The organism is Priestia sp. YIM B13491 (assembly GCF_042787605.1).
Classification (GTDB): Bacteria; Bacillota; Bacilli; order Bacillales; family Bacillaceae_H; genus Priestia; species Priestia megaterium_E.
The window spans coordinates 573,554-688,896 of the sequence record NZ_JBHZOR010000004.1 but is presented as its reverse complement, the minus strand read 5'-3'; the positions used below and the strand labels follow the sequence as shown (position 1 = coordinate 688,896).

The 115,343-nt window shown below is 36.5% G+C and carries 113 protein-coding genes, 1 tRNA gene, 1 pseudogene, 1 riboswitch and 3 other annotated features (1 of these 119 cut by a window edge); of the genes and pseudogenes, 49 read left to right on the top strand and 66 right to left on the bottom strand.

Annotation, left to right across the window (positions count from 1 at the left end):
* Positions 1 to 348 precede the first annotated feature (348 nt).
* Positions 349 to 592: a binding site (T-box leader), on the top strand.
* Between the two features lie 58 nt (positions 593 to 650).
* Positions 651 to 2,219 (top strand): 2-isopropylmalate synthase, encoded by a 1,569-nt coding sequence (locus ACFX4E_RS18465; protein ID WP_377238752.1) that lies wholly within the window; start codon positions 651 to 653, stop codon positions 2,217 to 2,219.
* A gap of 387 nt (positions 2,220 to 2,606) precedes the next feature.
* Here ACFX4E_RS18465 and ACFX4E_RS18460 read toward each other — a convergent pair whose 3' ends face one another.
* On the bottom strand, positions 2,607 to 4,169 hold the full coding sequence (locus ACFX4E_RS18460) for an alpha-amylase family glycosyl hydrolase (RefSeq protein WP_377238754.1): 1,563 nt from the start codon (positions 4,167 to 4,169) through the stop codon (positions 2,607 to 2,609).
* 427 nt (positions 4,170 to 4,596) lie between these two features.
* Between ACFX4E_RS18460 and pxpA the strand changes: the two genes are divergently transcribed.
* From pxpA to mug, 11 genes and pseudogenes are all read left to right on the top strand, one after another.
* Positions 4,597 to 5,358, top strand: a complete 762-nt coding sequence (gene pxpA, locus ACFX4E_RS18455; RefSeq protein WP_377238756.1) for a 5-oxoprolinase subunit PxpA — start codon at positions 4,597 to 4,599, stop codon at positions 5,356 to 5,358.
* 24 nt (positions 5,359 to 5,382) lie between these two features.
* On the top strand, positions 5,383 to 6,621 hold the full coding sequence (locus tag ACFX4E_RS18450; protein ID WP_045295487.1) for an NRAMP family divalent metal transporter: 1,239 nt from the start codon (positions 5,383 to 5,385) through the stop codon (positions 6,619 to 6,621).
* Positions 6,622 to 6,673: 52 nt separating this feature from the next.
* A pseudogene (locus ACFX4E_RS18445) lies at positions 6,674 to 7,465 on the top strand (putative hydro-lyase).
* A gap of 17 nt (positions 7,466 to 7,482) precedes the next feature.
* Positions 7,483 to 8,238, top strand: a complete 756-nt coding sequence (pxpB, locus tag ACFX4E_RS18440; protein ID WP_377238758.1) for a 5-oxoprolinase subunit PxpB — start codon at positions 7,483 to 7,485, stop codon at positions 8,236 to 8,238.
* Entirely contained in the window at positions 8,235 to 9,230 is a 996-nt protein-coding gene (locus tag ACFX4E_RS18435) for a 5-oxoprolinase subunit C family protein (RefSeq protein ID WP_377238760.1), read from the top strand. Before pxpB ends, ACFX4E_RS18435 begins: the two co-directional genes overlap by 4 nt.
* Positions 9,231 to 9,252: 22 nt before the next feature.
* Positions 9,253 to 9,714 carry an acetyl-CoA carboxylase biotin carboxyl carrier protein gene (gene accB, locus ACFX4E_RS18430; RefSeq protein ID WP_377238762.1) on the top strand — a complete coding sequence of 154 codons (462 nt, stop codon included), beginning with the start codon at positions 9,253 to 9,255 and terminating at the stop codon, positions 9,712 to 9,714.
* A gap of 28 nt (positions 9,715 to 9,742) precedes the next feature.
* Positions 9,743 to 11,107 (top strand): acetyl-CoA carboxylase biotin carboxylase subunit, encoded by a 1,365-nt coding sequence (gene accC, locus ACFX4E_RS18425; protein WP_102812769.1) that lies wholly within the window; start codon positions 9,743 to 9,745, stop codon positions 11,105 to 11,107.
* A gap of 131 nt (positions 11,108 to 11,238) precedes the next feature.
* Positions 11,239 to 12,003: an IclR family transcriptional regulator gene (locus tag ACFX4E_RS18420; RefSeq protein WP_028408425.1), complete on the top strand. Its 765-nt coding sequence runs from the start codon at positions 11,239 to 11,241 to the stop codon at positions 12,001 to 12,003.
* Between the two features lie 27 nt (positions 12,004 to 12,030).
* Positions 12,031 to 12,840: a uroporphyrinogen-III synthase gene (locus tag ACFX4E_RS18415; protein ID WP_377238764.1), complete on the top strand. Its 810-nt coding sequence runs from the start codon at positions 12,031 to 12,033 to the stop codon at positions 12,838 to 12,840.
* Between the two features lie 587 nt (positions 12,841 to 13,427).
* Complete coding sequence (locus ACFX4E_RS18410) at positions 13,428 to 14,768, top strand: coiled-coil domain-containing protein (RefSeq protein ID WP_377258455.1); 1,341 nt, start codon at positions 13,428 to 13,430, stop codon at positions 14,766 to 14,768.
* Positions 14,769 to 14,836: 68 nt separating this feature from the next.
* Entirely contained in the window at positions 14,837 to 15,349 is a 513-nt protein-coding gene (mug, locus tag ACFX4E_RS18405; protein WP_251393571.1) for a G/U mismatch-specific DNA glycosylase, read from the top strand.
* A 20-nt stretch (positions 15,350 to 15,369) separates the two neighbouring features.
* On the opposite strand, the gene ACFX4E_RS18400 is transcribed toward mug, so the two are convergent.
* Both ACFX4E_RS18400 and ACFX4E_RS18395 read right to left on the bottom strand, forming a co-directional pair.
* Positions 15,370 to 16,479, bottom strand: coding sequence for a metallophosphoesterase (locus ACFX4E_RS18400; protein WP_221783369.1), 1,110 nt, complete (start codon positions 16,477 to 16,479; stop codon positions 15,370 to 15,372).
* A gap of 148 nt (positions 16,480 to 16,627) precedes the next feature.
* Positions 16,628 to 16,927 carry a hypothetical protein gene (locus ACFX4E_RS18395; RefSeq protein WP_060745557.1) on the bottom strand — a complete coding sequence of 100 codons (300 nt, stop codon included), beginning with the start codon at positions 16,925 to 16,927 and terminating at the stop codon, positions 16,628 to 16,630.
* Between the two features lie 156 nt (positions 16,928 to 17,083).
* Between ACFX4E_RS18395 and ACFX4E_RS18390 the strand changes: the two genes are divergently transcribed.
* The gene (locus tag ACFX4E_RS18390; protein ID WP_043982592.1) at positions 17,084 to 17,584 is read left to right on the top strand and encodes a metallophosphoesterase family protein; all 501 of its coding nucleotides are present in this window, start codon (positions 17,084 to 17,086) and stop codon (positions 17,582 to 17,584) included.
* Between the two features lie 29 nt (positions 17,585 to 17,613).
* Here the strand turns inward: ACFX4E_RS18390 and ACFX4E_RS18385 are convergent, their stop codons facing one another.
* Positions 17,614 to 17,838: a hypothetical protein gene (locus tag ACFX4E_RS18385; protein ID WP_014459961.1), complete on the bottom strand. Its 225-nt coding sequence runs from the start codon at positions 17,836 to 17,838 to the stop codon at positions 17,614 to 17,616.
* Between the two features lie 149 nt (positions 17,839 to 17,987).
* On the opposite strand from ACFX4E_RS18385, the gene ACFX4E_RS18380 reads away from it, so the two are divergent.
* From ACFX4E_RS18380 to ACFX4E_RS18325, 12 genes are all read left to right on the top strand, one after another.
* Positions 17,988 to 19,970: a methyl-accepting chemotaxis protein gene (locus tag ACFX4E_RS18380; protein ID WP_377238770.1), complete on the top strand. Its 1,983-nt coding sequence runs from the start codon at positions 17,988 to 17,990 to the stop codon at positions 19,968 to 19,970.
* Positions 19,971 to 20,044: 74 nt separating this feature from the next.
* Positions 20,045 to 20,185 carry a hypothetical protein gene (locus ACFX4E_RS18375; RefSeq protein WP_016764236.1) on the top strand — a complete coding sequence of 47 codons (141 nt, stop codon included), beginning with the start codon at positions 20,045 to 20,047 and terminating at the stop codon, positions 20,183 to 20,185.
* Between the two features lie 197 nt (positions 20,186 to 20,382).
* Positions 20,383 to 21,819: an FAD-binding protein gene (locus ACFX4E_RS18370; protein ID WP_377238812.1), complete on the top strand. Its 1,437-nt coding sequence runs from the start codon at positions 20,383 to 20,385 to the stop codon at positions 21,817 to 21,819.
* Complete coding sequence (locus ACFX4E_RS18365; protein ID WP_013083286.1) at positions 21,816 to 22,379, top strand: MFS transporter; 564 nt, start codon at positions 21,816 to 21,818, stop codon at positions 22,377 to 22,379. The genes ACFX4E_RS18370 and ACFX4E_RS18365 overlap by 4 nt, the downstream gene beginning before the upstream one ends.
* A 101-nt stretch (positions 22,380 to 22,480) precedes the next feature.
* Entirely contained in the window at positions 22,481 to 22,672 is a 192-nt protein-coding gene (locus ACFX4E_RS18360; protein ID WP_025751820.1) for a hypothetical protein, read from the top strand.
* Positions 22,673 to 22,789: 117 nt separating this feature from the next.
* Positions 22,790 to 22,990: a hypothetical protein gene (locus tag ACFX4E_RS18355; RefSeq protein WP_377238772.1), complete on the top strand. Its 201-nt coding sequence runs from the start codon at positions 22,790 to 22,792 to the stop codon at positions 22,988 to 22,990.
* Positions 22,991 to 23,389: 399 nt separating this feature from the next.
* On the top strand, positions 23,390 to 23,734 hold the full coding sequence (locus ACFX4E_RS18350; RefSeq protein WP_028408437.1) for a Na-translocating system protein MpsC family protein: 345 nt from the start codon (positions 23,390 to 23,392) through the stop codon (positions 23,732 to 23,734).
* A gap of 188 nt (positions 23,735 to 23,922) precedes the next feature.
* Positions 23,923 to 24,717: a formate/nitrite transporter family protein gene (locus ACFX4E_RS18345; RefSeq protein WP_377238774.1), complete on the top strand. Its 795-nt coding sequence runs from the start codon at positions 23,923 to 23,925 to the stop codon at positions 24,715 to 24,717.
* Positions 24,718 to 24,934: 217 nt separating this feature from the next.
* Complete coding sequence (locus tag ACFX4E_RS18340; protein WP_144644964.1) at positions 24,935 to 25,120, top strand: hypothetical protein; 186 nt, start codon at positions 24,935 to 24,937, stop codon at positions 25,118 to 25,120.
* Between the two features lie 35 nt (positions 25,121 to 25,155).
* Positions 25,156 to 25,338 carry a hypothetical protein gene (locus ACFX4E_RS18335; RefSeq protein WP_264409247.1) on the top strand — a complete coding sequence of 61 codons (183 nt, stop codon included), beginning with the start codon at positions 25,156 to 25,158 and terminating at the stop codon, positions 25,336 to 25,338.
* 116 nt (positions 25,339 to 25,454) lie between these two features.
* The gene (locus ACFX4E_RS18330) at positions 25,455 to 27,416 is read left to right on the top strand and encodes a GTP-binding protein (RefSeq protein WP_264409206.1); all 1,962 of its coding nucleotides are present in this window, start codon (positions 25,455 to 25,457) and stop codon (positions 27,414 to 27,416) included.
* A 132-nt stretch (positions 27,417 to 27,548) separates the two neighbouring features.
* A complete protein-coding gene (locus ACFX4E_RS18325) occupies positions 27,549 to 27,860 on the top strand; it encodes a hypothetical protein (protein WP_264409205.1) in 312 nt (103 codons plus the stop codon).
* Between the two features lie 58 nt (positions 27,861 to 27,918).
* Here the strand turns inward: ACFX4E_RS18325 and ACFX4E_RS18320 are convergent, their stop codons facing one another.
* Positions 27,919 to 28,440, bottom strand: coding sequence for an LURP-one-related family protein (locus ACFX4E_RS18320; RefSeq protein WP_221783350.1), 522 nt, complete (start codon positions 28,438 to 28,440; stop codon positions 27,919 to 27,921).
* Positions 28,441 to 28,679: 239 nt separating this feature from the next.
* Between ACFX4E_RS18320 and gad the strand changes: the two genes are divergently transcribed.
* The 8 genes from gad to mbcS all read left to right on the top strand — a co-directional run bounded on the left by gad (position 28,680) and on the right by mbcS (position 38,153).
* Positions 28,680 to 30,083, top strand: a complete 1,404-nt coding sequence (gene gad / locus ACFX4E_RS18315; protein WP_221783348.1) for a glutamate decarboxylase — start codon at positions 28,680 to 28,682, stop codon at positions 30,081 to 30,083.
* Positions 30,084 to 30,298: 215 nt separating this feature from the next.
* Positions 30,299 to 31,312, top strand: a complete 1,014-nt coding sequence (locus ACFX4E_RS18310) for a hypothetical protein (protein WP_377238778.1) — start codon at positions 30,299 to 30,301, stop codon at positions 31,310 to 31,312.
* 262 nt (positions 31,313 to 31,574) lie between these two features.
* Positions 31,575 to 32,033, top strand: a complete 459-nt coding sequence (locus ACFX4E_RS18305; protein WP_377238780.1) for a DUF7832 domain-containing protein — start codon at positions 31,575 to 31,577, stop codon at positions 32,031 to 32,033.
* Positions 32,020 to 32,517, top strand: a complete 498-nt coding sequence (locus ACFX4E_RS18300; protein WP_377238782.1) for a hypothetical protein — start codon at positions 32,020 to 32,022, stop codon at positions 32,515 to 32,517. Before ACFX4E_RS18305 ends, ACFX4E_RS18300 begins: the two co-directional genes overlap by 14 nt.
* Before the next feature lie 126 nt (positions 32,518 to 32,643).
* A complete protein-coding gene (locus ACFX4E_RS18295; RefSeq protein ID WP_377238784.1) occupies positions 32,644 to 33,462 on the top strand; it encodes a TetR family transcriptional regulator in 819 nt (272 codons plus the stop codon).
* Between the two features lie 112 nt (positions 33,463 to 33,574).
* Positions 33,575 to 34,258: an immunity protein Imm33 domain-containing protein gene (locus ACFX4E_RS18290; RefSeq protein ID WP_098792221.1), complete on the top strand. Its 684-nt coding sequence runs from the start codon at positions 33,575 to 33,577 to the stop codon at positions 34,256 to 34,258.
* Positions 34,259 to 35,718: 1,460 nt separating this feature from the next.
* Positions 35,719 to 36,417, top strand: coding sequence for a hypothetical protein (locus ACFX4E_RS18285; protein ID WP_377238788.1), 699 nt, complete (start codon positions 35,719 to 35,721; stop codon positions 36,415 to 36,417).
* A 155-nt stretch (positions 36,418 to 36,572) separates the two neighbouring features.
* The gene (gene mbcS, locus ACFX4E_RS18280; RefSeq protein ID WP_098331745.1) at positions 36,573 to 38,153 is read left to right on the top strand and encodes an acyl-CoA synthetase MbcS; all 1,581 of its coding nucleotides are present in this window, start codon (positions 36,573 to 36,575) and stop codon (positions 38,151 to 38,153) included.
* Between the two features lie 43 nt (positions 38,154 to 38,196).
* Here the strand turns inward: mbcS and ACFX4E_RS18275 are convergent, their stop codons facing one another.
* Positions 38,197 to 39,159, bottom strand: a complete 963-nt coding sequence (locus ACFX4E_RS18275; protein WP_060745572.1) for a VanW family protein — start codon at positions 39,157 to 39,159, stop codon at positions 38,197 to 38,199.
* Positions 39,160 to 39,559: 400 nt separating this feature from the next.
* On the opposite strand from ACFX4E_RS18275, the gene ACFX4E_RS18270 reads away from it, so the two are divergent.
* Positions 39,560 to 40,018 carry a MarR family winged helix-turn-helix transcriptional regulator gene (locus ACFX4E_RS18270; RefSeq protein WP_013057155.1) on the top strand — a complete coding sequence of 153 codons (459 nt, stop codon included), beginning with the start codon at positions 39,560 to 39,562 and terminating at the stop codon, positions 40,016 to 40,018.
* A 34-nt stretch (positions 40,019 to 40,052) separates the two neighbouring features.
* Here the strand turns inward: ACFX4E_RS18270 and ACFX4E_RS18265 are convergent, their stop codons facing one another.
* Complete coding sequence (locus ACFX4E_RS18265) at positions 40,053 to 41,564, bottom strand: class I adenylate-forming enzyme family protein (protein ID WP_377238790.1); 1,512 nt, start codon at positions 41,562 to 41,564, stop codon at positions 40,053 to 40,055.
* A 411-nt stretch (positions 41,565 to 41,975) separates the two neighbouring features.
* Here ACFX4E_RS18265 and ACFX4E_RS18260 point away from each other — a divergent pair, with 411 nt between their 5' ends.
* On the top strand, positions 41,976 to 42,620 hold the full coding sequence (locus ACFX4E_RS18260; RefSeq protein WP_013057153.1) for an SDR family oxidoreductase: 645 nt from the start codon (positions 41,976 to 41,978) through the stop codon (positions 42,618 to 42,620).
* 35 nt (positions 42,621 to 42,655) lie between these two features.
* On the opposite strand, the gene ACFX4E_RS18255 is transcribed toward ACFX4E_RS18260, so the two are convergent.
* The 11 genes from ACFX4E_RS18255 to ACFX4E_RS18205 form a co-directional block, all read right to left on the bottom strand.
* Positions 42,656 to 43,276, bottom strand: coding sequence for an NUDIX hydrolase (locus ACFX4E_RS18255; RefSeq protein WP_098333140.1), 621 nt, complete (start codon positions 43,274 to 43,276; stop codon positions 42,656 to 42,658).
* A 176-nt stretch (positions 43,277 to 43,452) separates the two neighbouring features.
* On the bottom strand, positions 43,453 to 43,728 hold the full coding sequence (locus ACFX4E_RS18250) for a hypothetical protein (RefSeq protein ID WP_016764214.1): 276 nt from the start codon (positions 43,726 to 43,728) through the stop codon (positions 43,453 to 43,455).
* A 136-nt stretch (positions 43,729 to 43,864) separates the two neighbouring features.
* Positions 43,865 to 44,290 carry a 3-hydroxyacyl-ACP dehydratase FabZ gene (fabZ, locus tag ACFX4E_RS18245; protein ID WP_028408452.1) on the bottom strand — a complete coding sequence of 142 codons (426 nt, stop codon included), beginning with the start codon at positions 44,288 to 44,290 and terminating at the stop codon, positions 43,865 to 43,867.
* 18 nt (positions 44,291 to 44,308) lie between these two features.
* Positions 44,309 to 45,115: a cobalamin-binding protein gene (locus tag ACFX4E_RS18240; protein ID WP_377238791.1), complete on the bottom strand. Its 807-nt coding sequence runs from the start codon at positions 45,113 to 45,115 to the stop codon at positions 44,309 to 44,311.
* A 390-nt stretch (positions 45,116 to 45,505) separates the two neighbouring features.
* A complete protein-coding gene (locus tag ACFX4E_RS18235) occupies positions 45,506 to 45,691 on the bottom strand; it encodes a hypothetical protein (RefSeq protein WP_013083262.1) in 186 nt (61 codons plus the stop codon).
* Positions 45,692 to 45,824: 133 nt separating this feature from the next.
* Entirely contained in the window at positions 45,825 to 46,040 is a 216-nt protein-coding gene (locus tag ACFX4E_RS18230) for a DUF378 domain-containing protein (RefSeq protein ID WP_013057146.1), read from the bottom strand.
* Positions 46,041 to 46,173: 133 nt separating this feature from the next.
* The gene (locus ACFX4E_RS18225) at positions 46,174 to 46,647 is read right to left on the bottom strand and encodes a DinB family protein (protein ID WP_098249668.1); all 474 of its coding nucleotides are present in this window, start codon (positions 46,645 to 46,647) and stop codon (positions 46,174 to 46,176) included.
* Between the two features lie 433 nt (positions 46,648 to 47,080).
* Positions 47,081 to 47,896 (bottom strand): protein-glutamine gamma-glutamyltransferase, encoded by an 816-nt coding sequence (locus tag ACFX4E_RS18220; protein WP_098331741.1) that lies wholly within the window; start codon positions 47,894 to 47,896, stop codon positions 47,081 to 47,083.
* Positions 47,897 to 48,025: 129 nt separating this feature from the next.
* Positions 48,026 to 48,355 carry a hypothetical protein gene (locus ACFX4E_RS18215; RefSeq protein WP_098331740.1) on the bottom strand — a complete coding sequence of 110 codons (330 nt, stop codon included), beginning with the start codon at positions 48,353 to 48,355 and terminating at the stop codon, positions 48,026 to 48,028.
* A 428-nt stretch (positions 48,356 to 48,783) separates the two neighbouring features.
* On the bottom strand, positions 48,784 to 48,975 hold the full coding sequence (locus ACFX4E_RS18210; RefSeq protein ID WP_098333143.1) for a hypothetical protein: 192 nt from the start codon (positions 48,973 to 48,975) through the stop codon (positions 48,784 to 48,786).
* Between the two features lie 346 nt (positions 48,976 to 49,321).
* Positions 49,322 to 49,735, bottom strand: a complete 414-nt coding sequence (locus ACFX4E_RS18205; RefSeq protein ID WP_377238794.1) for a hypothetical protein — start codon at positions 49,733 to 49,735, stop codon at positions 49,322 to 49,324.
* A gap of 851 nt (positions 49,736 to 50,586) precedes the next feature.
* Here ACFX4E_RS18205 and ACFX4E_RS18200 point away from each other — a divergent pair.
* On the top strand, positions 50,587 to 50,811 hold the full coding sequence (locus ACFX4E_RS18200) for a hypothetical protein (RefSeq protein WP_255257657.1): 225 nt from the start codon (positions 50,587 to 50,589) through the stop codon (positions 50,809 to 50,811).
* 163 nt (positions 50,812 to 50,974) lie between these two features.
* On the opposite strand, the gene ACFX4E_RS18195 is transcribed toward ACFX4E_RS18200, so the two are convergent.
* Positions 50,975 to 51,781, bottom strand: coding sequence for a hypothetical protein (locus ACFX4E_RS18195; RefSeq protein ID WP_377238795.1), 807 nt, complete (start codon positions 51,779 to 51,781; stop codon positions 50,975 to 50,977).
* A 123-nt stretch (positions 51,782 to 51,904) separates the two neighbouring features.
* On the opposite strand from ACFX4E_RS18195, the gene ACFX4E_RS18190 reads away from it, so the two are divergent.
* Together ACFX4E_RS18190 and ACFX4E_RS18185 are read left to right on the top strand one after the other, a co-directional pair.
* Positions 51,905 to 52,405 (top strand): hypothetical protein, encoded by a 501-nt coding sequence (locus ACFX4E_RS18190; protein WP_377238797.1) that lies wholly within the window; start codon positions 51,905 to 51,907, stop codon positions 52,403 to 52,405.
* Positions 52,406 to 52,444: 39 nt separating this feature from the next.
* Complete coding sequence (locus ACFX4E_RS18185; protein WP_377258458.1) at positions 52,445 to 52,879, top strand: hypothetical protein; 435 nt, start codon at positions 52,445 to 52,447, stop codon at positions 52,877 to 52,879.
* Positions 52,880 to 53,014: 135 nt separating this feature from the next.
* Here the strand turns inward: ACFX4E_RS18185 and ACFX4E_RS18180 are convergent, their stop codons facing one another.
* Together ACFX4E_RS18180 and ACFX4E_RS18175 are read right to left on the bottom strand one after the other, a co-directional pair.
* Positions 53,015 to 55,522: an ABC transporter permease gene (locus tag ACFX4E_RS18180; RefSeq protein ID WP_377238800.1), complete on the bottom strand. Its 2,508-nt coding sequence runs from the start codon at positions 55,520 to 55,522 to the stop codon at positions 53,015 to 53,017.
* Positions 55,519 to 56,286, bottom strand: a complete 768-nt coding sequence (locus tag ACFX4E_RS18175) for an ABC transporter ATP-binding protein (RefSeq protein ID WP_028408463.1) — start codon at positions 56,284 to 56,286, stop codon at positions 55,519 to 55,521. Before ACFX4E_RS18175 ends, ACFX4E_RS18180 begins: the two co-directional genes overlap by 4 nt.
* A gap of 365 nt (positions 56,287 to 56,651) precedes the next feature.
* On the opposite strand from ACFX4E_RS18175, the gene ACFX4E_RS18170 reads away from it, so the two are divergent.
* Positions 56,652 to 57,065, top strand: a complete 414-nt coding sequence (locus ACFX4E_RS18170; RefSeq protein ID WP_060745590.1) for a thiol-disulfide oxidoreductase DCC family protein — start codon at positions 56,652 to 56,654, stop codon at positions 57,063 to 57,065.
* A 21-nt stretch (positions 57,066 to 57,086) separates the two neighbouring features.
* Positions 57,087 to 57,572, top strand: a complete 486-nt coding sequence (locus ACFX4E_RS18165) for a hypothetical protein (RefSeq protein WP_277548943.1) — start codon at positions 57,087 to 57,089, stop codon at positions 57,570 to 57,572.
* Positions 57,573 to 57,872: 300 nt separating this feature from the next.
* Here the strand turns inward: ACFX4E_RS18165 and ACFX4E_RS18160 are convergent, their stop codons facing one another.
* Positions 57,873 to 58,433: a nitroreductase family protein gene (locus ACFX4E_RS18160; protein ID WP_377238801.1), complete on the bottom strand. Its 561-nt coding sequence runs from the start codon at positions 58,431 to 58,433 to the stop codon at positions 57,873 to 57,875.
* 235 nt (positions 58,434 to 58,668) lie between these two features.
* Complete coding sequence (locus tag ACFX4E_RS18155) at positions 58,669 to 59,961, bottom strand: Glu/Leu/Phe/Val family dehydrogenase (RefSeq protein ID WP_102812744.1); 1,293 nt, start codon at positions 59,959 to 59,961, stop codon at positions 58,669 to 58,671.
* Between the two features lie 198 nt (positions 59,962 to 60,159).
* Between ACFX4E_RS18155 and ACFX4E_RS18150 the strand changes: the two genes are divergently transcribed.
* On the top strand, positions 60,160 to 60,315 hold the full coding sequence (locus tag ACFX4E_RS18150; protein WP_169305162.1) for a hypothetical protein: 156 nt from the start codon (positions 60,160 to 60,162) through the stop codon (positions 60,313 to 60,315).
* 9 nt (positions 60,316 to 60,324) lie between these two features.
* Here the strand turns inward: ACFX4E_RS18150 and ACFX4E_RS18145 are convergent, their stop codons facing one another.
* The 4 genes from ACFX4E_RS18145 to pdxR form a co-directional block, all read right to left on the bottom strand.
* Positions 60,325 to 62,259, bottom strand: coding sequence for an alkyl/aryl-sulfatase (locus tag ACFX4E_RS18145; protein WP_377238802.1), 1,935 nt, complete (start codon positions 62,257 to 62,259; stop codon positions 60,325 to 60,327).
* Positions 62,260 to 62,908: 649 nt separating this feature from the next.
* Positions 62,909 to 63,754, bottom strand: coding sequence for a DUF2971 domain-containing protein (locus tag ACFX4E_RS18140; RefSeq protein ID WP_377238803.1), 846 nt, complete (start codon positions 63,752 to 63,754; stop codon positions 62,909 to 62,911).
* A gap of 138 nt (positions 63,755 to 63,892) precedes the next feature.
* Positions 63,893 to 64,525 (bottom strand): hypothetical protein, encoded by a 633-nt coding sequence (locus ACFX4E_RS18135; protein ID WP_098331728.1) that lies wholly within the window; start codon positions 64,523 to 64,525, stop codon positions 63,893 to 63,895.
* Between the two features lie 513 nt (positions 64,526 to 65,038).
* A complete protein-coding gene (gene pdxR / locus ACFX4E_RS18130) occupies positions 65,039 to 66,472 on the bottom strand; it encodes a MocR-like pyridoxine biosynthesis transcription factor PdxR (protein WP_377238804.1) in 1,434 nt (477 codons plus the stop codon).
* Positions 66,473 to 66,608: 136 nt separating this feature from the next.
* Here pdxR and ACFX4E_RS18125 point away from each other — a divergent pair, with 136 nt between their 5' ends.
* Positions 66,609 to 67,508, top strand: coding sequence for a DMT family transporter (locus ACFX4E_RS18125; protein WP_377238805.1), 900 nt, complete (start codon positions 66,609 to 66,611; stop codon positions 67,506 to 67,508).
* Between the two features lie 157 nt (positions 67,509 to 67,665).
* Here ACFX4E_RS18125 and ACFX4E_RS18120 read toward each other — a convergent pair whose 3' ends face one another.
* Positions 67,666 to 67,896: a hypothetical protein gene (locus ACFX4E_RS18120; protein WP_016764194.1), complete on the bottom strand. Its 231-nt coding sequence runs from the start codon at positions 67,894 to 67,896 to the stop codon at positions 67,666 to 67,668.
* Between the two features lie 181 nt (positions 67,897 to 68,077).
* Positions 68,078 to 69,379, bottom strand: a complete 1,302-nt coding sequence (locus tag ACFX4E_RS18115; RefSeq protein ID WP_377238806.1) for a GH25 family lysozyme — start codon at positions 69,377 to 69,379, stop codon at positions 68,078 to 68,080.
* A 225-nt stretch (positions 69,380 to 69,604) separates the two neighbouring features.
* Between ACFX4E_RS18115 and ACFX4E_RS18110 the strand changes: the two genes are divergently transcribed.
* Positions 69,605 to 70,153, top strand: coding sequence for an HD domain-containing protein (locus ACFX4E_RS18110; protein ID WP_377238807.1), 549 nt, complete (start codon positions 69,605 to 69,607; stop codon positions 70,151 to 70,153).
* A gap of 106 nt (positions 70,154 to 70,259) precedes the next feature.
* Positions 70,260 to 70,331, top strand: a tRNA-Ala gene (locus ACFX4E_RS18105).
* 117 nt (positions 70,332 to 70,448) lie between these two features.
* Here ACFX4E_RS18105 and ACFX4E_RS18100 read toward each other — a convergent pair.
* From ACFX4E_RS18100 to ACFX4E_RS18085, 4 genes are all read right to left on the bottom strand, one after another.
* A complete protein-coding gene (locus ACFX4E_RS18100; protein WP_013057122.1) occupies positions 70,449 to 70,598 on the bottom strand; it encodes a hypothetical protein in 150 nt (49 codons plus the stop codon).
* An 808-nt stretch (positions 70,599 to 71,406) separates the two neighbouring features.
* Positions 71,407 to 71,949: a DUF6143 family protein gene (locus tag ACFX4E_RS18095; protein WP_050688904.1), complete on the bottom strand. Its 543-nt coding sequence runs from the start codon at positions 71,947 to 71,949 to the stop codon at positions 71,407 to 71,409.
* Positions 71,950 to 72,227: 278 nt separating this feature from the next.
* Positions 72,228 to 72,689, bottom strand: coding sequence for a hypothetical protein (locus ACFX4E_RS18090; protein ID WP_253352830.1), 462 nt, complete (start codon positions 72,687 to 72,689; stop codon positions 72,228 to 72,230).
* A gap of 124 nt (positions 72,690 to 72,813) precedes the next feature.
* A complete protein-coding gene (locus tag ACFX4E_RS18085; RefSeq protein ID WP_057243561.1) occupies positions 72,814 to 74,013 on the bottom strand; it encodes a phosphoglycerate dehydrogenase in 1,200 nt (399 codons plus the stop codon).
* A 167-nt stretch (positions 74,014 to 74,180) separates the two neighbouring features.
* A riboswitch (ZMP/ZTP riboswitch) is annotated at positions 74,181 to 74,259 on the bottom strand.
* A gap of 211 nt (positions 74,260 to 74,470) precedes the next feature.
* Between ACFX4E_RS18085 and htpG the strand changes: the two genes are divergently transcribed.
* Positions 74,471 to 76,348, top strand: a complete 1,878-nt coding sequence (htpG, locus tag ACFX4E_RS18080) for a molecular chaperone HtpG (RefSeq protein ID WP_377238808.1) — start codon at positions 74,471 to 74,473, stop codon at positions 76,346 to 76,348.
* A gap of 30 nt (positions 76,349 to 76,378) precedes the next feature.
* Here the strand turns inward: htpG and ACFX4E_RS18075 are convergent, their stop codons facing one another.
* The 6 genes from ACFX4E_RS18075 to trhO all read right to left on the bottom strand — a co-directional run bounded on the left by ACFX4E_RS18075 (position 76,379) and on the right by trhO (position 82,147).
* Positions 76,379 to 76,939, bottom strand: a complete 561-nt coding sequence (locus ACFX4E_RS18075; RefSeq protein WP_377238810.1) for a tubby C-terminal domain-like protein — start codon at positions 76,937 to 76,939, stop codon at positions 76,379 to 76,381.
* 55 nt (positions 76,940 to 76,994) lie between these two features.
* Positions 76,995 to 77,801, bottom strand: coding sequence for a DUF817 domain-containing protein (locus tag ACFX4E_RS18070; protein WP_028408476.1), 807 nt, complete (start codon positions 77,799 to 77,801; stop codon positions 76,995 to 76,997).
* Positions 77,802 to 77,949: 148 nt separating this feature from the next.
* Positions 77,950 to 79,386 (bottom strand): 4-hydroxyphenylacetate 3-monooxygenase, oxygenase component, encoded by a 1,437-nt coding sequence (gene hpaB, locus ACFX4E_RS18065; RefSeq protein ID WP_098432844.1) that lies wholly within the window; start codon positions 79,384 to 79,386, stop codon positions 77,950 to 77,952.
* Between the two features lie 140 nt (positions 79,387 to 79,526).
* The gene (locus tag ACFX4E_RS18060; protein WP_081085230.1) at positions 79,527 to 79,889 is read right to left on the bottom strand and encodes a group I truncated hemoglobin; all 363 of its coding nucleotides are present in this window, start codon (positions 79,887 to 79,889) and stop codon (positions 79,527 to 79,529) included.
* A gap of 224 nt (positions 79,890 to 80,113) precedes the next feature.
* On the bottom strand, positions 80,114 to 80,971 hold the full coding sequence (locus ACFX4E_RS18055) for an SMP-30/gluconolactonase/LRE family protein (RefSeq protein ID WP_025751869.1): 858 nt from the start codon (positions 80,969 to 80,971) through the stop codon (positions 80,114 to 80,116).
* A gap of 207 nt (positions 80,972 to 81,178) precedes the next feature.
* Entirely contained in the window at positions 81,179 to 82,147 is a 969-nt protein-coding gene (gene trhO / locus ACFX4E_RS18050; protein WP_028408480.1) for an oxygen-dependent tRNA uridine(34) hydroxylase TrhO, read from the bottom strand.
* Positions 82,148 to 82,481: 334 nt separating this feature from the next.
* Between trhO and ACFX4E_RS18045 the strand changes: the two genes are divergently transcribed.
* Positions 82,482 to 83,285 carry an alpha/beta fold hydrolase gene (locus ACFX4E_RS18045; protein WP_176526441.1) on the top strand — a complete coding sequence of 268 codons (804 nt, stop codon included), beginning with the start codon at positions 82,482 to 82,484 and terminating at the stop codon, positions 83,283 to 83,285.
* 76 nt (positions 83,286 to 83,361) lie between these two features.
* Here ACFX4E_RS18045 and ACFX4E_RS18040 read toward each other — a convergent pair whose 3' ends face one another.
* From ACFX4E_RS18040 to ACFX4E_RS18025, 4 genes are all read right to left on the bottom strand, one after another.
* Complete coding sequence (locus tag ACFX4E_RS18040) at positions 83,362 to 84,141, bottom strand: MBL fold metallo-hydrolase (protein ID WP_028408482.1); 780 nt, start codon at positions 84,139 to 84,141, stop codon at positions 83,362 to 83,364.
* 184 nt (positions 84,142 to 84,325) lie between these two features.
* Positions 84,326 to 84,661: an ArsR/SmtB family transcription factor gene (locus tag ACFX4E_RS18035; RefSeq protein ID WP_060745603.1), complete on the bottom strand. Its 336-nt coding sequence runs from the start codon at positions 84,659 to 84,661 to the stop codon at positions 84,326 to 84,328.
* Positions 84,662 to 85,090, bottom strand: coding sequence for an SRPBCC family protein (locus ACFX4E_RS18030; protein ID WP_028408484.1), 429 nt, complete (start codon positions 85,088 to 85,090; stop codon positions 84,662 to 84,664). It abuts the gene before it with no gap.
* A 188-nt stretch (positions 85,091 to 85,278) separates the two neighbouring features.
* Positions 85,279 to 86,298 carry an STAS domain-containing protein gene (locus tag ACFX4E_RS18025; RefSeq protein WP_025751876.1) on the bottom strand — a complete coding sequence of 340 codons (1,020 nt, stop codon included), beginning with the start codon at positions 86,296 to 86,298 and terminating at the stop codon, positions 85,279 to 85,281.
* A gap of 294 nt (positions 86,299 to 86,592) precedes the next feature.
* Here ACFX4E_RS18025 and ACFX4E_RS18020 point away from each other — a divergent pair, with 294 nt between their 5' ends.
* Positions 86,593 to 87,324, top strand: coding sequence for a GntR family transcriptional regulator (locus tag ACFX4E_RS18020; protein ID WP_028408486.1), 732 nt, complete (start codon positions 86,593 to 86,595; stop codon positions 87,322 to 87,324).
* 41 nt (positions 87,325 to 87,365) lie between these two features.
* Here the strand turns inward: ACFX4E_RS18020 and ACFX4E_RS18015 are convergent, their stop codons facing one another.
* The 9 genes from ACFX4E_RS18015 to ACFX4E_RS17975 form a co-directional block, all read right to left on the bottom strand.
* Positions 87,366 to 88,208, bottom strand: a complete 843-nt coding sequence (locus tag ACFX4E_RS18015) for a fructoselysine 6-kinase (protein ID WP_098249696.1) — start codon at positions 88,206 to 88,208, stop codon at positions 87,366 to 87,368.
* 15 nt (positions 88,209 to 88,223) lie between these two features.
* Positions 88,224 to 89,108 carry a carbohydrate ABC transporter permease gene (locus ACFX4E_RS18010; protein ID WP_098249697.1) on the bottom strand — a complete coding sequence of 295 codons (885 nt, stop codon included), beginning with the start codon at positions 89,106 to 89,108 and terminating at the stop codon, positions 88,224 to 88,226.
* Positions 89,108 to 89,989, bottom strand: a complete 882-nt coding sequence (locus ACFX4E_RS18005; RefSeq protein WP_043982525.1) for a carbohydrate ABC transporter permease — start codon at positions 89,987 to 89,989, stop codon at positions 89,108 to 89,110. Before ACFX4E_RS18005 ends, ACFX4E_RS18010 begins: the two co-directional genes overlap by 1 nt.
* Before the next feature lie 15 nt (positions 89,990 to 90,004).
* Positions 90,005 to 91,291: an ABC transporter substrate-binding protein gene (locus tag ACFX4E_RS18000; protein WP_098333165.1), complete on the bottom strand. Its 1,287-nt coding sequence runs from the start codon at positions 91,289 to 91,291 to the stop codon at positions 90,005 to 90,007.
* Positions 91,292 to 91,407: 116 nt separating this feature from the next.
* Positions 91,408 to 92,394 (bottom strand): SIS domain-containing protein, encoded by a 987-nt coding sequence (locus ACFX4E_RS17995; protein ID WP_060745608.1) that lies wholly within the window; start codon positions 92,392 to 92,394, stop codon positions 91,408 to 91,410.
* Between the two features lie 79 nt (positions 92,395 to 92,473).
* Entirely contained in the window at positions 92,474 to 93,622 is a 1,149-nt protein-coding gene (locus tag ACFX4E_RS17990; protein ID WP_377237932.1) for an ABC transporter ATP-binding protein, read from the bottom strand.
* 296 nt (positions 93,623 to 93,918) lie between these two features.
* The gene (locus ACFX4E_RS17985; protein WP_016764155.1) at positions 93,919 to 94,083 is read right to left on the bottom strand and encodes a hypothetical protein; all 165 of its coding nucleotides are present in this window, start codon (positions 94,081 to 94,083) and stop codon (positions 93,919 to 93,921) included.
* A gap of 225 nt (positions 94,084 to 94,308) precedes the next feature.
* On the bottom strand, positions 94,309 to 96,978 hold the full coding sequence (locus ACFX4E_RS17980; RefSeq protein ID WP_377237933.1) for an MMPL family transporter: 2,670 nt from the start codon (positions 96,976 to 96,978) through the stop codon (positions 94,309 to 94,311).
* On the bottom strand, positions 96,975 to 97,436 hold the full coding sequence (locus ACFX4E_RS17975; RefSeq protein ID WP_028408494.1) for a MarR family winged helix-turn-helix transcriptional regulator: 462 nt from the start codon (positions 97,434 to 97,436) through the stop codon (positions 96,975 to 96,977). The genes ACFX4E_RS17980 and ACFX4E_RS17975 overlap by 4 nt, the downstream gene beginning before the upstream one ends.
* Positions 97,437 to 97,692: 256 nt before the next feature.
* Here ACFX4E_RS17975 and ACFX4E_RS17970 point away from each other — a divergent pair, with 256 nt between their 5' ends.
* Positions 97,693 to 98,901, top strand: coding sequence for an MFS transporter (locus ACFX4E_RS17970; RefSeq protein WP_013057095.1), 1,209 nt, complete (start codon positions 97,693 to 97,695; stop codon positions 98,899 to 98,901).
* Between the two features lie 63 nt (positions 98,902 to 98,964).
* Here ACFX4E_RS17970 and ACFX4E_RS17965 read toward each other — a convergent pair whose 3' ends face one another.
* Positions 98,965 to 100,365 carry an amino acid permease gene (locus ACFX4E_RS17965; RefSeq protein ID WP_377237934.1) on the bottom strand — a complete coding sequence of 467 codons (1,401 nt, stop codon included), beginning with the start codon at positions 100,363 to 100,365 and terminating at the stop codon, positions 98,965 to 98,967.
* Between the two features lie 385 nt (positions 100,366 to 100,750).
* Here ACFX4E_RS17965 and ACFX4E_RS17960 point away from each other — a divergent pair, with 385 nt between their 5' ends.
* Positions 100,751 to 100,954, top strand: coding sequence for a hypothetical protein (locus ACFX4E_RS17960; RefSeq protein WP_235593568.1), 204 nt, complete (start codon positions 100,751 to 100,753; stop codon positions 100,952 to 100,954).
* 171 nt (positions 100,955 to 101,125) lie between these two features.
* Here ACFX4E_RS17960 and thrS read toward each other — a convergent pair whose 3' ends face one another.
* The 13 genes from thrS to ACFX4E_RS17895 form a co-directional block, all read right to left on the bottom strand.
* A complete protein-coding gene (gene thrS / locus ACFX4E_RS17955; protein ID WP_060745612.1) occupies positions 101,126 to 102,343 on the bottom strand; it encodes a threonine--tRNA ligase in 1,218 nt (405 codons plus the stop codon).
* A 53-nt stretch (positions 102,344 to 102,396) separates the two neighbouring features.
* Positions 102,397 to 102,625 (bottom strand) — a binding site (T-box leader).
* Between the two features lie 37 nt (positions 102,626 to 102,662).
* Positions 102,663 to 102,888, bottom strand: a binding site (T-box leader).
* A gap of 402 nt (positions 102,889 to 103,290) precedes the next feature.
* The gene (locus ACFX4E_RS17950) at positions 103,291 to 105,033 is read right to left on the bottom strand and encodes a sulfatase family protein (protein ID WP_377237935.1); all 1,743 of its coding nucleotides are present in this window, start codon (positions 105,031 to 105,033) and stop codon (positions 103,291 to 103,293) included.
* A gap of 164 nt (positions 105,034 to 105,197) precedes the next feature.
* Positions 105,198 to 105,398: a hypothetical protein gene (locus tag ACFX4E_RS17945; protein ID WP_050688889.1), complete on the bottom strand. Its 201-nt coding sequence runs from the start codon at positions 105,396 to 105,398 to the stop codon at positions 105,198 to 105,200.
* 142 nt (positions 105,399 to 105,540) lie between these two features.
* The gene (locus tag ACFX4E_RS17940) at positions 105,541 to 105,999 is read right to left on the bottom strand and encodes a cell wall hydrolase (RefSeq protein WP_025751889.1); all 459 of its coding nucleotides are present in this window, start codon (positions 105,997 to 105,999) and stop codon (positions 105,541 to 105,543) included.
* Between the two features lie 204 nt (positions 106,000 to 106,203).
* Complete coding sequence (locus ACFX4E_RS17935) at positions 106,204 to 107,490, bottom strand: valine--pyruvate transaminase (protein WP_377237936.1); 1,287 nt, start codon at positions 107,488 to 107,490, stop codon at positions 106,204 to 106,206.
* A 15-nt stretch (positions 107,491 to 107,505) separates the two neighbouring features.
* Positions 107,506 to 108,741 carry a DUF6421 family protein gene (locus ACFX4E_RS17930; protein ID WP_377237937.1) on the bottom strand — a complete coding sequence of 412 codons (1,236 nt, stop codon included), beginning with the start codon at positions 108,739 to 108,741 and terminating at the stop codon, positions 107,506 to 107,508.
* Between the two features lie 27 nt (positions 108,742 to 108,768).
* Positions 108,769 to 109,713, bottom strand: a complete 945-nt coding sequence (locus tag ACFX4E_RS17925; RefSeq protein ID WP_216141728.1) for a DMT family transporter — start codon at positions 109,711 to 109,713, stop codon at positions 108,769 to 108,771.
* Between the two features lie 32 nt (positions 109,714 to 109,745).
* On the bottom strand, positions 109,746 to 110,306 hold the full coding sequence (locus ACFX4E_RS17920; protein ID WP_060745619.1) for a hypothetical protein: 561 nt from the start codon (positions 110,304 to 110,306) through the stop codon (positions 109,746 to 109,748).
* 15 nt (positions 110,307 to 110,321) lie between these two features.
* Complete coding sequence (locus tag ACFX4E_RS17915) at positions 110,322 to 111,584, bottom strand: ATP-grasp domain-containing protein (RefSeq protein ID WP_028408504.1); 1,263 nt, start codon at positions 111,582 to 111,584, stop codon at positions 110,322 to 110,324.
* A 311-nt stretch (positions 111,585 to 111,895) separates the two neighbouring features.
* Positions 111,896 to 112,480 carry an NAD(P)H-dependent oxidoreductase gene (locus tag ACFX4E_RS17910; RefSeq protein ID WP_028408505.1) on the bottom strand — a complete coding sequence of 195 codons (585 nt, stop codon included), beginning with the start codon at positions 112,478 to 112,480 and terminating at the stop codon, positions 111,896 to 111,898.
* A 129-nt stretch (positions 112,481 to 112,609) separates the two neighbouring features.
* Positions 112,610 to 113,458, bottom strand: coding sequence for a helix-turn-helix domain-containing protein (locus ACFX4E_RS17905; protein ID WP_377237938.1), 849 nt, complete (start codon positions 113,456 to 113,458; stop codon positions 112,610 to 112,612).
* 143 nt (positions 113,459 to 113,601) lie between these two features.
* Positions 113,602 to 114,807 carry an MFS transporter gene (locus ACFX4E_RS17900; RefSeq protein WP_098578773.1) on the bottom strand — a complete coding sequence of 402 codons (1,206 nt, stop codon included), beginning with the start codon at positions 114,805 to 114,807 and terminating at the stop codon, positions 113,602 to 113,604.
* Between the two features lie 159 nt (positions 114,808 to 114,966).
* Positions 114,967 to 115,343 carry the 3' portion of an alpha/beta hydrolase gene (locus ACFX4E_RS17895; protein WP_377237939.1) on the bottom strand. 961 nt of this gene lie beyond the right edge of the window, so 377 of the gene's 1,338 nt are visible here — the last part of the coding sequence; its start codon lies off the right edge, out of view; the stop codon is at positions 114,967 to 114,969.

The window sequence follows — 115,343 nt, the reverse complement described above, 5'->3', positions numbered from 1 at the left end:
ATCTTCAGTTCAACCTAATGTAGTGATTATAAATACAACTTATTTAAATTATTTATAACCTATACAAAACTATCTTTAGTATATAAGTAAATAGTAAAATACTTTATAAAAATCATAGTTTTACTATTTACTCTACCTGACGACAAATAGAATGTTTTTCTACAATGTGTGTAATATACAAAATTATTTTTAAGTAAATAATTTAAACACTACTCAAAGGTAGTAGATGTTTATGTGCAAACTAATGATTTAAGAAATAATTAGTTTTATATTAATAATATTTTTTATATTCAAAAAATAAGTTGACAAAATGAATAGATAGATATAATATTGCATGTAATCAAATAATGATAAGCAAAGATTGGAAATAGTAGAAGGATATATAAACTTTTCAGAGAGCCGATGATTGGTGAGAATCGGTAGTTATTGCCTTTGAACTCATCCAAGAGCTACTCCCTGAATATTATAAGTAGGGGATGTCGGTTTTCTACCGTTATGAAGATAGGTGGTGATAGCTGCCGAAAATGAGTGGGTTAATTATGTAATGATTGATCAATTAGAGTGGTACCGCGAGCAACGCCTCGTCTCTATGTTTTTATAGAGACGGGGCTTTTTTTTATACATTAATATGACAAAGGAGTGTTTCTGAAATGACGAGAAAAATTTGGATGTTTGATACGACTTTAAGAGATGGCGAGCAAGTTCCGGGGGCTAAGCTGAACCTGTATGAAAAACTAGAAGTAGCACAGCAACTAAAGAAGCTGAAAGTCGATATTATCGAAGCTGGTTTTCCTTCATCTTCAGCTGGTGATTTTAATGCTGTGAAAGAAATTGCTATGAAAATAGGAAATACAGACGAAACGATCATTACAGCGTTAGCAAGAGCAGTAAAGGCTGATATTGATGCTGTTTATAATAGTGTGAAATATGCTAAAAAACCGTTAATCCATATAGTTTTAGGCGCTTCAGACATTCACGTGGAAAAGAAGTTTGGAAAATCGAAAAGTCAAATTTTAGACCTCGGTGTTGATGCAGTAAAATATGCAAAAACACTTCTACCAGACGTACAATATTCAACGGAGGATGCATCTCGCTCCGATTTTGAATATTTATGGGCAACGATTGAAGCTGTTGTAAAGGCAGGGGCTACCATTATTAATGTGCCCGATACAGTTGGCTATGCCGAGCCGGAAGAGTTTGGTGAACTAATCTTTAAAATAAATAATCGCTTGAAAAATTTGAATAATAAAGTGCTTTTAAGTGTCCATTGTCATAATGATCTCGGAATGGCAACTGCGAATACGTTAGCTGCAATTAAAAATGGGGCAGATAAAGTTGAGTGTACGATAAATGGCATTGGTGAGCGTGCAGGCAATGCTGCACTAGAAGAGGTCGTGATGGCAATTAATACGCGTTCATCAGTTTATAATGCATACACAAATATTAATACAAAAGAAATCATGAATACATCTAGATTGGTAAGTAGTTTAATGGGATTAGATGTACAAGTAAACAAAGCTATTACAGGTGATAATGCTTTTGCTCATTCTTCAGGTATACATCAAGACGGCTTATTAAAAGCAAGGGATGCTTACGAAATCATTAGCCCGATTGAAGTTGGTCTAGATGATATGGAACTTGTTCTAACCGCCCGTTCTGGGCGCCATGCGGTAAAAAATGCCCTGGAATCATTAGGCTTTAATGAGATGAATAACATACAATTTGAAGGGATATTTGAAGCTTTTCTTGAATTGGCAGATGCAAAAAAAGAAGTATATAATCATGATTTATACGTCATCGTTGAGAACTATTATGCAAAAAATGAAATTCATAGCCAGGATATGACGCAGTATAGTAATCATTTTTATGAACTAATGGACTTGCAAGTAATTAGTAACACAAACTTTCCATCTGCAAGTGTGAAGATTAAAAAGGGTGATCAAATATTGAAAAGCAGTGCAGTCGGTTCTGGCCCAATTGATGCTTTGTATTCTGCTATTACAGAAATTAGTGATTTAGATATTAAATTGATCGAATATAATATTAGCAGTGTATCAAGGGGTAAGGAAGCATTAGGAAAAGTAAAGATTCAAGTAGAATACAAAGGCGAAAAGTATATTGCCAAGGCAACAGATACGGATGTTATGAAAGCAAGTGCATTTGCGTATATCAATGCTGTAAACAGTATTGTAGTTGATACTTTACTTCCGATTGAATAAATAAAAAGCAATATTAAACGAAATGTACTTAGTTTGTTAAGGTATGGACTTGTCAATATTTACTGGATACTAAGTTAGGCTACTATGACGAATGAAAAGAAACATGAATACAAAGAAAACCTTAGGAATCTATGGATTTCTAAGGTTTTTGTATTCCGGGAACCTGAATTACTTTAACTAAAATTGAATATGACACATCGTCTATAAAGGTAAATTACTTTTTGTTCGTCCAAAAAGGTCTAATTTATTAACTAAATAGACCTTATATCAATCATGTAACTATTTTTAAAAGAGGGCAGGGCGGATGCGCGAGTACGACAGTTGTAGCATAGGAGGAATAAAACACCTTTACGTGATTACCAAGTAATCACGTAAAGGTGTTTTTAATTATTTTATCAAAACCGTGGCATTCGCCGGAATCACAAGCTGATTTCTGACTTTTTTAGCACCTTTTTCACTAGCAAAAATCAATTTACCTTTCGCTGCTACAGATACTTTTACAGGTTGATTTGAAATATTATGATACACGCAAATCGAGTTGCCTTTATACGTACGGCTATAGGCAACAACTTCTTTACTGTCTACTGAAATAGATTGAAGCGTTCCTTTTACTAACTCTTCATGCTGCTGACGCACGCGAATCATTTCACGGTAATGATTTAACAAAGAATCCTTTTGTTTGGTTTGTGCTTCTACAGACACGCCGTTGCCGCCTTTATTGTATACAGGTGTTTCCCAGCTGGTTTGTCCAAGTCCGTTTCCTTCGTACCAGCGGAACGGTTCACGGATTAACTCATCAGGCTTTTCACCGGTCATGCCAATTTCTTCACCGTAATAAATATACGGGTTGCCAGGAAGCGTAAGTAAGATAGAAGCAGCTGATTTTGCTTTGTTAACATCGCCGCTCAGTTCACTCATGACGCGGTTTTGGTCATGGTTGGTTAAGAAAATGCCGTCCATTTTATTTGGATTGTATGATTTGAACAGCTCATCCGTTGCCGCTGCTGCAGTGGCGATTCCTTGATCATTTCCTGCTTTTACAGAGCTGACAATTTTCCCTGCTAAATCAAAGTTAAATAGGGAATCAAGCGATTGATAGTAAGGAGCTACCACTTCAGGCTGATCCCATACTTCACCCGTTAGATATACGTTAGGGTTTTCTTTTTTCATCGCATCTCTAAACTCATTCCACCACAGGATATTTTTCTTAGCGCCTTCAGGCGTTTGACCTTTAAAAATATGAAGCGCAGCATCTAAGCGGAAACCATCAACGCCTTGCTTTAGCCAAAACTTTCCGACGTTAATCATTTCTTTTCTTACTTCAGGGTTATCGTAATTTAAGTCAGGCATTCCTTCCCAAAACGTTCCGTAAAAATACTCTCCGTTTGGAGCTTTATGCCATACTTGCTGTCCCCAAGATCCTTTTTCATTCAAGTCGGTATTTTTATCAGCCCAAATATAGTAATCTCTGTACTTGCTGTTTTTATCTTTTAACGCAGCTTGAAACCAAGGGTGTTCGCTGCTCGTATGATTCACAACAAGGTCCATAATGACTTTTACGTCTCGTTTGTCTGCTTCTTTCATCAGCTTGCGAAAATCTTGCAGATTTCCGTACTGCGGATCAATGTTATAATAATCCGTTACATCATATTTATGATAGCTAGGAGAAGGGTTGACTGGCATCATCCAAATCCCGTTTACTTGAAGATCATTCTTTGTATGAGAATTTCCGTCATTTAAATAGTCCAGCTTTTGTGTAAGACCTTTTAAATCACCATGTCCATCTTTATTTGCATCGTAAAAAGAGTTTACATACACCTCATAAAAGACACCGTTTTTATCTGCTGTTGGAGCTTTACCTTTATGTACAGTTTCGGCGTGAACGCCTGTTGATAAGCTAGCAGCCAGCGGCAGTGTTAGAGCTAAAGCTGTCCATTTTTTCCCTTTCATCGTTTCATCCCCCTTTTTTTGCAATCGTTTGCATAAATTGACTACAATTGAAATATAGCACCTATTTGAAAACGATTACAACGAAAATTTCATTTTGATTATTTTGAACTAGTAATTATTCTGACAACCTAGTTATTTACTGTGTCTAATGACATTAAGCGGCTGCGTTATATTAAGGCTATAGATAGAAGATAGCAATAAAATAAGGGATTATTATCCAAGTGAAAATAATGACTATGTCAAATATTCTGACAATGTTGTTGTTCAATTCATCATCTCGTGCTAAAATCCAAATATAACTGAAAAACGGTACTGCGGTTCCGAAAAACGGAACTTAAAGTATCGATGCAGATAATAAAGCTTGAATTTCATTTACTATCTGCAAATGATTACGCTTACATTAAAGGGGTTAAGGGGGAAAAACGCATTGAGTAAAGTAGATTTAAACTGTGATTTAGGGGAAAGCTTTGGTGCTTATCGTATTGGCAATGATGAAGCCATTTTAGAGCACGTGACGTCTGTGAACGTTGCCTGTGGATTTCACGCAGGGGATCCGAGCGTTATGAGAAAAACGGTAAAATTGGCCGCTGAAAAAAAAGTGCAAATTGGGGCTCATCCTGGTCTGCAGGACCTTATTGGTTTTGGACGCAGAAACATGAATATTTCACCTCAGGAAGCCTACGATATCGTGATCTATCAAATTGGGGCATTAAACGGTTTTTTGCAAGCAGAAGGGTTATCAATGCAGCATGTAAAACCTCACGGTGCACTGTATAACATGGCTGCTAAAAACGAAGCGTTGTCTGAAGCAATAGCAAAAGCTGTTTACAACGTAAATCCTGAGCTGATTTTATTTGGGTTATCTGGAAGTGAACTGATTCAAGCAGGTAACAGAATTGGTTTAAAGACGGCTAACGAAGTATTTGCAGACCGTACCTATCAGTTAGACGGTTCTCTCACTTCTCGTACAGAACCAAATGCTTTAATTGAAAATGACGACGAAGCTGTTTCTCAAGTTATTACAATGGTGAAAGAAGGGAAGGTAAAATCTCAGCAAGGTAAGGATGTAGAATTGCAGGCAGATACGATTTGCATCCATGGAGACGGAGCTCACGCACTTGAATTTGCCCGTCATGTCAATCGTTCTTTACGAGCATCAGAAGTGGTAGTTAAGGCTATTTCACAATAAAAACTACATATAATCAGGAGGAAGATGATATTGGAGCCAATTAAAAAATCAACACCTCAGCAAAAGCTTTCGGCTGCGCCTAAAGTAAACTGGACGTTAATGCTTGGAGCCGCTTTTTTAATGGCCACATCGGCTATTGGACCAGGATTTTTAACTCAAACTACCGTATTTACACAAAATTTAGCTGCAAGCTTCGGATTCGTTATTTTAATTTCAATTATTCTTGATATCTTTGCTCAAACCAACGTATGGAGAATTATTGCCGTTTCTGAAAAACGAGGACAAGAAATCGCCAACATGGTATTTCCGGGATTAGGGTACGTGCTCGCTATTTTAATTGTTATTGGCGGACTTGCATTTAATATTGGAAATATTGCCGGTGCCGGGCTTGGATTAAATGCGATTACGGGTATTTCTCCAACAGCCGGAGCTGCAATTAGTGCAGTTATTGCTGTGCTAATCTTCGTTGTAAAAGAAGCGGGAAAAGCAATGGATCGCTTCACGCAAATTGCAGGTTTTGTCATGATTGGGCTGATGCTATATGTAGCTGCTACCACTTCACCTCCCGTTGGAGAAGCTGTAGTAAAAACTTTTGCTCCTGACAAAATTGACATTATTGCGATCGTTACGCTTGTTGGAGGAACAGTCGGTGGTTATATCACCTTTGCTGGTGGGCATCGTCTTTTAGATGCCGGCGTAAAAGGTATCGATTCTTTACCTCAAGTAACCAAAAGTTCTGTAACAGGAATTCTCATCACTTCTGTTATGCGAATCGCTTTGTTTTTAGCTGTACTTGGCGTTGTGTCTAAAGGTTTACAAATTGATCCAGCCAATCCTCCGGCATCCGTGTTTCAGCTCGCAGCAGGAAACGTCGGTTATAAAATCTTTGGTATTGTTATGTGGTCTGCCGCTATTACGTCTGTAGTGGGAGCTGCTTATACATCTGTTTCGTTTATTCAAACGTTTAGTGAAAAACTTAATAAAAACTCAAACTGGATTATTATTGGATTTATTATTATTTCAACTCTGTCGTTTGTCTTAATTGGAAAACCTGTAAAAGTTCTTCTGTTAGTTGGAGCAATTAATGGATTAATTCTGCCGATCGCCCTTGGAACATTGCTAGTTGCTGCATATAAAAAAAGCATCGTTGGTGAGTATAAGCATCCTTTATGGCTTACCATTTCTGGTGTACTTGTCGTTATTGTAATGGCTTTAATGGGCGGTTATACGTTAATGGATCAGCTTCCTCAATTATTTAAATAAAACAATGTGCCCGCACGCAAGTTGTGTGCGGGTAATGATGGGAGATAGAAACATGTCAAACCTTTCACAACTAACTCCAGCTGAACTTCGTCAGCAAATCCGTAACAATCAGCTTATTCACCCAACGGCAGGCATGGCAAACGGCTATGCTCAAGCTAATTTAGCTATTTGACCAAAGAAACAAGCCTTTGACTTTCTATTGTTCTGTCAGCGTAATCCTAAATCTTGTCCTCTTTTAGATGTAACGGACGTTGGATCTCCTGTTCCAAAGTTTGCGGCTCCGTCCGGAGATATTCGTACAGACATTCCGAAGTATCGAATCTATGAAAATGGGGAACTGGTAAAAGAAGTAACCGATATCAAAGACTATTGGACAGAAGATATGGTAGCTTTTCTCATCGGCTGCAGTTTTACATTTGAACACGCACTTTTAAACAACGGCATACCTGTTCGTCACATTGAAGAAAACTGTAATGTTCCTATGTATAAAACAAATATTTCATGCGCTGAAGCGGGAATATTCCACGGCTCAACGGTCGTTAGTATGCGCCCAATTCCTCAGCAAGACGTAGTGCGGGCAGCGCAAGTAACTTCACGTTTTCCAGCTGTGCACGGAGGACCTGTTCACATTGGAAACCCCGCTGCAATAGGTATTGAAGACCTTCACTCTCCGGATTTTGGCGATGCTGTTTCCGTCAAAGAAGGCGAAGTTCCCGTGTTCTGGGCTTGTGGCGTAACTCCTCAAGCTGTAGCAATGGAAACAAAACCTTCTATTATGATTACACATGCTCCTGGGCATATGTTTATCACAGATATTCGAGATGAAAAACTAGGTGTTTTATAAAAGAAAGAGGTGTAGATATGAATCAAACCGTAACAAAAGCGTCGGCTGTTATTTCTCCGCTTGGTGATTCAGCGCTTGTAATAACGTTTGGAGATAGCATTCAGTACGACATTCATAAACAAATTAAAACGTGTAAAGATTCGATAGAATTAAAACCTTTCCCTGGATTTGTTGAGTGCGTGCCGGCATTTACAAACCTTACAATTTTCTATAACCCTCTTGAAGTGGTAGCAGCTGTAAAAAAGAAGGAGAAAAAAGAATTTGTGTCTCCCTTTGAAGTAGTGTCTTCTATCATTCAATGTAAACTAGAAAACGAACAGACAGAAAAAGAGTTAAACCATCGTACGGTTTCTATTCCAGTTTGCTACGGAGGAGAGTATGGACCTGACCTTAAATATGTCGCTCGTCACCATAACTTAACAACTGAAGAGGTAATTAGTATTCATTCTGAAGGCGAATACTTAGCATATATGATTGGATTTGCTCCTGGATTTCCATTTCTCGGAGGGTTATCTGAAAGAATTGCTACGCCTCGCCGGCCATCTCCTCGCACCTCTATTCCTGCTGGCTCGGTTGGTATTGCGGGGATGCAAACAGGGGTGTATCCTATTTCCACTCCCGGAGGATGGCAATTAATTGGGCAAACGCCGATTAAACTGTTTTTGCCAGAGCAAAATCCGCCAAGTTTGCTTCAAGCAGGAGATATTGTGAAGTTTAAACCCATCTCTAAAGAAGAATATCAAGAAATGCAGGCAAAGGAGGGTGAAAAATGAGTATGCGAGTCAGTAAAGCCGGATTATTAACGAGCATTCAAGATTTAGGAAGAAGAGGATTTCAGCAGCACGGTGTGATTGTAAGCGGAGCAATGGATTCTTATTCCCTTCGAATTGCTAATTTACTAGTTGGTAACGATGAAAAAGAAGCAGGACTTGAAGTTACGCTAATGGGGCCTACCCTTGAAATAGAAAGCGATTGTTTAGTAGCAATTACCGGAGGAGATTTAACTCCTTCGATCAACGGAAAGCCAGTCCCGATGTGGAAACCTTTATTTATTTCAAAAGGAAGCACTTTATCATTTGGCCCTTGCAAAACCGGGTGTCGTTCCTATCTATCTGTAGCAGGAGGATTTGCTATTGATGAAGTGTTAAATAGTAAAAGTACGTATTTAAGAGGTGAAATCGGGGGCTACAAAGGAAGAGCATTACAAGCAGACGATGTTTTACCTCTATCCGTTCCTGCTGCTTCAAAGCCTGCTTTTCTTTCAACTGAAGTGATAAACGGGGTATATACTTCTTCATGGTCCGTAAATTATAAAGAACTTGTTCACTTTACAAAAAAACCAGGTGTCCGTGTTATGAACGGCAGTCAATACGATTTATTTACACCTGAAAGCAAAAGTCATTTTACGAAAGAGCCTTTTAAAGTATCGAATCAATCAGACCGAATGGGCTATCGAATGGACGGACCTTCTCTTCAGCTTCAAGAAAAAAAAGAGTTATTGTCTGAAGCTGTTTCACAAGGTTCTGTTCAAGTCCCGCCGGATGGAAATCCCATCATTCTGTTAGCAGACCGTCAAACCACGGGGGGATACCCTAAAATTGCTCAAGTCATCACAGCGGATTTACCGCTTTTAGCTCAAGTAAAGCCTGGAGAATCCATTTACTTTTCTCACATTTCGCTTCACGAAGCTGAAAGAATCTATTTAGAAAAAGAACAGATGCTTCAAGAATTGAAGATTGCTATTAACCTTGCGTCAACTAAATAACACAAAACGGGAGTGACAAGAAATGATAAACGTACGTGAATTGCAAGAAGTTGTTTCATTAATGAATGAATCTGGTATTCAAAAGCTTCATATTGAACATGAAGGAACAAAAGTTGTTATTGATAAAGCAGGAATTCCTTTAGAGGACACAGCTGTTAAAGAAGTGAAAACAGATGAAGTAAAAGCCGATGCCACTGAGCAAGCGCCTCAAGATTCTATGTCTGTAAACCCAGCAGACAATAATGAAAAGCAAATTTTATCACCAATGGTCGGAACCTTTTACGCCAAGCCAGAAGCAGACGCCGATCCCTTCGTTCAAGTAGGACAAACAGTTGAACATAAAGATGTTGTGTGTGTGATTGAAGCGATGAAGCTGTTTAACGAAGTCGATGCGGGAATAGAAGGAGAAGTGCTTGAAATTCTTGTGAAAGACGGGGAAGTTGTTGAGTTTGGACAGCCATTATTTACCGTAAAATCACGCTAAAGTATACATACTGTCAGGAGGAGTCATTATGTTTAAAAAGATCTTAATCGCAAACCGCGGCGAGATTGCAGTTCGTATCATTCGGGCTTGTAAAGAGATGGGTATTGCAACCGTGGCGGTTTATTCAGAAGCAGACAAAGATGCACTTCACGTGAAGCTAGCAGATGAGTCATTTTGTATTGGCAAAACGTCTTCTAAAGAAAGCTACTTAAACATTCGTAATCTGCTTACCGTAGCGCAAGTAACCAAGGCAGACGCTATTCATCCAGGATACGGATTTTTAGCTGAAAATGCTGATTTTGCTGAGATGTGTGAATCCTATGACGTTACCTTTATTGGTCCAAAAGCAGAAGCTATCCGTAAAATGGGAGCAAAAGCTGTAGCACGAGATACAATGAAACAAGCCGGCGTGCCTATTGTACCTGGAACGGAAGGACTGATTGAAGATAGCAGCACCGCTATGCCAGTAGCAAGAGAAATAGGTTATCCGATCATCGTAAAAGCCACAGCGGGCGGTGGCGGAAAAGGAATGCGGCTGGCTCATAGCGAAGAAGAGCTAGAAAAAGCAATTCGTCAAGCTCAGCATGAAGCAGAAACAGCCTTTGGAAATGGCGGCGTATATCTTGAAAAGTACCTAGAAGAGCCAAAACACATCGAAATTCAAATCATTGCTGATGAAGAAGGGAATGTAGTTCATTTAGGGGAACGAGATTGTTCGATTCAACGCCGTCATCAAAAATTAGTAGAAGAAGCTCCGTCTCCTGCGGTAGACGAAAACCTTCGTGCTAAAATGGGCAAAGCGGCTGTCTCGGCAGCTCAAGCAGTTGATTATACAGGTGTCGGAACAGTTGAGTTTCTGTTAGATAAGCACGGGCATTTTTACTTTATGGAAATGAATACACGAATTCAAGTTGAACACCCTGTTACAGAACTTGTAACAAACATTGACTTAATTAAAGAACAAATTTCAGTAGCAGCAGGCTACCCGCTATCATTTGCTCAGCAGGATATTCAGTTAAAGGGATGGGCAATTGAATGCCGGATCAATGCAGAAAATCCTGCTAAAAACTTTATGCCTTCTCCTGGAAAAGTCGAGATGTATTTACCTCCTGGCGGCTACGGGGTTCGTGTAGACAGCGCCGTTTACCCAGGATATGAAATTTCCCCCTTTTATGATTCAATGGTGGCGAAATTAATTGTAACGGGGAAAGATCGAAATGAAGCGATTCAACGAATGAAACGCGCACTCGAAGAATTTATCATTATCGGTATTCATACAACCATTCCTTTTCATTTAGAATTACTGAACCATCCTTCTTTTAAAGAAGGGGATTTCACAACCAAATTTCTAGAAAGTAACCCTATTTCAATTAAAGAACTAGAAACGGTGTAAGAAAGGAAAGTGCTCTTATAAGGGAGTGCTTTCCTTTTTTTCTTCATGTATAATAAAAAGAACATATGATTAGCTAGTAAGCTATACGTCTATCAAATACATGTATTCGCACAAATAAGGGAGAAGGTTTTATGCAAGCTAACAATAAAACAGTCGTTAAATCCATGCAGGTTCTCACTCTTTTTATCAAGCACCCTAAGCTTACCTTCACAGAAATGATGGAATATTCAGGCGTTCCAAAAACTTCTTTGCACCGGATGGTTGGTTCGCTTGAAGAAATGGGATTTTTAACAAAAGATGAGCAAGGATACTATTCGCTAGGACTTTTATTCTTGCAATTTGGTCAGCTGGTGGCTAATCGCTTAGATATTAGAAATATCGCAAAGCCTGTAATGGAAACGCTCCGAGACGAAGTAGAAGAAGCGGTTAATTTAATTGTACGAGATGGGAATGAAGCTATGTATATTGAAAAAGTAGATACGCTTCATCCAGTGCGTCTTTATACATCAATTGGAAGGCGTTCACCTCTTTATGCAGGAGCTTGTTCACGCATTATCTTGGCGCATTTACCCGAAAAAGAACAAGAGGAATATATTACTCAAACGGAGCTAGCTCCAATAGGAATTGGAACCATTACAGATCAAAAAAAGCTAAGAAATGTATTAAAAGAAGCAAAAGAAAAAGGGTATACCATTAGCACCTCTGAATTAGAAAACTTTACAACATCCGTGAGCGCGCCGATTGTAAATCATCAAAATGAAGTGGTTGCAGGCATTAGCGTAGCGGGAATTGAAGCGAGATTTCAAGGAGACAGACTGCCGTTCATTATTCAAAAAGTAACAGAAGCGGCGAGCCTAATTTCTGAAAAACTCGGTTATCAAGGATCATTAAAGTAGCATACATAGAAAAATGGAGGTAGACCATTGAAACGATTAGAAGGAAAAACAGTCGCACTCGTAGGTCAGCGTAAAGTAGAAGAAATCAGCAAAATTGTTGAAAACCTTGGCGGGACCCCGCTTGTACGACCTGCACAAGGAACAATCTTTTTAGATGACACACATTTAGAAGCAGATATTAAAGAACTGGTAAAAGGAAATTATGATTGGTTTATTTTTACGACAGGCGTCGGGACGGAAATTTTATATAAAACGGCAGATAAGCTGGGCCTGGCGGTTGAATTTCTTTCTTCTTTACAAGCAGCTCATATTGCTGCACGCGGGTATAAAACTGTAAATATGTTAAAAAAGCTAGGCATTACTCCAACTGTTCGAGATGATGATGGAAGTACAGCGGGACTAGTCAGGGCGCTTCATTCGTTTTCGTTTGAAGGAAAGCATGTAGCGCTTCAGCTTCACGGAGATCCTGCACCAAAATTGATTGACTTTCTTTCGAATCAAAAAGCCCAATTTAAAGAGATTTTACCGTATCAGCATATTCCGCCAAAAGCAGAAGTCATGGAACAGCTTATAAACGAATTAATAAGCGGAAAAATTGATGCTGTTAATTTCACAAGCGCTCCGCAGGCTCGCTTTTTATTTTCATTTGCAAGAGAACACGGACAAGCTGATCGCATTCGAGAACTCTTTAAAAGCTCTGTAGTAGCTGTATCTGTAGGAAAAGTAACCGCTGCTGCTTTAAAAGAAGAAGGAGTAGATCGTATTGTTATTCCTGATCAAGAAAGAATGGGAAGTGCAATTGTAGCTTTAGAACATTATTATCAGCAACGTGATTAACAAAAGACCTTCTCGCTTCACAGTGAGAAGGTCTTTTGTATGACTTCATCCGAGCGTTGTCGAATATTGTTTGATAATTACCTATCACCCTTTTTTAAACACGTGCAAACAACAGATAAACATAGATTTGTTACTATTTCAGAAAATCATTTTCAAATACTGTAAAAATAGCAGAAAAAGGTAAAAAATAGACGTGGATGTTAAAAAATCATTACGTTCTCTTTAGCAACAACTTATATCCAACCAGCTTAAAAAATCTTGATCGCCTATTTTATCATGTTAAAAACAGTGCTGTATAAAGCCTGGTAGATTATTTATTTTAACAGGGATATAAAGGTATATTTTTGCAGGTGAAAGATGAATGTATACACAAGCTTTAAATGTTACATTACTGAAATACAATTGTAATATTGTTATTCTTTTTTTCAACGTTTATCGTGGTATAATTTTCGTAGATTTTCATTAGCATATTTAGCTATTTATCGACAAATACAGTGAAATTTACATAAATTGTAAGACTTTTATACATATTGATACATAATTAGAAATTACTAGTTTAACAGAGCGAGAAAGCGGAGGAATTCATATTGAAAAAGAAAATGCTTTTACTTAACACAACGGTTTTATTAGGCCTGGGAGGAGTTTTATCAACTCCAGCGTATGCTTCTACCATTCAGGATATGGAATCACAAAAATCTCAAATTCAAAATCAGCGTCAAGATGTGCAATCTAACATCAAAGCAGCTTCTGATGAATTAACAAGCCTTCAAGCAGAACAAGATCAAATGAAAGCACAGCTTGAGCGATTAACAATAGCAGAAGAAGAAAACAATAAAAAAGCCCAAAAAACAGAAGCCGATATTAAAGAAACGTCTAAACAAGTAGAGCAGCTTGAAAAAGAAATTAAGCTGCTTCAAGAAAAACTTGAAAAGCGAAACGATATTTTAAAAGATCGTGCACGTTCTCTGCAAGAAAGCGGCGGTAACGTAGAGTATTTACAAGTTTTACTTGGTTCTTCAAGCTTCAGTGATTTTGTAGACCGCGCGCTAGCTGTTTCAACTATTGTAGATGCAGACCGTGGTATTTTAAAAGAAACTAAAAATATGCAAGACGAATTAAAAACAAAACAAGCTGATGTTAAATCTAAGCTAGCTAGCTTAGAAGACATGAAGGCAGAACTAGATGAAATGACTGTCCAGCTAGCAGCTCAAAAGAAACAAAAAGATGCACTGGCAAAAGAACTAAAAGACAAAGAAGCAAAAAATGAAGAACTAAAAGCTTCTCTACAAGCAAAAGACAGCTCTCTTGCAAATGAACAGTCTACGCTTGAACAAAATATTAAAGATCAAAAAGCTGCAGAAGAAGCAGCAAGAAAAGCAGCTGAACAAGCGGCTAAAGAGGCAGCTAAGAAAGCAGCCGAACAAGCTCAAAAAGCAGCGGCTGCGCCAGCTGAAAAAGCCGATTCATCTTCTGCTAAGGCAGAAGCACCAAAAGCAAGCAGCAATGATGTGGCACCTACAAGCGCTCCGGCTCCAAAAGCTAGCAATGTTGTAACAGTAGGAAACCGCTGGATTGGAAACTCTGCTTACGTATTTGGCGGAGGACGCAGCCAGTCTGATATTAGCCACGGTTTATTTGACTGCTCGTCATTTGTACACTGGGCATATTCTCAAGTAGGCGTTAACCTTGGACCTCTTGGATCTGTAAGTACAGAGACGTTAAAGCATGCTGGAACACAAGTGTCTTCTAGTCAAATGCAGCCTGGCGATCTTGTTTTCTTCGATACATATAAAAAAGACGGCCACGTTGGCATTTATGTAGGAGGCGGCAAGTTCATTGGTGCTCAAAGCTCAACAGGTGTTGCAATTGCAAACATGAGCAGCGGCTACTGGAAACAAAAATTCAACGGACGCGTAGTTCGTATTTAATAGGGTATAGTAAAAAGAAAACATCCAATTTGGATGTTTTCTTTTTACATTGTAAGGAGCGTATGACTATGAACTCTATTTTTGATCATATACAGCCCAACTTAGATATTTTATTTGTCGGTTTTAATCCAAGCATCCGTTCCGGTGAAACGGGTCATCATTTTGCTAATCCAACCAATCGTTTCTGGACGATTCTTCATAAAGCAGGTTTAACAGATCGTAAATACCATCCCGAGGAAGATCACTCGTTGTTACAGCTAGGATACGGTTTAACAAATATTGTAGAGCGTCCTACAAAGGCAGCTGATGAGATTACAAAAGAAGAATATGCGGAAGGCAGAGAAATCTTAAAGAAAAAAATCGCTACATACACGCCTAAAATCGTTTGTTTTGTTGGAAAAGGCGTTTATCAGCAGTACAGCAGACGCAAGCAAGTAAAGTGGGGCAAACAAGAGGAATCGATGGTATCAGGAATAATGGATTTTGTTGCCCCGTCTTCAAGCGGACTCGTTCGGATGAAAGTAGATGAAGTAGTGGCTATTTACGCAGAGCTTCCGAAGCTGCTGCGTACATTAAAATAGAGAAAGCCCTAGGGCTTTCTCTATTTTGCAAATGTAATATCAATTTGAATAATTTCTGATCGGCTTCCGATTCGAAGCGGAGGACCCCAAAAGCCAAATCCTGAAGAGACAATGGTATGCAGTTGATTAGTTTGCTTGTAGCCCCAATCAATTTCAAATAACCGCTTTGTGATCAAATGATTAGGTGCCATTTGTCCTCTGTGAGTATGACCGCATAGAAGTAAATCTACGCCCGCTTGTTCCGCTTCTTTTAAAGAAAGGGGCTGATGATCCATCGCGATGACCGGAAGAGAACGATCCGTTTCACTGGCTAAATCGAAAAAGCTGTCTCGGTTTTTATCCGTCTTATCTTTTCTTCCGATTAAGTACAAGCTATCGCCTATATTTAAGACTTCATCCATTAAAATAGGAATGTTCATTTCTTTCATTCTTTCCACAAACTGAGGGATCTTCCCGCCGTAATACTCATGGTTTCCCAAAATTCCATATGTGCCTAAAGGCGCTTTGAGCTGCTTCATCATATAATCCATTTCTTTTTTAAAGAATACGTGGGGATCATCGTCAATAATATCTCCAGGAAGTAAAATAAGATCTGGCTGTATCTTTTGTACATGAGTAATTAACCTCTGCAAATGTTTTTTGCCGGACAATGTGCCAAAGTGCATATCAGATGCTACAGCAATGCGAAGGTTTTTCCGATTCGTCTTTTTAGCAAGCGAAATCGTGTATTTTCTTACCACAGGACTGTAAGCATTATACGTACCGTAAGCAAAAATGAATAAAAAAGCGGCAATTATGAAAAATCCAATTGAATCGATAGCTGTAGAAAGCGAAGCGCCTAGAAGAGTAAGAATATATACGGCTAGATTACTTATAGGAAGCAAAAGCACCGAATATTGAATAAATCCTAACCAGTACGATCCCACAATTTTAAATATGCTCACTTGTTGAAACGCACGACTGATGATAAAGGAATAAGCAAAAAAGACAACGATTACCGTAAGAATCCATTTGTTTTCCACTTCAAACATTGTGTGAAGCCACATCCAAGCGTTCCATCCGATGTACAAAACGAATAAATTATATAAAATAACAACTAAAATAGACCTTACTAACACACTTACTTTCATACGCTAACCTCTTTTCTTTCATCCGTAATTCCACTATAGCTCATTTTTATTGCTTCAACAAAATTTTATCTCTTCTTCTTATCAATAAAATTTTTGCTTGTCACACAAACGAAAAAACACACCTATAAAACAAGGTGTGTTTTTTATATTAATGATGGTGATGCGCGTGGTGAAGGCTGCTAATCACAAATTCAGGCTCTGGAACGTGGAAATATTGAATCCATACGCCTTCTAAAAATTTCTCGCGTTTATCTAAAACGATATCGATATCTTTATCTGTTTTTACGATTTCATCATGTTCAGTCGGCTTATCGAATTTCCAATCATAATGCGCGTGATCACCGTGGTCGATAGTTACATATACACGAATCATTTTTCCTTGACCTTCTGGGCTAGCCAATGCATTTTTTAACACTTTTGCTGCGTTTCGATTAATTTTTACTTCCATTTTCAAAACTCCATTCTGTAACTTGGTATGTAACGTATTTTCGCAAACTTAAACGAAAAAGAGAAATTTTTTGCCTGACGCTCCGTATAGAGTTGCTTCATTCCAACGCAATACGCTACACTACACCATATTGAATGAAAAAGGAGCGTATCATAAATGAAGATTGTTATTTTAGGTGACACTCATATTCCAAAAAGAGCGAAACATTTTCCGAAAAGACTCTTAGCCGAACTGAAAACAGCTGATGCTATTATTCATACGGGGGATTTTCAAACGATAGATGTCTACAATGACCTGCGTGTGTTTGCTCCTGTACATGGGGTAATTGGAAATGTAGACAGTGAAGAGCTTCAGCAAGTACTTCCATCTTCATTACTTCTTCCGTTTGACGACGTTACGATTGGCGTAACCCACGGTCATGGCAAAGGAAAAACGACTGAAAAACGTGCACTTTTGGCATTTGAACATGAACAAGTCGACGCAGTAATTTTTGGTCATTCTCACATTCCTCTTCATAAACAAATTGGTGATATTACGTTATTTAATCCAGGTTCCGCTACTGACAAGCGGCGGGAAAAGCAATTTTCGTTTGGACTTCTGTACATACAAAAAAATACGCTGCGTTTTGAACATGTTTTTTATGATTCTAAAGACTAAAACAAGAGAGGACTCTTGTTTTAGCATTTTTACGTTGTATGGTCTAAATGAGCAATATATTCGTGAAGCTTATTTTCTTCGTAATCATTTAAGTCATGCATCGGAATAACCTGCTGAGTTTGAGGATCCGTTCCTCGTACTTCCGCAATTTTTACTCCTTCTTTATAGATATTAAAAATATCTTTTTCTTCCCCGCGCTGAACCTTTTCTGTTTCAAACATTGAAAAAGACTTGCTGTTTTTACTTTCTTCCATTAAAATCACCTACTTTTTTTATCGTACTCTTATCTTTTCACACCCATTGTTAATTATGTATACACTCGATGACTAAAGGAATATGAAGTCTTGCCGATAGAAAGAAAGTGCACGATCACTTTTAACTACGGAGAGAGAGGCTACATAGCATGGAGAGAGTAAGAAAAAAAAGGTCCCTTAATAACTTTAAGACAAAGCTGGGGCTAGCATTTGCAGCGATCTTATTAGTGCCATCTGTTACGATAGGGGTATCAGCTTACATAACAGCGAAACATGAAATTGAAAACCAAATTATTAACACAGCACAGCAAAATGTACAGTCCATTAATTCAGTGATTGACGATACCATTGGACCAAAAATTCATGATGTAGAGTTTTTTGCATCAGTGGTAAACAACGAGCGCTACAATGAAAAAGATATGGCTACTTTAAGCAAAGATTTTAACTTATATGCTTCGCTTCATCCAGAAGCCGTCAGCATTTTTACAGGAAATCAGCAGGGGAAGTTTATTCAATCGCCTAAAAAAGTGCTACAAGCAGGCTATGATCCCAGAAAACGAGATTGGTACAAGCTAGCCATGCAAAACAAAGGAAAAACAGTTGTCACTGAACCTTATCCATCAGCCTCTACAGGTCAGACCGTTATTACTGTAGCGAAAACAACGGCGGATGGCACAGGGGTTATTGCTTTAAATTTAGATATTAGCCGCATCAATAAAGCTGTCAGCAAAGTAAAAATCGGAGAAAAAGGATATCCATTTCTTTTAGATGGAGAAAGAAAATATATTGTTCACCCTACGGAAAAAGCAGGTACAAAAGCGACAGATTCTCTTTTTGACAAGCTTTATGCAAAGAGCTCTGGGTCTTTTGAATATACCTTTAACGGGGATGAAAAAAAGATGGTCTTTACGACAAATAAAACAACAAGCTGGAAAGTTGCAGGCACTATGTATTCATCAGAAGTTAGTGAAGCTGCACAGCCTATCTTTTACAAAACACTATTTATTATTGTAGCTTGTCTGATAATCGGGAGTCTTACCATTTTTGTTGTGTTGCAATCGATTATTAAACCGCTCAAACAGCTTAAGAATCAGGCTCTGAGCGTTAGTGAAGGAGATCTGACAACAGCGATTACCGTCAATTCAAAGGATGAAATCGGCGAGTTAGGGTATGCTTTTAGTCAGATGCAAAACAATCTTCGCACATTAATTCAAAATGTTGAAATGAGTGCAGAACAAGTGGCTTCTTCATCAGAAGAGCTAACGGCCAGCTCACAGCAAACGAGCGCTGCGACTGAACAAGTATCAGTTGCGATACAAGAAGTGGCTTCTAGCGCGGAAAAACAAACGGCTGTTATTGACCAAAATGCAGCTTCTTTAGATGAGATTGTACAAGGAGTTTCTACTATTGCTCAGCGTACAGAAGCTGTTTCTCAGCTATCAAATCACACAACGTCTGAAGCTGTAGAAGGCGAAAAAGCCGTGAGAGAAACGGTCGAACAAATGGAATCCATTTCTCAATCCGTTGAGCTATCTAATACAACGATTCGTACTTTGTTTCAACGTTCAAAAGAAGTTGGAACCATTTTAGAAGTAATCAGCGGTATTGCTGCTCAAACAAATTTACTAGCCTTAAATGCTGCAATCGAAGCGGCACGAGCTGGAGAACATGGAAAAGGATTTTCCGTTGTAGCAGCGGAAGTGAGAAAGCTGGCAGAACAATCACAAGTGTCCGCGTCTCAAATTTCTGAGCTTATTCAAGCTATTCAACAAGATACTCAGGAATCTGTAAATACAATGGAGCAAGTTACAAACAAAGTTGAAGAAGGACGAACAATTTCACAAACGGCTATTCAAAAATTTGAACAAATTCTAAGCAGCATGAATGAAACGACTCCGCAAGTAGAAGAAGTGGCTGCGACTGCTCAGCAAATTTCAGCAGCGGTTGAAGAAGTGGCTCGTACAGCAGGTGAAATGGCGATCCTTGCTAAAGGAAATGCAGCTACATCTGAAGAAGTGGCCGCATCAACTGAAGAACAGCTGGCTTCAATGGAGGAAATTGCTGTTTCCGCACAATCTCTGTCTCAAATGGCAGAACAATTAACAGCGCTCATTAGCAAATTTAATTTGTAAACTTTCGTCAAATCGTCATAGACCTCTTTTATATTGGAAAAAGTAGAACATACACACATGAAAGAGGTGACAGTATGATGGAGCAAACAAAAATGACCTTTGAGCCAGCTTCAATTAACGATGATATGCATGCGAAGCTGAAACAGCTAGAAGAGCAGTTTCAACAAACGTTAGGAAAAAGAGTAGCTTTAGTTGCATACGAAGCTGAAAAATAAAGAAACAAAAAAGAAAAGACGCTAGGTCTTTTCTTTTTTTGTTTCAATAAGGTTAACATACATTAAATTACAAGTTTTTTTCATATACTTTCTCAAAACGAATTATAATATAGTGTAAAATTACACTTTTATAGTGTTATTTCACTTTTAATATGGTATAATTTCACAAAAATAAAGAAAGGAGCTTACAGTTTGTGATGAAGAAAAACGTGTTGTTAGGAACTTTTTTATCTTTTTATCTAGTAGGTTCATATGCCTCCTATCATATTTATAAACAGCAGCAAAGCCGTCCTGTAACGAAAGATGTTGCTCGGCTTCTTCCTACAAAAGTCAAAGAAATAAAGCACGGAACAACTGAAAAACAGCTGAAAGATTGGGTAAAAACCGCTTCACAGCATCATGAAAAAATAGCGATTTCAGGCATGCAGCACAGTCAAGGAGGGCAGACGTATTATCCGAATGCTATTTTACTTGATATGAAGCAGTACAATAAAATTATAGATTACAAGCCCCGTCAAAAAGAAATTACGGTTCAAAGCGGGACAACGTGGAATGATATTCAGCAATATATACATAAAGACGGTCTTGCTCTTCAGGTTATGCAATCACAAAATATTTTTACCGTTGGAGGTTCTATTAGCGTGAACGTACACGGCAGAGATATTCGATATGGTTCTTTAATGGATACGGTCAAATCTATGCGTCTTTTGCAGGCGGACGGATCTATTATCGAAATTAGCCGGACGAAACACCCTGAGCTGTTTTCCTTAGTAAACGGAGGCTACGGGTTATTTGGAGTCATTTTAGATGTGACGCTTCGTTTAACGCACGATGAATGGTACGAAGATGAAATTATCCGCTTAGATTATAGACAGTATACAGCGTATTTTAAAAACTACGTACAGCATAACCCTGACGTTCGTATGCATATGGCGCGTATTTCTGTTTCTCCTAATCAATTGCTAACAGATATGTACGTCACAAACTATCGCTTATCTTCTCAGAATACTTCCACTGTAAAAGAACCGCTCAAAACAGAAAAAATAGTGGCGCTTCCTAAATTTATGCTAGGGCTATCTCGTTACAGTGACTGGGGAAAAGATATGCTGTGGGAAACACAAAAGGCTTATTTCTTAAGACAAAATGGCCGGCTTGAAACAAGAAATAATGTTATGCGTTCTGAAAGTGATTTTATGGAATACGAAAGTGTTAGCCGGACGGAAGTTTTACAGGAATACTTCGTTCCAGTTGATGAATTTGCTTCTTACATCGATGATTTACGCGAAGTGTTAGCAACAGAGAAATTAAATTTACTGAACATTACTGTTCGCTATGTAGAAAAAGACAATAAAGCCGTCATGTCTTATGCAAAAGACGACATGTTTGCTCTCGTTTTCCTTATTAACCAGAAAAAAGACCATCAAGGCATGGATGATACACAAAGAGTTGTCAGAAAAATGGTGGATGTAACGCTGCAGCATCAGGGAAGCTATTACTTGCCTTACTACGGCTACCCAAGCAAGAAGCAATTAGAAAAGGCTTACCCTCATACAAACGCCTTTTTTAATTTAAAAAGAAAATATGATCGGAACGAAACGTTCGTTAATTTATTTTATAAGGAGTATGGAAAATGACGTACAAACAACTCTTACACTCACAAAGCCTGATGATTACCGCAAGTAGTATTGTTTTTCCTTTTTACCTGTTACTGCTTCGAAATCTTGGTGATAGTTATTCACAATTTGGCTTAGCTTACGGAATTTTCGCTTTAACCGCAGCTTTGAGTCACCCTTTAATCGGTTCATGGAGTGACAGAGTAGGAGAAAAGCGCTTGCTCATTTTATATACGTTTGGGATGGCGGTTGTTATGCTTGTGATTCCCGTTCTATCAACTATTACGCAGGTGTATATCATTCAAGTTATAATGGGGCTACTTGGAGCTCTTCAAAAAACAGCAGAAAAAATAGCGTTATCTAGGCAGACAGATCGTGCTCATACGGGAAAACAAGTAGGACACTATCATTTATGGACCTCTATATGGGCAGCTTTAGCCGTGATTGCAACAGGGTATATCATTGATTTTCTTACAATCGGCAGCCTTTTTTACATCACTTCGTTTATGTATGTAGCGGCAGGGGTATTAATATGGCAAAAACCAAAAACAGTCGAGCTTGAACGCCACCATTCGCTGTAAAAGCATATATGGACAGGTCACTTGAATTTTTTAGTTCGTATTATAAGATACTATAAAAAATTTATGTTCTCCCGATATAAGTACTGAAAGGAGAAACGTTTATGCAAGGTATAAGTATATCAGGGCAAGATGCATGGTCTTCTATTATAGTATCGTTCGCTATTTTCATCATTATATGGGGTCTGATTCCAGGCTTAACTATAAAGTATGTATGTAAAAGTCAAACACTAGGTATAGCAAGTTTTTTTGTTGGTATTGCCTATGGGGTTAAAGCAGGTCATTTCCTTATTTAAATACGATTGGTGTAAGTAAGGAAGCTTAGACCGCTATTAGCTAAGTGGGAATCCCTTTTGTTTCCTGTTATTTTTTCAGAGCACTTCTCCATAATAACAGTTAAAGAGGTGAATCCAATGACAGATAACACAGATAACAATGTTGGGTTTAGAGTTAGCGGAGGCGAAGAGACGAGAAAAAAATCTACTGTTTCTAGTGAAGCTCCTATATCTAATGATGTACAACAAAATCAGAAACAAGATAACTACGAAAAGCTTAGCCACCAACTAAATTCATTATCTGATGATGAATTTAGAGCAGATCGTGATGAAGATTAAGGGTTTCCTATCAAAAAAGAATATTTAAATTAAATAAAGTATTATGAAAGTAAACTAATTGGATTCCATGACTTTAACGTGATAGCATTAACTACTGGTACAAACATACCACTTGACTATTTTGACATGCTATTTTGTCAAAAGTTCTTAGTTATTTCTTTGATAACTGAGAATCCATTTGTAACCTTTAAGTAGAGATATAAAGGTAATCCTTCACTTTAATAAGTGAAGGATTTTTTTTATCATTTCGTAATGGTTTTGCGATTGCTTGGATTAATGAGGATAAAGCAGATACATTGTATACAATGTAAACGTCGTCATGTATAATGTAACTTATTCTTAGTTGAAAACTTGAATAAGCAGGATAAACATACTCGAGATAAGCGGAGGCATACACCAGTGTCTAAGAAAATACATGATTTTAATGATATTATCCGAAAGCTGCGCAAAAAACTTTTTGGAAAAGGTCCAGAACGAATTCATACTGTATTTGTTCAAAATATGGCTATTTCAACTTTGTACGGCAACTTAACGCCAGCTGAACAATTTATCGCGAGAACAACCGAAGGTAAAGAGACGGTACATATGGCAAGAACGAAGCTTATTCAAAACCTTTATGCTTCATCTCCTCCAGAAGGACTTGAAGACTTGTTAGGAGCTAAGCTGGAGTACTTATTTTCTGATATCAAAGTAGAAGAAGATATCGCTGTTTCTGTGTTTGTGTTTAAAACCAATATTCAGTAGAACAACGTAAAATACATAATTTAATTAAATGAAAGAGAAGTAGGATCTGCTTGTTTTTTATTTGATTTTATTATAGATAATGATGACTGATATACTGTAAAGAAAGTGCAGGATTATTAGGCAGCATTCAAAAACCTTGTGTAAAAGGTGTTTTTGAGTGCTGCCTTTTTTAGTTAAGGGGGAGTTTTATGGCATTTCACAAGCCGGATAAAATGTTAAACATCGCTTTAGAAGCAGGGATTTCAAAAACGAAGCTATCTCTTTCTTCCATTCTCATGCTTGGGTTTTTAGGAGGCGCGTTTATTGCGCTTGGTTTTTTACTAGATGTGCGTGTGATTGGTAATTTACCAGCTGAATGGGGAAGTTTATCGAATCTTTTAGGAGGGGCCGTCTTTCCTGTAGGTCTTATGCTGGTCGTACTTGGGGGAGCGGAACTTATTACAGGGAATATGATGTCTGTTTCCATTGCCCTGTATGCAAGAAAAATTTCACTTCGTCACTTACTTCATAACTGGTTTTGGGTCACGCTTGCTAACTTTTTAGGTGCCGCATTTATTGCATATTTCTTTGGACATATTGTAGGTTTAACAGAAACAGGGCCTTTTTTAGATAAAACGGTAGCAATTGCTCAAGCTAAAATTGATGATTCGTTTTTTAAAACGCTTATTTCTGCTGTGGGCTGCAACTGGCTTGTATGTTTAGCTATTTGGCTTTCATACGGTTCTGACGACGTTACGGGGAAAATTCTTGGGATTTGGTTTCCGATCATGGCTTTTGTTGCGATTGGCTTTCAACACGTTGTAGCTAATATGTTTATTATTCCCGCTGCCATTTTTGCAGGTCACTTTACATGGATTGATTTTATGACAAATATTATCCCTACCTTTATTGGAAATATGATAGGAGGAGCTGTATTTGTAGGTCTTATTTATTTTTCTTCTTATCAACGGAAACAAAGAGAACAATTAAAAAAAGCTTCTTAAGAGGTTTTATCAGTTGTCATTAAAAAAAGCAGTCTCTTAGTAAAGAGGCTGCTTTTTTGATAGTGAAAGGTGAAAAAATGTACTTTTAACAATTTATGTATGATAACATATAAAACAATTAAGTTCGGCAAACGTTCAAGTTCGCTTTTTGTTTTCATAATATTATTATGGTTAACTAGATCGTAAGAAATACATTCGCAAGGGAGAGAAAGAAAGATTGAATATTGGTATAGGATTGATTCTGCTATCTGTCGCACTACTATTTCTTATATCAGGAATGTTTTTACGCAAAAAGAGAAAAAAGGTATGTAGCAACAGTTTGTTAATCGCAGGAGCATTGATTTTATCAGCAGGTCTATTATTAATCACTGGTTTATATGATCCGTATGCAAATCATATTTAATAACGTATTAAAGGAGAGTGAAGAAATTGAAGTTCGTGTTTGCTGTTTTATTGATTATATTTGGCAGCATTTTAGTTGGATTGACTAGTAACAGTCTAGGCGCGACAAGTAATAACATCATGCATTTAGCTGGAATTGGGTGCCTTATAGCCGCTATTTTTATAGTAAAAGGCAAAAAAGATACTAAACGCCGTACAAAAAGGGAATGCGATGTTTAATCACGCATTCTTTTTTGATGTAAGCAGTTCTAGGCCTTTGTCGTCCACTTTTTCTTACGATTATTATAAAATAGAAAGTAACAGCTATACATACAGCAGTAAGGTGGTATTTAACAATGAAACAATCTAACAAAACAATCGGTATTGCAGCGCATGTCGATGCAGGAAAGACAACGTTTTCCGAACAGCTTCTTTATCATACCAAAAGTATTAAACAACGAGGAAGAGTTGACCACAAAGATTCCTTTCTTGATACCCATACGATTGAAAAAGAACGAGGAATTACGGTATTTGCCGATCAAGGAACTTTTTCATATAACGGTTCTACTTACTATTTAATTGATACGCCGGGCCACGTCGATTTTTCACCTGAAATGGAACGTTCTATTCAAGTGATGGACTATGCCATTGTTATCTTAAGTGCAGTAGAAGGAGTCGAAGGCCATACAGAAACGGTTTGGCAGCTGCTTCAAAAACATCGTGTGCCCGTATTCTTTTTCATCAATAAAATCGATCGTGTAGGAGCAGATCCTGAACGTGTTATAAACGATATTAAACATAACTTAACCCCCGATGTTTTTGACATAACGTCAGAGCTTATAGATGGCTCGTTAAGTGAGGAACTTATTGAATTTATAGCTGAAAAAGATGAAGAGCTTTTAGATGCATTTATGGAAGGCAAGAATGATCAAGCCTATTGGAGAGCGGCTATGCAAAAGCTTATTCAAACCAATCAGCTTTTCCCGTGTGCTTGTGGCTCAGCTTTACAAGATATCGGCATTGAAAGTTTTTTAGAGAAGCTCGATTTGCTAACAGAAACTCGCTACTCGAAGGAAGAAGCATTTTCAGGTCGTGTATATAAAATTCGGCACGATGAAAACAGCATGCGCATCACGTTTATCAAAGCTCTAAGCGGGACAATGCAGGTGCGTGATGAAGTGGCTTATGAAAAAAACGGAGAGCTATATGAAGAAAAAATCACTCAAATTCGTGCTTATAACGGAAGTACATTTAAAAACGCAAATGAAGGTTCAGCCGGCGAACTTTTTGCGGTTACAGGGTTGTCTTCAGCATCGATTGGAGACGGTCTTGGAACATTAAAAGAAAGCCGCTCCTACGAACTTTTGCCTACGTTAAAATCAAAAGTTGTTTTTGAGCCTTCTGTTCATCCAAAAGAAGGAATTAAACTTTTTCAATTATTAGATGCTGAAGACCCTTCTTTACATGTGACGTGGGAAGAAAGGACTCAAGAGCTTCATATTCATGTGATGGGAGCAATTCAGCTAGAAGTCCTCGAAAAACTGATAAAAGAACGTTTTAATATAAACGTACAGTTTGAAGAACCAGAGATTTTGTACAAAGAATCCATTCAAAATATAGTGATGGGCTACGGGCATTTTGAACCGTTGAAACACTATGCAGAAGTTCATTTGAAAATAGAAGCAGCGGAACGAAACAGCGGAATTACTTTTGAAAATGCTTGTCACGCCGACGATTTATCCGTTGGGTATCAAAATCTAGTCCGTCAGCATATATTTGAAAAGCCGCATCATGGTTTGCTGACAGGTTTACCTATTACTGATATAAAAGTGACATTATGTACTGGACGAGCTCACAACAAGCATACAAGCGGAGGAGATTTTAGAGAAGCAACGTACCGTGCACTGCGACAAGGGTTAGAAAAAGCCAAAAATATTGTGCTAGAACCGTATTATGATTTCAAAATTAAAGTAGATATTGATCAAATGGGGCGGGTATTAGCTGATGTTCAAAGCGCACACGGCCGCTTTGATTCTCCTCAAACAACCGAAAACAAAGCGATTATTACAGGAAAAGTTCCTGTGGCTACTTTTATGAACTACGGTTCGACGCTAGCATCTTTTACGCACGGAAAAGGGGCGATGTCTCTATTATTCGGAGGGTATGAACACTGTCATAATGAAGAAGAAGTTATTGAACGAATCCGCTACAATAAAGAGGCAGATCCCGAATACAGCTCATCATCCGTCTTTTGTGCAAAAGGACAAGGCTATACGGTTTCTTGGAAAGAAGCAGAGCAAAAAATGCACTGTTTATAACAAGCACTGTAGCAATCGCTACAGTGCTTTCTTCATAGTAATCTTTCAACAGCTGTTTTCTCCATACATTTACAATAAAAACCACATTATAGTATAGTTTACTTATATTTCTATAAATGAGGTGATGGAAGCATGGATACTACTGTTAAAACAACTAAAAGCGGGATAATAGGTGGAATTCTCGGAGGAATTTCACTTTTATATGTCATTATTAATACTTTATTGATTCTTAACTTTTTTACAGGACTAATTTTTGCTGAAAAACTTCAAGGTCTGCCTATTGTAGCTCCTATCTTTTTAGTTCCGCTCATGATTGTTCCTGCAATTATTGGTTTTTTTATAAAAAAAGACAAGATCTGTCTATGGGCGATTATTTTAAATATCATCTTGTTTCTTGTACCAATTGGCTACCACGTCATCGGTACGTTAGTATTCGGCCCTTAATTAAAAAACGAACAAACTTCAATATAAAGTTTGTTCGTTTTTTTATATCACATAACCACTATTGAGCCGGAGCAGTAGCTGTACTGCTGTTTTCGTCTTTCACCATCATCCTTACGCCTTGTACAACCGCAATTCCTTCCCATTTATCAAGATCAGGTTCAAGAAATTCTAAAGCAAACGTGTGAGGACGTAATGACAGAAACGAAGAAAGTGTGCGGACTTGAATAATAGGGACACCGGAACGCAGAACGTCGAATTTGCGATCCGTTATATTACCCGTAATTTCATATGTATCGCCATCGTTTCTGATATAAAGGTACTTCTTTTTAAAAAAAGTAAATTTTCGTTGAATCATGCCAACTTCATTTCCATGGTGATCTGAAATGATCAGCTTTGGCATAAGGGCGAACATTTTAGATTTACCTGTAAATACGATCTCTTCATTTTTTAAAATCTCAAATTTATTAGCAATAGATAACTTATATGCGACATTTCCAATCACGTCTTGTGATTCATTATAAATAGGAGATTCGCCTAACTCGAAAAACTTGTCTTGTAAGATAATTCCTCGTTTCTCCATTTAAAAACCTCCTTTTACAATATATTACCATATTTTACACCTTTTTAGTTTGGTAAGACCATTTTCATGGGTATTATTAAATAAAGTTCGTCCTTACGTGCTACAAATAATGAAAAGAATGAAAATAGTCTTCAAAGCTCATAATGTGTAAAGGAGACCTTGCTTGTTATAACACCAGGTGAACGTAAAGCAGTTTGTTAGATATTCAAAGTGTACTATACATAAGGAGATGATACTTTATGCCTCAATGGCATCCGCATCGCGAACAAAAAAATTTACCTGATGAATTTCCTGTTAATCCGCTTTTTTCTCGACAAGGAGAAGTGACAATTCCAAGGCTGCGTATTGGTGATCAAGGTATGCTTCCCGAAACAGCTTATCAAATCATTCATGATGAAATTGCTTTAGACGGAAATGCCCGTTTAAATTTAGCTACGTTTGTTACTACTTGGATGGAGCCTGATGCAAAGCGTTTGTACGGAGAGTCTTTTGATAAAAATATGATTGATAAAGACGAGTATCCGCAGACAGCGGCTATTGAAGAGAGATGTGTACGTATTTTAGCGGACCTTTGGAATTCACCTAATCCTGATACAACGATGGGCGTTTCTACTACAGGTTCATCTGAAGCTTGTATGCTTGGTGGACTGGCGTTAAAAAGACGCTGGCAGAAACTGCGTAAAAGTAAAGGGCTATCAACAGACCGGCCGAACATTGTATTTAGTTCATCCGTTCAAGTGGTGTGGGAGAAGTTCGCAAACTATTGGGACGTAGAGCCTCGTTATGTGAACATTAATGCAGATCATCCTTATTTAGATCCAGAAGGCGTCATTAATGCGGTTGACGAAAATACAATTGGTGTCGTACCGATTCTTGGAGTGACGTATACAGGAGTTTACGAACCAATTGCTGCTATCGCAAAAGCATTGGATGAGTTACAGGAGAAAACAGGGTTAGATATTCCTATCCACGTAGACGCTGCTTCTGGAGGTTTTATCGCTCCGTTTCTTCAACCAGACCTTATCTGGGATTTCCGCTTGCCGCGAGTAAAGTCCATTAACGTATCGGGACACAAGTACGGTTTAGTCTATCCTGGCTTAGGATGGGTGATTTGGAGAGAAAAAGAAGACTTGCCTGAAGATCTTATTTTTCGCGTTTCTTATTTAGGAGGCAACATGCCAACTTTTGCGCTCAACTTCTCTAGACCAGGAGCACAAGTTCTTTTGCAGTATTACAATTTCTTGCGTTTAGGTAAAGATGGCTATTATGCCGTGCAAAAAACCTCACAAGAAAACGCGCTGTTTCTCAGCAAAGAAATTGGAGAAATGGAAGCATTCGAAATTATCGCCGATGGTTCAGATATCCCAGTGCTTGCTTGGAAGCTAGAAGAAGGATACACGCCAAACTGGACTCTTTATGACTTGTCTAGACAATTACGCACGTATGGATGGCAAGTGCCTGCTTATCCGCTCCCTGCAGACATGGAAGAAATCACAATCATGCGCATTGTTGTTAGAAATGGATTTTCAAGAGACCTTGCTCATTTATTTATGGTTAATTTCAAACAAGCCGTTGAATTTCTCAACTCGTTGGATAGACCTGTTCTTAAAGACACGAAATACGACAATGGATTTCATCATTAACATCGATTACGAAAACACAAAGCCGTGTTCTGAAAAAGGTATATGGCTTTGTGTTTTTTATGCATAAAAAGATAATCTTTTCAAAAAAATCCCATAAATTAAACAAGAAAATATTCTTATATTTTCTTAATTTTGGTATAATAACCCCTAAGGTTTTATAGTCCTTTAGAATTATATAAAACCTAAAAAAAGATAAAAAAAGGGGATAATAGTCTATGAAAATGTTGAAAGTTGCTTTTGGTATTCCATTATTAGCTATATTGCTAGCAGCCTGTAGTGAGGAGTCCAGTGAAACTGTATCGCAAAAAGAAGAGCCTACAGAGAAATCAACAGCGGTTCATACGAAAGAAAATGGTAATAAAACGGCTGTAAAAGAATCATCGCCGAATACATTACAAACAAAAGCATCCACAATTAAAAAAGCTGTTAATTCTAAAGAAGCTGATCGTGATTACTTATTAAACGTAATGAATGGTTATCAGTACATCCAAGTAGGTGACAATCAATATATTTACTATGGCATTAATCAAGAGCAAAATGTTTTTTGTATGATGGAAGTTAATTTTGACGCGAGTGGTGATTATGTAGAAAACATCAATTTTGTGGATAATGCTTCAGAAGAACAAATTGCTTTGCTTCAAAACCAAATACAAGAACAACAAAAGCAATTATCTGACCTTGAACAGCAGCAAATGGAAAAGGAATTAGATGATTACTATGCGCAGCTAGAAGAAGACCGACAAAAAGAAGAAGAGGCGCAGGCCAAAGCTGATGCAGAAGCTGAAGCTCAGGCAAAAGCAGATCGTAAAGCGGAGGAAGAACGTTTAGCGGAAGAAGAGAAGAAACAGCAGGAGGAAGAGGAAGCTCAGGCAAAAGCGGATGAGGAAGAAGCTCAGGCTGATTCGGAAGATGAGGTCCAAACGGAATCGGAATCAGAACCAGAGCAAGAAGAAGATACAGAAGCAATTGAGGAAGAGGAACCAGCCGAACAAACAGTTTCCCAAGAGCAAGCTATCCAGCTAGTTCGTGATCAGCAAGGCATATCTGAAGATTCACCTCTCCTTGTAACATATGATCACGTTGACGATTCAGGAAACTATATTATCCATGTTTATGAAAATGTTGTGGATAATGAAGAAACAGGAGAGGAACATACAGCTACACAAGGTTGGTATCAAGTAAGTCCTAGTGATGGGTCCATTACTGATGTTACGGTAGATGGTTACTAATAGAAAGAAAAAAGTTTATTAAAAGAAGCGTTCCTAAAAAGGAATGGCTTCTTTTTTTAAGGTATAATTTTTATTTTATAGGAATCCCCTGAAAATATTTTATTAGACTTGGAGGACCACTTTTGCACAAATTAAAATACATTTCGTTATTTATGTTTACTTTTTTATTTTTACAAGGATGCGAAGAAAAATCGAATTCTATGATTCGAAGTGAGTCAGCTAGACCTGAAGTAATAAAAGAAGAAAAAAAGAGAAGAAAAATATGACAGTGGTTTATGATAAAGCAAAATGGCATTATGAGGGAGACTTTCCAGAAGGGTTAGATGATAAACAAGGTTTTGTACATACGGGAATGTATCTAGGGTGGATTATTGAGAACCATTTATATAGCAAAGAATTTAAAGAAGCGGCTGCTAATGAAATCATCAAATTTAAACAAAAGAAAATGACAGGAACTGAAATATACATGAACTGGGATGGTGTATTTGTAAGTGATATGTTAAATGAGAAGGGTAATGCCTTTACAAAATCCTATTTTGACTTTAAAGACGGTGTTTATTTGGATGATTATGAAGAAGTATTTCCTCATGTGAAATCTCTTTACGAAGTGAAAGACACATGGGGAAATTATGAAACGTTAAAACCGAAACTTAATGAGCGTTTTAATAGCTGGAAACATAAAAAAAACAACGACCAAGGGGAATACGATGTTTACAATTGACGATTATATTAGTTCCTTAAAAGAAAATCTTCAAAAAAATGAACATGTATTGATTGCAAACATAAAAGAGATACAGACTTTTCATTATTATGAAGGAATTGATTTGCTGGACTTTGAGATTTTTATGCAACCGTTTGATTTGTCTATTATGATGTTTTCTATGGATGATGAAGCGAATGAAGTTTTTTATGAAGGAAATGACAGAAAGATTTTTTCAGGTAGTCATCCTTTATTTGACGAGAATCAATACTATGATCTTCCCGCTGAAAACTCGGACGCTTTCTGGGAGTTTTATGAGCAAAATGAAGAATCCATCTCTGCTGCTGAAGAAGAAACTATTGTAAGGTGGTTTGTTTCCTGCTGGAATAAAGTGGGTGGCAAAAGCTTTGAATTGCCTGTCTATTTAGACTTCCATGATGATATAAAATCTTTTGATTTACATAAGAACAAGTGGATAGATAGTGAAGAAAAGTGGGCTGAGTAAAAGTAGATTTACATACCCACTAAACCTAAGTGAAAATAAATAAGATCAAAGCAAGCGGGAATTTTTATTCATTTCTAATTTTAAAGTTTGTTTTCCGCTTTCTTATAATATAAGGGGTGACTAGCTTTGAGAATTGTAGAGACGACTATTTTTACCATCGAACCTGATGATAATTGTTTAAATATCATTGATGCAGATTACAAAGATGAATATGGACTGGTCTTAGTTCAAAAACGCCATAATAGATTCGAATTGTCTGTAAACGGTACTACTCTTTATCCACGTTTAAAAATAAACTATCCTTTTGTCAGATGGATTGATTATAAGCATTTTTTGATAATGAATCCTAGAACTAAGGGAGAAAAGCACAATTTGTTTATTATGAATATCGATGGAGAAGTCATACGGTCATTCTATTGTGGAGATGCTGTGCAAGACGTAGCGGTTAGTAAAGAAGGAATATGGTGCAGCTATTTCGACGAAGGCGTTTTTGGTGAAGGGATATCAACAGAAGGGTTAGTATTATTTGATAATACAGGTTCCCCAACTTTTCAATATCACACTCATTTACCAGATGCTCCATCCATTGCAGATTGTTATGCAATTTGCAGAGGTAAAAATACGACACTTTGGTTATATCCATATACAGATTTTGAGTTAATTGAAGTAAATCCCGAGAAGAATTCTTTTATTGCACATCAAACTCCTGAAACGTTACATGGATCACAAGCAATAAGTATTAGAGGAGAATATAGCTATTTTTACAGCCCATACAACAAGGAAGGAACTTTATACAGTTGGAAAGCAGAAGACAGTGGTGCTAAAAAAATAGGTAAGTTAAGCGAAACCCTTAGAGGACTAGATACAAGGCAAAAAGCTCATTTTATAGGGATTGAGGAAAAGAGCATAAAAGTTTACACCATCATCAACCCGAAAGAGTATTAAAACATAAAATTCGACTTACACAGATGCGTTTATTCAAGGGTTAGAATCTATTTTAACTCAGTATCCAATTAAAGAAATTTAAATTATATAAATCAAAGAGGTAATGTATTTTATGAAAAGTTGGTTCAAAAAACATTCTACTAATAAAAAACATGAGGATAGCAATACATATTGGCAATTAGATAATGTTTATGAAAGAAACAAAGAATCTCCTTATACATTTTACAAGCCAAGAAAAGCGGTGACGGATAAATTAAAAGCGGGAGACCTGGTGAAGTTAGTTTTCTTTAGTGATTCAGATACAGCTGGTTCCAAAGGAGAAAGAATGTGGGTGGAAATTACGGATAGAAACAAAGAGAACTTTGTTGGAAAGCTTGATAATGAACCTTATCATTTAAAGGGCTTAAAACTTGGTCAAATCCTGCATTTTGGCACTGAACATATTTGTGATACTGAATATGAAGACGATGACGCTGCAAAGATGGACTATTACTTTAATACCCTCGTAACAGTTAGCAATGATGTTTTAGAAAGAAACGAGTTTAATTTTCTGTTAAAAGATAAACCAAATGAACCAAATGATTCAGGATGGGTTATCTTTAGCGGATACGAAGAAGATGAATTTACTAGTAATCCAAATAATTTTCAAATTGTAGCTCTAGGAGTTGCTTTAAATGTTGATGACTCAATTTTAGCTTTTATAAATGAATCACCGCTATGTGCTTACGAAAGAAATGAGTTTGGGGAATTTGATAGAATTCATGACTACGATTGGGAAACATACCTTAGTGAGTGAAAGCTTGCAACTAGTAATTTTGAAAGTTTGTATGACAAGCGGATGGAGGGGAAGAAGTTGTTCTTTTTCCCTTTTTTTTGCGCTTCTACATCAAATATAGCTACTTGAAACTCGGGATACAAAATTGTAAAGTTCTAGGATAAACCATAAGGAGTTACTTGATTACATATAAAATGATACGTACTGGCGTATTCAGGCGATTGTGATTAAGTGAGCGGTCATTTTAACCATTTGTAAGATATAATCTATAGCGTGTACTATTTCACATTTGACTTTAAAAGCATCATTCAGTCGATTTTTAAGAGTTCTGTTTACAGCCCCAAATTAAAATCATGAGAGTAAAACCAGCTCACTTGAAAACAAATCTATACACTTTAAAGAAAAAGCAAAAGGTGATAGACATTCCAAGGTTCTAAGAGCAAGGGAGACCCTAAAGATTTTATTTATTTTCTAGTTTACATAATATATATTCTAGGAACCAATAGGTAAAACACGAATTCTGTCTCATAAATAAAGTATACTTATGATAGTGAGACATAATTTAAAAATTAGATAGGGTTTGTGTTTATATGATTTAACTCACTAAACTAATTATCAGCAATATTTGTTCAATTAGAACAAATGCGGATATGATTTTATAGAATGCATATTGATTTCACCAGATTGTTTTTAAGTTTGATCAGTTCGATTTATATTTATAGATTTTGAAAAATAAATGAATTTACTTGTAGGATTTAGATTTTATACTCATTTATTTTTCTCATCGTATTCTCAATGAACTCTTTGTAAATCAATAAAATCTGTTTACGTTTAATCTTTTAAGGATTTATTTGCTACAGAACGTATATTTTTCATTTAGTACATATGTTTGCATTAAATGGATTTTTATTCATTGAAGAAAGTTAAAACCTCGTATTTTCTGTAATAAAATACATAAATAAGTATTTTTATTCTGTGTGATTTCTTGTTAAAATCACTGAAAACCCCTTTCTTATCAGCTTTTTAGTGATTTTAGTTGTAGTTTCCTTTTTCATCGGGTATAATATTAAACAAATAGATGACGGTATAAATTGGATGTCATTATCCAGTTTTAAAGGAGCGATACTCATGAACATTACAATTTATTATGGAAATCATGAAGATAAAACAATTCATACAATGGATTGTCACGTAGATATCGATTTAGATGATGAAGATATGGTAGCTTTAACAGAAGCTCGTTAATGAATATATAAAAGGCTGTGGATGCTTTTCATCTGCAGCCTTTTATTTTTTGCTTCCCCTCTCCTCTTTAACTTCTACTAACCGCTACGTTTTACAAATCTTAGTTACTTTTATTATAAAATTTCAAATTCTCCGTTAACTTCTCTTTACTTTTCGACACATTTTTTGTATCATTAGATAAGAACGTATGTTCGTTTTATTTTTATCGTATTGATGATCACAAGGAGTGTTTTTGAATGACGGTACGAAAAAGAAAAAGAAAGAAGCTCCCTCCTACCCTATCCAATACAGGCTTTATTGGAGCAACGTTTGCTGATACAAATGAATTAGCACGCAATGAATATCACTTTCCTCGTAAGCAAATGAAAATTACCCATCATGTTTTAGATGCCTTGCTTCAAGGGGCAACGCACTTATTTCAACAGCATAAAGTTGAAGCCGCTATCTCATGCGTGTACCTTCCTAAGTACAAGAAGATTGGTTTAGTCCTTTCTAAACAGCCTTTTGGCCGCAATGAAGGCATTGGGTATTTTATTAATTACTTAAAGGAAATCGGACATATTGAGTGGGGTGAAAAAACGAAAGACTACGAAATACATAATACGAGTTTTATCGGCGTGGTATTTGCAGATCTAGAAAAAATTGCTAAGTTCACCTTCGACTTTGAGCTGGAATTGCTGTCGAAATTCGTTAAAGATTTAATTATTCCTGCCAAAGAGCTGTTCTTGCAGCATAATGTAAAAGCGTATCTCTCCGGCGTTGAAAATGAAGATCAGCATAAAGTAGGGTTTGTTTTATCGATCAAACCTTATGATGAACGTAAGGAAGCAGACTTATATTTTGTGGAGTATTTAAAAGAACGTGGTTTATACGAAGAGGACGAGTCTGAAGAAGAGTTAGTACCTATTCATACAAAATGGAGCTTATTTAAATAACATACGTTATACCCGCTGTCTTAATAAGATAAGCGGGTCTTTTTTTGCTTTTTTACTAAAACCCAAAACAAATTAGTAGCAAGTACTAATAGTTAGTAATATAATAATAGTAATGATAAAAATCATTGATATCTATAATATAAGGAGTCGTTTTTATGATTCAACTAAAAGATTTAGTTCCAAGTGAACATTACAACTTAACAGAGGAAATTGAAAAACATGCATCCGATCAGCTTGCGTTAAAGTGGCAGGACGCTGACGGTGCACGTGAAGAAATTACATATAATCAGCTGTTAGCAAAAGCCAATAAAGTGGCAAACGGGTTAACAGAGCTAGGTTTAACAAAAGGCGATCACGTTTTAGTTATTGCGCCTCGCCTTATTGAATCGTACGCTATTTACTTAGCATGCTTAAAAGCAGGTATTATTGTAATTCCTTCTTCAGAACTATTACGCGCAAAAGATATCCAATATCGTTTACATCACGCTGAAGCAAAAGCGATTATTTCTTACCATCCTTTCTGCAATGAGATCGATAAGATTGAAAACTTCCCTACTTCTCTACAACATAAAATTACGTTTGGTGCTGATGTTACGTCATGGACGCGCTTAGAGTCACTTACGGCTGATGCATCAGAACAGTTCCAAGCAGCTAAAACAACTAAGGATGATACAGCATTCCTTCCTTATACATCTGGTACAACAGGACAGCCAAAAGGCGTTGTTCATACTCATGGATGGGCTTATGCTCACCTTCGTATCGCAGCTGCTGAATGGTTAGATATTAAAAAAGGCGATACGGTCTGGGCAACAGCAGGTCCTGGTTGGCAGAAATGGATTTGGACTCCGTTTTTATCTGTACTTGGACAAGGTGCAACAGGCATTATCTATAACGGACGTTTTGAACCTAAAAAGTTTTTAGAAATTTTACAGGATGAAAAAGTAAACGTACTGTGCTGCACGCCAACAGAGTACCGCTTTATGGCTAAAATTGATGAGCTTGAACGTTTTGACCTGTCTCACCTTCATAGCGCTGTATCTGCAGGAGAACCGCTAAATGAAGAAGTGATTAATGTGTTTAAAAAATATTTTAATATCCAAGTACGTGATGGATACGGTCAAACGGAGAATACTCTTTTAATCGGTACATTAAAAGGTGTAAAAACAAAGATTGGTTCAATGGGTAAACCGATGCTTGAAGGGTTTGTAGAAATCATTAATGAAGACGGCCAACCTTGTGAGCCTGGAGAAGTTGGAGACATTGCCGTTCGTAGAGACCTCCCTTCTCTTTTCAAGCACTACTATAAAGACATGGAGCGCACTGAGAAAACGTATAAAGGAAACTACTATTTAACAGGTGACCGCGCTTCTAAAGATGAAGATAACTATTACTGGTTCCAAGGACGCGGAGATGATATCATTATCAGTTCCGGCTATACAATTGGGCCATTTGAAGTTGAAGATGCGTTAATTAAGCATCCAGCGGTGAAAGAATGTGCCGTTATAGCTAGCCCAGATGCTGATCGCGGCCATGTTGTAAAAGCATATGTTGTTCTTGTCGATCATGTAAAAACAACAGATGCAGGGTTTATTAAAGAGCTGCAAAATCACGTAAAGACTTTAACTGCACCTTACAAGTATCCTCGCGTAATTGAATTTATTGATGAATTGCCAAAAACTAATTCAGGTAAAATTCGACGTGTGGAACTTCGTGAACGCGAGCAACAAAAAGCATAATAAATGAAAAAAAGACGTATCTGTTAGGATACGTCTTTTTTTATTAGATAGCACGCTGTGAAGTACGAACATCTACCGTTAAAACACCCGTATTTACGTTTGCATATGCTTTAATGATGACAGGGTAATCTTTGTTATTTGTGAACTTAAAATCAGGTCCTCCCCACGATACGGTTGCATCTCTTCCTGCCGGTACATAACCTACATGTTTTGAATGGTGAGACCTAGCTGTCACTTGGAGACCAGCACCGTCAATAGCATTAAATAGCGTAGAAGATGTTTGGCAGATCCCTCCGCCAATTCCCATCACCAGCTGTTTGTTGATGATTTCAGGAGCAGGCTGATAGCCTCTTTCTGCTGTGCGCTCCCCAACTGTTTGATTATAAGAAAATGAATCTCCAGGACCTAATACAACGTTGTTAATGGCTTCTGCGGATAGCTGAACATTTCTGTTTCGACTTGTATCACTTGGACGAAACCGTGTAGAATACGAAGCTAGCGATACATCAGCGATCCCTTGAGCAGATGCTGCCGTTACATTTGGAGCGGTTTCGTAAATTGGAACCTTTACATCCAATTGTTTCGTATTTAAGTTCTGCAGATTTTTAACAAGCTCTGCTTCTTTTAAAATGATTTGTTTGGACCCGCCGGTTAATGATCCGTTTGCATCCATTTTTATGTTTTGCATAGGCGTGTCGATCCCTTTTGCCAGTTCAGACGCTAATTGCTTAATTTCTTGGTCGTATACGTCTTTATCCTTGTAATGAACAGGCTTGAATTCTTTCATTACTTGTCCTGTACGGGAATCTTTCAGCTGATACGTCAGGTCTTCGACTTTAAGGACTGGTTTTTTCTTTTTCTCAGTCTTTTTTTCTGCTTTTTTCGCTGCTTGTTTTTGTTCTATCGCGGCTGTTTGCTTTGCAGAATGATTGGTATACATGCTGTACGCAATAAACGCACTGACAATTGTCGCGCCAAGCAAAAGCGCCCCTAAGACTTTCTTCATGTAATTGAATCCCCCCATATCTCGGCTTTACCTCAATATGTTTTTTCTATAAAAATATGTATACATTCATTTTATCCAAACATCTTATAAAAGACGATCTGCCAAAGTGAATAATCACCATTTTTTATATTTTTTTCTTTGTTCAACACATGAGGTAAAGCGGAATGATGTTCATAGCCCCCATTTTTTCTTATGAACTCAATAGAAAACAAATGTTGTATGCGTTTCCTGTTATTACTATTCTTATATATAATAGCACGAAAACAAGGATTTTTTAACGAATTATGGTAATTATTTTAAAATTTTTCTGACAATTTTCGCGGTGTTGTTCATTTTTCTATAGGCATTATACATGGTATAATGGTAAAAATGGAATTTGTTTTATGAGGAGGATTTACGCTTGACTGAACGTTATAGCAAAGAAGAGATTAGTCATCAGCTAGAAAGTATAGATCATGTAAAAGAAGCTCTTTTAAAATATAAAAACACCGTAATCGGTGAGAAATATGATTTGCTTCCCTACCATTTAACTTCAACAAAAGAGGCAATCTTAAAGACCATTCACGATAAAAAAAGCTGTATTGTTAGCGATATCACAAAAGTACTTGGGCTCTCACCTGGTGCTATCACCATTGTATTAAATCAATTAGAAGATGATGAGCTTGTGAATCGTATTTATAAAAAGCAAAACCGCCGAAGCGTGTGGGTAGAGTTGACGGAAAAAGGCGAAAAAGTTGTCGAAATATTGCAAGCTACTCGTGTCGATTTTTGGTCAGATTTACTTTCACACTTATCAGAAGAAGAAAGAGATCAATACTTTCACATTATGAAAAAAATATCTCAAAAATTACAGCAATAAATATAAAAAAGCGGCTATAAAGGCCGCTTTTTTATTATGCGTATGCTAAGGCTTGTTTTTTCACTTCGTTTTTCAACACTTTTCCTACGCTGTTTTTAGGAAGTGATGAAACAAATACAACAGTTGGCACTTTATATGGTGCTAATCGTTCTTTACAGAAGTTCACTACATCTTCTTCAGTTAAAGCAGATGCTTCTTGTTTAACAACAAATGCATATGGAACTTCGCCGTACACATCATCAGGCATGCCGACAACTGTCGCTTCTAACACACCATCTGCTGCTAGGACAACTTCTTCTACTTGATCTGGGTAGATGTTGTCTCCTCCATATACAATTACATCTTTATAGCGTCCTTCAATGTAAAGAAATCCGTCTTCATCTAATCGACCTGCATCACCCATCGCTAACCAGCCATCTTGTAAGACAGCGTTTGTTGCTTCTTCGTTTTGCCAATAGCCTTTAAATAGATAAGGGCTTCGTACAAGTACTTCACCTTTTTCTCCAGTTGGAACTTCTTCACGTGTTTCGGGGTCTACAATTTTAACTTCCACATGTGGAGCAGGTTTTCCAGCAGAGCTTACTTTCTTCCATCCCATTTGAGGATGCCATGAACTGATAATCCAAGCTTCTGTACTTCCATACCCTTGAGCTAAAATCATTCCGTTACGATCATATTGTTCAATTAAAGACTCTGATACTTTTGTTCCGCCTGACACAGCAAGTTTTAGAGGGAAATCATAGTGATCTCCTTTTTCAAGCTCTTCTACAATGTATTTTAATGCCGGTGGTAGTGCAAACAGCATTTTAATGTTTTCTTTTTCAATTACCTCAATTACTTTAGCTGGATCTGTTTCTTCAGAACATACCATTGTGTTTCCTGTGTTGATGCACATAAATAAAATGCTCATCGAACTCATGTGGAAGAATGGATGAACAAACAAATAACGCATGCTTTTATCAATATTTGCACGTTCTTCCTGTCCGCCAGAATTTAAAAAGGCACTTACCGATCCGTGTGCAATCATACATCCTTTTGACTTACCTGTTGTACCAGATGTGAACATCATCAATGCTAGATCTTCAGGAAGTACTTCAGGAAGTGCTTCTGGTGTGTTTGTATCATACGCTGAGAATTGAGTTGTAAATTCTTTTGCATTCTCAATTTTTAACGTAAAGCTAAGTCCATCCGTTTGTTCCGCTTTTTCTAATACAGACGTGAATTCGTTGTGGTGGATAATCGCTTTTAACTGTCCGCTCGTAATAATGCTATCAAGCTCATAAGGTGTCATGCTCTTACTTAATGGAACAACGACTGCTCCCACTTGTAAAATCCCCATTGTAACGACTGGGTAAGCAATGCTTGTATGAGCTAAAATACCAATACGATCTCCTTTTTGAATTCCTTTCTCTAAGAAGTAATGAGACAATTGATTTACTTTTTCATGAAATTCATTAAATGTATAACGTTCATCATGTTCAACTAGTGCTTCATGTTGAGGAGAAATCTCTGCACGTTCTGCGACTAAGTATTGTAATGTGTTCATTTTATCCTCTCCTTTGTCCGCTCGGACTAAATATTTCGTTCATAAATATTTTAATGACTAAAACATAATAACAAAAAATTTTTCCGAAGTAAAAGTTTAAAATTATCAAAATGTGTTTATATAGGTTGTATCGGGAAATGTTAAAAGAGATACTGTTTTTAAGAAGTGCTGTATTACCAAGGGTTTGAGAAAATTTTACAAAATTTAAACAGTTCAGACACTGGGTTTAATGAACTATTTTTTTCCTTTTTTTGTTTGTAAATTAGTTTTTATTTCTTGTTTTTCATTTTTTTAATATATTTTCTTACTTTCCCCTTATTCACCGGATTTTGAGCTCATTTATTGAATGAAAACGGTGAATATGAAACAATAATATATAAGCATTTGGATTTGAAAGGAGCAAATTTAGACATGAAAGTTCTTGTAATTGGTGCGAATGGTCAGGTAGGCAAACATATTGTAAACATTTTGAATGAAAGTGATGTGCACACTGTACGTGCGATGGTTCGTAAAGAAGAACAAGCAAAAGAACTTGAGGCAAGAGGTATCGAAACGGCTTTTGCAAGCTTAGAAGGCACTGTACATGAAATTAAGGAAGTAATGAAAGGCTGTGACGCCGTTATCTTTAGTGCAGGATCAGGCGGAAATACAGGCCATGATAAGACACTTTTAATTGATTTAGACGGTGCGGTAAAAGCGATGGAAGCTGCAGAAGATTTAGGCATTAAACGATTTGTGATGGTAAGCGCACTTCAAGCACATCACCGTGAAAACTGGAATACTTCACTAATTCCATACTATGTAGCCAAACATTATGCAGATAAAATCTTAGAAGCAAGCGGATTAACATATACAATTGTTCGACCAGGCGGATTGTTAAACGAACCAGGAACAGGACGTGTAGATGCTGGGGAGAACAAAGAGCGCGGATCCATTCCTCGTGAAGATGTAGCGCGTGTGGTAGTGGAAACGCTAAGTGAAGATCATACATTCGGACGTTCTTTTGATTTAGTTTCAGGCGATACGCCTATCGCAGAGGCTATTCAATCTATTTAATATAAAAAAAGCAGCGAATGCGTATTCGCTGCTTTTTATTTATCATTTAGTACATGTACTAAATGATAAATCACTTTTGCTGTCAGTCCCCATATGACTCGATCTTCATAGTAATAAAAATGTTCTTCCATCTCTCTTGTTTGCCAATTATAATTTTCACCACCAATAATCGCGTCATAAGGAAAATTATGTTCAGGTTCTACTCTAAAATGGATATTGTGTATATCAGGTTCGGTACGCTGAAAAAAAGAAAGAGGCACGGTAAATACTTCTGCTACTTCCGAAGGATTCGGTCGAAGTTCAAGCGACTCATCAATAAAACCTACATAAGGATAAATGATTGTTCCGAATTGAGAAACGATATAATCTAAAGCTTGTACTTGCTGAATAGATTCAGGCGTAATCCCTAACTCCTCAGATGTTTCACGGATAGCTGTTTCTTTTTCGTCTGCATCCGTCTTCTCGACACGCCCTCCTGGAAAACAAATTTCTCCGGGCTGTCTTCGTAAATCGAGCGCTCTTACCTCAAATAAAACATGTAGTTCCCCTTTTTTTTCAATAAGCGGAACAAGAATACCGAAGCGAGAAAACTGCTCCATTCCAAGAATTGTCGGTATCCGATTTTCTAACTTAGCTATAATACGGGATGCATCCATACGTCCACTTCCTTTCACAAAATGAATTATCAAAAGAATAGCGAGTTATAAGCTACGATGTCAACTAACCTGCAAAAGAAAGCTGTTATCTTTAGTATATGAAGAGATCCATTCAATTGACACTGCAATTGATAAAAATATATAACATAGATATAAATAAAAACAGATAGCACCGGCTACCTGTCTTTTTGTTTTGTTTTTAACAAACCATAAATAAGTAAAAAGAATGCCACCACACTGATAAGCAATCCTCCTACTTGCTTATCAGTGAGTCCAAAACGAAGCTGAAGCCAAAAGATAACCAAGCAAATCAAAATGACGCTGGTAGCTAAATAAAAGTAAATGCTGTAGAAAAACGGATTCGTTCTTTTCCGTTTGTAAACAAGTAGTGAGATGCCTATATACGTACCTAAAAGTGTGAGTAATACAACAACTTCCGTTAATGTTCTCACTGCATTCTCCCCTCTCCCTTTTTTCTTCTATACCCCTTTTCTTCTTTCATCAAAAGGAAGTTTGGCTAAGGTATTTACAAAAAACCGCCTTATAGCATAAGGCGGTTTCCTTCAATACGCTTTATCCTGGTTTGTATTATATATCAAGAGCAAAGGTAATGACCGCTTCACAAGCTAACTCGCTGTCTACAAATGCTTTTCCTTTTCCTCTTACAATCTTTCCGCGCTGCTTGAGAACCTCAAATTCTAAACGCAGTGTATCTCCTGGCCTTACTTGACGCTTAAAACGACATTCGTCTATTCCCGCTAAAAAGGCAAGTCTTCCTTTTTGTTGGTCATCCGCAGCCATAGCAAACCCACCGAGCTGGGCAAGAGCTTCGACAATAAGTACCCCTGGCATTACCATATAGTCCGGGAAGTGGCCTTGGAAAAAAGGTTCATTTGCTGTTACTTGTTTAATCCCTATCGCAAGCTTTCCTTCTTCTTGCTCTAAGATGCGATCAACAAGTAAAAAAGGATAGCGGTGTTGAATGGTATGTTTTATTTGTTTTATATCTTTCATATGTATCGCTCCTTTTTCTTATAATAAGGGGTCCTTACCGTCAAATGCAGGAAACGTATCTGGATGAAGAAGCGCCGCGAGTTTTTTTAACCCTAACAGCAGCCTAGGTGAAGGACGACAATACAGCCATTCTTCTAGTACATGTACGCGATGTTCTTTAATGGCACACATATCGGACCAATCGGGTCTTTTATGTAAAATATTCGGATTTACTTTGTTTGTCTGCACGCCTACCCAAGCCAGACAAATATGTTGTGGATTTCGTTTGAACACTTCTTCCCAATTACTCTGTACATTTGCTTCTTTATGATCAGCAAATATATTTTCTCCTCCCGCTAACTCACTAATTTCAGTCAGCCAGTTTGCTTTGCCAGGAGTAAAGACAGGTTTTGGCCACCATTCCCAGTATACAGTGGCTTTTTCATCAATTTGATTTGCAATCCCTTTATATGTAGAAAGAAACTGATCATAACGCTTTAACAGTTCAGCTGCTTTTATTTCAATGTTTAATCGCTGACCTAAATCCTGTAGATTTTGACGGATATCTTTTAGCGAATTAGGATTATATACGACATAAGGAAGCTTTCGTTTTTTAAGTTCTTCAATATTTCGCTCCATTCCAGGAACGCTTAGTGATGCTAGGACTAAATCGGGTTTAGCTTCTTCCACCGCATCCATATTAATAGATAAATCGGGACCTAAACGCGGCAGACCTTGAATAGACTGCGGCCAATCGGAATAATCATCAATTGCTACGAGCAAATGCTCACATTTTAAATACGCTATTAGTTCTGTATTGCTTGGACAAAGCGAAACAATTCGCATAGTTCCCCTCCTGCATTCATTTCTTTTTTTCTATTATACAATAGATCCAAATATAAAAAGCAGAGACTTTCACTGAAGTCCCTGCTTTTGGTGCTCTTTATCCGCCCATCGCGTGATAAAAGAAGTAAAAGAAACCTAAACAGCCAAGTGAACTAATGCTTGTAGTTAAAATGCCGATTGAAAGCAACACCTGTCCGTCTTTTTTTGGTTTATATCGCAGCATATAATAAAAAGCTAAACAGGTGCCAAGAAGTAAATAAATAGCCCATATGTAAGGTAGATTCTTTAGCTGAAAGATGTATCCTTGATTAAATAATAAACAGTAAATAAAAAAAGATTTACGATAAAAAATATAGGAAGTACACTTTTCTTCATCTATTAAACCCTCTTCTATTCTTTATTTTCTGCTATAGTTGCTCTGTTTTGATTTCTCAGTTCATCCCGTATTTCACGTAAATATTGATTTCTCTCCTTCATTCGCTTTAACACTATAACGATAACAGCTATAATACCAGCAATGATTCCTATATAAAGAACTCCAAACACTAAGATAGGTACTACACCCCAAAGCTCCATCTCATTCCTCCTATTTTTTGGTTATTACCTTATTTTACCATATTTTGTAAGAATGTCACGTCTTTTATCCATGAAAAAGGGAGTTTGAATATACATTCAAACTCCCTAAAAAGATAATAAAAAATAATATTTATTATAGCGCTTTGCTTTTGACACTCGCTCCCGTTCCGAAGAACTTATCAAAAATTTGATAAAGAGCAGACAGGCCAACTAACCAATAAATCGTTGTTACTAACCAATCCCAAGAGCCAAATAGCTCTTCTACTACATTCACGCCTAATGCTACAGCTAACCAATTCAAACCGCCTAAAATCACAAGAAGAGTTGTTAAACCTGAAAGAAATTTCACGTTGTCACCTCCTTGCGAACTGCATTAGGAAAAGCAGCTCATGTTACATCTTATGCGCTGTATAGATCAGTATATGCATAGGCGCTATGTAAAATAGTTATAAAGAATATGTGATTTATTCTTTTTTATTTTCTTATTGTGCAGCTGCAGCTTTCCCGATTTGTTTAATCGTTTCTACATGCATCGCTTCGTGATAGAAGCTGAATAAAAACGTTTCACCAACTGTTGTAAAGTTGATGCCGGCTTTGTTTGTAAAAGGTGTGATTAACTGCTTATCAAACTGCTGGGGCATGAACTCTTTAATACGATGTGCTTGATCTTTCAACACATTCGCAATTTCTTCAAGAGAAGGAGCAGCCTCCGTCCAATCTGCAGGTTTTGTTCCTGCGCCGAAAAAGCTTTCATAACTCTCTGGCGTTTGCATCGGTTCACCAGCTAAGCCAAACACAAGTTTTTCTTGAATAAAGGCAATGTGTCCAAGATTCCAGCGGATATTGTTATTGAATCCTTTTGGTGTGATGTCCGCTGCCTCTTCTGTTGTTTTTTCAAGGATACTAATCGTAATTCCTCTTACAACGTCCATATGTTTTAAAATCATGTTTTCCATCGTCTAATCTCTCCTTACGTTGTCGTATTAGATAAACTATTCAATGTCTATTGTGCACAAATTATCCCTTAAATGCCACTCATAACATTTAAACCTTAAAATAAAAGAAAATTCAAAAGAAACATCCCCCTATATAAAAACTAGGGGGATGTTTTAAGCAGAAGACTTCAAATTTGAGACAGGTCCTTTATTTGGCTTCGGTTTTAGCTGACCTAGCTTATTTTTTAGATAATCTTTTAATGCGCCGCGTTTTCTCTTGCGTCTTTTATCACGATTTTTAATGGTAATCTCCTCCTTTCCTTTTAGTTTTAAGACCTGTGTATTAAATGGATTCTTCTTTTATACATAAAATCCTTTTGAATTCTTAAATTTACCTTCATGTAATTCTTTCCTTTTTACAAAAAAAAGACCAAAGTATCAAAACCTTGATCAATCAAGCTACATACGTAATCGACCCAATGGTGGAAATAATAGCGCTGTTTCTGTCGTACCAAACAACAGGTTCGTATCTAACTGCAAAATAACTGAGGTGAGCGGTGTGAAGCCTGACAATTTCATCTGACAGGTAAGCTGATTGCTTTGCGTTGTCTTTTCTCTTTAAATTTAACACTTCAATAATTCTTTCCCGCGTTGTAATTCCAATTCCATGACCAAAATATAAAGTTTCATCTAATACAATTGTGTTTTCACCTTTCCACTGAGGAGTCTCAGGATTATAATCAGGGTTTTTAAAATACGCACAGTCTCCAGGCAAGTAGTCAGATCCTTTATAACCATGGAGCTCAAGATCTTCATCGTATTGCCAATCGTGTAAGTAAAGATCAGCAAAAAGCCTGTTAAAGTTTGCTTTTCCAATATTATTTAATACAGCTTTGTAAAAGATGATGATAACAGCCGTCGCGCACTCAAACGCATATTCGTGTCCGTTGTAAAAAATATCATCGATGGCCTGATGAGGAGAAACGGTAGGCAGTAGCTGAAACCCTCCGCTATCGGTTCGTTTCCAATACTTTTCGTTACACCTAGAACGTGCAAATGTAGCAAACCTGGCGCCGCTTTTACGCAGCAATACAGACGATTCAATAATTTGTAATTTAACAGATACATCAAAATCAAGCTGGTCAAATGTAGCATACTCATACACTTCCCTATAGGCATCCATCTGTTTTAAAATGTCTGCTTTTTCTTTCGTTAACGAACTATTATTTAGATCACTTATTTTCACAATTTGTTGGTTGACTTTAATCATAGACGTTCTCTCCTTTACAGAAAATGATATCAATCACTTTCTCTAACAGGATATTGATAAAAAAAGATTTTGTGTATCTTCATTTATTTAAAATCGTGAAGATTAAAAAAAACGATGAAAGAAAGTAATTTAACCAATAATCTTTTCTTTTGTTCCTTTTTGTCCTTTTGTAACCTTTTTAAATATAAAGCGAGCAACTAACACGTACAGTGGTAACACAATAATGACGGCAATAACATTTAAAATCCAAGGTATTGTCCCCATAAAAACGTTTGAAGATGCTTTATCATACCAGTTCACAATAAGTATTAAAAAGAAAACACTGGATATAAAAGTACTTATGTATCCCTTCTTATAGTTTGTACTTCTCACAGCAACAACAAAGCCAATTACCAAGGAAATGCCTGCTGCAATTAAGACAAAAATCAAAAATAAGTTTGCTACCTTTTGAACGTCCATTACTTCCCTCTTTCCTATAAAATTTTCACTCCAGAATCTTCGTTACCTCACCTATAAAAAAAGTGAATTTAAGTACTTTAAACTCCCTAAAACAATTAACGCCTTTTTCTAGATACAATTCCTACAGTTAAAATTACAGTCATACCTACACCATATAGCGCTATGAAAGTATAAAGTGATTTTATGTAGCCAGCTGGATAAAGCGTAGCGCTCATTATTAATAAAAGTCCTAATATGTTTAATAACTTTGTTTTTTTAATTTTTATTTCACTCTCTTCCTTTCAATCTCGATAGCCCTTTTACTTATATAGAATTTAGAAGCTAAAATTTCTTGGCAATCTACTAGGTAAATGTTTATACTTCTTTTCGAAATGTCCCTCTTCATTAAATTTTGCTTAAAATGAACTTGTTCTCCACGAGCCTTTTAGTTAGTTCTGTTCTTTATTTTGATTAACCGCTCCATTTTGTTTTTGATCAAAAGTTACTATTAAATTGTATATAAAAATTAACAAACCACACCCAACCATAATCCAACGCATACTTCCTTGGAATGCAGAATTAAAAATGTTTGCTAAAGCTATTATAAGTCCTGTTGACATGTTAAGATAATTCCAAAACAAGCAAATCGCCCCTCCTTAACCATTGCTTCTTCTTTTCTTAGACCTTAATATAAATTCGTAGATGAACCAATAAATTAGAGGAAACAAAACAATAACGAGAAATCCGTTTTCAGCCGGTATATATTTGTAGATTAATAGCATAATAATTGCAAACACAAGGTAAGCTATCCAAAACCCTTTATCTCTTTTACGCATACTTACCACCTCTCTCTGAACTGAAATAGCATCCTAACGTCTAACGTATTTTCTATATACACAACCAAATCCTTTCTTAAAAGTACGTTATTAGCGAACGCCATACCAAGATAAGCCTAATTTTTAAGTCTAGGCTTATCCTTGGTACTACCTATTTAGCAAGAAATACTTCTTCATTCACATTTTCAAAAAACGACTCCAACCTAGAAAAGTCCTCCTTGTTTCCCCGTGTAGAGAAAACTTCTTGATCATCATGAACAACAACCATCGTAAGAGTTGATTTGAAAATTGTAAGGATTTGCTTTCCAGTTTTTATTTCTCTGATTTTATTGAATGGGATATGTAATATAATAGGCAACTTAGAGAAAACTTCTCCGTAAAAAAGTAGGCTTTTTTCTGTATAAGCTAAAACACCTCGAATAGGTACAGAATTTCCATTTGGTACACCTACAAGTCCCGAAAATCCACTTTCACATTCATAGTAAGTTAAAATAGATTCTCTAATTTCTTCGTCGCTATCTATCTTTTCTTTAAACTCTTTAGTTGCTCTTTCTTTTAAACTCATACTCTCTCCCCCTATAGAAATCACTTCTTTTTAAATTACAGCTAACTAAATTTTATAATAATTACACTTTTTTGTAAATTTTAGGTATCTGCCACCTGATTAATCTTTCTAGTTAAAATAATTCATACAAAAAAGTGCTTGGATATTTAAATACACAAGCACTTTTTGTTAATCTCCCCAAACTTCAAAAACTTTATAGGAAGGATACGTTTTTGGAGTTTGGGGAGGTTTACTAAACGCGTAATCTTCTTCAATTTTTATATTAACAAATTATCACATTTTTATTTTACTTTTTTTTCTAAATATGTTTTAATTATACACTAGTAACTTCTTAATTTGATGCGTAAGAACTCTACCAGTTACACTTGGTTATTTCTGTAACTACGCTCTTATAATTAAGAGAAAGGAAAATGCTAATGGCCTTCGTTAAAAAAATAAACATCTCGTCCGAAGCTAAATCAATGGGTATAGACTTCTATGTACCTTTTTTAATTATTTTAATTGCAATACTTTATACATGCTTTTCCCCTGATCTAGAAAGTCTTCAATATATATCAAGAATAATAGAATTTGTTGTATGTCCTATAGCCGGTTGGTGGTCCGTATACTTATTTTTAAATCACTCTGCTGATAAAGATAAAACAGCTGAGTTAACACCTAACTCCTCGAAACCTATTTTATCTTACGGCCTTATTAGAGTGACATCTTTCTTTCTTATTTTTCTAGCGGCATTTTTTGTATTACTGATTTCTATTACATTAAGGTACCCTTATCCTTACATATCATTATTTAATTTAACTATTATTTATGTTCCTCAAACTGTGTTGTACTGTTACTTAGGATTTTTCCTTATGGTATTATCACGAAACATTGCTATTCCGCTATTTATTTTATTAACATATATAGCGGTCAAATATTGGACGACTAGGGACATTCCGATATATAACGTAATGTCATTCTCTATAGATATGCAGTTGTATCCAAGGATTATCCTGTTAGCTGTAAAGAATATTGCATTAGCTATTGCTTTAGCGGTTGCAGGACATTTCATTTTGGTCAGACGAAAGAAGATATAAATATTAGTTTATACTAAAAAAGCTGAGCTCCTATTTACACTAGGTCTCAGCTTTTTTATTTCTTGAATGGGCTGAATTACAACATCGAAAGACTTAAAAAACATTAAAATGCAATTAACATTTTTTTATGCTTTTTCATAGTTGGCCTCCATTTCATACGTTTTTAATACTCAGGCTTAGCAACACCTAAATTCGATTCAAAATCAGTAAGGTACGTGCGGGCTCCGTTATATTTCTCTTCTTCTTCATAGTCATAATTATTACTTGTGTACGGATTGTTAACAATGTTTTTATATGATCTCAGGGTTTTTAATTGAGTATCCAAAGAATAATCAAAACCTTTCGTTGCTGTTTCCAACTGTTCAAGCTGTTCTTTACTAAAATCATCTCCATGCTTTTGTAATTCATCTTGCACTATACTCAGTTTGTATACCGGTCCATTCTTTATGTCATTAACCGTAGGTTTTATATCCCTGTTAGTTTCTTTTTGCGAAGAGTGAAGGTGATCATAGAAGAAGTCTATACTTTTATCGTTTCGATCGGTGGCATCTACAACAGAACGCATATTGTCCATCATTGTCACTTTATATATTGTTTTAGGGGAAGTGTATTTTGTATAAGCTTTTAAAGCCTCTTCTCCATTTAGTTTGTCCACATCTTTTTCAAGGTTATTGATACTTACCTCTAACTCGTCATTATTCATTTTATTAACCTTTGCAGTACTGTTAACGGACACAGATAACAAATTAAAATCATTTTTATAACTTTGAAACGTTTTTTCTACATCCTCATCTTTATTAATAAGACGATCACATTCATTTTGGAGAAACGTTAACTCTATTTTCATTTCTTTTTGGGCTTCTTCTTGTTTTGTACTTTTGCTAATTGATTCTTTTGAGGTACATCCCATTAAACTAAAAGCAACAATTAGAACAGCTACTCCTGCTGCTATCTTTCTTGAATTCTTCATTGTGAAACTCCATTTCTTTGTTGTTTAACTTTTACATACTGAACAACTATATCACATAAATGGATTATTTTAACTATTTATATTAAGATTAAAGTTAAAGAAATTAATAAAATGGAGGTTTGTATGAAAAAGGTATATTCTGCATTACTCGCATCTCTACTGTCAGCCAGTATACTAACGGCTTGTTCAGCAACGAACGTACACAGTAAAAAAGATGTGGAATTCTATTCTAGTGAAGATGAAGCCTTTGAAAATGCAAAAAAAGAGTCTACAGGAATACAAGATATTATCGGTGAAAGCAAATATGTAGATAACGAAAAGATTGTTATCTATACAATTAAAGAAAAATCGAATGTAGGTGTAGGAACAGCTACATTAACTCAAAAGGATCAAAAAACCCGTTGGTATTTTAATGGGAATCCAGCTATTATCAAACAATCAAAGGGAAATACAGATATCACTAGTGAAATAACGACTCCAAAAGGTGTAAAGTACGATTTTTATGCCGGTACCCCAACAAAATCAAATATGACAATTGAAACCCGTACCGATACTGAAGTAGTCCCTCATATTGATAAAGAATATGATATTTATTATTACCTCTCCCCTGTTCCAAGAAATTAAGCAGCAATTTTTTTTTACTAGTTAAGGGGGACATTATATATGAAAGGGTTTATAAAATTATCTCTGTTTACGTTTATTATCGTTGAATTATCAGGGTGTATAGGCGAAGAATATGACTTCTCTCCCCCTACGGTTACATTATCGGCCAATGATGTTTTGGATGTTGAACTGAAAGAAACTAATGTAGATTGGCGAGACGAAGAAGGAAAACAGTACAGAAAGGAAACAAATACAAGGAATGGTATAAATAGAGCTAAAAAGCAGCAACAGCTAGCTGTAGCCCCTGAAACACCAGGAAATTTAAGGTTTGACAGCGAAGATTTTCTTGTTAATGACATTAGTTCTTATACAATAAGTACTAGTAATGCGAAGCAAGATATTAGTATAAACGAACAAGATAGAACTTTTACGTTCCCAAAGAAAAAAGGGAATTATGTTTATGTGCTAGAACTTCAAACTATGTTTATGTGCTAGAACTTCAAACTGATAGAGGCTACGCACAATATGTAGGGAACGTTGTTGTTAAATAAATAACATAGAAACTAATAAGACCCAACCTCTACAAAGAGATTGGGTCTTATTAATATTATAATATATCTACATGAGAAGTCACCTATTATCATTAGTAAGCTCTATAGAAAGATCTTGTCCAGATATTTTTCGACTTACGTATGAGAATAAAAAAGTGCTAACTACAAGTATTGATACTACTACAGAAAGAATCGTTTTATAAGCTATAACAAACTTCCCTGGATCCATTAATAGCAGAATTAATGTCACTAAAAGTCCCATTACAATTCCACATATTACTCCAATCGTAATATATAAATTCACCTGTGAAAGAATGACTTTACGAATGGATTTTGGCGTCATGCCCATCGCGCGTAAAACAGCAAATTCTTTTCGTTTTGAGTAAATATTATTTGCCAATGAATTAAATACTCCTACCATGGTAGAAACAACCAACGTGGCAATAACAACTATAAAAATTCCCCAGCGCTGATAAAACATTTCGTTTGCTTCTTTAACAGATTGATTATAGCTGCTTACCTTTAATTCGGGATACTGGCTTTTTAAACCTTCAATTTCTTTTACAGCGGCCTTTACATCCGTAGCATCTATGTATAGGCGGTAAAAATCTACATCTTTAAACTTGTTGCTTTTCCAATCTAAAAATGCTTCATTATTGTCAAGAAGGTGATTAGGTATAGCTGTTACCACATAATCTCCCTTAGGTATTATATTTCCCTCTACCATTGATTCATCTTGATTTTCAACATACATACCTAAATGGAGTACCTGACCTACTTTTAAATCATGACTTTCAGCAAATTTTTCAGACACTATTATACTATTCTCTTTATTACTTCCTTTTACATACGAGAAGTCCTCTAGAAGTCCTTGCTTCTGCAATCTTTTCAAGTCAACCACATTGTAACGAATATCCGCAACCTTTTTTGAATTTAAAATCTCTCCTAAGCCCTGATTACTCATGTTGCTAACGCTTTTTACGTTAGGTAATTGTTCAGCCTTTCTAGTTAGTTCTTCTACATCTATTTTTGAATCATCAAGGCGAGTTTCCACAATAATAGGCATTACATATTCTTTTTTTAAGTAGGTTAGTCCATTAATTTGTATGGTTCTAAATGTAATTGACCCAAATACAGTAATGATCATTAATCCGCATATTATTAAGATAATCATTGTGTTTTTTTTAACTTGGGGAATTAGGTTTTTTACCGCAATATAAAATTCTTTTCCAAATATTTTTTGTCCATATGGCAAAAACCATTTTAATCCTTTAGTCACTATGATAGGAAAGATTAGTATAAAGGCAAGCAAAACTAAAATAACTGTAATTAGCAACATCCCAGGTCCGTATGTGCCTCTTGTAGGAAATACTTGGCTTCCTATAACTAAAAATAAGGACAGTGCTAATAGTACCTTGAAAACTACTACTCTTGTCTTGGAAAAACCATAGTTAATTTTCTCGTTCGTCTGCATTGTTTTTAGGGGCAATACTTTTGTACTTCGATAAGCTGGAACGAGTAAAAAGAATTGAATAATAACAAACATTACAACTGTAAGGGTAATGGCAGTACCTACGTTAAAGTCAGATGGAAAGGAAGGTATTTCTGACACTTTTCCTAACCAGCTATATAAGTACCTTTGACTGCAAAAGGTTAGCAAAAATCCTATACCTGTACCTACGGTGTTTATAACGGTGCTTTGAAGTATGATAATCTTGCTAATCTGTTTAGCACTGGCTCCTATTGAACGCATAATGGCGAACTGATTCCTCATCTTGTAAAGCAAAATCTCAAAGTTTGAAATGAGAATAAGAGACGTGATAATTAACACCAATGCCGATAAAACAATAATAAATGTATGTAAGGATTGTAAATTATTTTGCACGCCTGCATCTTGTTCAGCTATATCAATACGTAAGTTCTTGTTATAAGATTTTATACGATCGGCCAACTTTAAGGCGCTCTCATTCTTGTGTGCCTTTATTAATAAATAAGTTGCTTCTGCGCTGCTTTTTTCTTTTGCTTGAATATAGTCTTTTACGTTTTTTTGATTAAGTATTAGCATATCTGGAGCTACCCCAGTAGCGGATAAATCTTTTACCGTTTCTGCTAATGTATATGTTTTGTTTTCTATAAGAACTTTATCTCCTACTTTTGCGTGTAAATCTTTAGCTAGTCCTTTGTTCATTGCGACAGAATTCTTATTCAACGGTTTGGAAAAGTGATACCGACTTTTAGCTAAATAATCATTTTCGACACCTACTGTATAGATAGAGGTATTTAGTTTATTTAGATTCAAATGAGCAATAGATACTTTTGATACCTTATCTACCATTTTATCCTGGTGAATTTCTTCCACTAAAGTCGATGTCAAAATTTTGCCTTGATCCATCTCAAACCCTACAGACAAATCCATCTCACCGTAAGTTTGTTTTAATTGACTTTTTAATGTGTCCTGCGCATTAAAAGAGAATAAAACCATACTAAGTACAAGCATCGTAGAAATAGCTATACTTACAATAGATGAAAACACTATAAATTTATTGGACTTAAATAAACGAAAAGCTAAACCTTGTAGTGTTTTCATATCTTAGGACTCTCGACTTTTGTAATAAGCTTAAACTTCTCTAGTATATGATCCAAATCACTATTTCCGCTACAGATATATGTATCGACAATAGAGCCATCATGAAAGAATAGAACGCGATCTGCATAAGTAGCTACATTAGGGTCGTGAGTAACAAGAAGTATGCTTTGGCTAAGTTCATTTTTTGTAGTTACTAGTGTGTGTAGTATGACTTCGGAAGTATTAAAATCAAGGTTACCTGTAGGCTCGTCTGCCAGAATAATAGGTGGTTCAGTTATAATTGCTCTTCCTATAGCTACGCGCTGCTGTTGTCCACCTGACAGTTGTACAGGACGGTGTTTTTTCCAAGCTGTTAAGCCCAAGAGCTCGACAACGTTATTTACTTTTAAATCAATTACATCCGATGTAAGTCCCTTTAAAACGAGCGGCAGAGCTATGTTTTCTTCTACAGATAAATCCTTTAATAAGTGGAATGATTGAAAGATAAATCCAATATTATCTCTTCTGTACGCTGAAGCTTGAGGTTCTTGGAACATATCTTTTGAAAGCATTCCTTTTAATTTAATCGTTCCACTAGTTGGTTCATCCAGTGCTCCTAAAATGTTCAGCAGTGTGCTTTTTCCTGAACCACTTGTTCCCATAACAGCAACCATTTCACCTACCCTTAACTGAAAGGATATATCATTTAGTGCAGTAACTTCATAGCCCTCTCCTTTATAAACTTTAGTTAAATTTTTCACCTCTAAAATATGTTTATTTTTCACGTCTTCACCTCGAAGTAAGTTTCTTTTTTGTAGTAGCAAAGGTAGTTCACGCTTTTATTACATCTACCTCGTAAATCCCCACTATATCTAGTACGTTTCAAAACAGGAATAGTTTTACATTTTGTTAAAAAAGGAAAAATTTTTAGTTGTTTATAAGAAACACAAAAAAGTAGAAGTTTATTAGATAAGCTGCTACATTCAAATTCAAACAAAAACAGTGTTGTATTTGACTCTGTTTTCTTGCTTAAATTCACTTGAACTCACATAAAACATTTCTACTTTTACCCTTATGTCTTGTAGTCCCACACGTAAACAATTATACTTATTTTAGTAAATATTCATAAAAAAGGAAGGAGAGAAACGTCATGCCGCCAAATCCATCACACCATCCTATTATTCTATTTGATGGTGTTTGCAACCTTTGCAACGGATGGGTACAGTTTGTTATCAAACGAGATCCACGTGCTCTATTTCGTTTTGCGTCGCTTCAATCTGATACTGCGGGAACCTTGCTGCGTAAGCATAACCATGAGCATCCACCACTTCACTCGGTTATTCTTCTTATGAACGGGAATCTTTACACAGAGTCTACAGCTATCCTACATATTGTCCGCCAGCTTCGAGGACCCATTCAACTAATGGCGTGTTTCCAAGTGGTTCCCTCGTTCATTCGAAACCTGCTCTATCGTTTCATTGCACGTAATCGGTATAAGTGGTTTGGAAAACAAACGTCATGTATGTTGCCGACCCCTGAAGCCAAAATGCGATTTTTGGACTAAGCATACAAATGGAGGAAAACAATGCGTTTATCAACAAAAGAGAAATTTCGTTTAAGTATTCTTGCGACCCTAAGGTGGACCATGGCTATTACGTTTCTTATTTATGGAATGGCCAAAATCTACCCAGGACAATTTATAACAGGCGATTTCGTGTTTGATTCAACAAAAGATTCTGCGATGAAACTGGCGTGGTATTTCTTTGGGTATTCCGATTTCTACAACTATTTTATTGCCGCTGGCGAATTATTAGCTGCGTTGTTATTGGTGATTCCGCGTACCGCGACACTAGGGAACATTATTTTTCTCCCCATTATTGCCAACATCACCGTCCTTAACTATTGTTTCAACATTCCTGCCAAAGTGGTGTGTGTTCCGCTTCTTGCGATGAGTTTGCTATTAGTATTGATGGAATACTCAAAGTTAAAAGGCATCTTCTTTGTCAACACTGCTACCCCAACGCAGAAAGTAGACGTTCAATCATCCGAAAGGAAGGTGACCGTTAAATGATCGTCTTTCTTTTGCCGCCCATTATCTTCGGTTTGGCGTGTACTTATTATTTTGGTCTTCGCAAAGAAGACTGAACACAGACAATTCCTATTTTGCTTTGACTAGTAGTTACGGAAACCAGAGAAGTTCGCGATAAGATACTAAAAAGAACTGCTGCAGGTAAACCCATAAAAGTGCAAATTGATGCCGCTGCATGGTGGCATTAAATTTCTTTATGCCACTTTTCAAAAACAATAAAAAAGGCAGCAGCTCATAAATTGAGCTGCTGCCTTTTATTTATAGAAACATGGGAATAACCTTTTAACGATACCAAATCGTTTTATCTTGATATGGAATACGTTTTGATGAAGCTTCTTTATTAGGATGTCCGACGTAAATTAAGCCTAAGAGCTTATCGTCTCCTTCTAGAGATAAAAAGTCATTCAGTTCTGACTGATAGACAATTTCACCGGTTCTCCAAATTGTAGCCAGACCTTGTTCTTCCGCTACTAATAGCATATTTTGTATGCTTGCCGCTACGGCAGAGATTTCTTCAATTTCAGGCACTTTTCCAGAAGGGCTTACTGCTACAGCAATAATGACAGGAGCGCGAAGCGGTCCTTTTTTTGCTTTTGTTGTTTTTTTCAACGCTTCTTCTTCACTTAAGTGAGCAGTTTTTTGCTTCATAATACGTTCCATTTCGTCTCCTAAACGAACGCGTGAATCCCCTGTAAACACGCGGAACTTCCAAGGCTCTGTCTTTTTATGATTAGGAGCCCAAGTGCCGGCTTCTAACATAAGGTTAATAGCATCTTCTGATACGTCTTTGTCTTGCATGGCCCCAATCGTTCTTCTGGCTTTAATAATATCTAATACGCTCATGCTTTCTGTCTCCTTTTCTACATTCAATTTATTAGTATAGGTATGTATATATCTTATATATAGAATAATTGAAAATCATTCTCACTGTCAATTGTTTTGCCCTTATTCGGGTTGCGATAAATATGCCAATTTTTTAAGCGTGTTTGTTTTTTAAGCGTGTTTTCTTTTAATTATTTGGCAGTTTTGTCAAATCAAAAAACGATTTGGAACATAGAGCCCAAATCGTTTTTTTATCTTATACCCAGCCGCGGAAACGGGAAGCTTCAGCTGATTTTTTGATTCCTGCCATGTAAGCAGCAAGTCTCATGTCTACGTTATTTTCTTGAGAGATTTGATAGACCGTTTCAAATGAATCCACCATTACCTTGCGTAACTTGTAAGCCACTTCTTCTTCAGACCAGTAGTAGCCTTGATTATTTTGCACCCATTCGAAGTATGAAACCGTTACGCCTCCAGCACTCGCTAAAATATCTGGCACTAAAAGTACGCCTTTTTCATCTAAAATGCGCGTAGCTTCAAGCGTAGTCGGTCCGTTCGCTGCTTCTACTACAATAGAAGCTTTAATGCGATGAGCGTTGCGAACCGTAATTTGATTCGAAATGGCTGCGGGTACTAAAATATCACATTCTTTTTCTAATAGTTCTTCGTTTGTCATCACATTGGTAAATAAATTCGTTACCGTACCAAAACTATCGCGTCGATCAAGCAGGTAATCAATATCAAGACCAAGCGGATCATAAAGAGCTCCGTATGCGTCTGAAATGCCAATTACTTTTGCTCCTGCATCATGCATGAACTTAGCAAGAAAACTTCCGGCATTTCCGAAGCCTTGAATAATAATCCGTGCTTCTTGCAAGTTAAGGTTTTTCTTTTTAACAGCTTCTTCTATACAAATGGTTACTCCTTTAGCCGTTGCAGTTTCGCGTCCTTGAGATCCTCCGAGTACGATAGGTTTTCCGGTAATAAAACCAGGAGAATCGAACTCACGCAGTCGGCTGTATTCATCCATCATCCACGCCATGATTTGAGAATTTGTATAGACATCCGGTGCAGGAATATCTTTAGTAGGCCCAACTATTTGACTGATGGCTCTTACATAGCCGCGGCTGAGTCGTTCTAGTTCACCAAAAGACATGTTTCTTGGATCACATACAATTCCGCCTTTACCGCCGCCGTACGGAAGGTCGACAATCCCGCATTTTAAACTCATCCAAATGGATAATGCCTTCACTTCCTCTTCATTTACTTCAGGATGAAAGCGTACGCCTCCTTTAGTAGGCCCAACAGCATCATTATGCTGAGAGCGGTAGCCAGTGAAGACTTTTACCGATCCGTTATCCATTTTAACCGGAATGCGAACCGTCATCATGCGCAGCGGTTCTTTCAATAAATGGTACACTTCTTCACCATAGCCCAGCTTTTGAAGCGCTTCTTGAATAACTGTTTGAGTAGATAAAAATAAATTAAGTGATTCCTGTTCTTGCTGCTGTTCTTTTTTTAATTCACTAGCTGTTTTTGTAATAGACATTCTGTTCACCCCATATTAATCATTGAATTTCCTCAACGATTTAACATGCAATTCCTGTGCCAATTTCCGCTCCTTTACAACGCTTTTATATTATAAATAATCTGCATTAGCAAGCCTTATATTCCCTGCATAGGCTGATATTAGTATATACTTAAAGAAATAAGACAAACTATTTATACTACAAAGGAGGAAAGTGCTATGTTACATGAAAGAAAAGAACAAGAACCAAACAATCACTGTATAGAATGCTGTTCCATCTGCGGAGAAAGGCTAACATCTTTTCAAGAAAAAGAAATCTTCACATGCGACAGCTGCTTTGAACAGAAAATCAACGATGTGCTTTCTGAGCTGTAATCAGGTACTTTATTTTTTAGAAACAGGTGTCACAATATTAAAGTTTGGATCGATAGAATCCTGACAAGACAAAAAGAAATCCCATTTCGATTTATCTCCTTGAACAAATAGGACCGAGCTATAAGAGTGATCATTTGTAGTTGTGAGTCGATATAAGGTATCTTGCCACATCGTTACCGTCACCTCAGCTTTCCTTCGCGTATCTCCAAAATACCTAAAGATTCCATGCTTAAGTTCTGTAAGAGCTACTTCATTACGATCGGGTATCACAAACAATATACGATAGTTACATGCACCTGCTTTTAATCCATCTACGCGAATGCTAAATAGTTCTAAAATATTTTTTAAAGGAAGTGTATCCCATACTTCTTTTGTGATAATGTTGGCAGGAAGCGGTATATTACCTAAACGAAGTTCTTTGGCTCCTGTTAAATATTCATTTCGCCAAGGGCCAGATTCAGCTGTATACCCTAACTGTTCAAGCGCGTCTGCACATAAAAGTTTTGCCTTCACATGGTGAGGGTCAGCATAAATAACTTGTTTGGTCACTTCAGCTACCCATTGGTAGTCGCCTTGTTGAAAACAGCACTGCGCTTTTTTGACAATGTTGTCCGCTCCGCCCATATACTCTACATACTTCTTAGCTGACTCTTCAGGAAACAGTTTATTTAAATCTACAGGATTGCTGTTATACCAGCCCATATAGCGCTGATAAACCGCTTTTGCGTTGTGGTTAACCGTTCCATAAAAACCGTTGGTATACCACTCGTGAGATAGGATTTCTGGCAGCTTCATCATTCGGCCGACGTGATCAATGGTATATCCTTGATTCATGAGCCTTAATGTCTGATCATGAATATATTGATAAACATCTCGTTGGTTTTCGATATAGGTAATACACGACTCGTTTCCGAACCTTGGCCAATTATGTACCCCAAATACAGTTGTTAGCTCTTGGCCAAACAAATCGATTGCTTGCTGCAAGTATCTTGACCATGCTGCTGCGTCTCTTACTTTTGCTCCTCTGAGCGTATAGAGGTTGTGCTGAGTGGCCGTACAGTTTTCTGCAATACACAGAGACTTTTCACTAGGAATATAGATGTTCATTTCAGCAGGCGCTTCCGTTCCTGGCGTAAGCTGAAACCGAAATGAGACGCCGTCAATTTTCTTACTTACATAAGAATGAGGTTCGGAAGGACGAATTTCTTCTATTCCTTTAATAAGCGTGATTGTTCCAAATGAAATTTCTTTTCCGATACCGTTGTCAATTAGGCCTTTTTCATCGCGTCGCAGTTGAATACCGTACATATATTGACTTCTTCGTGTCATTGCTGTGGCTGCCGTGACGTTTTCATCGATAACCGCATCCATAAACCCAGCAGGAGCATAAACTTTACTAGTTTTATTTTGTGTTGAGTCAGGTAATACTCCTAAAACTCCACCGTAATGGTCTATATGTGAATGTGAGAAGATAACGGCTCTAACGGGACGCTTCCCGCAGTGCTGGTTTACTAGTTTAAGTGCTTCTTCTGCTGTTTCTTTTGACGTCAAGCAATCAATAACAATCCATCCCGTTTTTCCTTTAACAAATGTAATATTAGCCATATCAAAGCCTCTGACTTGAAAGATATTTTCAGTTACTTGATATAAGCCGGCTTGTACATTTAATTTTCCTTGTTCCCACAGTTTAGGGTGGACAGTAGCAGGTGTAGATTGTTCAAATAAAAAAGCGTACTTTCTTAAATCCCATACAGGATACAGCTGATTTTTTTTGAAAATCAGAGGAAAAGGTACGCGTACAAGAGCTTGGTAATCCGCAAGATTTTGTTCTAATTTCACTTGTTCCCAGTCTATGTTTTTATAAGTATCAGCATTAGTCGCTGCAGTCTTTTGAGTAGCATCTTTTCGGTGAATCGTTAACTCCTGTTCATAATCACACAGCATAACCCCCTCCTTTTTATTACTTTATGCGTAAAAATGAGACGAAGTACAAAAAAGGAGGGAAAATAGAGTTAACAAAAAAGAAGATGCGCTTAGTACGCATCTTCTTTTTTATACTGAATGTTATGTTTGAATAGTCGAGTATTCTGTCTGAATTAGACAGCCTAGCACTTAGTATAACGATTGTTTACCAATGTGCCTTTTGTAATCAAAACAAATCTTCCTTCTAAGGTGCTCAATACGTTTCTTGAAGTCGCTGTAAAACAATGCATGTGTACAGTCTCTCCTTTCTTGTATTGGCCTTACATAGAATGTATACCCGGAAAAAAATAAACAAAACACGATTTGGTTATTTTTTCAAAAATAATAATAAATCCACTCTGGGGTGTTTTTTAGAGAACGTTCCCATTTAGGTATTTCATCTATTACTCTTTTGGTTAATCTACGGCTATTTGTTTTATCTTCATTAATTTCTCGTTCTACGTGCGTAATCATCTCGCGATCATAAATGATACAGCTCGCTTCATCATTCTAATACGTATAGGCTTTGGAGGTTTGTTTTATTTTATATGAGGAAATGCATGAAAATATAGAATATGTAACACAAAAGCTTAATCATTTTTGATTAAGCTTTTGTGTACTTCGCTAGCATTTAGTAAATATAGTCCCTATATAAGTCGGACTGAGTGACCTTTTTATAAGCGAGTCCGTGTTTTTTAGCAAGGGCTTTTACTTCATCTACGCAGCTTTGAGCACTTCTTGGTGATACGTAAATTTCATTGATCAGCTGATGTAAATTACATGTAAGGAGGTTACCATGCTCGTGAGAAAAATCATACGATCTTTTTTCAAGGATATCCATTCGTTTTTGCCATTGATTTGCGGAAATACCTTGAATTTCGAATAGCTTTTGCAGCTTCCAAGCGTGTATGCGACTTGCTACAATAACAAGCCTCAATTCATTTTCATGCTGATAGGATTTGCGCTTGTAAAATAACGTGTCATATACAGAATGACTGACCATTTCTTTTTGGAAGTCTATGTACTGCACTTTTCCAGAGAAGATTTTATAGCGTAAATCTTTAATACTGCACAATAAATTTTCATAGGTGGTTTTAATAGCTACGCCATCATTCCCCTTTAAATATAGATCCCACATTCCAGCGGCTTCGTAATCATTGATATGCCAGGATGAAACAGCAGAAAATTCATGGATTTTTCTTATATAGGTTCTAGAGGTACGGTTATGACGTTCGCCTTTTTTTCTTAACTCTTCTATGTTCCACATTGAAGAGCATCCTTCAAGAGGGTCCGAAAATGCATCAGGTTTTGCGAAAAAAAGCGCATTGGTTTCCAGTAAATCTTGAAAATCAGACAGCGGCATAAATCGCCACACCGTCGGATTATTGTGCACCTTATAGCGTTCATCATAATCGTCATAGCTAGATTCGAATCTTTTGGCATATTCGTAAGCTTTATCTCTATAAGCTAAATCCATTGGTTTTCCTCCTCTGAATGCATATTCATACTTGAATTATAGCACTTAATTGTTGTAATTTTCAAAATTATCCACCTGTATTAAGAGAGTTCTGTTATCAGAAAAGAAGACACGCCTCAACACCTGCAGCGTGTCTTCTTATTTAATGAAATGAATGTTTTGCTTAACACTTTCACTTTCTGGCTGATTTAATTCCAATAAATAAATTTTATCCGCTCGAAAATCAGTATTCTTCATTTCTTTTTTTAAGGTACGAATAAAGGCAGCTGAACTTTTTCCGCAGGCTTCAAAATAATGAAATGTGTGTACAACAAATAGAATGGATGCTCCACTGTAATCTTTTTTGCTCTTTTTTTGGATGTTTTCTAGCACTTTTTCTATATACTCTTCTACAGAACCTTCCGTCTGGATACGGGGTAGAGCAAAATTTCCTGAATTGACCCTCTGTGCATCTTCAAATTCCAGTTTCCCATCTTTGTAAGAAGTAATTTCAATTCGTTTTTCAGTACCATCCGGCTGAAGAATTAATCCGTCGTATCCTTGACTTCCAATAATAAGCTTCAATTTTGAATTCCTCGGACAATAGGAAGATTGGCTGAAGCAATAAAGCGGATAAAACTCTTCAAAAAACTTTTTGAAACGCCCTTTTTTAAGTCGGGCTAATTTTATATATTCTCTGTTTTGATGAATCATTTGCTGCGTATGTTCAAAATACTGCTTCATTTCTTCTTGCGTTCTGTACACATCAAGATCTTTAAATAATTCATCCATCTTTTTCACCTTCAATCCCACCAACTAAAAAAGTCTTCTTACTTAGTAGATACATATTCATAAATGTGTGTGACAATTTTCTTTTTTTTAGATATAGCCTTTTTTAAAACAAAACGTGCACACTTTTCATTTTTTTGCATATCCTGTTATTCGTGCGTTCAATTATGAGCGTACGTTTCAGCCTTTAGTTGTAAAAGATGAACCGCAAAGTTACAGCTGATGGCGGATGATATGCGTCTGATTATTTCATAAACTATAACAAACAGGAAACTTAACAATAATTGAGGTGTTGGAAATGTTTGATAATGATTACGTAGTTAAAACCATTCACGATTTACATGTAAAACGTACAGAAAGCAAATTAAAAGTCTTCTTAACTTATTTTTATCATAAAAAATAACATGGATTTATAGACGGTAATATATAGTCAGTTGTTACTTGGAGTTTTTTATAGGAAGAAGAGTTTGATACAAGCAAAAAGGAATAGTGGGTAATCCACTACTCCTTTTTTTACTATACTTGCAATTCCCGAATAAGTTCAGCAAGAATTTTAATGCTTCTATCGATATCTGGTAAAGAGGCATAGGCGTAAGAAAGCCGGAGATAACTGCCGGTTTCTTGTGCATAGATACTTCCGGAATTAAGCAATATCCCTCTTTTTAAAGCACGAGAGTATAAAGATTTCATTGAAATAGAAGGTTGAATATGCACCCATATAAAAAAGCCTCCTTCAGGATTCGTCCATGTCGCTACATCTCCTGCATATGTTTCTAAAGCATTCAGCATAACTTTTCTTCTTGTTCGCAATTCGGTTCGTACCGTTTCCATATGCTGTTGATATAAGCCATTTTTAAACCATTCTGTTGCCACTCTTTGAGACAATGAGCTAGATCCATAATCCGTTTGCATTTTAATATCCGCCAAACGCTCAATGACTGGTTCTGGGCCGACTATCCATCCGATACGTAATCCCGGGCTTAATGTTTTAGAAAGACTGCTAACATATAACACGTGTCCATTTCTATCTAAAGCCTTTAATGGCAACGGAGGCTGTTTATTTAGCCATAATTCGCGGTATAAATCATCTTCAATAATAGGAAGCTGATGTTCCTCACATTCTTTCAGCAAATCGTAACGCCTTTTTTGTGACATTAATGTTCCCGTTGGGTTATGAAAACATGGATTTGTATATAAAATAGCTTGCCCTTCTTGAGGGTCGGCGCGTTTTATAGCTGTTACTTTTATTCCTTCCTCATCCATAGAAAGACCTTTGAGTTTCATTCCCGCTGATTGAAATACATGTAAGGAGTATAGATAAGAAGGTTTTTCTAGCAAAACCGAAGAGTTCTTTTGCAGCAGTCCAATTGAAATAAGCTGAAGAGCTTGAAGAGCGCCGGAAACAATTAAAATAGAATCTGGAGAAGATTCAATCCCCGTTGTTTTCATATACGCACTTAACTCTTTTCGTAAAGGAAAATACCCCTTTGGTTCTTCGTATCCCAGAACCTCCATGTTTTTTGCTACTTTTTCCATAGCGTATTTCATTTTATCTTTAGGGAATATGTCAGGTGAAAGCTCTCCTTTGCTTAATTGAATAAGGTTTGAGTTAAATTCGGATTCATTAATATCTTGTACCATTGCTTGACTCGGACGATGCGTACCTGATTTCACATGAACATTCCAATCGGGCGGAGTCGTAGCCAAAAGTGTCCATGTATTATTTATAACGATTGTTCCCTTTCCCATCTTACCTTCAATTAAACCGTCCGCTGTTAATTCCTCTAATGCCGTGATGACCGTACTTCGGTTAACATCGAACATAGCAGCAAGCTTTCGCTGACTAGGAATTTTACTTCCAATCGGCCATTCTCCACGCGCAATTTTCTCTTTCATAAAATCAATGATGTGTTTGTATTTTGGATAACTTGAACTGTTTCCTTGATTCATACATTTACTCCTGTTTTTAAAGTGGTTGGGTTAATTGCTTTTAAACTGGTTGAAGACATTTTATCAAATGTTTATTAACATGGGAACCACAATAGATACTGGTTGGATTCAAAATGAAAAATGGAGATGAATAGGCATGAAATTAACGTTTAGTCTGGTGTTCTTACATATACTGATGATTAGCTTATGGGCTTCAGCATTTCCAGTTATTCAAATAGGGCTGGAATCGTTTTCTCCTCAGCACCTTGCTTTTGTTCGGTTAAGTATTGCTTCTTTAGTACTGTTAGTTATTGCAATAGGTACACGCATGCGCTTGCCTGATATAAAAGATATTCCACTTCTTTTAGCACTCGGTTTTTTAGGTTTTGCCGTATATCACACGGCATTAAACATTGGAGAAAAAACGGTGAGTGCGGGTATTGCGAGTTTACTGGTCTCGACTACTCCTATTTTTTCTTCGCTTTTAGCTATTTTTCTTTTTCAGGAGGAGTTCGGAAAAAGAAAATGGATTGGATCTGCAGTAAGCTTTGCAGGTATTGCACTTTTAACCTTCAGCAAAGAGAACTTTGTACACTCAATTAATGGAATCTTACTGATTCTGCTAGCTGCCCTTGCAGAAAGCATCTATATAGTATGTCAAAAAAATTTATTAAAAAAGTATGGTTTTCTTTCTTTTGTGACGTACAGTATTTGGGGGGCTACAATTTCTATGCTTGTTTTTTTACCTGGGTTAGAAACAGAACTTGCACATATCTCTGTCAGATCAGCGATAAGCGTGACATATTTAGGATTATTTCCAACCGTTATTCCCTATATGGTACTCGCTTATCTGACATCGCGTATAGGTTCTGCTGAGGCTGCCATTTCTCTTTACTTAACTCCTGCGCTGTCCTTTTTCTTAGCGTGGCTGCTTTTAAAAGATATCCCGAGTGCAGCTTCCATTGTGGGAAGCATCATTACGTTATGCGGCGTGTTGCTTACACATAGTAAAAGAAAAGTAGTGGTAAAAGAGACAAAGTTCACAATGCAAAGATAATGTGTATGCTTTAAGGAATTGTCTTAGAGGCTATGTTTTTTATTTATATATTTTATTTAGAACATACTTTAATTTCTTCTTTTTGCAGTTTAATTAACAATTAATAAAAAAGCGCCTTTCTTTAATCTTGGTTTAAGATTTAAAGAAAGGCGCTTTTTTATGTAGTTTCTAATTCCGCTTTTATTTTCCCAGCCACTGCGTGAGTCAGCTGCTGAAGATCGTAAATCTCTTCTCCTGAAAGTACTACATGTCCATTTAAAACATGGTTATGTTTATATGCTCGATACGTCACTTCGATACTTTTTATCGCACGCTCTACTTCATCATTCACCATAATACTTTCATAGTGATAGGATAGTGTTTCAATTCGAATCTGCGTATTTTTCATATTCATTCACCCTCCATGAGCCGTTGACTAAAAATATGACTGTTAGAGGTGAACTATACATAGAAACTTTTTTGTTATCACCTACTTTGTTATTTAGAACATATTTTAATTACTTAATTCATCTCTGCTATTCTTTTTTTACAAAATACCAAAATAAACCCCCGCTCTTCGGAGCGGGAGTTTATTGCTTGTAGTACCAGCCTTTTTTATCTAAAAACTGTTTAACTTTTACAAAATCCAGCCCAGCTGCGGTAAGTTCAGCGGACGGATTACCTATTGCATGTACGTGTAATTCACTGTCGATTCCTTCATTTTTTAAGAAAGCACGAAACTCTGTTTCCATGTCTTTACTTAATCCGCCTGTTTTAATTGTAATTGGGATAGGTTCTACGTCTTTCATTTGCACAAATCCGCCTGGAACAGCCCATGCTGCATTCGTATAGCCATATACACTAAATACCGTGCCTTTTTTTATAGTTCTAAAATTCTCTGTTATATTCGCATATTTGTAGACTCCAATATCCTTCTTCGCTTTTACTTGAAAAGAATATTTATCTCCGAGTGAAGTAACCTTTGGTAATGATTCTTCGACAGAATTGCTTACACCCTTAAGCAATTCCATTATTTTAGCTAATGTTTTCTCATCAGCTTTTCCAGTTGACGTTAATCCATACTTTTCTTGAAGAGCTTTAACAGCTGCAACAGTTTCGCTGCCATATTGACCATCGGTTCCTTGCTGGGAAAGTTCAAATCCTAATTTAATTAAGTTTTGCTGCAGTTCTTTTACAGCTAGTCCGCTATCACCTTGCTGCAATTGTGCTGATGGCTTATTATTTTCCACCACCGTCACGCCCGTATTAATACTATTAAAGAAATCCAGGTCCATTTCATTGATATCAACATTGCCTTTAATCCCGTTTACTTTTCCTTGATCTGTATATTGAAACATAGACCATCTATCCCAAATCGCCGTATCACCTGGGTTAGCAAATCCCTTAGAGCGGTTACTTCCACTGTAACGAGCTATCCATAGCGGATATCTTGCCACAACGCTTGTAAAATTGGATTTAATAAAACTATACCCCGTGTAAAGAATAGGCGTAATGCTTGTTTTCCTTTCAATATACTCCATCCATCTAACTGCAAAGGCTGTGACCTGCGCTTTTGTTTTCCCTTTATTTTCTTCCAAATCTAAGCAATGAGGCAAATCAACCTTCATGCTGCCTAATTTATTTAAAAAGAAATTAACTTCTGCAATGGGATCATTATCAGCATGAGCAAAGTGATAAAAGCCTACACGTAGACCTGCATTTTTTGCACCTATATAATTATCATATGATTTTTTATCTAAGAAGGTTGTACCTTCTGTTAATTTAATATACGCGCCTTTTACACCATCCGACGCCACTTTTTCCCAATCAATTGTTCCGTTGTGATGAGAAACATCAATGACCTTAATATTTTGATTATTACGGTTTTGCATTGCTATCACTCCTTCATACAAACTATGAATAAAAAAGGAAATGGCAACTGATACAGGCCTATTAAATAGATATTAGGCTTTATAAAAAAACTACAATATGAAGGGATTTTGGTAGCCTTCCCTTATTATAAGAAATGAATTTGTGCAATTTTATAAAGTGAGGAAAGCTATATTCGTTTATACTAATAATATGAAGATATACTGAATAAAAAGTGGAGGAATATGATGTCTTTAATAAAAGAAGCACGTAGATATGCAGAACACGCTCATAGCGGCCAAATGCGCAAACTGTCCGATATACCTTATATTGTTCATCCTATTAACGTAGGTAATATTTTAGAAAAAGCGGGTTTTAGTGAAGAAGTAATTGCAGCAGCTTATCTGCATGATGCTGTAGAAGATACAAGTGTAACACTCGAAGAAATTGTACAAAGATTTGGTTTAGAGGTAGCGGGGATTGTTGAAGCTCATACAGAAAACAAATCAAAAAGCTGGGAAGAACGTAAACAGCATACAATTCAAATTGTGAAAACTGGTTCTCTTGAAGTGAAATCTTTAATTGTAGCAGATAAATTAGACAATTTACGGTCTTTAAAAGAAAGCTACGATCAGCAAGGAGATACGATTTGGAATAGCTTTAAAAGAGGATTCGAAAAGCAGAAATGGTACTACGAATCCATCAGCAAATATGCTGCACAAGGATTGGAACCAAACCAAATTCCAAGTTTTTTTTATACGTATAAACAAGAAGTAAATGATTTTTTTAGAAGTTAATATTCATATGAAAAAATTAGAAAACACTGAAAATAACTATTGCGAATGCGCTGCATACGTATTAAAATATAGTAGAGTCAACACGCAATGAAGGCTCTACATAATCGGGACTGTAGTTCAGTGGGAGAATACTTGTCTGGCAGACAAGGGGTCGTGGGTTCGAATCCCATCAGTTCCATAAAACCAGTTGTATCAAGAGTTTAAACCACTTTAACACTCTGCAGGGTGGAATGGTTGCAATACTATTTCATCTGACCTCTTCATGATTTCCATGAAGAGGTTTTTTATTTTCTTTTTACGATTGATCCTCATGATTTTTATGATTATTCTTTTCACTACTCCTACTGACAATTTCTCTAAGTTCGCCCTCGTCGCCTTTTGCATTGATGATTTCAAAAAGCTGATTCAGCCCTTCACTTGTTTCATCATTTGGTTCTTTGCCCATTCAATCCCCTCCTTTTGCTTCTAGGATGCCCATTTTTTTCACATTGTTTCACGTAAAAAGCAATTCATCAATATTAATTCGCCGTAAAAGTATACCTTTACGACCCTTGTACAATTACTGGTTATACAGATATACTCAATCAATTCTTTCAATTTTGCAGCGTTTTATAGGGTTTCTAGTACTCATCTATAATGAAATAATCATCACAAACTTCGGTAAAATCGTTCTCTTCGTGGAGATCTACTTCTTTATCTTTAGATATCTCGGTTTCTGTTGTAAATAGTTTAAAAAGCTTGTTTAACATTGTCCCACCTCATATCTTTTATTAATACATTCAGTATGATTAATTTATATGAAGCCAGTATGAATTGAAACTTAAGATAATGTGAATGTAGACATTAACGTGAGATGTTAAGCATGCTTATACCCTGGACGAAAAGGTTACTTAATTCTACAAAGAAGTGATTAGTATATCAGCTGTATGTGGCATTCGTTCTATAACAGTCGTTTTTGTTATTCGTTTTGCCATTGTACTAGGTAGCTTAGTTTTATGTATTATCGCTTTAATCCCTTAGTTATCAACATCCTTAAATACCATTCGAATGGCTTGTGTAGTTGGAATTATCCTTTTGCTTGCTTTGTTTTTCTTTAGTTATATCCACAATTGAACGAAAAAACGCAAGCTATAAAAAAAGAACTTTGTATGTTGCTGCAAAGTTCTTTTCATAAACACTTACTGTTTGTTAAGAACTGTATGAAATATGAAATAGCTCATACACTGCTTATACAATCGTTAAGGCCTATTTAGTTAACAGTCCTTCTTACGTTTTTTCTCGAACCATCCATATGCAATTTCAGCTTCAATTTCTTTGTTTCCCGGAGAAACTAAGAAAATAACGTATGAACCGTTGTTTGGAAAGATAAATTTGCCGTCTTCATCACTTACTAATGTACTTTTCGGCGGAACAACACGGTTAAATACGTTTACCCCTTTAGTAGGAAAGCCTTTTACCATTTCTGCAAATTTAATTTTCCCTTTTGGTTTTGAACGTATTGTAGTATTTGCTGGACTCACATTATCTGAAGTTGTTCCTTTTCCAGGCGGGATAGAGTTAAACCAAATTTCAGCAGTAAAAGGTTCGTTGGAATAGTTAGTGATAGTAAAAGCATTCACAAATAAATCTACTCCGGAGCCGGAAGGGTTAACTAACCCGCCCCAAGCATTTCTATTTCCACCAAAACGAATAGGCTCAGTTTGTCCGACAAAGTAGTCTCCTTTTAAAGATTGATATAAAGGATTAGGTATATTAACAGCTTTAATATAAGGTTTACTCGACTCGTAATTTGACATACAATCATCTCCTTTCTGTACTATATTTTATGAGGTTTTTCTATAAATGCTTGGACACATGCATATATAAATATATTTACTCTTTATATAAACGCAAAAAGATAGACCCGGTACTGAGCCTATCTTTTCCTATCGCTTTTACAAAATAAAATTCCCTCTTGGCCTTTACCTTCCTAATGCCCTCGTTGACTGCTGGTGTATAAACGGATTGTTTTTTTGACTTTATACTTCGATGCTATTTTAATACTTCTACTATCACTTCTTAAAGTAGTAATCACCTATTCTTTTGTAGTCATAAAATGAAGAATCCTTACCTTTTTTTCACAATATTCAATAATTTCATAACAGACTGTGAGAATATCATGTCTAGACAGTTCTATTTCATCAAATACAAATTTTGAAAGCTGCTTCTGCAGAACCTCCAGCTTTTTGCTGTCTTCTTCATCGATCCATAGCCCTTCCGTAATACACACATCTGCTAGTTTGTTAATAGATTGAGCCGTCCAGTTTAATCCGGCTGAAGAAACAGTTTTTGTAAGTAAATCGTTTTTTATAGCTAGAATAACTTGACACACATGGGTATAGGCATCAACTTTCTTTTGGATAAATGCTTTGCGAAGCTCTTGCTTGTATTGCTCTTTCGACATCACTATGGCTACGACAGACGTAATGAATGTTCCTGCCAGCGCGATGAGCGACCCTATCAAAATTCCGATCAGTTCTCCTGACAAAACGTTCACCTCTTTAAAGGTATTTCTATATGCTATGGGAATGAAGGAAATGATATGAAGATAAACACTATGTAAAAACAGCCCTAACTTTTCTAAGTTAGGGCTGCAACACTAGAATATGATAGTAACCAAATTAGATAATACGACTTGTAATAATTCCTTCAATTTGACCAATTTTTTCTTCTAGCTCAGGCACAATCTCGTCACTTACTTGATTGTCAATATCGATCATTGTATACGCATATTCACCGCGGCTTCTGTTCACCATATCTGCGATGTTTAAATTGTAGTTTGAGAAAACTTGCGTAAGTTGTCCTACCATATTCGGCACGTTGTGATGGAAAGCAGCTACGCGTTTTTTCCCAGTGTAAGGAAGAGATGCATTCGGGAAGTTCACTGAGTTTTTAACGTTTCCAGTTTCTAAGAAATTTTTCACTTGACGTGCTGCCATTACCGCACAGTTTTCTTCTGATTCTTGAGTTGATGCCCCTAGATGAGGAATTGGCACAACATTTTTCATGTTCAAGACATTTTGATTTGGGAAATCTGTAATGTATCGTCCAACTTTTCCACTTTCAAGAGCAGCTTTCATATCTTCTTCGTTTACAAGCTCACCGCGTGAGAAGTTCAAAATATGAACATCAGGTTTCATGATGCTAAACGTTTCTTTATTGAAAACACCTTTTGTATCGTCCGTTAATGGAACGTGAACCGTAATATAGTCAGATGCTGCAAATAGTTCTTCTAGAGACATTGCACGCTGTACGTTGCGAGACAAATTCCAAGCTGTATTAACAGAAATGAATGGATCAAAACCAATTACGTCCATATCTAAATCAAGCGCATCGTTTGCTACAAGAGCACCAATTGCACCTAAACCAATAACGCCTAACGTTTTACCTTTGATTTCTTTTCCAACAAACTGTTTTTTACCTGCTTCAACTAATTTAGGAATTTGATCACCTTGGCCATCTAATCCTTTTGTCCATTCAACTCCAGCAAATAAGTTACGAGAAGAAGCCATAATTGTAGTTAAAACCATTTCTTTTACTGCGTTTGCATTAGCTCCTGGCGTATTAAATACAACGATACCTTGCTCCGTGCAAGCGTCCACCGGTATATTATTAACCCCTGCTCCAGCTCGTGCAATAGCTTTTAAATTTTGGTCAAATGTCATGCTGTGCATGTTAAAGCTACGCACGACAATCGCATCTGGATTTTCGCTGTCGTTGTCAATTTGATAACCTTCTTGATTAAAAACATTTAGACCTTTTTGTGCAATGTTGTTTAATGTTTTGATTGTTTGTACTTTTTCTAATGTTAATGTGCTCATTTTGTACTCTCCTCTGATTATCATCGTAGTTTTACATGTTTTTACCTTTGGATAAAGGAACTTAATTTTAATTTTTTAAAAAGTCTGGTTTTTCAGCCTACATGTGTGATAACTTCTATATCCTCTCCCCCTAAACAGAAAGAGGTAAGAGATATGTATTAATCCCTTACCTCTGCCCAGGCGAACGGCTACGTCACTATATGCTTCCTCACGGTTATCCGCGTTTCGCCAGTCACATATAGTCTTTGAAATTAAGTATATTCTAGCAAACTCTTTCAGAACGTTCAACCTTTTTTTTAAAAGTTTGCTTTTTTCAGTCTAATTTTTACTCTCTTTAGCGAATCTCCTAATATATTGACAAATATCCTAATACATGTTAAATAAAAAGAGTGATTAGCACTCTATCCACTCAAGTGCTAATTATTTTATAAGCCCTATTTGGAAAGGAGAACTTCTTATGTCAAAAAAAGAATTCAAAGCCGAATCAAAGCGATTATTAGAGATGATGATTAATTCCATCTATTCTCAAAAAGAAGTATTTTTGAGAGAACTTCTATCAAATTCAAGCGATGCAATCGATAAAATTTATTACAAAGCCTTAACAGACGACTCCTTGCGTTTTAACAAAGAAAGCTATTACATAAAAGTAACACCACATAAAACTAACCGTACCTTAACCATTACGGATACTGGAATTGGCATGACGCAAGAAGAGCTTGAAAGCAGCTTGGGCACAATTGCGCGAAGTGGTTCCCTTGCGTTTAAAAACGAAAATGAAACAAAGGACGGGCACACGATTATTGGCCAATTCGGCGTTGGGTTTTACGCAGCGTTCATGGTGGCAGATGTCGTGACGGTGATTAGTAAAGCGTTAGGCAGCGATGAAGCCCATAAATGGGAATCTACTGGTGCTGATGGTTATACAATCGAGCCTTGCAAAAAAGAAACGGTTGGGACTCAAATTATTTTAAAAATTAAAGAAAATACAGAAGATGAAACATATGATGAGTATCTAGAAGAGTATCGTTTAAAAGAGATCATTAAAAAGTATTCAGACTTTATCCGCTACCCGATTAAAATGGACATAACGGAAAAACGTCCTAAAGAAGGTGCTGATAACGAGCTAGAAGATTATACAGAAGAGCAAGTTATCAACAGTATGGTACCTATCTGGAAGAAAAATAAAAATGAATTGACTTCAGAAGACTATGAGCAGTTTTATTCAGAAAAGCGCTACGGATTTGATAAACCGCTCACTCACCTTCATATTAATGTGGATGGAACGATTCGCTACAATGCCATTTTATTTATCCCAGAAAATAGTCCGTTTGACTACTACTCAAAAGAATTTGAAAAAGGGCTTGAACTGTATTCAAACGGCGTCTTAATTATGAATAAATGTGCAGATCTTCTTCCAGATTACTTTAGCTTTGTAAAAGGTATGGTAGATTCTGAAGATTTATCTCTTAATATTTCACGTGAAATTTTGCAGCAAGACCGCCAGCTTCAGCTGATTGCCAAAAACATCGGCAAGAAAATCAAAAATGAATTAAAAAGCTTGCTTAAAAACGAACGTGAAAAGTACGAGAAGTTTTATGAATCATTTGGCCGCCAGTTGAAGTACGGCGTTTACAGTGACTTTGGCAGCAACAAAGACGTATTAAAAGACCTGCTTTTATTCTATTCTTCTACAGAGAAAAAGCTCGTAACACTAGATGAGTATGTATCGCGCATGCCTGAAGATCAAAAGTATATCTATTATGCATCAGGTGAATCGTATGACCGAATTGAAAAGCTTCCTCAAGCAGAATTGGTTGCAGATAAAGGGTACGAAATTCTGTATTTTACAGAAGATATCGATGAATTTGCAATTAAAATGTTAATGACGTACGAAGAAAAAGAATTTAAATCTGTTTCAAGCAGTGACTTAGGGATTGAAGCAGAAGAAGAAGAGCTCAATGAGTCTGAGGAAAGAGAAAATAAAGAGCTATTTGACTATATGAAAAAAGCTTTGGCGGGAAAAGTAGGAGATGTGCGCGCGTCTAAACGTTTAAAAACACACCCCGTTTGCTTATCAGCTGATGGTGAAGTAACGATTGAAATGGAGAAAATTTTAAGTGCTATGCCTGATAATCAGCATGTAAAAGCAGAAAAAGTGTTAGAAATTAACGTACATCATGATGTATTCGCTTCTTTAAAAGATGCATTTGAAAATGATAAAGGGAAATTAGACCTCTATACAAATTTATTATATAACCAAGCTCTTCTAATTGAAGGTTTATCTATTAGTGATCCCGTTGAATTCACAAATGATATTTGTAAAATCATGATATAAAAATCAGGCGCAGAATGATTCTGCGCCTGATTATATGTATGGCATAATAAAAGTAGTTATATAGTAAGAAGCGATAAAAATGGGTACGGGCAGTTCTTCTGTTACTCTTATTGAGTGTTTGCCTTCTTTAAAATGAAAAAGGTCTGATTTAAACTCTGCGACTTTTTCTCTTTTTTGATTAAAAATACACGCTTCCTCTACAGCTTCATGACTGCTTAACATGTAGACGTTATTTCCCCATCTAATTTCTTGTGCTCCTTCGTTGTTAATTATTCCTTTACCTAATAGATCTCCCACTGTTTTTCCATTTTCTTTTATCACCCACCGGTGTTTTTTTACGTGATCAATAAACACCGTTCTTCCTTTCCATTGAACTTGTAAATGTACCTTTAAGCCGCAGGAAAAGATAGGAAACCAAGAAATAGAATCTAACACTGGAAGTCCATCACGAGTTAAAAAATCAATACTTTTCGTCCACATATTTTTATGCATTCTCTTAAGCTGTCCGACGTTTTCTCCATTTTCATTTGTAACCGCTATGGTCTTCCCCGCTGATTTAAAATAGGGAAGATAAAAAATATATTCTTGCATATAAGCCTCCAAAGGTTCTGCACTTCATATTAACAGCGTGTACATAGTTATGTTTCTATCTTTCATATATTTCGTTTGTTTCTTTTGATTTCTTTCTTTGTTTAAATTGGCTTTGATTTTCTTTTAAATGCTTTAGTAAAGCAACAATCAAGAAACTAACAATCACAAGAAGAAGCCAAGAGCTAATTTTACTTATATGAACCATTGTCCACTGCTGCTGTTGATCTGGATACTGCCATGCTCCGAAAAATGTTGCGATATTTTCAGCGATCCAAATGAAAAAGCCAATCAGTACAAAAGACAATACTAAAGGCATGCGATATGTACGTTTGTTAACCGTAAAATATACAAAAGTTCGATAGAAAATAAGTAAAGTAAAAAGTTTTAAAAACCAGCGGAAGTCGTAAATAAAATGATGCGTGAAAAAGTTAAGGTAAATAGCCGCACTTAGTATACTGACAACCCATGTAGAAGGCCAGTTCGTAAGCTTTAATTCAAGCCTTCTCCACACTTGGCACATGTAGCTGGCTACACTAGCATACATAAATCCGCTGTACAGCGGAACTCCCCAGACTTTAGTGAAAGCTTTTTCCGGATAGCTCCATGAGCCCATATGAACTTTGTAGAGTTCTAACGCTAGTCCAATTAAATGAAATACTGCGATGACTTTTACTTCATCAAGCGTTTCTCGTTTAAACATCACCATTAAAACTTGAGTTCCTAGACAGACTAATAGAATAAGGTCATATCTAGAAATAAACGGTACTTCAATTATTTTTGTCATAGCCAACGTAAGAAAAATGATAACAGGAAAAACACAAGATTTTGCTTGTTCTAAACCAAAATAGATTAATTGCTTCATTGTCACATCCTACCTTTATAGTATTCCTTAGTATTTTCACAGAAATGATTCCTTGAAAATTATTGCAGATTTTTAAAATTTATTCAATAAGCATCTCCGCTGTTTTAGTAACTAAACTATCATACCCAGCGGAGATTCGTTTTCTCCGTTAACTTTTCAAAAAATCGGTTACTCTCTGTACATAGCGCTCTTTATCATAAGATAAGTACAGATAACTGGTTAACTGTACAGGCTCTCCAAAGAAAAAACGTTCATACAGTGTTTCTCTTGTGCCAAACGGACTCATAGTTAAATCCCACGCTAGTCGAAAAAGCTTAATTCGATCTTCTGCCCCTCTCGATTTAGCTTGTAAATAACGCGTAATATCTTCTTTAACCAATGAGCGGCACGTATTTTCTGTTGGTATTGCCATTAGTCCGCTTGCACCTAAAAGCTGGATAATCTCTGTAAAGGTAGGATATGTTTTTGAAAATATATTTGCGGCAATACGAAGTGTAGTTTCATTCGGACGCATGTATCCCCATGGATCAATTTCCGCTTCTTCTTCTGCTTTCATCACGAGAGCTTTCATTGTTTCTAAAGCAATAATAAGCTCCGTTGCTTTTTCTCGCACATGCGGATAATCCGTAATGTTAATGGTTTCAATCAGAGATTGTACAATCCCTAATACAAACTCTGTTTTGACAATTCTCCTTGAAGTTACCTGATGCAGAGCAAAAGCTGAAAAGGAACTAGAAGCAAGGAATGTATTTGATACGTCTACATTTTCATAGAAAAAAACGCGGTTCCACGGTACTAATACATGGTCAAAAACAACAACTGTATCCATTTCTTCAAATCTAGAACTTAATGGATAATCAAACGTCGATTCTTTTCCTGCAAATGATTCTCTACAAATAAATTTAATTCCTTTTGTATTACTTGGAATCGAAAAAGCAAATCCTTTTTCTTTTCCTTGAATGCCCGCTGAAGACAGTACGAGCAGCTCATCCGTCATTCCGCCCTGTGTAGCAAGCAGTTTCGCGCCTTGGATAACGATTCCCTCATTGTTTTTATCAACTATTTTTGCTGCTATCGGTTCGTCGTTTTGCTCGTAATAAAATTGGATTCGATTGACTTGAGGATCGATGAATGTATGAGTGAGCGATAAATCTTGCTCTCTCACATATTCATAATAAGAAAGGATGTTTTCAGGAAAGCAGTTTTCCGTTCCTCTCAGGAGTTCTGCAGAGGATGCAAAAGCCATTAATACGGTATTCATATAATCTGGACTTCTTCCCATCATACCATGGGTTAATTGCGCCCATTGCTGGGTCATCTCTCGTCTTTTTTTTAACTCTTCTTTTGTTTTAGGCTGTAAATAAGATGTACCAAAAAATTCTTTAGAAGCCGGAGATTGATATGTCATGATATCTTTAATTTTTTGATCATGCTGAAGATCATAAAGCTTAGCTTGACTGTTAATGGCTCCTTTAAAAGCCGGATGTTCTGATATATCGCCTGTTACGAGCTTGCCATCAACCCATACATTTGCTTTTAATTGATTAATTCTCTCTACGTATTGCTTCCCATTAATTGCTGACATACTCCCACTCCCAGACTTTCAATAAATATTTTCACCTATTGCATTTTTATCATATTACGATATCTTTTCCATGTTTCCTTCATACATCACAGCTTTGAGCATAAAAAAAAGAAGGTCACAGTAACCTTCTTTTTTATGATTTATTTATATTGAATATCATTTCTTAGGGATTCAACTTTACTTAATGCTTGGTCAATATCAGGCTCTTCAACATTAAAGTGAGCAAGTGCATCGTGAAGATGCTTAGCAATTGCATTAAAATGTTCGGGTTGAATATTCATATTTGCATGTGCTTTGGCCATCGACTTTCCTGAATATTGATTCGGTCCACCTAAGGCAAAACTTATAAACTTGGCTTGGTGTCGACGCTGTTTATCCATGTCCGTATGCTCGAAAAAGTGACTGACCGTTTCGTCTTTTAACACGAGTTCAGAATAAAAATAATCAACTACTTTGTCAATAGCTTCTTGTCCGCCCACTTTTTCATACAATGTTTGTTCCAAAACAATTCCTCCTTTTGTACCTTTTCCCATTATTACCTAATAGAAGTGTTCATATTCTTTAAAAGGCTTCTTTATGGAAATTCGTTGTCCCCATATTTTATTCCTCTTCCTCATAAAGAATAAAATGTAAAGAAGTGAACACAACGTAAAGGAATTGTAGAAGCTGTATGTAACATCTCTCGTTACTTGGCTTTAGGAATCATTACATTTTTCCAAGCGCTTATCTAATATACGTAAGTATAAGCAGGGACGCCTTTTACTCCTACTCGGCATGAAAAAAGAGAGCCGGCAGCTTCTTCGTATTTTTCTTCTTCCTTAGCTGTGGTGATAAATAAGGTTTGTAAATCGTCTCCTCCAAATGTACAGCAGGTTACATTGGAAACAGGAAGGTGAATAGATTCTATAATTTCTCCTTTATCTGGATCTACACAAATGACTTTCGAACCTCCCCAAAGCGCTACCCATAATCGATCGTGTTCATCAATTGTCATTCCATCAGGAAACCCGTCCATGTCCGAAAGGTCAATCACCACTTTTTCATCTTCGAGCCTTGTTGTTTCTTTCGAAAATGAATAAGACATAATTTTATTTTTCGGTGAATCAACCAGAAAGAATTTGTCTCCTGTTCGATTCCAAGCTAGCCCGTTTGACACGCTTAATCCTTCTTTAGCGCTCTTAATGACACCTTTTTCATCTACTACGTAAAGCTGGGCTTTTCCTTCTTCATCTTCTTCACTCATCGTTCCAATCCAAAAGCGATTATATGGATCACATTTCCCGTCATTAAAACGCATGGTTTTTTCAAGAGTATCTAAACGGATATACTCTTCATGATTCTTTTTGTTTTTATCAACTAAAAGCAGCTGATTACGGGTAGAGACAATCAATTTTGAATGATTGGTTTTAGAAACGCTTGTAACGACTGAAGGAAGAGCAATATCTTCTAAGGTTGTCGTTTTTGGATCGTACGTAAGAAGCTTTTTATCTAAGATGTCTACTAACACTAATTTTTGATTTTCTTCATCCCATAGGGGTCCTTCAAGCAAACGGCCATCGTACTTTTTTTCAATTTTTGCTTCCATTTTCAAGCTCCTTTTTCGTTTTTATGTACAATCATTTTTTTATAATCGCTTTCTCAAAAAAACATTCTTTTAAACAAATAGAAAAAGTTAGGAATATCTTTCCTTTTTCATAAATACCCGTTGTATGACATTCTTTAAACACCAGGTTCTAAGAGAATCTTTTCATAAAAAAGCAGCACGCTTTGTATAGCGTGCTGCTTTTTTTTATTATAAAGTTACGTGTTCTTTTTCAAGCTCTTTAACACGTGCTGCAAACTCTTCTTCTGTTAAACCATGTTCTTTTACATAGCGGTTACGAGGGCTCACTCGGCATTCATGTGAGCAAGCACGTAAATATTTGTGTTCATTTTCTTCAGAAGCTAAGATTTTCTTATTGCATTCTGGGTTTGCACAGTTAACATAGCGTTCACAAGGCTCGCCGGTAAAGTGGTCTTTTCCGACAATCACATGCTCTTTTTGGTTAACTGGTACGCTGATGCGCTCATCAAACACATAGCACTGACCGTCCCATAGTTCACCTTGTACTTCAGGATCTTTTCCGTATGTGACAATACCTCCGTGAAGCTGGCTTACGTCTTCAAAACCTTCTTCAAGAAGCCACCCAGAGAATTTTTCACAACGAATACCGCCTGTGCAATAAGTTAAGATTTTTTTATCTTCAAACTGATCTTTGTTGTCGCGAATCCATTCAGGAAGCTCACGGAAGTTTCGAATATCCGGACGAACAGCTCCTCGGAAATGACCTAAATCGTATTCATAATCGTTTCGTGCATCAATTACGACCGTATTCTCATCTTGCATCGCTTGATGAAATTCTTTTGGGCTTAAGTAATTACCCGTTACCCGAAGAGGATTCACATCTTCTTCTAATCGAAGAGTTACTAATTCTTTGCGGTGACGCACGTGCATTTTTTTGAACGCATGTTCATCTGCTTCGTCTATTTTAAATACAATACCTTCAAAACGAGGATCATTTTTCATCGTTTCCATGTATTTATCTGTTTGTTCAACTGTTCCTGATACCGTTCCATTGATCCCTTCAGCCGCAATTAAAATGCGTCCTTTTAATTCAAGCTCTTTACAAAATGCCAAGTGCTGAGCTGTGAACTCTTCAGGATTTTCAATTGGAGTGTACAAATAATATAGTAGTACTTGATATGGTTTTCTTTCAGTCATGTTGCTTCTTCCACCTATCTGTTTATATTTGCAAGATATAATGCATGTAGGTCGGTTATTGTGAACCGAATTGATGGTAACAATTCATTACTTAAAGGTACATTACGACAAAAACAACATCCTTTTTATGAGGATGCTTCTATCTAAAAAGTATTACAGTGAATGATTGTTTCAAAAACATACAGTATTTAAGCCTGTAATAGTATAACATATCAAAGCGTCCACTTCTAGGATTTGTTCTTCAATAAAAATTTTATTGACGCGATACGTTCTACCTGAATTTTCCCGCGCATACATGATGAGATATAAATCTTTGAAATTGGGGGCGAAAATAATGCCTTTTTATACATTAAAAGACAGTGCAACTTTGTACTATGAACAACAAGGGGAAGGAACACCTATTATTTTCATTCACGGAGTTTGGATGAGCAGTCGTTTTTTTCACAACCAGCTTTCTTTTTTTTCGAAACAGTATCAAACTATTCTTTTGGATTTAAGAGGACATGGAAATTCAAGTCATACTCCATACGGCCATACAATTTCCACTTATGCTCGTGATGTGCATGAGTTTATAACCACTCATCAATTAAAAGACGTCATATTAGTAGGCTGGTCAATGGGTGCTTTTGTTGTGTGGGAATATTTGAAACAATTTGGTCAAGAAAATGTAAAAGGGAATGTTATTGTAGATGAAATGGCTTCAGACTTTAAATGGCCAGATTTTCCGATCGGTGCATTTGATTTACCTGCGCTTATTTCGCTTATGCAGGGTATTCAACTTGATCGAGCAAGTACATTAGAAAATTTTATTCCGCTTATGTTTAAGGATGAATTAACTGAAGAAGATAAACATTGGATTATGAAAGAAGTAACGAAAATGCCTGAGTCGATAGCCAGTGCTATTTTGTTTGATCAATCCATTGTGGACTATCGAGATTTTCTCCCGTTTATTACAATCCCTACCTTACTGTGCTTTGGAAAAGATGAAAAGCTCATTCCGGTAGCAGCTGGAAGACATATTCAAAAGCTGGTTTCAGGTTCTGTACTTGAAGTTTTTGAGAACAGCTGCCACTGCCCTTTTCTTGAAGAAAGCGATCGATTTAACAAAGTTGTGAGCAACTTTATCGAACATATCTAATTTACAAACTTAAAGAAGCAGCGCTTTAGCTACGCTGCTTCTTTAAATGAAACCTTTTATGCGTTTATGTATTGCTTTAGGGTAATAAAATCTCGCGTCCGTCATAGGCAAAGCTTACGTTTTCATCTGAGAGCATCTCGGCGTGCTTTCGGATATCGATATCATGTGATAAATGAGTAAATACCATGTTTTTGGCCTGCAGCTTCGCTTTAATCTCCATTGCCTCTGTCACGTCATATACGGATCTTTTTTCTTTTTGAAGATATTCTTTCCAAAAAGATGTACCAAATATCAGTAAATCTAAGTGGTAAAAGGGCTGCCACTGTTCTTTGGTCACATTAAAAGAATCGGATACATACGCCCAGCGTTCACCTTGTTTTTGATGAACTACAATGCCGTAGGAATGACCGTTAAATCCGTGATTTACTTTATGAAACGTAATCGTTGTTTCTCCACTATCCCATTTTAACGTTCCTTTAAAGGTAAGCCCTTTTCTTTTTGCGAGATAAGGAAATCTTTCGGTTAACTCGCTGATGACTTCAGGCGCTCCTACGACTTCTGTATTTACATTATTCCAATAGCATAAGTCAGCTAAATCTCCTAAACCAGCCACATGATCATTGTGAGGATGCGTAATAAATACAGTAGAAGGGATTTTTTTGTTATTGTATAAATGAAATTGATGTTTAAAATCAGGTGATACGTCAATCAAAAACACGTTACCGTCCATTGTAAACTGTGCACTGGGCCTTGTGCGCTGATTTAATTGATCTTTTTGTGTACATACTTTACAGTCACATAATAATCGAGGCACTCCTTGAGCATCGCTCGTCCCGTAAAATAAAAGCTTGTTCATTGCTCTGTTTCCCCCTTTTTTTCTTCTAAAGGTCTATCTTTTTATTTCAAGAAATGTCCTATGTTGTTCTGCATCGTTCTTTTATTTGTCCTTCTAGAATAAAACCAGCTTTTATGTAAAACAGCCAGTCTTTTTAACGACTGGCTTTGCTATATTCCCTATAAAAAACGTTTTTATGCTTTTTCTATTGATTTCTTTCTTCATCTCTTTCAACAATATGCTGAAGAATAGATAATTTGTTCGTCCAAAATTGCTCGTAGTAAGAAAGCCAATCTTGTACTTCTTTTAAAGGCTCTGGCTGAAGATGATACACTTTTTCTCTGCCTTTTTTTTGTCCATGGACTAAGTCTGCTTCTGAAAGTATATGAAGATGCTTGACAATAGCGGTACGGCTTATTGAAAAATGAGACGTTATTTCTGATATAGGCAATTCTTTTTCAGAAAGCAGCTCAAGTACTTTTCTTCGAGTAGGATCAGCAATGGCTTGAAAGATATCATGCTTGGCAGCTGATGAAGTCATTTAGTTTTCAACAACCTTTCGAAGTTTTTCATTTACGAGACTAATCCACCCGTAGCTCATTCTATCTCGTACCACTGAACTCTTTTCGTTTGCTTTTTCAAGAAGTGTTTCAGCTTCTTTCCACCCGCTATGAATAAGCGTAAATTCAGTTTGATTACCCATTTCTTTTAAGGTAAACGAAACGACCCATCCATCCTTATCCCAAGAGAAAGAAAGATAGTTTGGTGCATCTATTTCTAATACTTTACACGGAGATGGTCCAAAAGGCGATTGTAAATGAAATTCATATCCTACCTGAGGCTGAAAATCATTAGGCATGAACCATTGTTGGAGCCCTTCTGCGGTTGCTACTTTATCCCAAACTTTTTGAATCGGCGCGTTAAATATTATCGTCTGTTTTACATCTTCTACTACACTTTTATCATTCATCGTTATCTTCATTCTCCTTTTTAAAAAATAACACTAAAAGGTTTTATATAAAAATAATATAACACCTTTTAGTGTTATGTCAATTCCTCTTTTAAAAAATGAAATCCTTCAATACATTTCCAGTCTTTGATAAAGAGATTTGTTATGATGCTGAATGAGTGCATTTTGTTATATTTCAAATATATCTTTTAAACGATGCTTCGTCCGCTTTGTGCCAACGCATAGTGAATGCCGTGCTGCAATGTTTGAAAACAATCATATTTTGATAAATCAATATGGGTCTCTGATATAACTAAGCCTAAGTCGGCAGAAATCCCTACTAAAATTGTTTTCGTACCAATCAGGGACGCTGCTGCACCTAATTTTTCAATAAGACTTGCCGTATATTCAGTAAGTTCTTTATCCAATCCGGTTAAATCCAGCACAAGATAATTAGCCTGATGTTTTGGAAGGTTATTTAATGTATTGACAATCAAATCTTCCGTTCGATCCTCGTCGTATTTGCCAATCAAAGGAACGACGACTATGCCTTCCAAAACCGGAATAATAGGAGAAGAAAGCTTTTTAATAAGATCTTTTAACTCTGCTGTTTTTTCTGCTACAATGTTTTGCAAATGTTCTATTTTCTGCGCTTCTTTTCTTCTGGCTAATTGATGAATATTTTGAGTGATATCAATGTTAGAAGGGAAGTATTCTACTGTAGTGCATTCATGCCCTTCTATTTGATGTTGAATCACCTTGTACCAAATATTTGTTCCGAATAGTCCTGTAAAAATCCCTGCATAATGGGCCGGAAGAAAATTTCCTCCCTTTGTTTTCTTTTGCGCGACGTTAATTTTATGTTCCCAACTGTCTTTTAATTCAGCAGATAGAGTTTTACTTTCAGGATTTAAATATTTGATAGTAGTTTTTCCCCATCCAGCCGAAGCGTATGTATTGGTAATTAACTCAGCCGCTTCAAAAACCGTTACGCCTTTCATATTCTGAAAGTACTCTCCTACTACTAATCCCTGTCGGAAACCAGTGGTTTCTAGTACTACAGAAGCTGCCTCTTCTCCAGATATTTCTTCGATTGTGTCAAACAATGTTTTCATCGCAGAAGAAATCCAAAAAAGGATCGCATCTTCTCCTTCAAAGCTAAATTGTCCTTTTTCTAAATCCCAAGCAAAACTAAGACCACCTATATCAATATTCTTTTTTTCACCCATGGCGGAATCTCCTTTTTATAAAGTTCTTACCTTCTTTATATTTTATCTTATGTTGAAGAAGCTGGTAATAAAAATTGTTGCATATTTTCTATTGCTTGTCTAACCATTACCCATGTTTTCAATTAATAGAAAAGAAAGGTGAATGCTATAGAACTTTGAATTCGCCAACTTTTCTTTCTTTTGTATCAAACATACATGATAAAAAGGAAGAAAAGCAAATTGTAATATAACATCACATTACGTTATAATATAATTATATTCAAAAGAAAGTATTTAGGAAAGAGGAGGAAAAAGATGAAGCTAAATACTCATAGCTCTACGCCTTTATATATGCAGTTAAAACAGGCTATTACAGAAGATATTAATAAAGGAGTTTATACTCCGGGTGAAAAACTTCCAATTGAAACGGATTTGTGCGATATATACGGAGTAAGTCGGATTACGGTAAGAAAAGCCGTATTAGATTTAGTAGAAGAAGGCCTTCTGATACGTCAGCAAGGAAAAGGAACTTTTGTTCAATATCCAAAAGCTAAGAGAGAGCTGTTTGCCGTTAATGGACATACAGAGTATATGTCGGAATTAGGGAAAGTACCGCAGACTAAAATTTTGTCTTTTGGTATAAAACCTGTAAAAGCTCATGTGGCAAAGATGTTATCCATCCCTCCAGAAAGTGAAATCCTTGAACTGCAGCGCATCCTGTATTATGACGACCAGCCTCTTACCTTAGAAATTTCTCACTACTCCTTAGAATTGTTACCACACTTAGATCAGCACGTCCATAATTCAGTTTCAATGTACGATACTATAAAAAACAAGTACAATATTGCTCCGGTTCATAATAAAAAATTATTGAACATGGTATTTGCAAATGTGGATGAAGCAAAACATTTAGAATGTGAAGTCGGAGAGCCGCTGTTTAAAGTGGAAAAAGTGGCGTATGATGCACAAAAAAGACCGATTCATTCATCTTTTCTACACTATCCTGCGAATCGCGTTACGTTCACTATAGACAGTTCTAATTCTTAATAAAATAGCGCCTTGCTTCAAAAGCAAAGGCGCTATTTTATTCATTTTAAAACCATCGCACAGTCTGTATGATATTCTTTTCCATATCCAAAAGCTCCGTAATTTTGACAAGTTTGTGATGCCACTAATGCTCCATTATGGAGAGCTTTTGCTATGTTTTTTTCTAGTAGATAAGAAGAAAGAAAACCGGCGATGAAAGAATCTCCAGCACCCAATGTATCGACCACTTTTGTAGAGATTATAGGCTGTTTAAATAATTGGTTTTCGACTGATAATAAAGCTCCATCTTCTCCTCTTGTCACGCATACGACACTGGTTCCTAACAGGTGTACTCGCTTTATTAAATCCATACACTCTTCTTCTGGCAGGCTGCTTCCTGAGAAAAATGCATAGCTGATATATGGACATACTTGCTGTAAATATTCCTCATCGTATCTTGTAGAAAAATCAAAGGAAATATCAATGATTTTATGTAGCAACGGAAGGTCAGATTCTAAATGACTAAAAACGCTCGTATGAAGAAGATCGTGCTGGCGGATATAGGTTAAATCCGATTCATTCAGCATTAGTTTTAATCTAGATTGAACGCCCCCTTTATTTGATCCTACAAAAATTCGATCACCTTGTTCATCAAGTGTTACAACCGCCATTCCATTCTCTCCTACAGCTCTTCTTACTCTGCTAATCTCCATCTTTTCTTGCTGCAGAGTATTTACTACATGTTCTGCCGATTCGTCATTCCCCACGATTCCCATATAGGAAGACTGATTATGACTCAATCTATTACAAAATACGGCCACATTTAGCGCGTTGCCGCCTGGATAGATCTTTCCTTGATCTTTATAGTAATCTACTACATTATCCCCTACTCCAATTAGTTTCATCTGCTTGTCCTCCTATTATTTAACACTTCCGTTAGCAATGCCACGGATAAAATATTTTTGCATAAACAAAAACAACATAACAATCGGTGCTGCTGAAATGGTCAGTCCAGCTAGTAATACCCCCCAATCTGTTTGCAAAGCGTCTCTAAATTGCATTAATCCTGCTGGGATTGTACGCAAACTGTCATCGTCGATAAAGATAATGGCAAACATAAATTCATTCCATGTGTAGTAAGCTGTCAAAATTGTCGTTGTTAATAAAATGGGCGTGCTCATTGGAATGAAAATTCGAAATAAAATCCCCAAGCTTGTACATCCATCTAACCGAGCCGCTTCCTCCAGTTCTTTTGGAATCGAAAGAAAATAAGCTCGAATTAACAAGATGGTTAAAGGAATTCGATAAGCAACATAAGGCAGAATCAGTGCCAAGTGTGTATTATAGATTCCAAGTTTTTGAATAATGCTATACAAAGGAATTAAACTTACCTGAGGAGAAAGCATAAGCCCTCCGAGACATATAATGAGGACAAAAGCTTTTCCTTGAAACTCAAAGCGTGATAGTCCATAAGCTCCTAATGCACTGACCAGGACCGTCAAAAAACAAGACGCGCCCGTGACGATCACACTGTTTAAAAAGTAAGAAGATATTCCACTTTTCCACGCTGTCACGTAATTTTCAATTAGCCAAGTATGCGGCATAGACCAGCTGTGAGTAAAGATTTCATCCGTGCTTTTAAAAGAACTTATAATCATCCAAAGCAAAGGATACGCAATGACGATAAAATAGACGATCAATCCGACATATACTATCGTTACACCTGTGTACCTCTTCTTTTTTCTTTCTCTAGTGGCTGTATTGACAACATTAGGTAAGGTGACATTTGTTTTAGGCATCTGCATCAAGCGTCTTCCTTTCCTGTTTTAAATGCTTTCATTTGAACAAGAGAAATCAGCAGTGTAATAATTAAAATGACAGTAGCAATTGAGGAAGCGTAGCCCATCATATCTTTCGAAAAGGCTGTTTTGTATAAATACGTACTTAGTACTTCAGATGATGTACCCGGTCCGCCTCCTGTTAAAATATAAGGTTCATTAAATACTGTAAAAGCACCAGTAAGCGTTAAAATAACAGCAACAAATGTCATTTCTTTTGTTTGCGGTACAGTAATATGAAAGAACATTTTAAATTTATTAGCGCCGTCTATTTCAGCTGCTTCATACAATTCAGGTGAGATTTTTTGTATCGCTACAATATACAGCATGGCGATATAGCCGATAGATTGCCACTGAGATACAGCAATAACTGCATAAATAGCCGTATTACTATCTCCTAGCCAAGGTTTTGCCAATGAGTCTAATCCGATCATTTTGAGCATTTGATTTAAAAGCCCTACTTCAGGATTGTAAAAAAAAGTAAACAACAAGGCAATAACGGTCATCGAAACGACTACTGGTAAAAAATAAACCGTTCGAAAAAAAGGAGAAAACCTTCGAATAAGTTTATCTTCTAAAACGGCAGCCACAATTAGACCGCCACCCACTTGAAAAATAATTGAAATGACCGCATAAAGAATATTATTTTTGAGTGCCTGATAAAAGACAGGGTCTTTAAATAAGTGCACATAATTATCTATTCCTACAAAAACTTTGTCTGGTGAAAATGTGCTCCACTCATAAAGACTATCCCAAATATTCTGAAAAATAGGGATGTACACGAGTAGTAAAAAAGCAAAAGCAGGAAGAAGATATAAATAAGGGGTTAGCTTATTGCGTTTTAACATCGCTTTTTCACTTCCTTACTTTTTAGATTCAGCACGAACACTCGCTGCAGCTTTTTGCACATCTTTCATTACTTCTTTAGGTGTTTTATCACCATTTAGCATCAGCTGAGCCCCTGTTAAATAAGCATCTGCAATTCGAGCATCGATTGCCATATCAAACCATGGAGCCATCTCTTTGGCTTGTAAAATATTATCTACTGCTTCTAATTGCTCCGGTGTTGAATTAATGCTGTTCGCTGTATCATTTACTGCACTGTATTTCCCTACTTCTTTTACTAGCTTTTCACCCATTTGTTTTGATGTTAAAAATTCAAGAAATTCCATCGCTTCTTTTGGATGCTTGGTTTTAGAAGAAATCATAAACCCTTCAGGTGATCCAGTTAAATTAGTAGCATTTCCTTTTCCATCCTCCACTTTAGGAAAATTAAACATGCCAATCTTAAATTTCGTTGGACCGAAAAGCTTAATTTCAGCAGTTTCAGCATAAAACATAGCTGCTTTTCCATTTGAAAATTGTTGTCTTGCATATTCATGATCAATCGAGTTTGTATTTTTATTAAAGTAAGGAACTAATTCTTCTAATTTTTCTAGAGCTTTTACATAGCCTTTATCCGTGAATGTCCCAGTTTTTGAATTATAGTCTTTTGAAAGAACGTCGGGCTTTACCATGCGCTGATTTAAGGTTCCTACGTAGTGAGAAATGGTCCACGTATCCTGGCTTCCAAATTCTAAAGCTGTATAATGCTTCTTTTTTAACACGCTTAAAATATTTAGTAGCTCGTTCCAGTTTGTAGGCGCTTTTAATCCTAATTTATCGAAGATATCTTTGTTGTAAAAAAACATTTTCCCGTCCATTGTGACAGGAACACCGTAAATTTTCTTATTAACGGTATATGGTTTAATTTGAGATTGAACAAGCTTGGAAGACCACGCTGAATCCTTCTTATAATAAGAGGTTAAATCTAAGGCTTTGTTTCCTCTGACAAATTGTCTAGCAAACTCATCGCTCCAAGAAAAGTACACATCAGGAGGGGTATTAGTGCCTGTCATAACTTTAATTTTGTCTTTATATGAATCGTTTAAGACGGCTTCTGTTTTAATATCAATATCAGGGTGCTGTTTTTCAAATTCTTTTACAACTTCTTCAAAGTAGCTTTTTTCAGGTTCTTTTGGCCATCTGTGAAAGAATGTTAATGTTGTCTTTCCTGTGTCTGAGTCTGAAGACGTTTGTTTTCCAGCACACCCCCCGAGCATTAAAGAACAACTTAAAAGTGAGGCTAAGATTAAATTTGTCTTTTTCATATAGAAACCCCCTTATTGTAAGTGCTTTCATATATAAGTTATACTATAATGTTTTATAACATTATAGTATAACTCGTAAGGAAAATATACAGATTTCTATCTTTATTAGGAGATTATTAATATTCTACTTTCCACATGTAGCGTCTTTTACTTAAAGGGTGATTGCGTGCTTCGGCTAATTCTTCGGCATACTGACGCAGTACACGATTTAATACAAGAGGAGCGATATACCCTTGCACATCTTTATCAATTCCTTCGAAGTCATATGCTTTTGCATCTAGAACAGTTAATTTCTTTCCATATCGTTTAGAGAATGATAAGGCGCGTTCTTCTAAAGGTCTTGTTTCATCTAGTCCAGCTAGGATGATAAACGGTACGTTTTCATCAATAATTTCGAATGGACCGTGGAAATACTCTCCAGCGTGAATAGCGTGAGAATGAATCCATTGCATTTCCATCAAGATACAGATGCTGAATGAATAGGCTGCTCCATAGTTCGAACCGCTGGCCATTGTATAAATAACCGGTTCAGACTTATGTGATTCAGCAAATTTTCTTGCGTTGCTCGCTTCGTATTCTAGAGCTTTTTCATAAACAGACTGTAGATTTTCTAAGCTAGTAACTAACTTTGCAAATTTATCATTTTTTTCTGCTACGTATAAGAGACCAAATACAAGCTGATATAAAACGCCTAAGTTTGTTTCAAAAGCATCGATGTCATTGCCCCACTCATACTTAATAAAAATATCTGCGCTGTGTGCTAAAGGTGAAGTAGGTTCATTTGTTAAGGCTACAGCATAAGCGCCTTTGCTTTTAGCGAACTTAGCTGCTTCTGTAGTCTCAGGAGTTGTTCCTGACATGGAACATAGAATAACTAAGGAGTCTTTTCCTAGCTGCTGCGGATTGCGGTGGATAAATTCGTTCGAGCTATACAAATCGGATGTAATATGTTGAGCTTCTCGATCTAGTACATACTTAGCTGGATACATGATCGCAGAAGATCCTCCACATGCGACGAAAAACACATTACGAATTTGCTTGCTTTTTAATTCGTTTAATACGGCTTGCACATCACTTTTTACATTCACTACTGTTCTGCTCATTTTCCCCACTCCTTAAATAAAATATGATATACAACATTATGTAATGTTATATATTGTTATATTAAACTGTTAACATTAACTAGTCAATACATTTATCAGAATATTTAACTTTTTTATCTATATTTGTAGAAATGCGCTCTTCTGTTTTTCCATCAAAAAAATGAACGTAGGTTAAATTCAACGAAAAAACGCCTTTGTCCCTTGCTTCAAACTCACATAAAAGAGGCACTCGAGCCACAAACGTTTGCTTTTCTAAACTAGCATATAAAATTGTTTCAGCACCTAGTACCTCTATCATATCTAGTGTCGTAGTGAAGCAAAACTCATCGTTCAACTCTCTCTTACTATCCTCTTTATGATATATAATGTGTTCAGGACGCGCACCCATTATGACTTCTTTCTCATTATGACCTTGAGAATGTAAAGCGTGTAGTAGAAAATCAGGAAGCTGTATTTTAGTTTCTCCCATTATAAAATAAGTGCCTTGGAGATATCCCCGAAAAAAATTCATTGCGGGTGATCCAATAAAACTGCCTACAAATACATTCCTAGGATGTTTGTAAATATCTTGAGGAGTTCCGATTTGTTGAATAATCCCGTCTTTCATAACCACTAGGCGAGTAGCCATTGTCATAGCTTCCACTTGATCATGCGTCACATATATTGTTGTTGTTTGCAGCCTTTGATGCAGTTTAATAATCTCAGCACGCATCTGTACTCGCAGCTTCGCATCCAAATTAGATAATGGTTCATCCATTAAGAAAATTTTTGCTTCCCGAACAATAGCACGACCTAAAGCAACTCGCTGACGCTGCCCTCCGGATAAAGCTTTTGGCTTTCTATCTAAATATGTTTCTAGACCTAATGTTTTGGCTGCTTCATTTACCCGTCTATCAATTTCGTCTTTCTTTATTTTTTTTAATTTCAAACCAAATGCCATATTTTCTCGAACAGTCATATGAGGGTAAAGAGCATAATTTTGAAAGACCATAGCAATGTCACGATCTTTTGGAGCTACTTCGTTCATATGATCTCCATCAATGTAAAAATCACCTTTTGAAATCGTTTCTAGACCTGCAATCATTCGCAGCGTAGTAGATTTACCACAGCCTGAAGGTCCAACAAATACAACAAACTCTTTCTCTCCAATCTGAAGGTTAAAATCATTTACGGCGATATTTTTTTTATCATATATTTTATATACTTTATCTAAATGTAACATTGTCATCTCACCTCAGCTCCTTATATTTAAAGTTTGAGATACATGATTGCAAGTTACGCGTCTCTTTTTCCTTAATCCTTAATTCTTTCCTCCTTTTTATTTAAATTGTTAACTTGAGACATTAAAGTAACTTAATGACTATACTAATCGAATCTAGTTAGACAGAAAATAAATATGTAAAGGTTGCTAACACAAAACATACAAGCAACTGTTCACCTTCAAAAAAATAAAAACCTTCTCTAAAATTAAGAAGGTTTCACATCATAATCTGCATAGAGACTGCCTTATTTCTGAAGATTTTATTACATATCTTCTTTGCCTTGACAGCTTGGACACTCATAAACATGCACAAAATAAAGTCCAATATGGTGGAATCGTTTCCCTAAGCAATCTGGACATGTTCCTGCTTCGCGCATTTGTTCCCGTCGTTTGTCTCGCTGATTAGCTAAGAAATTTACAAATTTCATAAAAAAACCTCCCTCATGTTTTTGACTATAGGTTTTCCTGATGAGAGGTCTTTTATTCGACTGGGCGTGTTTATGGCCACTCCTGAACATTGTTTTTTTGTAGCACAAAAAAGGATAGAAAGAGCAGCCCGATGACGCTCTTTCTATCCTTCAGTTTTATCCTATATACTGTGTCAATAGTACTCTTCCTAAGACATACCTAATTTTCGACCTAGCGTATACAAGTTATTCTTCTACTTTGTACTTTTCTTTTTTTCGAAGAAACGGCCACCAGTTTCCTTCTCCAAGCGTTACGACAATCGCTGGCATAAGAAGCGGAAGAATAACAAGACCATAAAGTAAAAGACCAATAATAACAACCGTTGCTACATGAACAAGTGTTAATACACCCGATGGGATCATAGCCCCAAACGTTCCAGCTAAGATAATAGCAGCAGTAATAATAACCGATCCCATCTTACTCATAGACGTAACCATTCCTTCTGCGACGCCGCTTTTTACTTCTTCGTTAAAACGGTCTAACAAGAAAATAGAATAGTCAATTCCAAGAGCAACTAAAATAACAAAACTAAAAAATGGCACGGCCCAGCTGATTCCATCATTACCCATTATATCCACGAATAGAAGCTCTGAGATTCCCATTGCTGTATAATAGGTAAGCAGCAGTGAAGCAATCATGTATACAGGCATGATCATTGAACGGAATAAAATGGTCAGCACAATAAACAGCCCAATCATCATAATAACCATTGTGCGTGAAAGATCGGTTGTAGATAAATCTTTTAAATCCGCATTTGAGCTCGATACCCCTCCGTACACAATTTCTGTATGCTCAAACGGCGTATCAACGACTTCGCTTGCCACCGCTTTTTCAATATTTTTTACGGTTGAAATGGCTTCTTCAGAATATGGATTTTGATCGAGCACTACACTGAGCTTAACTCCTTTTCCATCTGCAAAAGAATAGTTATCGATGGATTGTTTAAACCCTTTATCTTTCATCACTTCTGCTGGAAGGTAAATACCAGTATCTCTAACTGTTGAGCTGTCACTCATGTTATCAAGCATATCTGTTGCTTTTGTTAAGCCATCTGAGATCTTCGTCAGTCCGTCATTCGCACTTTTAACTCCTTTTGCTAACTGATTGATACTGTCTGATAACGTTCCAACTTGACCTTGCTGAGCTGAAAGATTCTCATTTGCTTGTTGGAGACCGGTTTGAATGGTAGTAAGCTGTTTACTGATTGCAACAAGCTGCGGAACCGCTTGCTGCACAGTTCCTGTTGTAGAGAGCTGAGCGCTGACAAGCTGCAGCTGTTGATTAATTTGAGCTAATCCGTCTACAGCAGGTGCAAGTGACCCTCCAGATTTCTCTTTAGAAGCAGAACCCGTTTGGTCAGCTATTTGATTTAGCCCTTTTTCAACATCACTTAATCCTTTTTCTACATCTCCGATTCCTTTAACAGCATCTTTGATTCCGTCTGATACGGAGCCTAGCTGTGAATTAACGTATAAATCATCAATCTTTTCTCCGGTAGGCTGTGTGATAGTCATAACAGAATCTACGTGATCCACTTTTTCAATTGCTTTGCTTATATTTCCTAAATAAGGAATAACATCTGCCTTTGTTAACTCTTTATCTCCTTTAATAATAACATTGACAGGAAACGCTTTTCCTTCTCCGAGTGCATCACTGATAGCGTTTAGTCCTTTTATAGATTTATAATCTCTGCTTATTTCAGCAGTAGAATCAAACGATACTTTTGAGTCGTACGTTACAATAAAAGGCACGGTAATAATCGCTGTAATGACTAAAAACACGAACGGTCGCGCCACTGCCTTTTTCCCTAAAAAGCCCCACAGCTTATTATCGCTATGAGAAGCCACTTTTTTAGACGGCCAAAATAATTTTTCTCCAAGCGTAACCATAAAAAGTGGAAGCAGAGTAAATAAAATGACTAGCAGTACACCTACCCCCACTGCTACTCCGACAGCCGACTGGAAAATGGCAAACTTGGCAAATCCAATGGCTGCAAACCCAATAAATACAGCAATTCCACTGATAAATAACGTTCTTCCTGCTGTACGATAAGCCGTGATCGTGGCCTCTACTTTATCATGTCCATTTGCCAATTCTTCACGGAAACGATTAAGTAAAAGGATGCAGTAATCCGTACCAATTCCAAATAAAATAGCTACTAAGAACGTTTGCGTGAACGTTGAGATTGGAAAATCGACATTTTTAACTAAAATCCCTAGTAACGATTGACTGATTAAGTATGTGATTCCCACAATTAAAATAGGAATAAACGGCGTCACGACTGAACGGAAAACGAGTAAAAGCAAACCTAAAATCAAAAAGATAGTAATAAACTCAGTTTTCTTTAACCCTTCTTCTGAACTATGTGCAAAATCCTGATTAATAAGAGATGCACCCGTTACATATGCCGTAGTGTCTTTTGGCACGCTATCATAAATCTGATTTGCTATTTTTTCAACTTTTTCATCCGATCCACTGACAGTAACCGGAACTAAAACGGTTTTTTTGTCTTTAGACATTAATTGATTACGAACATCTTGATCATCTGTTAAAGGCGTTGTGACATCTTTTACACCTTTAATTTTCTCTGTCTTATCAATGATTTTCTGTATTTGTTTCTCACTATCTTTATCTAATGCGTTATCTAACTTGATAACCATGCTGATGGTATTACTGTCTTCTCCAGCATTTTTTAGAATTTGGCTGGCTCTGGATGAAACGGCATCGTCGGGAAGCTGAGACTGTCCTTTTTCACTTGCGAGCTTTGTTAAATTTGGTGACGTTAGCATCAATATAACTGTTAAAGCCAAAATAAAGGCAGCAATCACCCACTTAAATTTTACGATAAATTTCATTCTTTGCTTTCCCCTTTTGTAGTTAACTTTTCTTTTGCCATTGTAAGAATTTCGATAAATGTATCTATTTTTTCTTCTTCTACATCATCAAATAAATTTTCAATGATACTAAAACACGCGGCATTTCCGTCATTTATTACTTTTTCTCCTTCAGCCGTAATCTTAATAAGCTTAGAACGTTTATCGCTCTCTAGTTCATTAGTGTCCCACTCCACAAGCCCTTTTTCGAGCAGCTTTTTGATTCGATTCGAAATAGCACTTTTATGAACACCTTGCAAGACAGCAAGACTGCCAGGTGAAGATGGACCTTTAATCATTAAACTATTTAACAAATCAAACTGCTGCCTAGAGACATGTTCAAAGAGGTTATGGCTGAGCTCTCTATGAATTACTTCTGTTCCTACAAACAGCACTTCTTCAAAAAGTTCTACAGCTTGATATAACTTGCTTTTTGTCACTTCTTTCCCTCCTTTGCTCATTTAGTTTATAGGTATAAACTATTCGACTTTAAAAATAGTTTATAGGACTAAACTTTATTCTGTCAATAAATTTATGTCTGACTGTCTTCATATATGATAAAGATAAATAGAAATCTCGAAAGATACCGCTTACATCAGCTTTTTTGGTTGTCAAAGCCCCCTCACTTAAGTATTATTAGTAATTGACTTCTTTTCAAGGAGATATAAATTTTATACACAGAAAGGGTGATCACACATGAATACAATGCATGCTAATGAGCAGGTCAGTAAGAAAGATTCCTTTCCAATTGCTCTCATCTCATTGACTCTTGGAGCTTTTGCTATTGGAATGACGGAATTTGTTATTATGGGGATACTGCCTAACGTTGCGGAAGACCTTCATGTTAGCATTTCGACTGCTGGACAGCTAATTACAAGCTATGCTTTAGGAGTAGCAATCGGCGCGCCAATTTTAACCATTTTTACTCATCGACTTCCTCAAAAGCTTCTGCTTTGTTTACTTATGCTTTTATTTATTCTCGGAAATGCAATTGCTATTATTGCACCCAGCTATGGAATTTTAATGGGAGCTCGTTTAGTTACGGCATTATGTCACGGTACTTTCTTTGGAGTAGGCGCTGTTATTGCTTCACGGCTCGTACAACCTCATAAACGTGCAAGTGCTGTCGCAACGATGATGGCAGGTTTAACCATTGCAAATATCATTGGCGTTCCTGTGGGAACATTCATTGGCCAACACTTAGGCTGGAGAGCTTCGTTTGGGGCTATTACGATCATGGGGATTATTGCATTTATCGGTATTATTCTGTTTATCCCAAAGCTTGGTCAAGACAAATTAACGGGTCTAAAACAGCAGTTTGCTGCTTTTACTCAACCAAAACTTCTTGTGATGCTTCTTTTAAGCGCGATAGGATGCGGCAGTTTATTTACTGTATTTACGTACATTACACCGCTTCTTGAAGACGTTACAGGAGTAAGTGAACATAGTGTTACGTGGATACTTGTATTATATGGATGCGGCGTTACGCTCGGAAATGTTGTTGGAGGGAAGCTAGCAGACTGGAAGTTAATGCCTTCGGTTGTAGGTATATTTGCTTTTCTTTGTATTGTGCTGACTATTTTTACGTTTACCGTTAAAAGCCCAACAGCAGCTATTATCACGCTGTTTTTCTGGGGAGCAGCAGCCTTTGCTGTAATGCCTGGTATTCAAGTGAAAATTATGAACTTAGCACAGGAAGCACCTGCTTTAGCTTCTACTTCGAATCACTCATTTGCTAACTTAGGAAATGCTTTTGGCGCCTTTTTCGGAGGCGTAATTATTAACCATATGGGACTTACTTCACTTCCTTGGGTTGGCGCCATTTTTGTAGGAACGGCTTTTGTTATTAGCACTTGTCTTTTTATTGTGGAAACACGCAAAAAACATAGTGAACAATCGTCCTGACTGTCTAACAACTGAACAAAAAGCAAAAAAAGAGCCTTTCTTGGATGAAAGGCTCTTTTTTTGCTAGCTCGCTTTTTTCATTTCTTTACTTGTTAATCGACTGTGTTTACGAGAATAACCTATATACACAAATATACCAAGCACAATCCATATGCTAAAATACAGCCATGTTGTTTTAGGAAGATTAATCATTAAAAATAAACAAGATAATACAGATAAAATTGGTAAAATCGGGACAAACGGCATTGTAAATCCGCGTTTTAAAGTTGGATGCGTTTTACGTAAGATGATAATGCTGACGCCCACCATGCCGAAAGTTAAAAGAGCACCGATATTTGCTAAATTCGCAAGTTCTTTTAGATCAATAAACCCTGAAATTAACGCTCCGATAATCCCTACTAGCCAAGTGGAAAGAGTCGGAACTCCTGTTTTCTCATTTGTTTTAGCAAATGCTTTTGGCAGCAAGCCGTCACGGCTCATTGAGAATAAAATGCGTGTTGCTGCATAAATGTAGGCGAAAATAACAGCCATGATTCCAATGACAGCTCCTACAGCAATAATTCCTGCCACTGCATTTTGTCCTACTGAATGAAGAACATAGGCCATTGCTTCTGGAACGTTCAGTTCCTTATAAGAAACAACCCCTGTCATAACAAGGCATACTGCTACATAAATAATCGTGCAGATCACGAGTGAACTAATAATTCCAATGGGCAAATTACGCTGCGGATTCTTTACTTCTTCTGCTGATGTAGATAAGGCATCAAAACCTAAGAAAGCAAAAAATACGGCCGCACCCCCTTTCACAACACCTTCAATTCCATAAGGCATAAAAGGTGTCCAATTAGACGGTTTTACATAAAAAGCTCCTACAATAATAAAAAGAAGGATAATAAACAATTTAACAAGCACCATAAAGTTGTTCACTTTTTTACTTTCTTTTGTTCCTCTTGAAAGCAGCCATGTAATAAGAAGCGTAATACAAATAGCAGGAAGGTTTACTAGACCTCCATTTGCAGGGATTGTAATCAATTCTTTTGGCAGTGAAAAACCAAATCCTTCTAAAAAGTTGTTAAAATAAGAAGACCAGCCGTTTGCTACTGCTGACATTGTTAACAAGTAGACCGAAAGCAACGTCCAGCCCATTAAGTGTGCTACCACTTCGCCGATGGTTGCATATGTATAGGTGTAAACGCTACCAGATACAGGTATAGTTGAAGCAAATTCTGCATAGCACAGCGCTGCAAAACCGCATACAATAGAAGCCAATATAAAAGAAAAAATAACGGCTGGTCCAGCATCGTTAGCAGCTACTAAGCCTGTTAATACCAAAACCCCCGTTCCGATTACGGCTCCAATACCAAGAAGAGTCAAATCGAATGCTCCTAATGTTTTGACTAGAGATTTGTTTTGACTTTGTTCTAATAATTGCTCGATTGACTTCTTTTTAAATAGTTTTCCCATTGCACTCTCTCCTCTCTGTTGCCACTCATCCATTAAAACTTGAAAATAACTTCTTTTCCCATTGGGCTGCGCGTTTTCACTTCAGATACAGAAGTAATTATATAGAAATATTTACTAACTTGTCTATTAGTATACTAATATCATTATATATATTTCAAGAGTTTTTGTAAGCGATTTCTTAGTATTGCTCTGTTTTGGATTTATAAACTAAATAAAGAGATTATCATTGTGCGTACGTATAATAAGTTTGAATAAAAATAATATTCTAAAAAATTATTTTATATATTTTTAGATATTTTTTTACTAACTATCTTCAGATATAAATTCCTGACATAGAGATTATTTACAGAACGATGAATGTTTTATCTTACCGGGTGTTATAATGATGAAAACTGAAGTGTATGAAGGGCGGAGAAAGATGATTAACTTACTTATTGGCTGTATTTTACTAGCATTAGGAGTATACTTTATGTTTAAATTTCTTTTTTACTCTCCTTCTAAAAAGAAGCGAGAGCAGCAAAACATGAACAAACCATCAGGTGAGGCTTCAGCTTCATCCCGTACAAACGATTCGAATGGAATAAGATAAATTTTTTTATAAAATACCGGCGTTTGTCTAAGGCAAAAGTTATACTGCTGATATATATTATCTTATACCCTTCTAGTTCAATATTCCCTTCATTTTGGTGTGAGACAAAATGAAGGGAATCACTATCCGACTTAAAAAATCGGATTTTTCTATTTAGTAAGGTAAATAGCTTCAATACACTCTGTTTGAATTCTTTTCTTTATTCAAGTGTACAGCTGCCTCTTCCACACTTACTGTTCCTATATTTTTCTTCCCGTGCTTTCGCATAGCAAGCGATTCATTTTCCACTTCTTTATCTCCTATCACAGCCATATAAGGAACTTTTAGCATTTCTGCTTCTCGAATTTTCAGCCCTATTTTTTCAATGCGATCATCTACTTCAACACGATACCCTTTTAACTCCAGCTCGTGTTTCACTTTATATGCATATTCCACGTGCGGCGGTGCAATAGGCAAAAGCTTAAATTGAACAGGAGCCAGCCAAAGAGGAAATTGACCTTCGTAATGTTCAATCAAGATGGCCATAAATCGTTCAACGGAACCGTATATAGCGCGGTGAATCATTACGGGACGATGCGGTTTATTGTCTTCTCCAATATACATACAGTCAAACTTCTCCGGCATTAAGAAATCAAGCTGAACTGTTCCGCACTGCCAGCTGCGACCTAAGGAATCTAAAATATGAAAATCGATTTTCGGCCCATAAAAAGCTCCGTCTCCTTCATTTACCTGATAGTCTAAGCCTTTTTCACTTAACACAGATTGAAGCGCCTTTTCTGCTTGGTTCCATGTTTCAATATCTCCCATGAATTTTTCAGGTCGTGTGGATAGCTCCACTTTGTAATCGAAGCCAAAATGTGAGTAAAAGTCATGGATAAACGCTAGAATGCGGCTAATTTCAGCTTGGATCTGACTGAGCTTTACGAATAAATGAGCGTCGTCCTGTGTGAATGAACGGACTCTTAGCAAGCCGTTTAAAGACCCAGAAAGCTCGTGACGATGAACTAATCCAAGCTCTGCGTATCGAATCGGAAGTTCTCGGTAGCTTCTTCGCTTGCTGTTAAACAATAAAATGGCTCCCGGACAATTCATCGGTTTAATCGCATAGTTTTGTTTGTCAACATTTGAAAAATACATATTCTCATGATAGTGCTCCCAGTGCCCTGATTGTTCCCAGAGCTCCTGTTTCATCATGATGGGTGTTTTTATTTCTTGATAGCCTGCTTTATAATGCTTTTGTTTCCAGTAATTTTCTAACTCATTTCGAACAATCATTCCGTTAGGTAAGAAAAACGGCATACCAGGAGCTTCTTCCATTGACATAAACAGCTCCAGTTCTTGACCTAACTTTTGATGATTTCGCTTTTCTGCTTCCATTTGTTTTGACATGTTCATTCCTCCAATATGTTTTTATTCAACAAAAAAACCGCATTCATCCCTAGTAAAGGGACGAATGCGGCCGTGGTACCACCCTAATTCCGTAAAATACTTATACGTATTTTACGCTTAAAAAGATAACGGTTTTACCGGGTGCGGTTTCAGTGTATACACATTCCCCGCCGCAGCTCCAAGGTGGTAAATTCATTTCGTTTTCTAAGGGTTCTCAGCCAGTGACCCTACTCTCTGTAAAGAAAATTCAAAAATGATTCATGTCCTTTTCATTGCTTGTATATTCTTTTTTCTACAAAAAAACCGCACTCATCCCTAGTGAAGGGACGAATGCGGCCGTGGTACCACCCTAATTCCGTAAAATACCCATACGTATTTTACGCTTAAAAAGATAACGGTTTTACCGATTGCAGTTTCAGTTATGCACGTTCCCTGCAATAGCTCTAAGGTGGTAAATTAGATGATTTCTTAAGGGCTCTCAGCCAGTGGCCCTATTCTCTGCGAAGAAAACAGCATCTAATTCGTGTCCTTTTCATTGCCAAATACTGTTTATTAGTTGTTAAAAGCGATTATAGTGTATAAATTTAACAAAAGTCAAGAAGTAATTTTTATTTTTCAAATGGTATAGAATTACTTTATGCTTGAATTTTTGAAAAGTTACTTAAGAATACACGGACTGAAAAAGTTTTTTATTATACTATTAACGACTACATTCCATTCTTATTTTTACCTCTATTTTCACAGCAATAAAGGCGAAAAAGAAAGATGCTATAAGTCCTTATTTGTTTTATCTAAGCAGAATTAATGAAGTGAAACCAATACTACCCCAAACCAGAACAAGTAACCTAACACAAGTATCATCAAGTTTTTAATTTATATACTAAAATATTAAATACACCTTTTTCTGCTCACACAAATATTTAACTTGAATCCATAGAAACTATTTTTTATCTATCTTTAGACAAAAGCTCATCATGCATGCTTCCACTTTGCGGAAAAATCCGTTTTTTCCTAACTTGTTCTTTAAGAATAACATCAAGCTGCCGCTGAATTTTCCTTGTTTCATTTGTCGAAAAATACGGGTGAGCCAGATTTACTGTTTCTAACGGATCCTTGGTCAAATTGTACATTTCAATTTGATCAGGAACACGGGTTGTTTTAAGGGTAGTAAAACTTACAGGGTAATCTTCATATTGCTCTCCGTGAATGAATTCATCTTTTTCGTCAGCTGCTGACCAAAATTGCGGATTATCATGATAGCGAGCGTATTTCCAAATTTCCTTTCCTGCCGCTGACGAAAACTCGACAATGACCGCTTGAATGTGATTAGGCTGAACAACTGACGGGTAGCTTTCTCCTAAAAAATTTGTTTGGTGAAGTCCTTTTGTCGGGTCATCATCCGTCATGAAGAAAATCGGTGTTTGGTCTTGCTCAAGAGACGATTCTCCTCGAAGTATACCTGACAGGTCTCGCCCAACAAATGGATGTACTTCCGTATGACTTTTTTGTAATTGCTTTTGAACAGCGGAAGCATCGATATTAGCTAAACTAAGCATTGTCGGGATCAAGTCAACGTGACTAGTCATCAGGTCTGTACATTGATAATTGGTAAACAAACATTTGTTGTGAATGAGAAGCGGAACGTGAATAGATTCTTCATACATGTTGTACCATTTTTGATGTAGTCCCCCGTGAGCTCCGAGCAAATCACCGTGATCAGACGTAAAAATAATAATTGTATTTTCATAGAACGAAGATTGTTCCATGGTCCGAAGAATTTTTAAAATTTGTGTATCAACATTTTTTTGCAGCTGATAATACAAGCGCCGGTAGAAGCTAGAATTTGGTGTTGGCTGCAGCGCTTTTGGATAGATGTATTTATAGCTGCTTTGAGCACTAGGCTTTGTTTGTAAAGATTCTCTAATGGTAGGCGGCGGATCGATGTTCGGAATCGTCTCATCAATAGAAAACTGAAACATAGGAAGGTGTTTGGTAATCGCTCCAAACAGCGCAATGTCATGCGGGTTCACAAACGAAGCTACCATGAGCCAAGGCTGCTCAGTCGCTTGATATTCTAATCGTTGAATAAGCTCTATGATTTCCTCTGCATATATTTCGTCTCGTCCGCTCACTCCAACGGCCGCAGATGAACCAGAATTGTGCGGGTTTCTCCCTTCCGGTTCTGGACCAATCCACCCTGAAAAACCAAACTTTTCAAGCTTATTAGCGCGTTGATAGAGGCATTCTTTTTCCGGATCCGGTATTCCTGTTTGCATCTGGTAGCTGGAAAAAACATTATGTGTTCCTGGAATTAAGATGTTCTCATCGGAAATGTGCCATTTTCCTTTATAAAAGGTTTGATACCCAGCCTGCTTAAAATAATCTCCCATCGTCGGGACGGTATTAGGCTGCAGCCAAAACATATCAGGATCTTGTGACTTCTTTGCGATACCTTGCGTTTGCGTAACTCCGTGCAAGGAAGGATACTGCCCTGTAAACAATGTAGCTCGACTTGGTGAACAAGCTGTAGAGCCGACGTAGTGACGGGTAAATTCCATTCCATGCTGTTTTAAAAATTCATGTGCTTTTAAATGTTTTTTTCGCCACTTTTTTAGTTCTTTACTTTCATATAAGGGTGGAAACCGCTCCTCGTCCACGATAATCAACAAAAAATTAGGCTGTTTCTGCATGTTTACTCCTCCGCATGTTTATCAAATTTTCTGTATTGATAAACTATGTAAAAAGCACTTTTTTTAGAAGAACGGAGTACGGTTCATATCTTTTTATACCCAAACAAAAAAAGACTTGGAGGATTTCTCTAAGTCTTTCATAACTCGTTTCAATACGATATTCCTTATTTCTTGTAAGCTTTTAGCTGCTGATTTCGTTTATAGGTGCCAATGATACTAGGTATACCTACAATTATACTTATCATAAAACTCCACATCATGTAGCGCCAATCCCCTGTAAAAAGCGCTACTCCCATAAAAAAAACGAGCTGACCAGCAAGAGCTAACCATGAAGCTATCCAAGCAAACATCATATTCTCTTTCACGTTATCACCTCATATTTTTAATTACAAATAACTTTTTATATTTTACCATAAAATTCTAATTTTAAAGGTTGTTCTACTGTTTATTTTATGTACATAACTAAAAAAGCTAATAGCAGCGCGCAGCTAGCCATTAGCTTTTTTATTATTTTGCAAATACATGATTTCCTATTTTAATTGTTTCTTGTTTTTGGCGCAGCCATTGATCTCCCGTTTTATCAGGATTAAAGAAGAATAATGAACCTTTTCCTTGACCTTGGAAGTTAATTGCTTCTTCTACAGCCTTTTTTGAATCTTTGTCTGCAGGTTTATTAATTTGACCGTTGCTGACCGGACTGTACTGACCTTTTTGATAAATAACGCCTTTTACAGTGTCCGGGAATTTGCTGCTGTCGACTCTATTTAATACAACTGTTGCCACGGCTACTTTACCTGCATAAGGCTCTCCTTTGGCTTCGGCTGATACGAGACGAGCTAATAATTCTTTATCATTTTTATTTACTTGAACGTGCTGTTCATGAGCGGGCGCTGCAGCAAATGCTGAGTAACCTGCACCAAAACTTGGGATAAGCATCGCTATAGCGATTACTAGTTTCTTTATCATAAAAATAAAAAGCCTCCTTGCTATTTCTTGACGTGGTTCATATGCTAGCAGAAATATAGGAGTCTTTCATTGCAAAAAATTATCCAATTCCAAAAGAAATTGGATGTTATTGTCTTCTTTAAACAATCTTTAGCTTATAAAGAATCCTTTATGATTACGTATGAGTTGCACTTCTAAATCTTAAAGAAATTCTATTTTTTCTGTTTAAAATATAAAGTTTGAACTGTATATTTCCTTAACTACTGAAGAAAGAATATCAATTCCTTTCTTTAACTCCTCATCTGTAGCAGTAAGACTTATACGAATGCACTCCCGGTTGTGAGAAGAAGATTGGCTGCCGTGAAAGAATGAGCCGCCTGGTACTACAATCAAGTTTTCTGCTTTTAATCTATTGTATAGATCGCTATCACTGAAAGGCAAACCTTCTAACCAAAGCCAGCCAAATAACGAACCTTCCGCTTTGTGCAAATACCAAGGAATATTATCCGGCATACGTGTAGTTAAAAGATTTTTTAAATAGTCATGTTTTTGTTTATAATGAGTTCTTATATAGTCAGCTGAAATTCCGGCTAACTGCCCGCCCTTTAAGGTGCTAGCCACCATTCGCTGACCTAACCTAGAAGAGTGAATCAAAATATTTGATTGAAATGCTTCCATTACTTTTATGAACTCACTTTTTCCTATAGCAATTCCTATTCTCTCTCCAGGCAATCCGGCTTTAGAAAGACTCATGCAGTGAATGATATTATCCTGTATGATTGGATCCATTTCAATAAAATTAATAGCAGGAAAAGGCGGTGCGTAAGCTGAATCAATTAGCAATGGAATGTGATAGTCCTTGCAAACTTGGGATATAAGCTGTACGGCTTCTTCGGAAAGGATGTTGCCGCTTGGGTTATTAGGTCTTGATAATACAACAGCTCCGATGTCTGGGTCCTGAGCTATTTTATCTTTAAATGCTTGTTTGTTAAATTCATAGCGAAACGTATGACGATCAAGCTTTGAAAGGATAGGAGGAATTCCTTCTATTACACCTTCCTCGAGCGCGACTCCACTATACCCAGCGTAATCTGGCAGCATAGGTATTAATGCTTTTTTTACTCTTCCTTCTTTACTTGTACCGCAAAACGAATTTAAAGCTAAAAAAAAGAGATTTTGACTTCCCGACGTGATCAAGACTTGTTCTCTGTCCAGTTTAATACGATAATTCGTAAAGAAGTATTCTCTTATGCAATCAATTAATTCATGCGTACCGTAACTAGAACCATATTGGCTAATCAAATTTTTTAATTGTTTGTCGTTCACAATATCTCTTAAAGCTTCTTCCCACATTTCATAAACTTGAGGGAGGATGGCGGGGTTGCCAGCGCTTAAATTCATATATTGATTGAGATTGGAATTGAGCACTTCTTGGATGTCATGCATAATAGCGCGAACGCCTACTTTATTAGTCATTTTGTTTCCTATTTTACTTAAATGCAAAGCAGTCACTAGTGCACCTTCTCCTTAAAGATTATGGTCATTGAATAGTAAGTATGGAACTTCAATCTTTTTATTTTGCTGATTAATAAAGTAATTGTCCGGGATAATAAATTTATCATCGTTCTCACTAGGTAATAAGTATTTTCGAACATAATGTTCAGCTTCTTCTTTATAGTCAAGGTCACTTTGAATCGTTTCAAGTTCTTCAATTTCTTTTACTAAAAGATCCAGTTCTTTTAAGCATATGTCTAAATCTAAGTAAGCATGGTCTCCTTTTCGGGATATTGAACGCCCGTTTGCAACTAGCCAGCTAAAAAGAAAAAAACCTGTTCCAGAATCAAAGTTTCGAGGTGCATTATGCTGACTAGGGTATCTTAAAAGTCGTTCAAAGAGAACAAATTCCGTTATCTCTTCCCAAAAAGGATATTTTCTTTTATGAAGAGTCAGCACCGTCTGGCAATCTACTTTAACCTCTTCTAGTATGCCTGCAAAAAAATTCATTTTCGCCTGTATATGTTGGTCAAAAGGTTTGTTTCCGCAGTGATGGTAATAATCATGCAAATATCCCCATATTACCCTTGCCTGATAAGTGTCTTCTCTATTCATAGTATGAGATTTAAAGTTGAAATCAGGAAAGATAGAAGACGCTCTTTTTAATGTATCCTCATTGTATATGCTGTGAAATTTATTAAAGAAAAATATCGCGAAGTTTTGACTTGTTACCTTTTCTTTTGTTTTTACATTCTCAGGGAAAAACACAATACACTTCCCTTCCATAAATCCTTGAGTACCAGCCAACAGCTTTAAAGATTCACATCCATTTTTAGGATGAGGAAGGTCTGCTTCGATGGATTTCATGATTTCAGGTTCATCGCGAACAGCGATAAAGGCTTCTAAATAAAATCCTCTTTTTGTAGGGCCATTAGGCGTTACAATCGGTCCTAAAAAGAACGTCGCCTCCCCGTTTGCAGGCGGGCTATAAGCAATTAACGTTTGATCAAAATAAGGAGCTTGATCGAGTCCTCTTTTAATCCAATCACATACGTCATTTTTTAATGCATTCCACACTTCAGGTAAATTTAAAGAGTTATATATTGTTTCAGTTTCAGCAACTACTTTTAATAAGAGCTCTCTAGCTTTTTCGTAATTTCTTTTGACCTCTCCATTTGGGCCCTGATATTTTCTTATCTCATATAGAGCAGGTACTATTTTATCGTTTAATAACTCCACTAAACTTTGAGTATGATTTTTTGTTAACATGATTAAAACACTCCTTTTTTAGAACAGCTACTTAGCAGAAATATTTTTAGATTTAGATGATGTAAGAGTAGAGTTATTTGTGTTGTTCTCTATTTGCTTTTTCAAGTTAATAAATATAACCCCTGCTATTACAAACGCTGTACCTATATAGACCTGTTTGTTTAATGTTTCACCTAAAAAGACAAATCCTACATATAAGGCGATAACCGGTGAAATAAATAAATGCGCTGTTGCTTTTGATATATGCCATTTTTTTAATAAATAAATATTAATAGAAAACCCTACGACCGACCCTATAATGGCCAAGTATAATAATGAGATAAGGCTAATCCCCGAGAAAGTGCGATTTCCATTTTCCACAAATAAACTAACAATCAGTAAACAAGCGCCTCCACTTAACATCGAAAAAGAATTAAAGGTCATAATAGGCAAGGATTTTATGCGAGATTGAACTTGAACAGTTATAAAAGCAGAACCTAGCATAGCCATTAAAATGACGATCATGGCTACTATTTGAATCACATTTCCCTGTATAAACAGCTGATTTCCAAATACAACGCTCATACCAATTAAGCACATGACTACACCTAGCTTTTGTCCTTTTGTAGCTGGTGTTCCTTTGAATAAGCGATTAAATAAAAGAGCAAACACTGAAATGCTGGCAGCTAAAACGGAAACAAGCCCGCTTGGCAAATAGACGGATGCCCAATAAACAGAACCAAACGGTAGAGCAAAATACAAAATTCCGTTTAATGCTGAAATGATTACTACTTCTTTTGAAATGGCCATTTTTTTTGTGAGTAAGAGGTAGAGGGCAATTATTAAACTAGCAATTAAAAACCTCATACCTGCTGACCATAGAGGCAAGCTATCTTTTAATCCAGTCTTTTGAAAAGCCCATGTCGTTCCCCCGATGACAGCTAATAGACAAAACAAAAGATGGACATGAATACGGGTTAATTTAGAAATCACTGTTTCACCTTATTTCTTTTTTTAAGTTGTGCCTATTTTCTTCCGTGGAGCGTAAAACACATCGGCACTTCTCCAAAATCTTTTACAACTGTTAACCCCTGCTCGTTAGCGGCTTTACTTGTTGTAATACATGCGTCTACCTTTCCTTCTAAGCAATCAATCGCCGCTTGAGCATTACTATTTACTAACTGAACATTAGGACTGATGGAATGAGCTAAATTAACAGGGGCAGGATGTGAAGCAATTAACAGGTTGTTGTTTGTTATCACCTCTTCTTTTGAGGCAAGCACCATGTTATACGTTGGCATAATAAAGCTATCTACTAGCTCTAAACTAGTTAAATTTTTGAACACAATATCATGTAAGTAAGGATATACAGCGCAGCCTAGAAGAGCAGAACTCTCTGTTTCTTTCACATGAACTAAAGCTTCTTCCAACGTTTGGTGCAAAAAGACCTGACCTTGTATGCTTTGGCGTTCAAACCACAGATAGCCTGCTTTTTCACAATTTGTTCCTTCAGGCCCTAAGGTATGGATAATGCTAATTTTTTGAAGCTGCTTATTTTTCTTACTAGACGACTCTGCAACTATCATAGCCTTTGATACCCCCTATGCGTTTACTTTATTTTTATAAACGATTTTTACTTTGTTATCTAAATAGCTGTAATACTGCTCACAGTCGGAATAAGAGTCATGAGTGGTTAAAATAAATCCAGGGTACCCTGAAAAGTGCGGATATGGTAAAATGTCTGTCCCTTTAGTTATAAATTGAATAACCCTTTTTACTTCAGTATCTCTACGCACGTCTTCTAAGCCTCGAATTTCTTTGAAAATCCCATGACCTTGCACAGGGATAATGTAGTTGCCCACCACTTTCTTTCGTTTTTTTTCATTTTTTAATACAGAAGGTTTTTCTCCTAATACATAGTAAAAAACTAGCTCCATATAGTTAATGCCTGTACTTTCCTTTACGATATAATGAGAAATCCCAGATCCTCCAATGCGCGCTCCTATTTCAATTACATAAGGTTTTCCTGCTGGGTCTAGGCGTAATTCAATATGAGCCGGGCCATTCTCAATTCCTAAAGCATTTGCTGCTCTAGCTGCTTCTTGTGCAATAGATTGCCAAACGTTTTCTTCTAGCTGAGCTGGAGCTATATAAACACCTTCTTCAAAGAAAGGTCCTTTGGAATTTCCTTTATAACCTATAGAAAGTACATAAACTTCTCCTTCTACAGAAAACGTCTCAATAGCAAACTCTGGTCCGTCTATAAATTGTTCAATTACCATGCCCGTTTTATTTTTTGTGAATTTACTTAGGTCTTCTTCATTTACACGTCTCACTTTTTCTACGCTGTCAATTAGTTCTTTTTTATTATTCGCTCGTGATACACCTTGACTGGAAAATCCGTTAGAAGGTTTTACTACGACAGGATAAGGCAGTGAAAGATTCTTTAATTCCTCCGTATTTTCAACCTCTTTAAAATACGGAGTGTTAAGATCATTATCTTTTAAAACCTCTCTCATCTTCTGTTTGTTGCGACAGTTACTAATCACAAACGGTGATAAGCCCGGTAAGTTTAACTCTTCTGTCAGCTGAGATACAAACTCTAATGCAGGCTCATATAATGTCATAATGCCGTCAAAAGGATTTTTATGATGCTCTGCTTTAATAATCTCAAGAGCTTTGTCTGGGGTGTGAAATAAATCGATAGGTATGAAATTTTGTACGTTTTTAAGATGCTTAGGTTCTACTTCTTCTTGGTTATAAAAAAACGTCACGTTAATTCCGAGAGCTTCTGCTTCTTCAAAAATAAACGGTAAATATGTATTTTGTAACACAACTGCTAGATGCTTATTTTGTAACGGCATTTACTTCCCCCCTACTTTTAAACAGCTCTTCACTGTTCGATGACTAAATTCTAATGACCGCTTCATATATTTGTCAATTTAATTTTATATAACATTAGGAATATATAGAATATTTAATATATTAGTAAAAAGTAAAGAAAAGAATGGTTTATAGGGTTAATACCAAAGCGAAACTAAAAGCACGAATTTTGCTATTTGATTATAAAGATATTGTTAGAAAAAATTTAATGAGAATTTTTCTAAAAAAAAGAAAGGTCGACATAGATTCAACCTTTCTTTTTTTATTTTTTATTAAAATAGATATTAACCATTTATAAAGTTACATCTTTTTCAGCCATCTCATTTAGTATTCTTTTTAATGCAACGTCGGGGTTTAATGCGGGATCCTTTATATGCTGAACTAAGCCTTCCGCACTTTCACTAATCTCTTTTTCGGTAGCTACAACCGAATTGTATTGAACAAAGTGAGTAAGAAACTTCATGCCCGTTAAGTTAGCCGTTTGTTGCAGCGGTTTTGTTAACTCACTGATCGTATAGTTATTATAACCTCCTGCTCTGTATGACTTTTGCGGACCCCCCACTGAAATTGCCAACACAAATTCTTTTCCGTGCAGTTGAGTACCATTCGTACCGTAGGCCCAGCCGAAAGTTAACACATCGTCCAACCATTTCTTCATTAACGGAGGTGTACTATACCAGTAAAAAGGAAATTGAAAAACGATGCGGTCATGCTTTAATAAAAGCTCTTGTTCTTTTTCTACATCAATTTCCCAATTTGGATAGCGCTCATAGATATTATTAACTGTGACATCTTCCTTCTCTAATCGCTTCATCCACGCTTTATTAACGTTAGATTCTGCTAAATTAGGGTGAAATATATTTACTAATACTTTCATTATGATCTCTCCTATACTGTGTATGATCTTTATAGTACGGAGATGATTTTCACTTAAACATCTCCTCTTAAATTCCTTTACACGTTTATTTTAGGAGATATTCAAGTCGTTTTCTTGTACAAAATTCGGTTATTTTTGTACAAAATTTTGTTTCCACTTAAGCGGGGACATTCCGGTTATTTTCTTAAAGTGCCTTGAGAAATGGCTTTGATCTGTAAAGCCTAATTCATAAGCAATTTCACTAAGCGGCAAACTAGACCTTTGCAATTTTTCTTTTGCTCTTTCGATCCGAATCTTAAGCAAGTATTGATGGGGCGTTACGCCTAGCGTTTGTTTAAAGCCGTTAATGAAATGAGAGGGACTTAAATTAGACAAACGAGTTAACTTATCTAATGTAATTGATTCAGCATAGTGGTCTTGCATGTATTCCATCGCTATTTTTAAATGCTCAAGTCCCGGATTCTTACCAAGGAAATTGGGCTGACTATCGTTATGCTGTTTTAAAATCTGATAAATAATTAAATTTGTAACTGAGTCAATGTACAGTTTTCCTTGGGGATTCCCCTGTTCGACTTCTTCGCTAAGCCATAAAAGCAGCTGCTGCATTTTATAATCTTGATTTCTAAGGTAATAGCTTAAATCAAGCCTAGAAGATAAGTTTTCTTTATCAGCTATTTCTTTAACGGTTTGAGGATCTAACTCAACACGCAAAAAAGATAGCGGTTCTTTCCATTCGCAAGTGCTGTCAGCTCCAGCAGGAATAAAGTTAATATCATTTCTAAAAGCTACTCCTCCATGAAAGCTATCTGCTACTGTTTCTTGAATCGCAACAGGCTTAGCGGTACGGTGAAGAAGAAGCAAATGTTTATCCAACGTTTCACGTGCTTGTTGAGGCTGCACGTTTTCTGCTTTTATAATTTGAACATTTTCTTGTTTTTGACTCAAGGTGTCCTTTGAGTTAAACTTCACTTCTTTCATATTGCGCTCCTTTTTCATAGATATATCCATTTTTTACTTTCTTGTTTGAATTTATGTGAACCCTTTTTGTTTACTATAACGAAAGAGAAAATAAAAAGAAAAAGAAGTGAACTTATAATTCACTTCTTTTTTTGACGTAGCATTTATTTCATAGGCTGCAAATGATTATTAGCTTTTTGTTTGGCATCACGCTGAGCGAAAAAAATGATGCAAAGCGCCAGAAGATATAAACATGCAAAAGCTGTTATGTACCAAAGTGCTGAGGTAATTCCGCTTACATCCATAGTAAAGCCAATAAGTGCAGGGAAAACAGCTCCTCCAAGCCCTGAAAAACCAGTAATTAAACTTGTTACAATACGAGCAGATCCAGTAAACGTATGGTTAGCATATACCATCGTTATCGAATAGATACCTGACATTGCAAGCCCTAAAAACCCTAATAAAATATAGCCTGCTACTGCTTCTTTTAACACAATAAACAGCACTAAACTCACAATTGTTCCTCCAATGCTGCCAAAAAGATAACGTTCGTATGTAACAATTCGAATAATCCATCCAGTAGCCACTCGTCCTATTAGCATAGCCACCCAAAAAACGCTTATGCTCAAAGTAGCCTGTGACGGAATTACATCTAGATACGCGATAAAAATAGACGAAAGAAAATTATTCATACTGCTTTCTACTCCAGCGTACATAAAAATCATCACACTAAAAAGAGCAAGTATTTTCCATCTTTGATTTTTAGCAAGCACAGGCGCAGGTTCTGAGTTGGCGTCTGAAGCATCGCTTTCTGAAGTTAGAACAGTCTCTTTTTTAAAAGGAATCATTTTACAAACCACAACCATTAGTAAAGCTAGTACACTCGTTATAAAAAATGAAAACCTCCAGCTGTTCTCTGAAATCAATAAGCTAGCTACTAACGGCATCAACAGCGCACCTAGACCAAATGATACTTCTAAATAGCTCATAACAATAGCTCTTCTACCGATAAATACTTCCATCATTAAAGTAGCTACAACTACTTCCAATGCGGCTACACCAATACCGTTTAAAAAATTGAATGCAATAATCCACTCAAATGGCGGCAATAAAAGCATGCCTATTTGTGATAACGCTATCATTAGTGCAGAAACTGTAAGTAAATTCATTTCTCTGAAGCGTCCTAATAGAAAAGAAGATAGCGGAACTCCTATCAAAAATCCTAAAGAACCTAATAATACAAGCTGCCCGCCAACTGTATAGGACACATGATAATGCGTTAACAATTGCGGTAAGACGGACCCTACGGCTGTAATGACTAATCCGCCCAGCAAATAAAGCGCATATGAAGCTAGCGCAAACTTTTTCATCTCCCCACTCCCTTACATTCTCTAAAGCTTTCTTTCTGTACTTAATTATAAAGCTTTTCCTTCAGTTGTTAACTGAAATTTGAGAAAAAGTCCCTTTTTTAAAAAGAGACTTTTTTTATTTGCTGTTAGTAAATCCCTAAACACTTATTTATTCCTCTTTTACTTCCAATTAGATACAGTCCAACTCAAATCAACTGGCTTGGTTACGTGCAAGTTTCTTGAAAGCGGTTCACCACAAGTAGATACTTCTACTTTCCCGGTATCTGTATGAATCTGAAATGAAAAACTTACGTCTATAGGCAAAATGAACGTACCATAATATAAGTTTGGCTGTACCATTTTTAAAGGAAGTCCCGCATAAATAGTTGTTGCTTCTGAAATATCCTCTACGGACCGAACCTGTAAAGAAGCCACCATTTTATCCGGCATATATTCTACTATTTCAATTTCTTTTTCGCACCGTAAACTGTTTTCTTCAAATGAAATAGTTGTTTTCCCAACTTTTTTCGGTGAAATTCTTCCGTTGCTTTCTACTT

What these genes read in the sequence shown, in the direction of transcription:
- ACFX4E_RS18290 (WP_098792221.1), top strand. Translation starts at nt 33,575, where the DNA reads ATGAAAAGTTGGTTCAAAAAACATTCTACTAATAAAAAACATGAGGAT.
- ACFX4E_RS18120 (WP_016764194.1), bottom strand. Translation starts at nt 67,896, where the DNA reads ATGAAAAATACGCAGATTCGAATTGAAACACTATCCTATCACTATGAA.
- pdxR (WP_377238804.1), bottom strand. Translation starts at nt 66,472, where the DNA reads ATGAATCAAGGAAACAGTTCAAGTTATCCAAAATACAAACACATCATT.
- ACFX4E_RS18125 (WP_377238805.1), top strand. Translation starts at nt 66,609, where the DNA reads ATGAAATTAACGTTTAGTCTGGTGTTCTTACATATACTGATGATTAGC.
- ACFX4E_RS18195 (WP_377238795.1), bottom strand. Translation starts at nt 51,781, where the DNA reads ATGAAGAATTCAAGAAAGATAGCAGCAGGAGTAGCTGTTCTAATTGTT.
- ACFX4E_RS18155 (WP_102812744.1), bottom strand. Translation starts at nt 59,961, where the DNA reads ATGTCTATTACAAAAACAGCTAGTGAATTAAAAAAAGAACAGCAGCAA.
- ACFX4E_RS17910 (WP_028408505.1), bottom strand. Translation starts at nt 112,480, where the DNA reads ATGAAAGTATTAGTAAATATATTTCACCCTAATTTAGCAGAATCTAAC.
- ACFX4E_RS18040 (WP_028408482.1), bottom strand. Translation starts at nt 84,141, where the DNA reads ATGAACAAGCTTTTATTTTACGGGACGAGCGATGCTCAAGGAGTGCCT.
- ACFX4E_RS18400 (WP_221783369.1), bottom strand. Translation starts at nt 16,479, where the DNA reads ATGAAAGTAAGTGTGTTAGTAAGGTCTATTTTAGTTGTTATTTTATAT.
- ACFX4E_RS18005 (WP_043982525.1), bottom strand. Translation starts at nt 89,989, where the DNA reads ATGTTAAAACGCAATAAGCTAACCCCTTATTTATATCTTCTTCCTGCT.
- ACFX4E_RS18025 (WP_025751876.1), bottom strand. Translation starts at nt 86,298, where the DNA reads ATGGGTGAAAAAAAGAATATTGATATAGGTGGTCTTAGTTTTGCTTGG.
- ACFX4E_RS18030 (WP_028408484.1), bottom strand. Translation starts at nt 85,090, where the DNA reads ATGAATGATAAAAGTGTAGTAGAAGATGTAAAACAGACGATAATATTT.
- ACFX4E_RS18180 (WP_377238800.1), bottom strand. Translation starts at nt 55,522, where the DNA reads ATGAAAACACTACAAGGTTTAGCTTTTCGTTTATTTAAGTCCAATAAA.
- ACFX4E_RS18220 (WP_098331741.1), bottom strand. Translation starts at nt 47,896, where the DNA reads ATGATTAAAGTCAACCAACAAATTGTGAAAATAAGTGATCTAAATAAT.
- ACFX4E_RS18385 (WP_014459961.1), bottom strand. Translation starts at nt 17,838, where the DNA reads ATGGAAGAAAGTAAAAACAGCAAGTCTTTTTCAATGTTTGAAACAGAA.
- ACFX4E_RS18435 (WP_377238760.1), top strand. Translation starts at nt 8,235, where the DNA reads ATGAGTATGCGAGTCAGTAAAGCCGGATTATTAACGAGCATTCAAGAT.
- ACFX4E_RS18020 (WP_028408486.1), top strand. Translation starts at nt 86,593, where the DNA reads ATGAAGCTAAATACTCATAGCTCTACGCCTTTATATATGCAGTTAAAA.
- ACFX4E_RS18205 (WP_377238794.1), bottom strand. Translation starts at nt 49,735, where the DNA reads ATGAGTTTAAAAGAAAGAGCAACTAAAGAGTTTAAAGAAAAGATAGAT.
- ACFX4E_RS18345 (WP_377238774.1), top strand. Translation starts at nt 23,923, where the DNA reads ATGGCATTTCACAAGCCGGATAAAATGTTAAACATCGCTTTAGAAGCA.
- ACFX4E_RS18000 (WP_098333165.1), bottom strand. Translation starts at nt 91,291, where the DNA reads ATGAAAAAGACAAATTTAATCTTAGCCTCACTTTTAAGTTGTTCTTTA.
- ACFX4E_RS17905 (WP_377237938.1), bottom strand. Translation starts at nt 113,458, where the DNA reads ATGAAAGAAGTGAAGTTTAACTCAAAGGACACCTTGAGTCAAAAACAA.
- ACFX4E_RS18170 (WP_060745590.1), top strand. Translation starts at nt 56,652, where the DNA reads ATGCCGCCAAATCCATCACACCATCCTATTATTCTATTTGATGGTGTT.
- thrS (WP_060745612.1), bottom strand. Translation starts at nt 102,343, where the DNA reads ATGTCAAAACAAATGGAAGCAGAAAAGCGAAATCATCAAAAGTTAGGT.
- ACFX4E_RS18035 (WP_060745603.1), bottom strand. Translation starts at nt 84,661, where the DNA reads ATGACTTCATCAGCTGCCAAGCATGATATCTTTCAAGCCATTGCTGAT.
- ACFX4E_RS17985 (WP_016764155.1), bottom strand. Translation starts at nt 94,083, where the DNA reads ATGAAATTTGTAAATTTCTTAGCTAATCAGCGAGACAAACGACGGGAA.
- ACFX4E_RS18115 (WP_377238806.1), bottom strand. Translation starts at nt 69,379, where the DNA reads ATGCAAAACCGTAATAATCAAAATATTAAGGTCATTGATGTTTCTCAT.
- ACFX4E_RS18160 (WP_377238801.1), bottom strand. Translation starts at nt 58,433, where the DNA reads ATGAGCGTATTAGATATTATTAAAGCCAGAAGAACGATTGGGGCCATG.
- ACFX4E_RS18145 (WP_377238802.1), bottom strand. Translation starts at nt 62,259, where the DNA reads ATGCTGTGTGATTATGAACAGGAGTTAACGATTCACCGAAAAGATGCT.
- ACFX4E_RS18265 (WP_377238790.1), bottom strand. Translation starts at nt 41,564, where the DNA reads ATGAACACATTACAATACTTAGTCGCAGAACGTGCAGAGATTTCTCCT.
- ACFX4E_RS17965 (WP_377237934.1), bottom strand. Translation starts at nt 100,365, where the DNA reads ATGGGAAAACTATTTAAAAAGAAGTCAATCGAGCAATTATTAGAACAA.
- ACFX4E_RS18190 (WP_377238797.1), top strand. Translation starts at nt 51,905, where the DNA reads ATGAAAAAGGTATATTCTGCATTACTCGCATCTCTACTGTCAGCCAGT.
- ACFX4E_RS18110 (WP_377238807.1), top strand. Translation starts at nt 69,605, where the DNA reads ATGTCTTTAATAAAAGAAGCACGTAGATATGCAGAACACGCTCATAGC.
- ACFX4E_RS18420 (WP_028408425.1), top strand. Translation starts at nt 11,239, where the DNA reads ATGCAAGCTAACAATAAAACAGTCGTTAAATCCATGCAGGTTCTCACT.
- ACFX4E_RS17915 (WP_028408504.1), bottom strand. Translation starts at nt 111,584, where the DNA reads ATGCCGTTACAAAATAAGCATCTAGCAGTTGTGTTACAAAATACATAT.
- ACFX4E_RS18070 (WP_028408476.1), bottom strand. Translation starts at nt 77,801, where the DNA reads ATGAAGCAATTAATCTATTTTGGTTTAGAACAAGCAAAATCTTGTGTT.
- ACFX4E_RS17970 (WP_013057095.1), top strand. Translation starts at nt 97,693, where the DNA reads ATGAATACAATGCATGCTAATGAGCAGGTCAGTAAGAAAGATTCCTTT.
- ACFX4E_RS18135 (WP_098331728.1), bottom strand. Translation starts at nt 64,525, where the DNA reads ATGGATGAATTATTTAAAGATCTTGATGTGTACAGAACGCAAGAAGAA.
- ACFX4E_RS17995 (WP_060745608.1), bottom strand. Translation starts at nt 92,394, where the DNA reads ATGAGCAGAACAGTAGTGAATGTAAAAAGTGATGTGCAAGCCGTATTA.
- ACFX4E_RS18275 (WP_060745572.1), bottom strand. Translation starts at nt 39,159, where the DNA reads ATGAAGAAAGTCTTAGGGGCGCTTTTGCTTGGCGCGACAATTGTCAGT.
- ACFX4E_RS18305 (WP_377238780.1), top strand. Translation starts at nt 31,575, where the DNA reads ATGACAGTGGTTTATGATAAAGCAAAATGGCATTATGAGGGAGACTTT.
- ACFX4E_RS17940 (WP_025751889.1), bottom strand. Translation starts at nt 105,999, where the DNA reads ATGATAAAGAAACTAGTAATCGCTATAGCGATGCTTATCCCAAGTTTT.
- accB (WP_377238762.1), top strand. Translation starts at nt 9,253, where the DNA reads ATGATAAACGTACGTGAATTGCAAGAAGTTGTTTCATTAATGAATGAA.
- ACFX4E_RS17900 (WP_098578773.1), bottom strand. Translation starts at nt 114,807, where the DNA reads ATGAAAAAGTTTGCGCTAGCTTCATATGCGCTTTATTTGCTGGGCGGA.
- ACFX4E_RS17920 (WP_060745619.1), bottom strand. Translation starts at nt 110,306, where the DNA reads ATGATAGTTGCAGAGTCGTCTAGTAAGAAAAATAAGCAGCTTCAAAAA.
- accC (WP_102812769.1), top strand. Translation starts at nt 9,743, where the DNA reads ATGTTTAAAAAGATCTTAATCGCAAACCGCGGCGAGATTGCAGTTCGT.
- ACFX4E_RS18055 (WP_025751869.1), bottom strand. Translation starts at nt 80,971, where the DNA reads ATGGAAGCAAAAATTGAAAAAAAGTACGATGGCCGTTTGCTTGAAGGA.
- ACFX4E_RS18360 (WP_025751820.1), top strand. Translation starts at nt 22,481, where the DNA reads ATGCAAGGTATAAGTATATCAGGGCAAGATGCATGGTCTTCTATTATA.
- ACFX4E_RS18085 (WP_057243561.1), bottom strand. Translation starts at nt 74,013, where the DNA reads ATGAGCACATTAACATTAGAAAAAGTACAAACAATCAAAACATTAAAC.
- ACFX4E_RS17990 (WP_377237932.1), bottom strand. Translation starts at nt 93,622, where the DNA reads ATGACAATGTTACATTTAGATAAAGTATATAAAATATATGATAAAAAA.
- trhO (WP_028408480.1), bottom strand. Translation starts at nt 82,147, where the DNA reads ATGACTGAAAGAAAACCATATCAAGTACTACTATATTATTTGTACACT.
- ACFX4E_RS17930 (WP_377237937.1), bottom strand. Translation starts at nt 108,741, where the DNA reads ATGTTAACAAAAAATCATACTCAAAGTTTAGTGGAGTTATTAAACGAT.
- ACFX4E_RS18045 (WP_176526441.1), top strand. Translation starts at nt 82,482, where the DNA reads ATGCCTTTTTATACATTAAAAGACAGTGCAACTTTGTACTATGAACAA.
- ACFX4E_RS17980 (WP_377237933.1), bottom strand. Translation starts at nt 96,978, where the DNA reads ATGAAATTTATCGTAAAATTTAAGTGGGTGATTGCTGCCTTTATTTTG.
- hpaB (WP_098432844.1), bottom strand. Translation starts at nt 79,386, where the DNA reads ATGTCAGCAATTAATGGGAAGCAATACGTAGAGAGAATTAATCAATTA.
- ACFX4E_RS18075 (WP_377238810.1), bottom strand. Translation starts at nt 76,939, where the DNA reads ATGCAAGAATATATTTTTTATCTTCCCTATTTTAAATCAGCGGGGAAG.
- ACFX4E_RS18325 (WP_264409205.1), top strand. Translation starts at nt 27,549, where the DNA reads ATGGATACTACTGTTAAAACAACTAAAAGCGGGATAATAGGTGGAATT.
- fabZ (WP_028408452.1), bottom strand. Translation starts at nt 44,290, where the DNA reads ATGAAAGATATAAAACAAATAAAACATACCATTCAACACCGCTATCCT.
- ACFX4E_RS18215 (WP_098331740.1), bottom strand. Translation starts at nt 48,355, where the DNA reads ATGGACGTTCAAAAGGTAGCAAACTTATTTTTGATTTTTGTCTTAATT.
- ACFX4E_RS18320 (WP_221783350.1), bottom strand. Translation starts at nt 28,440, where the DNA reads ATGGAGAAACGAGGAATTATCTTACAAGACAAGTTTTTCGAGTTAGGC.
- ACFX4E_RS18015 (WP_098249696.1), bottom strand. Translation starts at nt 88,208, where the DNA reads ATGAAACTAATTGGAGTAGGGGATAATGTAGTAGATTACTATAAAGAT.
- ACFX4E_RS18450 (WP_045295487.1), top strand. Translation starts at nt 5,383, where the DNA reads ATGATATTGGAGCCAATTAAAAAATCAACACCTCAGCAAAAGCTTTCG.
- ACFX4E_RS17960 (WP_235593568.1), top strand. Translation starts at nt 100,751, where the DNA reads ATGAAAACTGAAGTGTATGAAGGGCGGAGAAAGATGATTAACTTACTT.
- ACFX4E_RS18255 (WP_098333140.1), bottom strand. Translation starts at nt 43,276, where the DNA reads ATGGATGCATCCCGTATTATAGCTAAGTTAGAAAATCGGATACCGACA.
- ACFX4E_RS18200 (WP_255257657.1), top strand. Translation starts at nt 50,587, where the DNA reads ATGGTATTATCACGAAACATTGCTATTCCGCTATTTATTTTATTAACA.
- ACFX4E_RS18100 (WP_013057122.1), bottom strand. Translation starts at nt 70,598, where the DNA reads ATGGGCAAAGAACCAAATGATGAAACAAGTGAAGGGCTGAATCAGCTT.
- htpG (WP_377238808.1), top strand. Translation starts at nt 74,471, where the DNA reads ATGTCAAAAAAAGAATTCAAAGCCGAATCAAAGCGATTATTAGAGATG.
- ACFX4E_RS18365 (WP_013083286.1), top strand. Translation starts at nt 21,816, where the DNA reads ATGACGTACAAACAACTCTTACACTCACAAAGCCTGATGATTACCGCA.
- ACFX4E_RS18165 (WP_277548943.1), top strand. Translation starts at nt 57,087, where the DNA reads ATGCGTTTATCAACAAAAGAGAAATTTCGTTTAAGTATTCTTGCGACC.
- ACFX4E_RS18390 (WP_043982592.1), top strand. Translation starts at nt 17,084, where the DNA reads ATGAAGATTGTTATTTTAGGTGACACTCATATTCCAAAAAGAGCGAAA.
- ACFX4E_RS18185 (WP_377258458.1), top strand. Translation starts at nt 52,445, where the DNA reads ATGAAAGGGTTTATAAAATTATCTCTGTTTACGTTTATTATCGTTGAA.
- mbcS (WP_098331745.1), top strand. Translation starts at nt 36,573, where the DNA reads ATGATTCAACTAAAAGATTTAGTTCCAAGTGAACATTACAACTTAACA.
- gad (WP_221783348.1), top strand. Translation starts at nt 28,680, where the DNA reads ATGCCTCAATGGCATCCGCATCGCGAACAAAAAAATTTACCTGATGAA.
- ACFX4E_RS18240 (WP_377238791.1), bottom strand. Translation starts at nt 45,115, where the DNA reads ATGCGAATTGTTTCGCTTTGTCCAAGCAATACAGAACTAATAGCGTAT.
- ACFX4E_RS18140 (WP_377238803.1), bottom strand. Translation starts at nt 63,754, where the DNA reads ATGGATTTAGCTTATAGAGATAAAGCTTACGAATATGCCAAAAGATTC.
- mug (WP_251393571.1), top strand. Translation starts at nt 14,837, where the DNA reads ATGAACTCTATTTTTGATCATATACAGCCCAACTTAGATATTTTATTT.
- ACFX4E_RS18460 (WP_377238754.1), bottom strand. Translation starts at nt 4,169, where the DNA reads ATGAAAGGGAAAAAATGGACAGCTTTAGCTCTAACACTGCCGCTGGCT.
- ACFX4E_RS18465 (WP_377238752.1), top strand. Translation starts at nt 651, where the DNA reads ATGACGAGAAAAATTTGGATGTTTGATACGACTTTAAGAGATGGCGAG.
- ACFX4E_RS17950 (WP_377237935.1), bottom strand. Translation starts at nt 105,033, where the DNA reads ATGCAGAAACAGCCTAATTTTTTGTTGATTATCGTGGACGAGGAGCGG.
- ACFX4E_RS18395 (WP_060745557.1), bottom strand. Translation starts at nt 16,927, where the DNA reads ATGGAAGTAAAAATTAATCGAAACGCAGCAAAAGTGTTAAAAAATGCA.
- ACFX4E_RS18225 (WP_098249668.1), bottom strand. Translation starts at nt 46,647, where the DNA reads ATGGAAAACATGATTTTAAAACATATGGACGTTGTAAGAGGAATTACG.
- ACFX4E_RS18330 (WP_264409206.1), top strand. Translation starts at nt 25,455, where the DNA reads ATGAAACAATCTAACAAAACAATCGGTATTGCAGCGCATGTCGATGCA.
- ACFX4E_RS18380 (WP_377238770.1), top strand. Translation starts at nt 17,988, where the DNA reads ATGGAGAGAGTAAGAAAAAAAAGGTCCCTTAATAACTTTAAGACAAAG.
- ACFX4E_RS18355 (WP_377238772.1), top strand. Translation starts at nt 22,790, where the DNA reads ATGACAGATAACACAGATAACAATGTTGGGTTTAGAGTTAGCGGAGGC.
- ACFX4E_RS18150 (WP_169305162.1), top strand. Translation starts at nt 60,160, where the DNA reads ATGTTACATGAAAGAAAAGAACAAGAACCAAACAATCACTGTATAGAA.
- ACFX4E_RS18375 (WP_016764236.1), top strand. Translation starts at nt 20,045, where the DNA reads ATGATGGAGCAAACAAAAATGACCTTTGAGCCAGCTTCAATTAACGAT.
- ACFX4E_RS18370 (WP_377238812.1), top strand. Translation starts at nt 20,383, where the DNA reads ATGAAGAAAAACGTGTTGTTAGGAACTTTTTTATCTTTTTATCTAGTA.
- ACFX4E_RS18010 (WP_098249697.1), bottom strand. Translation starts at nt 89,108, where the DNA reads ATGCAGATGCCTAAAACAAATGTCACCTTACCTAATGTTGTCAATACA.
- ACFX4E_RS18285 (WP_377238788.1), top strand. Translation starts at nt 35,719, where the DNA reads ATGACGGTACGAAAAAGAAAAAGAAAGAAGCTCCCTCCTACCCTATCC.
- ACFX4E_RS18310 (WP_377238778.1), top strand. Translation starts at nt 30,299, where the DNA reads ATGAAAATGTTGAAAGTTGCTTTTGGTATTCCATTATTAGCTATATTG.
- pxpB (WP_377238758.1), top strand. Translation starts at nt 7,483, where the DNA reads ATGAATCAAACCGTAACAAAAGCGTCGGCTGTTATTTCTCCGCTTGGT.
- ACFX4E_RS18235 (WP_013083262.1), bottom strand. Translation starts at nt 45,691, where the DNA reads ATGGAGCTTTGGGGTGTAGTACCTATCTTAGTGTTTGGAGTTCTTTAT.
- ACFX4E_RS18095 (WP_050688904.1), bottom strand. Translation starts at nt 71,949, where the DNA reads ATGTCAAATTACGAGTCGAGTAAACCTTATATTAAAGCTGTTAATATA.
- ACFX4E_RS18300 (WP_377238782.1), top strand. Translation starts at nt 32,020, where the DNA reads ATGTTTACAATTGACGATTATATTAGTTCCTTAAAAGAAAATCTTCAA.
- ACFX4E_RS18260 (WP_013057153.1), top strand. Translation starts at nt 41,976, where the DNA reads ATGAAAGTTCTTGTAATTGGTGCGAATGGTCAGGTAGGCAAACATATT.